The 115,045-nt window shown below is 48.4% G+C and carries 80 protein-coding genes and 2 pseudogenes; 52 read left to right on the top strand and 30 right to left on the bottom strand.

Features of this window, described 5'->3' with window-relative positions; genetic code table 11:
* Positions 1-184 precede the first annotated feature (184 nt).
* The 8 genes from tnpA to NG795_RS12730 all read left to right on the top strand — a co-directional run bounded on the left by tnpA (position 185) and on the right by NG795_RS12730 (position 16,022).
* Positions 185-640 (top strand): IS200/IS605 family transposase, encoded by a 456-nt coding sequence (tnpA, locus tag NG795_RS12765; RefSeq protein ID WP_367289040.1) that lies wholly within the window; start codon positions 185-187, stop codon positions 638-640.
* A gap of 486 nt (positions 641-1,126) precedes the next feature.
* Positions 1,127-5,476: an Eco57I restriction-modification methylase domain-containing protein gene (locus NG795_RS12760; protein WP_367289039.1), complete on the top strand. Its 4,350-nt coding sequence runs from the start codon at positions 1,127-1,129 to the stop codon at positions 5,474-5,476.
* A 536-nt stretch (positions 5,477-6,012) separates the two neighbouring features.
* The gene (gene drmA / locus NG795_RS12755; protein WP_367289038.1) at positions 6,013-10,011 is read left to right on the top strand and encodes a DISARM system helicase DrmA; all 3,999 of its coding nucleotides are present in this window, start codon (positions 6,013-6,015) and stop codon (positions 10,009-10,011) included.
* Positions 10,012-10,420: 409 nt separating this feature from the next.
* The gene (gene drmB, locus NG795_RS12750; protein ID WP_367289037.1) at positions 10,421-12,295 is read left to right on the top strand and encodes a DrmB family protein; all 1,875 of its coding nucleotides are present in this window, start codon (positions 10,421-10,423) and stop codon (positions 12,293-12,295) included.
* Positions 12,292-13,083: a DISARM system phospholipase D-like protein DrmC gene (drmC, locus tag NG795_RS12745; protein WP_367289036.1), complete on the top strand. Its 792-nt coding sequence runs from the start codon at positions 12,292-12,294 to the stop codon at positions 13,081-13,083. Before drmB ends, drmC begins: the two co-directional genes overlap by 4 nt.
* A 272-nt stretch (positions 13,084-13,355) precedes the next feature.
* Entirely contained in the window at positions 13,356-14,336 is a 981-nt protein-coding gene (locus tag NG795_RS12740; protein ID WP_367289035.1) for an RpnC/YadD family protein, read from the top strand.
* Between the two features lie 195 nt (positions 14,337-14,531).
* Positions 14,532-15,512 carry an RpnC/YadD family protein gene (locus NG795_RS12735; RefSeq protein ID WP_367289034.1) on the top strand — a complete coding sequence of 327 codons (981 nt, stop codon included), beginning with the start codon at positions 14,532-14,534 and terminating at the stop codon, positions 15,510-15,512.
* A gap of 189 nt (positions 15,513-15,701) precedes the next feature.
* Positions 15,702-16,022 carry a hypothetical protein gene (locus NG795_RS12730; RefSeq protein ID WP_367289033.1) on the top strand — a complete coding sequence of 107 codons (321 nt, stop codon included), beginning with the start codon at positions 15,702-15,704 and terminating at the stop codon, positions 16,020-16,022.
* Positions 16,023-16,113: 91 nt separating this feature from the next.
* On the opposite strand, the gene NG795_RS12725 is transcribed toward NG795_RS12730, so the two are convergent.
* From NG795_RS12725 to NG795_RS12710, 4 genes are all read right to left on the bottom strand, one after another.
* Positions 16,114-16,437 (bottom strand): S-layer protein, encoded by a 324-nt coding sequence (locus tag NG795_RS12725; RefSeq protein WP_367289032.1) that lies wholly within the window; start codon positions 16,435-16,437, stop codon positions 16,114-16,116.
* Between the two features lie 68 nt (positions 16,438-16,505).
* Positions 16,506-17,348 (bottom strand): CPBP family intramembrane glutamic endopeptidase, encoded by an 843-nt coding sequence (locus tag NG795_RS12720; RefSeq protein ID WP_367289031.1) that lies wholly within the window; start codon positions 17,346-17,348, stop codon positions 16,506-16,508.
* Between the two features lie 16 nt (positions 17,349-17,364).
* On the bottom strand, positions 17,365-17,646 hold the full coding sequence (clpS, locus tag NG795_RS12715) for an ATP-dependent Clp protease adapter ClpS (RefSeq protein WP_015146967.1): 282 nt from the start codon (positions 17,644-17,646) through the stop codon (positions 17,365-17,367).
* 289 nt (positions 17,647-17,935) lie between these two features.
* Complete coding sequence (locus NG795_RS12710) at positions 17,936-21,118, bottom strand: DUF7948 domain-containing protein (protein WP_367289030.1); 3,183 nt, start codon at positions 21,116-21,118, stop codon at positions 17,936-17,938.
* A 448-nt stretch (positions 21,119-21,566) separates the two neighbouring features.
* Here NG795_RS12710 and glpX point away from each other — a divergent pair, with 448 nt between their 5' ends.
* The 7 genes from glpX (at position 21,567) to NG795_RS12675 (ending at position 31,479) form a co-directional block, all read left to right on the top strand.
* Positions 21,567-22,604, top strand: coding sequence for a class II fructose-bisphosphatase (gene glpX / locus NG795_RS12705; RefSeq protein WP_367289029.1), 1,038 nt, complete (start codon positions 21,567-21,569; stop codon positions 22,602-22,604).
* A gap of 393 nt (positions 22,605-22,997) precedes the next feature.
* Complete coding sequence (locus NG795_RS12700; RefSeq protein ID WP_367289028.1) at positions 22,998-24,296, top strand: glutamyl-tRNA reductase; 1,299 nt, start codon at positions 22,998-23,000, stop codon at positions 24,294-24,296.
* A gap of 973 nt (positions 24,297-25,269) precedes the next feature.
* The gene (locus NG795_RS12695) at positions 25,270-28,305 is read left to right on the top strand and encodes a UPF0182 family protein (protein ID WP_367289027.1); all 3,036 of its coding nucleotides are present in this window, start codon (positions 25,270-25,272) and stop codon (positions 28,303-28,305) included.
* Between the two features lie 80 nt (positions 28,306-28,385).
* On the top strand, positions 28,386-28,604 hold the full coding sequence (locus NG795_RS12690; protein WP_254567593.1) for a hypothetical protein: 219 nt from the start codon (positions 28,386-28,388) through the stop codon (positions 28,602-28,604).
* A 60-nt stretch (positions 28,605-28,664) separates the two neighbouring features.
* The gene (locus NG795_RS12685; protein ID WP_367289026.1) at positions 28,665-28,931 is read left to right on the top strand and encodes a cytotoxic translational repressor of toxin-antitoxin stability system; all 267 of its coding nucleotides are present in this window, start codon (positions 28,665-28,667) and stop codon (positions 28,929-28,931) included.
* Positions 28,932-29,085: 154 nt separating this feature from the next.
* A complete protein-coding gene (locus tag NG795_RS12680) occupies positions 29,086-30,672 on the top strand; it encodes a glucose-6-phosphate isomerase (RefSeq protein WP_367289025.1) in 1,587 nt (528 codons plus the stop codon).
* A gap of 93 nt (positions 30,673-30,765) precedes the next feature.
* Positions 30,766-31,479 carry a response regulator transcription factor gene (locus tag NG795_RS12675; RefSeq protein ID WP_367289024.1) on the top strand — a complete coding sequence of 238 codons (714 nt, stop codon included), beginning with the start codon at positions 30,766-30,768 and terminating at the stop codon, positions 31,477-31,479.
* A gap of 214 nt (positions 31,480-31,693) precedes the next feature.
* Here NG795_RS12675 and NG795_RS12670 read toward each other — a convergent pair whose 3' ends face one another.
* Positions 31,694-32,122, bottom strand: a complete 429-nt coding sequence (locus tag NG795_RS12670; RefSeq protein WP_367289023.1) for a DoxX family protein — start codon at positions 32,120-32,122, stop codon at positions 31,694-31,696.
* Positions 32,123-32,309: 187 nt separating this feature from the next.
* On the opposite strand from NG795_RS12670, the gene NG795_RS12665 reads away from it, so the two are divergent.
* The 3 genes from NG795_RS12665 to NG795_RS12655 all read left to right on the top strand — a co-directional run bounded on the left by NG795_RS12665 (position 32,310) and on the right by NG795_RS12655 (position 37,124).
* A complete protein-coding gene (locus NG795_RS12665) occupies positions 32,310-33,047 on the top strand; it encodes a DUF72 domain-containing protein (protein WP_367289022.1) in 738 nt (245 codons plus the stop codon).
* A gap of 2 nt (positions 33,048-33,049) precedes the next feature.
* Positions 33,050-33,172: a hypothetical protein gene (locus tag NG795_RS12660; RefSeq protein ID WP_367289021.1), complete on the top strand. Its 123-nt coding sequence runs from the start codon at positions 33,050-33,052 to the stop codon at positions 33,170-33,172.
* A gap of 499 nt (positions 33,173-33,671) precedes the next feature.
* On the top strand, positions 33,672-37,124 hold the full coding sequence (locus NG795_RS12655) for an NACHT domain-containing protein (RefSeq protein ID WP_367289020.1): 3,453 nt from the start codon (positions 33,672-33,674) through the stop codon (positions 37,122-37,124).
* 133 nt (positions 37,125-37,257) lie between these two features.
* Here the strand turns inward: NG795_RS12655 and fghA are convergent, their stop codons facing one another.
* Both fghA and NG795_RS12645 read right to left on the bottom strand, forming a co-directional pair.
* Positions 37,258-38,109, bottom strand: coding sequence for an S-formylglutathione hydrolase (gene fghA, locus NG795_RS12650; RefSeq protein WP_367289019.1), 852 nt, complete (start codon positions 38,107-38,109; stop codon positions 37,258-37,260).
* A complete protein-coding gene (locus NG795_RS12645) occupies positions 38,106-39,221 on the bottom strand; it encodes an S-(hydroxymethyl)glutathione dehydrogenase/class III alcohol dehydrogenase (protein WP_436836052.1) in 1,116 nt (371 codons plus the stop codon). Before NG795_RS12645 ends, fghA begins: the two co-directional genes overlap by 4 nt.
* A 358-nt stretch (positions 39,222-39,579) precedes the next feature.
* Here NG795_RS12645 and modA point away from each other — a divergent pair, with 358 nt between their 5' ends.
* Both modA and modB read left to right on the top strand, forming a co-directional pair.
* Positions 39,580-40,350 (top strand): molybdate ABC transporter substrate-binding protein, encoded by a 771-nt coding sequence (gene modA / locus NG795_RS12640; RefSeq protein WP_367289018.1) that lies wholly within the window; start codon positions 39,580-39,582, stop codon positions 40,348-40,350.
* A gap of 5 nt (positions 40,351-40,355) precedes the next feature.
* On the top strand, positions 40,356-41,006 hold the full coding sequence (gene modB, locus NG795_RS12635; RefSeq protein ID WP_367289017.1) for a molybdate ABC transporter permease subunit: 651 nt from the start codon (positions 40,356-40,358) through the stop codon (positions 41,004-41,006).
* A 115-nt stretch (positions 41,007-41,121) separates the two neighbouring features.
* Here the strand turns inward: modB and NG795_RS12630 are convergent, their stop codons facing one another.
* From NG795_RS12630 to murC, 4 genes are all read right to left on the bottom strand, one after another.
* Positions 41,122-41,613 (bottom strand): low molecular weight protein-tyrosine-phosphatase, encoded by a 492-nt coding sequence (locus NG795_RS12630; protein WP_367289016.1) that lies wholly within the window; start codon positions 41,611-41,613, stop codon positions 41,122-41,124.
* Between the two features lie 372 nt (positions 41,614-41,985).
* Positions 41,986-42,336 carry a YbaB/EbfC family nucleoid-associated protein gene (locus tag NG795_RS12625; protein WP_367289015.1) on the bottom strand — a complete coding sequence of 117 codons (351 nt, stop codon included), beginning with the start codon at positions 42,334-42,336 and terminating at the stop codon, positions 41,986-41,988.
* A gap of 365 nt (positions 42,337-42,701) precedes the next feature.
* Positions 42,702-43,715: a UDP-N-acetylmuramate dehydrogenase gene (gene murB / locus NG795_RS12620; protein WP_367289044.1), complete on the bottom strand. Its 1,014-nt coding sequence runs from the start codon at positions 43,713-43,715 to the stop codon at positions 42,702-42,704.
* Between the two features lie 106 nt (positions 43,716-43,821).
* Positions 43,822-45,378 (bottom strand): UDP-N-acetylmuramate--L-alanine ligase, encoded by a 1,557-nt coding sequence (gene murC / locus NG795_RS12615; protein ID WP_367289014.1) that lies wholly within the window; start codon positions 45,376-45,378, stop codon positions 43,822-43,824.
* 502 nt (positions 45,379-45,880) lie between these two features.
* Between murC and nadD the strand changes: the two genes are divergently transcribed.
* Positions 45,881-46,690 carry a nicotinate (nicotinamide) nucleotide adenylyltransferase gene (gene nadD, locus NG795_RS12610; RefSeq protein WP_367289013.1) on the top strand — a complete coding sequence of 270 codons (810 nt, stop codon included), beginning with the start codon at positions 45,881-45,883 and terminating at the stop codon, positions 46,688-46,690.
* An 87-nt stretch (positions 46,691-46,777) separates the two neighbouring features.
* Positions 46,778-47,788 carry a type I glyceraldehyde-3-phosphate dehydrogenase gene (locus NG795_RS12605; RefSeq protein ID WP_367289012.1) on the top strand — a complete coding sequence of 337 codons (1,011 nt, stop codon included), beginning with the start codon at positions 46,778-46,780 and terminating at the stop codon, positions 47,786-47,788.
* 74 nt (positions 47,789-47,862) lie between these two features.
* On the opposite strand, the gene thiL is transcribed toward NG795_RS12605, so the two are convergent.
* Both thiL and NG795_RS12595 read right to left on the bottom strand, forming a co-directional pair.
* Positions 47,863-48,882, bottom strand: coding sequence for a thiamine-phosphate kinase (thiL, locus tag NG795_RS12600; protein WP_367289011.1), 1,020 nt, complete (start codon positions 48,880-48,882; stop codon positions 47,863-47,865).
* A gap of 104 nt (positions 48,883-48,986) precedes the next feature.
* Positions 48,987-50,132: a peptidylprolyl isomerase gene (locus NG795_RS12595; RefSeq protein WP_367289010.1), complete on the bottom strand. Its 1,146-nt coding sequence runs from the start codon at positions 50,130-50,132 to the stop codon at positions 48,987-48,989.
* Positions 50,133-50,326: 194 nt separating this feature from the next.
* Between NG795_RS12595 and efp the strand changes: the two genes are divergently transcribed.
* From efp to NG795_RS12565, 7 genes and pseudogenes are all read left to right on the top strand, one after another.
* Positions 50,327-50,887 (top strand): elongation factor P, encoded by a 561-nt coding sequence (efp, locus tag NG795_RS12590; RefSeq protein ID WP_367289009.1) that lies wholly within the window; start codon positions 50,327-50,329, stop codon positions 50,885-50,887.
* A gap of 33 nt (positions 50,888-50,920) precedes the next feature.
* Complete coding sequence (locus tag NG795_RS12585) at positions 50,921-51,103, top strand: hypothetical protein (protein ID WP_367289008.1); 183 nt, start codon at positions 50,921-50,923, stop codon at positions 51,101-51,103.
* Positions 51,088-51,648 (top strand): acetyl-CoA carboxylase biotin carboxyl carrier protein, encoded by a 561-nt coding sequence (accB, locus tag NG795_RS12580; protein ID WP_367289007.1) that lies wholly within the window; start codon positions 51,088-51,090, stop codon positions 51,646-51,648. The genes NG795_RS12585 and accB overlap by 16 nt, the downstream gene beginning before the upstream one ends.
* Positions 51,649-51,796: 148 nt before the next feature.
* Positions 51,797-52,150, top strand: coding sequence for an ArsR/SmtB family transcription factor (locus tag NG795_RS12575; RefSeq protein ID WP_367289043.1), 354 nt, complete (start codon positions 51,797-51,799; stop codon positions 52,148-52,150).
* A 108-nt stretch (positions 52,151-52,258) separates the two neighbouring features.
* A pseudogene (locus NG795_RS12570) lies at positions 52,259-52,663 on the top strand (DUF4277 domain-containing protein); the annotation flags it as partial.
* Positions 52,656-52,862 (top strand): annotated as a pseudogene (locus tag NG795_RS28445) (IS1634 family transposase); the annotation flags it as partial. The pseudogenes NG795_RS12570 and NG795_RS28445, both read left to right, overlap by 8 nt.
* 102 nt (positions 52,863-52,964) lie before the next feature.
* Positions 52,965-55,214, top strand: a complete 2,250-nt coding sequence (locus tag NG795_RS12565; protein WP_367289005.1) for a Calx-beta domain-containing protein — start codon at positions 52,965-52,967, stop codon at positions 55,212-55,214.
* Between the two features lie 217 nt (positions 55,215-55,431).
* Here the strand turns inward: NG795_RS12565 and NG795_RS12560 are convergent, their stop codons facing one another.
* From NG795_RS12560 to NG795_RS12540, 5 genes are all read right to left on the bottom strand, one after another.
* Positions 55,432-56,085, bottom strand: coding sequence for a GerMN domain-containing protein (locus tag NG795_RS12560; protein ID WP_367289004.1), 654 nt, complete (start codon positions 56,083-56,085; stop codon positions 55,432-55,434).
* A 287-nt stretch (positions 56,086-56,372) separates the two neighbouring features.
* Positions 56,373-57,203 (bottom strand): LmeA family phospholipid-binding protein, encoded by an 831-nt coding sequence (locus tag NG795_RS12555; RefSeq protein ID WP_367289003.1) that lies wholly within the window; start codon positions 57,201-57,203, stop codon positions 56,373-56,375.
* Positions 57,204-57,356: 153 nt separating this feature from the next.
* Complete coding sequence (locus NG795_RS12550) at positions 57,357-59,681, bottom strand: HEAT repeat domain-containing protein (RefSeq protein ID WP_367289002.1); 2,325 nt, start codon at positions 59,679-59,681, stop codon at positions 57,357-57,359.
* Between the two features lie 202 nt (positions 59,682-59,883).
* Entirely contained in the window at positions 59,884-60,675 is a 792-nt protein-coding gene (locus NG795_RS12545) for an LmeA family phospholipid-binding protein (RefSeq protein WP_367289001.1), read from the bottom strand.
* Positions 60,676-60,950: 275 nt separating this feature from the next.
* On the bottom strand, positions 60,951-62,768 hold the full coding sequence (locus NG795_RS12540; protein ID WP_367289000.1) for a proline--tRNA ligase: 1,818 nt from the start codon (positions 62,766-62,768) through the stop codon (positions 60,951-60,953).
* 327 nt (positions 62,769-63,095) lie between these two features.
* Here NG795_RS12540 and NG795_RS12535 point away from each other — a divergent pair, with 327 nt between their 5' ends.
* From NG795_RS12535 to NG795_RS12525, 3 genes are all read left to right on the top strand, one after another.
* The gene (locus tag NG795_RS12535) at positions 63,096-63,698 is read left to right on the top strand and encodes an NfeD family protein (RefSeq protein ID WP_367288999.1); all 603 of its coding nucleotides are present in this window, start codon (positions 63,096-63,098) and stop codon (positions 63,696-63,698) included.
* A 96-nt stretch (positions 63,699-63,794) separates the two neighbouring features.
* On the top strand, positions 63,795-65,228 hold the full coding sequence (locus tag NG795_RS12530) for a flotillin family protein (RefSeq protein WP_367288998.1): 1,434 nt from the start codon (positions 63,795-63,797) through the stop codon (positions 65,226-65,228).
* 206 nt (positions 65,229-65,434) lie between these two features.
* Positions 65,435-67,033: a flotillin family protein gene (locus NG795_RS12525; protein WP_367288997.1), complete on the top strand. Its 1,599-nt coding sequence runs from the start codon at positions 65,435-65,437 to the stop codon at positions 67,031-67,033.
* A 170-nt stretch (positions 67,034-67,203) separates the two neighbouring features.
* Here NG795_RS12525 and NG795_RS12520 read toward each other — a convergent pair whose 3' ends face one another.
* Complete coding sequence (locus NG795_RS12520; protein ID WP_367288996.1) at positions 67,204-67,866, bottom strand: acetoacetate decarboxylase family protein; 663 nt, start codon at positions 67,864-67,866, stop codon at positions 67,204-67,206.
* Positions 67,867-68,218: 352 nt separating this feature from the next.
* Here NG795_RS12520 and malQ point away from each other — a divergent pair, with 352 nt between their 5' ends.
* A complete protein-coding gene (malQ, locus tag NG795_RS12515; RefSeq protein ID WP_367288995.1) occupies positions 68,219-69,736 on the top strand; it encodes a 4-alpha-glucanotransferase in 1,518 nt (505 codons plus the stop codon).
* Between the two features lie 94 nt (positions 69,737-69,830).
* Here malQ and NG795_RS12510 read toward each other — a convergent pair whose 3' ends face one another.
* A complete protein-coding gene (locus tag NG795_RS12510; protein WP_367288994.1) occupies positions 69,831-70,412 on the bottom strand; it encodes a Uma2 family endonuclease in 582 nt (193 codons plus the stop codon).
* A gap of 232 nt (positions 70,413-70,644) precedes the next feature.
* Here NG795_RS12510 and NG795_RS12505 point away from each other — a divergent pair, with 232 nt between their 5' ends.
* A complete protein-coding gene (locus NG795_RS12505) occupies positions 70,645-70,845 on the top strand; it encodes a hypothetical protein (RefSeq protein WP_367288993.1) in 201 nt (66 codons plus the stop codon).
* A gap of 98 nt (positions 70,846-70,943) precedes the next feature.
* On the opposite strand, the gene NG795_RS12500 is transcribed toward NG795_RS12505, so the two are convergent.
* From NG795_RS12500 to NG795_RS12485, 4 genes are all read right to left on the bottom strand, one after another.
* Positions 70,944-72,689 carry a zinc ribbon domain-containing protein gene (locus NG795_RS12500; RefSeq protein ID WP_367288992.1) on the bottom strand — a complete coding sequence of 582 codons (1,746 nt, stop codon included), beginning with the start codon at positions 72,687-72,689 and terminating at the stop codon, positions 70,944-70,946.
* 69 nt (positions 72,690-72,758) lie between these two features.
* Complete coding sequence (locus NG795_RS12495; protein WP_367288991.1) at positions 72,759-74,222, bottom strand: tubulin-like doman-containing protein; 1,464 nt, start codon at positions 74,220-74,222, stop codon at positions 72,759-72,761.
* A 91-nt stretch (positions 74,223-74,313) separates the two neighbouring features.
* Complete coding sequence (locus NG795_RS12490; protein WP_367288990.1) at positions 74,314-75,057, bottom strand: Uma2 family endonuclease; 744 nt, start codon at positions 75,055-75,057, stop codon at positions 74,314-74,316.
* Between the two features lie 245 nt (positions 75,058-75,302).
* Complete coding sequence (locus tag NG795_RS12485) at positions 75,303-75,905, bottom strand: Uma2 family endonuclease (RefSeq protein WP_367288989.1); 603 nt, start codon at positions 75,903-75,905, stop codon at positions 75,303-75,305.
* 81 nt (positions 75,906-75,986) lie between these two features.
* Here NG795_RS12485 and NG795_RS12480 point away from each other — a divergent pair, with 81 nt between their 5' ends.
* A complete protein-coding gene (locus tag NG795_RS12480; protein ID WP_367288988.1) occupies positions 75,987-77,807 on the top strand; it encodes a hypothetical protein in 1,821 nt (606 codons plus the stop codon).
* A gap of 2 nt (positions 77,808-77,809) precedes the next feature.
* A complete protein-coding gene (locus NG795_RS12475) occupies positions 77,810-79,438 on the top strand; it encodes a glycosyltransferase family 39 protein (protein ID WP_367288987.1) in 1,629 nt (542 codons plus the stop codon).
* Between the two features lie 312 nt (positions 79,439-79,750).
* Here NG795_RS12475 and NG795_RS12470 read toward each other — a convergent pair whose 3' ends face one another.
* Positions 79,751-80,440 carry a M15 family metallopeptidase gene (locus NG795_RS12470; protein WP_367288986.1) on the bottom strand — a complete coding sequence of 230 codons (690 nt, stop codon included), beginning with the start codon at positions 80,438-80,440 and terminating at the stop codon, positions 79,751-79,753.
* A 469-nt stretch (positions 80,441-80,909) separates the two neighbouring features.
* On the opposite strand from NG795_RS12470, the gene NG795_RS12465 reads away from it, so the two are divergent.
* Complete coding sequence (locus NG795_RS12465; protein ID WP_367288985.1) at positions 80,910-86,756, top strand: DUF4347 domain-containing protein; 5,847 nt, start codon at positions 80,910-80,912, stop codon at positions 86,754-86,756.
* A 113-nt stretch (positions 86,757-86,869) separates the two neighbouring features.
* Positions 86,870-89,827 carry an SBBP repeat-containing protein gene (locus NG795_RS12460; protein WP_367288984.1) on the top strand — a complete coding sequence of 986 codons (2,958 nt, stop codon included), beginning with the start codon at positions 86,870-86,872 and terminating at the stop codon, positions 89,825-89,827.
* 37 nt (positions 89,828-89,864) lie between these two features.
* Here NG795_RS12460 and NG795_RS12455 read toward each other — a convergent pair whose 3' ends face one another.
* Positions 89,865-91,610: an ABC transporter ATP-binding protein gene (locus NG795_RS12455; RefSeq protein WP_367288983.1), complete on the bottom strand. Its 1,746-nt coding sequence runs from the start codon at positions 91,608-91,610 to the stop codon at positions 89,865-89,867.
* Between the two features lie 112 nt (positions 91,611-91,722).
* A complete protein-coding gene (locus tag NG795_RS12450) occupies positions 91,723-95,424 on the bottom strand; it encodes a two-partner secretion domain-containing protein (RefSeq protein WP_367288982.1) in 3,702 nt (1,233 codons plus the stop codon).
* Between the two features lie 175 nt (positions 95,425-95,599).
* On the opposite strand from NG795_RS12450, the gene NG795_RS12445 reads away from it, so the two are divergent.
* The 5 genes from NG795_RS12445 to patX all read left to right on the top strand — a co-directional run bounded on the left by NG795_RS12445 (position 95,600) and on the right by patX (position 98,862).
* On the top strand, positions 95,600-96,262 hold the full coding sequence (locus NG795_RS12445; RefSeq protein WP_367288981.1) for an alpha/beta hydrolase: 663 nt from the start codon (positions 95,600-95,602) through the stop codon (positions 96,260-96,262).
* A gap of 98 nt (positions 96,263-96,360) precedes the next feature.
* Positions 96,361-96,573 carry a protein IsiD gene (isiD, locus tag NG795_RS12440; protein WP_015147121.1) on the top strand — a complete coding sequence of 71 codons (213 nt, stop codon included), beginning with the start codon at positions 96,361-96,363 and terminating at the stop codon, positions 96,571-96,573.
* Positions 96,574-96,596: 23 nt separating this feature from the next.
* On the top strand, positions 96,597-97,871 hold the full coding sequence (gene coaBC, locus NG795_RS12435) for a bifunctional phosphopantothenoylcysteine decarboxylase/phosphopantothenate--cysteine ligase CoaBC (RefSeq protein WP_367288980.1): 1,275 nt from the start codon (positions 96,597-96,599) through the stop codon (positions 97,869-97,871).
* A 70-nt stretch (positions 97,872-97,941) separates the two neighbouring features.
* Positions 97,942-98,247, top strand: a complete 306-nt coding sequence (locus NG795_RS12430) for a small RNA NsiR4-regulated ssr1528 family protein (RefSeq protein WP_367288979.1) — start codon at positions 97,942-97,944, stop codon at positions 98,245-98,247.
* A 435-nt stretch (positions 98,248-98,682) separates the two neighbouring features.
* The gene (gene patX / locus NG795_RS28440; protein WP_436836051.1) at positions 98,683-98,862 is read left to right on the top strand and encodes a heterocyst-inhibiting protein PatX; all 180 of its coding nucleotides are present in this window, start codon (positions 98,683-98,685) and stop codon (positions 98,860-98,862) included.
* 224 nt (positions 98,863-99,086) lie between these two features.
* Here patX and NG795_RS12425 read toward each other — a convergent pair whose 3' ends face one another.
* On the bottom strand, positions 99,087-99,893 hold the full coding sequence (locus tag NG795_RS12425; protein ID WP_367288978.1) for a pentapeptide repeat-containing protein: 807 nt from the start codon (positions 99,891-99,893) through the stop codon (positions 99,087-99,089).
* Between the two features lie 644 nt (positions 99,894-100,537).
* Here NG795_RS12425 and NG795_RS12420 point away from each other — a divergent pair.
* The 3 genes from NG795_RS12420 to argZ all read left to right on the top strand — a co-directional run bounded on the left by NG795_RS12420 (position 100,538) and on the right by argZ (position 104,249).
* Positions 100,538-100,660 (top strand): hypothetical protein, encoded by a 123-nt coding sequence (locus NG795_RS12420; protein ID WP_367288977.1) that lies wholly within the window; start codon positions 100,538-100,540, stop codon positions 100,658-100,660.
* 627 nt (positions 100,661-101,287) lie between these two features.
* On the top strand, positions 101,288-101,431 hold the full coding sequence (locus NG795_RS12415) for a hypothetical protein (RefSeq protein WP_367288976.1): 144 nt from the start codon (positions 101,288-101,290) through the stop codon (positions 101,429-101,431).
* 712 nt (positions 101,432-102,143) lie between these two features.
* On the top strand, positions 102,144-104,249 hold the full coding sequence (gene argZ / locus NG795_RS12410) for a bifunctional arginine dihydrolase/ornithine cyclodeaminase (protein ID WP_367288975.1): 2,106 nt from the start codon (positions 102,144-102,146) through the stop codon (positions 104,247-104,249).
* An 87-nt stretch (positions 104,250-104,336) separates the two neighbouring features.
* Here argZ and NG795_RS12405 read toward each other — a convergent pair whose 3' ends face one another.
* The gene (locus tag NG795_RS12405; protein WP_367288974.1) at positions 104,337-104,522 is read right to left on the bottom strand and encodes a hypothetical protein; all 186 of its coding nucleotides are present in this window, start codon (positions 104,520-104,522) and stop codon (positions 104,337-104,339) included.
* Between the two features lie 541 nt (positions 104,523-105,063).
* Between NG795_RS12405 and NG795_RS12400 the strand changes: the two genes are divergently transcribed.
* A complete protein-coding gene (locus NG795_RS12400) occupies positions 105,064-105,432 on the top strand; it encodes a DUF4258 domain-containing protein (RefSeq protein WP_261207272.1) in 369 nt (122 codons plus the stop codon).
* Positions 105,433-105,519: 87 nt separating this feature from the next.
* Here the strand turns inward: NG795_RS12400 and NG795_RS12395 are convergent, their stop codons facing one another.
* Positions 105,520-106,170, bottom strand: coding sequence for an HAD-IB family phosphatase (locus NG795_RS12395; protein WP_367288973.1), 651 nt, complete (start codon positions 106,168-106,170; stop codon positions 105,520-105,522).
* A gap of 234 nt (positions 106,171-106,404) precedes the next feature.
* On the opposite strand from NG795_RS12395, the gene NG795_RS12390 reads away from it, so the two are divergent.
* The 5 genes from NG795_RS12390 to NG795_RS12370 all read left to right on the top strand — a co-directional run.
* Positions 106,405-110,976, top strand: a complete 4,572-nt coding sequence (locus NG795_RS12390; protein WP_367288972.1) for a PAS domain S-box protein — start codon at positions 106,405-106,407, stop codon at positions 110,974-110,976.
* Between the two features lie 296 nt (positions 110,977-111,272).
* Positions 111,273-111,923 carry a DUF488 domain-containing protein gene (locus tag NG795_RS12385; protein WP_367288971.1) on the top strand — a complete coding sequence of 217 codons (651 nt, stop codon included), beginning with the start codon at positions 111,273-111,275 and terminating at the stop codon, positions 111,921-111,923.
* The gene (locus NG795_RS12380; protein ID WP_436836050.1) at positions 111,910-112,368 is read left to right on the top strand and encodes a DUF488 domain-containing protein; all 459 of its coding nucleotides are present in this window, start codon (positions 111,910-111,912) and stop codon (positions 112,366-112,368) included. Before NG795_RS12385 ends, NG795_RS12380 begins: the two co-directional genes overlap by 14 nt.
* Positions 112,356-113,039, top strand: a complete 684-nt coding sequence (locus NG795_RS12375; RefSeq protein ID WP_367288970.1) for a dual OB domain-containing protein — start codon at positions 112,356-112,358, stop codon at positions 113,037-113,039. The genes NG795_RS12380 and NG795_RS12375 overlap by 13 nt, the downstream gene beginning before the upstream one ends.
* Positions 113,040-113,409: 370 nt before the next feature.
* The coding region (locus tag NG795_RS12370) for a putative Ig domain-containing protein (protein ID WP_367288969.1) at positions 113,410-115,045 on the top strand (1,636 nt) is incomplete at its 3' end.

The following is a 115,045-nucleotide window of genomic DNA, read 5'->3' as shown; positions in this document are numbered from 1 at the left end:
GGAGGGATTTACAAACTCTTCAGTCGGATTTATCCGACTTTCGGTGTTAGGCGGGGGTTTAAACCCCCGCCGGGTTGGGGGGCGATCGCCCCCCAACCCCCCGCCAGATCTGTTAGGTTTGAAATCCCGCCAAATCTTTGATAAAATCCTATGAATTAAAAAAACTGACTCAGGAGAAATGGGTATGTCTCTCTGGCGAATCTATTATCATTTGGTATGGGCCACTAAGAAGCGTCAACCTTTGATAACTCCAGAGAGAGAACCTGTATTGTATCAATATATTATCGGAAAAGCTAACGCCCTGGGATGCATAGTTCATGCCATTGGTGGCATAGAAAACCATATTCATTTGGTCGTTTCTATTCCGCCTAGTTTATCCGTGGCCGAATTTGTCAAACATATTAAAGGGAGTAGTGCCTATCATTTGAATCATACGGGTGGTGAACCCACTCTAAAATTTGGATGGCAAGACGGTTATGGAGTATTTTCTGTAGGTCGAAAGCAACTGGATATAGCAGTGAACTACGTTCAAAATCAGAAAATTCATCATCAAAATAACACAGAGATCGCCGCTTTGGAACAAATGAGCGATCGAGATGATCCCCCCTCAATCTGGCATTCCCCTCAGTTTGATAAATAAAGACATTTGGGGGGTTGTCGGGCGAATCGGTTGGAAACCGACTGGGACCATTCCAGGGATTTACAAAATCTTCAGTCGGTTTCTAACCGACTTAAGCTGTTAGGCGGGGGTTTGAACCCCCGCCGGATGACGCGATCTACCCCCGCCGGATGACGCGATCTACCCCCGCCGGATGACGCGATCTACCCCCGCCGGATGACGCGATCTACCCGCCGGATGACGCGATCTACCCGCCGGATGACGCGATCTACCCCCGCCGGATGACGCGATCTACCCCCGCCGGATGAGGCGATCTACCCCCGCCGGATGACGCGATCTACCCCCGACGGATGACGCCATCTACCCCCGCCGGATGACGCGATCTACCCCCGCCGGATGACGCGATCTACCCGCCGGATGACGCGATCTACCCCCGCCGGATGACGCGATCTACAGGGATATGGACAGGCGATTCTCGAATCGCCCCTACAGGGATATGGTTAAATAATGGAACCCCCTATTCTTCACGAAACCATGTCTATCCCCCGTCATCATGCTGAATGGTTGTCTCTGGTGGAGGCATCCGGTCCTTTTCTGAATATGAATGTGCTGCTGGACGCCTTTCCCCAGGGGTTGGATTCCCATGACCCTGACTCGTTTCGGACTCTGAAACAGGCGTATCAAGAATGGCAGGATGACAACGGCGATGGGATTCATCGGATGTGGATTGAGTGGGTGTTGCGGGAGATTTTGGAGTTTCCCCAGGAAGTCTTGTTAACGGGACCGCAGATTTCTGGGGGTCTGGGGGTGACTATTGCAGAACATCAGGAAACCCTTCGTCCCAATTGGGTGGTGGCGCATCCTGATACCGGGAAACCTCGGGTTTTGGTGCAATTTGTTCCCCCGAAACAAGGGTTAGAGAGGCAGATGGGGGGGTCCCGGTGGATTGCATCTCCGGCAACTCGGATGATGGAGTTGTTGCGGGGAACTGGGGTAGGATTGGGTTTGGTGACGAATGGCGAACATTGGATGCTGGTGAATGCGCCTCGGGGTGGGGTGGAACTGTTGCCTGGGGTGAAATATCAGAACCCTTCGCCGACGGTGAGTTATATTTCCTGGTATGCCAATCTCTGGATTGAGGAAAAGATTACTCTACGCGCCTTTAGAAGTTTGTTGGGGGTTCGCCGGTTCTTTGGGGTGGAAGATGATGAAACTTTGGAAGCGCTTTTGGCGAAAAGTGCCGACTCTCAGGAGGAGGTGACGAACCAGTTAGGGGTTCAGGTTCGTAAAGCGGTTGAGGTGTTGGTGCAAAAGTTAGATAAGATTGACCAAGACCGCGATCGCAGGTTATTAAAGGAGATATCTGAACGGGAACTGTACGAGGCGGCGCTATTTGTGATGATGCGCTTGGTGTTCCTGTTTTCAGCGGAAGAGAAAGGGTTGTTGCTGTTAGGCGATCGCCTCTATGACCAATCCTATGCCGTTTCCACCCTGCGCGCTGAATTGCGAGAAATGGCGGATAATTATGGCGAGGAAATTTTAGAACGGCGTCATGATGCCTGGTGTCGGTTGTTGGCAACCTTTCGGGTAGTATTTGACGGGGTGGAACATGATTTATTGCGGTTGCCTGCTTATGGGGGGGATTTGTTTAACCCGGATAAATTCCCCTTTTTGGAAGGAAGAAGTGCGGGGAATTGGCGGGAGACTTTGGCGCAACCGCTTCCCGTGGATAATCGCACGGTGTTACATCTGTTGGAAGCGTTGCAAATCTTGCAGGTGAAAGTGCCAGGAGGGGGAACCGAAGCGCGCCGGTTGTCCTTTCGGGCGTTGGAAGTGGAACAGATTGGTCATGTGTATGAGGGGTTGTTAGATCATACCATTGTCCGGGCCAGTTCTCCGGTGTTGGGATTGGTGGGAACAAAGGATAAAGAACCGGAGGTGGCATTAGAGGAGTTGGAGGCGCAGTGGCAGGCGGGGGAAGCGGAACTGATTCAGTTTTTGAAGAAGGTAACCGGGCGATCGCCTTCGGCATTGCAGAAATTAGTTCCGGGTGAGGCGGTGAGTGGGCGTTTGGGAAGGACTGAAGGGGTTAGTACGAACGGGGAGAAGATAACGACTGAAGTCGTTACTACGAACGGGGAGAAGAGAACGACTGAAGTCGTTACTACGAACTTGGGGAAATTTTTAGTTGCTTGTAACAATGACCGACAACTGTGGGAACGGGTGAAACCGTTTGCGGAATTGATTCGCTGGGATACCTTTGAATATCCGGTGATATTTCCCTCGGGGAGTGTTTATGTGACTCAAGGGAGTGACAGACGGGAAACGGGTACTCACTATACTCCCAAGAGTTTAACCGAGGAAATTGTCCGCTATACCTTGGAACCGTTGGTGTATCGGGGAGTTGCGGAAGGGAAACCGAAGGAAGAGTGGGAATTGAAACCGGCAGCAGAATTGCTAACTCTGAAAATCTGCGATATGGCGATGGGTTCGGGGGCATTTTTGGTCCAAACTTGTCGCTATTTAGCAGAAAGATTAGTGGAGAGTTGGGAAGTTAGTAGTGACTCGTTTAGGAGTCAAATAACTCCTGAAGGAGTGACTCCGAACGTGATACCGGAAGGGAATCTTTCTAAACCGGAATTGTCCGAAACTTTGATACCGGAGGATGCGGAGGAACGGTTTACCGTTGCCAAGCGAATTGTCGTGGAACGCTGTATCTATGGGGTGGATAAGAATCCCTTGGCAGTGGAGATGGCGAAGTTATCTTTATGGTTGGAAACCTTGCAGAAGGCTAAACCCTTTACCTTTTTGGATCATGCCCTGAAATGTGGGGATTCCTTGGTGGGAGTGACTTTGGAACAGTTGCGCTGTTGGAATTTAGACCTATCGGAAGGGGTACAGTTCGACATCGGGAGTCATTTAGTCCGTCGGGAAATTGATGAAGCGATTCAGTTGCGGGTGCAAATTGCCTCTAAACCCGCAGATACCCCGCAAGAACAACAGGAAAAGGCGCGATTGTTGTCGGAAGCAACGGCGCGCATGAAGGATTTCCAGGACCGTTGCGATTTATTGGTTTCCAGTTATTTGGTGGAGGGAAATGCCAAAGAACGGGAGGCAATTCGCCAGCGATTGTTATTCGTGGCAAAGGGAGAGAAAGATGTTTCACCCCAGGACCGCGCGAAGTTACCAGATTTAGACAAGTTATCTCCATTTCATTGGGAACTCGAATTCCCGGAAGTCTTCCTCACCAATTCCTCACCCTCTCCCCTTCATCCTTCATCCTTCATCCTTCATCCTTCATCCTCCGGATTTGATGCCTTGGTAGGCAATCCGCCCTTTATGGGAGGGCAAAAGATAACGGGAACGTTAGGAACGCCTTACCGGGATTATTTAGTGGAATGGTTGGCAATTGGAACGAAAGGCAGTGCAGATTTATGTGCTTATTTCTTTCTGCGAGGGCAACAATTAATTCAGGCAAATGGCGGATTTGGTTTAGTGGCAACCAATACCATCGCCCAAGGGGATACCCGAGAAGTGGGGTTAGACCAATTAGTAACAAAAGGGGGAATCATTCCTCGCGCCGTTCCCAGTCGTCCTTGGCCGGGAACTGCTAGTTTAGAAGTTGCTTATGTCTGGTGGTATCAGGGGAAATGGCAGGGAAATTTTGTTTTAGAGGATAAAGTTGTTTCGGGGATTACTCCTTATTTAACTGTACCCGGTCAATCTGCGGGAAATCCTTATCGATTAGCTGAAAATCAGGGTAAATCTTTTCAAGGTTCTAATGTTTTGGGTCTGGGGTTTACGATGACTCCAGAGGAAGCACAAGAGTTAATAAAAAAAGACCCGCGCAATCAAGAGGTGTTGTTTCCCTATTTGAATGGACAGGATTTAAACTCCAATCCGGACCAATCGCCGAGTCGCTGGGTGATTAATTTTCAAGATTGGCCTTTGGATGCGGAACATGATGACCAGAAAAAGCCCAAAGGTCCTCCTTATGCGGTTGATTATCCCGATTGTTTAGCAATTGTTGAGGAGAAGGTTAAACCGGAAAGAGAAGCTAATAAATATAGTAAATCTGCCCGTGAAAAATGGTGGCTATATGAGAGAAATAGGCCAGAACTTTATGAGGCAATCTCGGGGTGTAATCGGGTTTTAGTTGCCGCTAGAGTTAGTAAATTACTTATTATGGAGTTTGTTCCTTCGAGTATTGTTTTTAGTGAGCAATTAGTTGTTTTGCCTTTTACTACCACTGGTTATCTGACATTACTACAATCATCAATTCATAACGTTTGGGCCTGGGATAAATGTTCAACAATGCGAGATGCAGGTATTCGCTACTCTCCCACAGATGGTTTTGAAACCTTCCCCTTCCCCCCCGTTTGTAGTGACTCCTTCAGGAGTCATCAAAATGCAACCCCTGAAGGGGTTACTACGAACGAATTAGAAGAAATTGGAGAAAAATACTATAATTACCGCCAACAAATCATGACCACTCGACAAGAGGGACTTACCAAAACCTATAACCGCTTTCACGAACCGAAAGAAACCGACGAAGATATCCAAACCCTGCGAGACTTGCACATTCAAATGGATAACGCCGTCGCCACCGCCTACAGTTGGACCGACCTAAAACTCAATCACGGATTCCACGAAACCAAACAGGGAATCCGGTTTACCATTAGCGAAGATGCCAGACGGGAAATATTAGACCGCCTGTTGCAACTCAACCACCAACGCTACGCCGAAGAAGTCGCCGCTGGGTTACATGATAAAGGCAAGAAAAAAGGAGGGAAGAGTAAAGGGAAGAAAAGCAGTCAATCCAACAGTTCACCGGGTCAACTGGCGATCGAGTTTTAGGGGATTGGGGGTATCCGTGGGTTGCCGGAATCTGTAGTTAGCGGCATCCGGCGGGGGTTTAAACCCCCGCCTAATAGCTAAAGTCGGTTAGAAACCGACTGAAAACGGTGAATTTATGTTCAGCATTGTTATTGTAAATTGGTGCTTTTCCCTCCAGCATCCCAGTCGGATTTATCCGACTTTAGCTATTAGGCGGGGGTTTGAACCCCCGCCGGTTTATCGGGGTTACTGAAAACGGTGAATTTATGTTCAGCATTGTTATTGTAAATTGGTGCTTTTCTCTCCAGCATCCCAGTCGGATTTATCCGACTTTAGCTATTAGGCGGGGGTTTGAACCCCCGCCGGTTTATCTATTAGGCCGCCAATCGTTTGAACCCCCGCCGGTTTATCGGGGTTACCAGACAAACGCTATTTATCGATTTGGATGAATATTATATTACGAGTTATGATAAAATATTAGGCATTCTCTCCCAACTCTTCCAATCGCAGTAAATCCACTTAATCCTACAACCCCTTATTTTCGGATGTGATTCGTTATGCAAATCATCAAACTTCCCCCGGTCCTTCCAGAAAATTTAGACCTCGCAGCGATTAATCGAGACTTGCGCGAGGGTAAGGCGCAATTAGATTGGAGTAGGGTCCAATCTGCCCCGGATGAAGTTTTAGAGATTTTATTGGCAGGGATTGACTCGGAGTGTGAGGGGTTGAATCTGGATGATGGGGTCAGCGATCGCATGATTCAGGTTGTCTGTAACTTTTTTAAACGGCGGCGAGAGAATATCTCGGCAGAAACAATTCCCAAAAAACCGGCATCCCCAAAATCTCAACCGATTAAATCAACCGATGGGGAAACTCAACTCAGCTTTCTTAGAACTGAATATACTGCTGCAACTCATCCCGAAAAAACGGGAAGTCTCATCGAAGCGAAGATGATTCTCCAAACTCCAGCAGAAACTTTACCCCCTGCCTCTATTTTTACTAAACCTTCTCCTGCACAAATCCGGGCAGAATTAGAGGAATTAATTATTCAGGATTTACTGGGTCCGGTGAATGGAGAGACTGAGGAAATTAACGAAAATCGCGTGACGGACCGCTATTTAGTTGGTGTACTCGCCCCTTTGAAGCGACAGAAGGGGAAGGATGAGGGGACGGAGGAACAGCAAGATGAATTGGCGGTGGGGGGAAAGGATAATTCCGAGGAAGGAACAACGGAGAAAACCGTGGCGATTCCCTCGACGATGTTTCCCTCTTCGATGGGACTGACTTTTTGTGTGGAGAATACTGCTGAAAGTTTAGAAATTACGGCATCTTGGGGAAAATATGACCGGGAAAAAAGTGAAATTTTGACCCAGGAGAATGGCAACCCTGAAACAGTTTGGAAACGATATGCGATCGCCGGGAGTCGCATCCAACCCCTGAAACAAAATCACCGCTTTGAATGGGTTCCCAATGCTGAACAATCAGGGGAAATTGTTGTTAGGGGTCAGTCTCGCCGGATGGATAATGGGGATTGGATTGTTACGGTGTTTCTGGTGAATGGACAACAGGAACCCGCCAAATTACGCGATCGCGCTTGGATGTTCCAACCGGAGTTAAAAATTCGGTCCGGCGATAAAAATAATCCGGATATATTTATCAAACGGCCCTTACCTTTGGCCCTAGAACATCTTGATCCAATGATTCGGGCGGAAAATGAAGCAATGGGGATGTTGTATCGCCGTCAGGTGGAGTTTGCTGTGGGACATGGGGTGAGTGTGGCGGTGAAACAACCCCCACGGAACATCCCCGGGGATGAGTTGCCGGAGGAAACTTCATCCTGCCTCAATCGGGCAACGGAACTCACAACGAGTTTTATCCCCCGATACGAAGTACCCAAAACTACCCCACCGAATGTGGAAGAAATCCCAGAATTGGCGGGGTTGAGTTTAGATATGAAGGAACTCGCCCAAGTCAATCCGCAAGACTTACCGGGATTATTAACCCCGTTACCGGATGCTTATGCCAGTTGGATTGCCCAGCAACAGGACCGTTTGCAGCAACCTAGGGAGGGACTCGACCCCTGGAGAGAAGCAGCAAAACGGGCGATCGCCAACTGCCAAGAAACCTTAAGACGGATTCGCGAAGGAATTGCCCTATTGCAAACCAACTCCCAAGCGATTCAGGGGTTTCAATTTGCCAATGCCGCCATGTGGCAGCAACGCCTCCATAGTCTTTATGCGGAAAAAGTCCGCCGGGGAGAAACGGTCACCCTAGAGGCGTTGGATACGCCTAAAAATCGCAGTTGGTATCCGTTTCAGTTAGCGTTTGTGCTGCTGAATCTCCCCAGTCTCACGGATTTGCATCACGGCGATCGCACTCATCCCACGGAGGCAACAGCAGATTTACTCTGGTTTCCCACGGGAGGCGGTAAAACCGAGGCGTATCTGGGGTTAACTGCTTATACTTTAGCCATTCGCCGTCTGCAAGGCACCGTAGGCAGTCGCGACGGGGAAAATGGGGTAGCAGTTTTGATGCGCTATACCCTCCGCCTGCTGACCCTGCAACAATTCCAACGGGCCACCACCCTCATTTGTGCCTGTGAGTCCCTTCGCCGCGATGATGAGCAAACCTGGGGGAAAGTGCCGTTTAGAATTGGCCTCTGGGTGGGTAACAGTAGCACTCCTAATTATACCTCCCAAAGTGATGAATTTGTCAAGCAAAAACGCGGCCAATCTTATACCGGAGGAACAGGGTCACCCCACCAACTGACCAACTGTCCCTGGTGTGGCAGTGCGATCGACCCGGGGAAACATATCCATGTTGACTCGGTGGAGAAAGGTAGAGGACGGACGGTGATTCAATGTGGCGATGCGATCGGGCGTTGTCTGTTTTCTAAGGGGGAAGGATTGCCGGTGGTGGTTGTTGATGAAGAGATTTATCGCTGCCTGCCTTCGTTATTAATTGCCACCGTGGATAAATTTGCCCAAATGCCTTGGAAAGGGGAAGTGCAAATGCTATTTGGGAAAGTGAGTGGATACTGCGATCGGCATGGATTTCGGTCCCCGGACCTCCAAGATGAAAATAGCCATAAAAAAACCACCAAACTCCCCGCTGCCAAAACCGTCCCCCATCGCAATTTACGGCCCCCAGATTTAATTATTCAAGATGAATTGCACCTGATTAGTGGTCCATTAGGAACCCTCGTCGGACTCTATGAAACCGCCGTGGATGAACTCGCCTCCTGGGAAGTCAACGGCCAAAAAGTCCGCCCCAAAGTTGTCGCCTCCACCGCCACCATTCGCCAAGCACAAACCCAAGTCAACAACCTATTTTTACGCAGTTTGCAAGTCTTTCCCCCCCAAGGATTAGACATCGAAGACAACTTCTTTTCTCGCCAACGAGACCCCAGCGAAGACTACCCGGGACGGCGATACTTAGGAATTTGCGCCCCAGGTAAACGCTTGAAAGCGGCGATGATTCGGGTCTATGTCGCCACCCTAGCATCCGCCCAAACCTTGTATGAAAAATATGGCAAAGACGTTGATTCTTGGATGACGTTAGTCGGCTATTTTAACTCATTGCGAGAATTAGGAGGAACCCGCCGCTTAGTGGAAGATGACATCCGTACCCGCCTGACGAAAATGGAACAACGGGGATTAGGCAAACGGATGTTAAACAACTTAGATGAGTTAACCTCGCGCAAAGATTCCACAGAAATTCCCATCATTTTAGACAAATTAGAAGTTCCCTTTGACCCGGACCAAGCAGCGGAGAATAAAAAGCGGCGCAAAGCAGGAGAAAAGGTCAAAAATCCCGAACCCTTAGATGTTATTCTAGCAACAAATATGATTTCTGTGGGGGTGGATGTCAAGCGATTAGGGGTGATGGTGGTTTGTGGACAACCGAAGAATACTGCTGAATATATCCAAGCAACCTCCCGGGTCGGTCGAAGTTCTCCGGGATTAGTGATTACGATTTATAATTGGGCACGTCCTAGAGATTTATCTCATTACGAACGCTTTGCCCACTATCACGCAACATTCTACCAAAATGTAGAAGCGCTATCCGTGACGCCCTTTGCATCCGGGGCATTAGATAGGGGATTAACGGCGTTGTTAGTGTCTTTAATTCGGTTAGGAGATGAGGAGTTAAATGCCAATGATGCAGCAGGACATATCGAACGCGATCGCCCCTCAGTCCAAAAGGCGATCGCCACCATTGTTCAACGGGCGGAGGCGATCGGCGGCGTCCCCCAAGGACAAGCAGTCCGCCAAGAATTAGAAGCGAAATTAGACCGATGGTTATCTCAGGCAAAACCGTCACCGGGAGGGGGGATTTTGAAATATCAAATCAAAAAGCGGGAAGATACCACGATTCAATTGTTAAAAACGCCAGGAAATGCCCGGTGGCAAGATTTTACTTGTCTGAATTCTTTGCGGAATGTAGAACCGACAATTGGGTTAATCTTTACCGAAGAACCACCAGATGATGACAGCGATCGGCTTCCCCAACCCTACCGGCAAACACCGGCGGGGGATCAATCCCCCGCCTCATAGCTAAAGTTGCAACAACCGGCGGGGGATCAATCCCCCGCCTCATAGCTAAAGTCGGTTAAAACCGACTACAAATCCCACTCGATTCAGAGTGGCAGTACCTGTTGCAACAACCGGCGGGGGTTCAAACGATTGGCGGCCTCATAGCTAAAGTCGGTTAAAACCGACTACAAATCCCACTCGATTCAGACTGGCATTCGGTTTTAACCGACTTAATTATGTTAGATTTTAACCCCCGACTATTCTTGCCACTGGATCAGACTTGCAGTCGGTTTTAACCGACTTTAGCTGTTAGGCGGGGGTTTGAACCCCCGCCGGTTGTTGCTGTTAGGTTTGAACCCCCGCCAATTGTTGCTGTTAAGTTTGAACCCCCGCCAATTGTTCCTATTTCCTATCCCCTATTTCCCCTATTATGAACTCCAACAAAAATTACAAATACCGAGTCGGTGAACTCCGTCCCAGTCAAATTCTCTTTTCCTTCGGAGTCGGCGCAGTTGCTGATTTACCCAATCTTTCCGTCATGATTATGGGATTAGAAGATTGGGACAAATCCCGCAGTGTCGAATTGCCCGAAGAACGATTACTGTCAGCAGTTCGTCAAAAATTAGGGTCTCAAGTCAAGCAACTGCTGTCCCCGCCACTCCCTTCGGATGAAAGTAATTCCCTGAGTTCTCCAGAGGAACTCTCCCGCATCGGCATTCCCGTCGCCCCTTTTCCCGGTTGGGTCGTTTGTCCCAGATGTCGATTATTAGCCCCTTTAAAATCAGGATTTTTCCAATTAAAAAGTAATCCCTATCGTCCCGCTGAAACCCACTATGTTCATGAAAATTGTTCCAAATCCAGAAGACCCCCGAAAGTAATTCCTGTGCGCTTTTTAGCTGCTTGCGATCGCGGACATTCAGATGATTTTCCCTGGTTGTACTTTGTCCATCATGGTAACACCAGTTGTCCCGGTCCTTTGCGCTTAGAAGAACGGGGAATTTCTGGAACTGCTGCGGATATTATGGTGTATTGCGATCGCTGCGAAACCTCCCGCCCCCTCTCCGATGCTTTTGGAGAAAAAGGCAAGCAAAATATGCCCAACTGTCGGGGTCGCCATCCCCACCTTCGCAACTTTGATGATGAATGCGACCAACAGATGAAAGGATTACTCTTAGGCGCATCCAATAGCTGGTTTTCCATCACCTTATCCGCCCTTTCTATTCCCACCCAATCGGGGAAATTAGCCGAATTAGTGACCCAGAACTGGACGCGGTTAAGTAAAGCAACTACTCCAGAAGTTTTGGGAATTCTATTATCGGCCTTTCAATCTGGGGGAGAAATGCAAGACTTGACTCCCTATCCAATTCCCCAAATTTGGGAGGCAATCCAACAAAAACAAAGCGGGGAAGAAACCAACGAATTAAAAGACCTCAAAACCCCAGAATGGAAATTTTTATCCGCTGCTGACCCCCAGCAAAACACCTCAGACTTTCAACTCCGTCCCGTTGCTTCTCCCCAAAACTATACCGATTATTTCAAACAAATTGTTTTAGTAGAACGACTCCGAGAAGTGAGGGCGCTAATCGGGTTCACGCGGCTGCAATCTCCCGGCGACTTTACAGATTTAGACGAGATTCCCGAAAAATATTGGGTAAACCTCAGCCGCAATCTTCCCAGTTGGGTTCCTGCCACGGAAGTCAAAGGCGAAGGAATTTTTATAGAATTCAATGAAGAATTAATCCAAAAATGGGAAAAGCAAGAGAAGGTAAAAAAACGGGAAGACCAAATCCGCGTCGCCCACAAAGATTGGTTAAACAGCCGAAATCTTGACCCAGATAAACCCAATTTTCCCGGAATTCGTTATAGTTTAATCCATTCCTTTGCCCATGCTTTAATGCGACAACTTGCCATAGAATGTGGCTATAATGCCGCTAGTTTGCGAGAACGAATTTACTCTCAATTACCCACGGATGACAACGGCCCTCAAGCCGGGGTGTTAATTTATACCGCCTCAGCAGATAGTGAGGGAACATTAGGTGGATTGGTGAATTTAGGAGAACCGGCCACGTTTGGATATCATGTTACCCAAGCTTTAGAACAAATGCGCCTCTGTGCCTCCGACCCCCTTTGTGCGGAACATCAGCCTGCGGAAGGCAACCCGGCATTACACTGGGCGGCTTGTCATGCTTGCTTATTCAGTCCAGAAACCTCCTGCGAACGCGGAAATAAGTTTTTAGACCGATCGCTGTTGGTTGCCACGGTAGAAGACAAGAATTTGGCCTTTTTTGACCAAAAACAGTGGTGAACAGTCCCTTAATCGAGCAAATTTACCGCGTTGCTACCATTTTGCCACCCGACACTTTACAGCGTTTGGTGGCACAATTGACCAACGAACCTCTCAACGACTTAGAAAGCTGCGATCGCCTCCTCAATCAATTCCCCAACCCCAAATTCCGCCGCCTGATTGCTGAATTGCTGACCATTTGGCAACAGGATAGCCACAACTGGGATAGCCGTAGTGTCGCCTTAGCCTTACAAAGTACCCAACAGGCGATCGCAACCCGCCAACAAGCCTTAAACGTCGAATTAGTTTGGACTGGACCCGAACCCTCCCTCCTCCCGATCCGCAGGACCGATCGCGTTTTGCTGCAATTAATCGAACAAACCCAACAACAACTCACCTTAGTCAGTTTTGCCATTTACAAAATTCCCGAAATCGCAACCGCAATGGAATCCGCCCTCAATCGCGGCGTGAATGTGAGAATTATTGCCGAAACCCCCACCTCCGGAGGCGGGAAAATTCCCTTTGGACTGCGGGAAACCTTGAGTGCAGACCTATTAAATCGCCTTCAAATCTTCGTTTGGCCCTTAGAAAAACGGCCAAAAGACCCCACCGGGCGATACGGTTCCCTGCACATCAAAGCCGTGATAGGCGATCGGCACCACCTCTTCCTCACCAGCGCCAATCTCACCGAATATGCCCTCTCCTTAAATTTAGAACTCGGAATTTTAATTCACAGCCCTGATTTAGCCACCCAAGTCATGGATTTACTAGACCATTTAATCACCAACGGCATTTTAATCCAAACCTAAAAGATAGAACCCACATTTCACCCTTCAGCCTGTCATATTACAATCAGCCCTAAACCCCACAAGCAGGCTACCCGAAGACCCCCTCAAGAGAAACCGAAACTCCATCCCTAAGACCTCCGCTTAGTAGTCAAGCCGCAGTAGAGATGATAAATTAAACTTATCTCTACTGCTTTTTGTTTCAAATAAAATTGTTTCAATAAAGTAGGTTGAATTATGCAATCAAAACCCCCACCTATTGTATAATAACATTATCTAAACGCCACGCATCTATCATGGAATATGAATCGGTAAAAGCCGACTATGATGCCCCGTGGAAAGAAGCAATTACCCTCTACTTTGAACAATTTCTCAAATTCTTCTTTCCCGACATTCATCGCCAAATCGACTGGAGTCAACCCTATCGTTCTCTAGACAAAGAACTGCTAGAACTAGGCCGAGACTCCGAAGTTGGTACTCAATTTCCCGATAAACTGTTTGAAGTTAAACTCATCAACGGCAATCCTCTGTGGATACTGATTCACGTCGAAGTGCAGAGTCAATATGTTAAAGACTTCAGCCAACGGATCTATCAGTATAACTACCGCGCCTTTGACCAATACAACAAACCCGTGGTCAGCATTGCCATTCTCGGAGATGATAACGCCTCATGGCGACCCACAGAATATGCCTATACCCTGGGGGAATATCAACTCAAACTGCATTTCCCCATAGTCAAACTCTTAGACTACCAAACCCGGTGGGAACAGTTAGAATCAGAACAGAATCCCTTTGCGCTGATGGTCAGGGCTCATTTAAAAACCCAGGCCACCAACCGCAAAATGGACGAACGGAAACAGTGGAAATGGATCCTAATCCGTTCCCTGTTTGACCGAGGATATAGTCGAGAGGAAGTAGAGAATCTCTTCCGGTTCATCGACCGGATGATGAGCTTACCGAAACAACTCGAACAACAATTAAGAACCGAACTCATTGAATATCGGGAGGAAAAACAAATGCCATTCATCAGTCCGATGGAAGAACTCATCCAAGAAGAAGCAATGGAACGGGGACTTCAACAAGGCACGTTGCAAACCCAGCGCGAGAATATCTTAGACCTGTTGCAAGTCCGGTTTGGAGAAGTCCCTCAGTCCTTGGTAGAAGCGGTGAATCGTCTGGAAGATATTTCCACCCTAAAACAGCTCCATCGCCAAACAATTTCTGTTGGTTCCATAGCTGAATTTGAGCAACTCCTGAATCCCCAGACAGATAGCTAAATTCCGCTAAACGCATCGGGTACAACCATCCCTAAGACCTCCGCTTAGTAGTCAAGCCGCAGTAGAGATGATAAATTAAACTTATCTCTACTGCTTTTTGTTTCTAATAAAATTATTTCAATAAAGTAGGTTGAATTATGGAATCAAATCCCCACTTATTGTATAATAACATTATCTAAACGCCACGCATCTATCATGGAATATGAATCTGTAAAAGCCGACTATGATGCCCCGTGGAAAGAAGCAATTACCCTCTACTTTGAACAATTTCTCAAGTTCTTCTTTCCCGACATTCATCGCCAAATCGACTGGAGTCAACCCTATCAGTCCCTAGACAAAGAACTCCTAGAACTAGGCCGAGACTCCGAAGTTGGTACTCAATTTCCCGACAAACTGTTTGAAGTTAAACTCATCAACGGCAATCCTCTGTGGATACTGATTCACGTCGAAGTGCAGAGTCAATATGTTAAAGACTTCAGCCAACGGATCTATCAGTATAACTACCGCGCCTTTGACCAATACAACAAACCCGTGGTCAGCATTGCCATTCTCGGAGATGATAACGCCTCATGGCGACCCACAGAATATGCTTATACCCTGGGGGAATATCAACTCAAACTGCATTTCCCCATAGTCAAACTCTTAGACTACCAAACCCGGTGGGAACAGTTAGAATCAGAACAGAATCCCTTTGCGCTGATGGTCAGGGCTCATTTAAAAACCCAGGCCACCAACCGCAAAATGGACGAACGGAAACAGTGGAAATGGATCCTAATCCGTTCCCTGTATGAAGGTGGATATCGTCGAGAGGAAGTAGAAAATCTATTTCGGTTCATCGACCGGATGATGACTCTACCGAAACAACTCGAACAACAATTAAGAACCCAACTCGTTGAATATCGGGAGGAAAAACAAATGCCATTCATCAGTCCGATGGAAGAACTCATCCAAGAAGAAGCAATGGAACGGGGACTTCAACAAGGCACGTTGCAAACCCAGCGCGAGAATATCCTAGACCTGTTGCAAGTCCGGTTTGGGGAAGTCCCTCAGTCCTTGGTAGAAGTGGTGAATCGTCTGGAGGATATTTCTACCCTAAAACAGCTAATCCGACAAACCATTTCTGTTGGTTCCATAGCTGAATTTGAGCAACTCCTGAATCCCAGTACAGATAGCTAAATTCCACGAACCGCATCAGGTCAAACCATCCCTAAGACTTTTGCTTAGTCGTCCAACACCAGTAGAGATGATAAATTAAAATCATCTCTACTGCTTTTTAGTTATGATTAAATGATTTTCAAAAACCGGGTCAAATTCCTAATGTAAGGCCCAGAGGAAGTAGAGAATCTCTTCCGGTTTATCGACCGGATGATGACTCTACCGAAACAACTCGAACAACAATTAAGAACCGAACTCGTTGAATATCGGGAGGAAAGACAAATGCCATTCATCAGTCCGATGGAAGAACTCATCCAAGAAGAAGCAATGGAACGGGGAATTCTACAAACCCAGCGAGAGTATATCTTAGACCTTTTGCAAGTCCGGTTTGGAGAAGTCCCTCAGTCCTTGGTAGAAGCGGTGAATCGTCTGGAGGATATTTCTACCCTAAAACAGCTACTCCGACAAACCATTTCGGTTGGTTCCATAGCTGAATTTGAGCAACTCCTGGATTCCAGTACCGATCGCTAAGGTCAGCAAGTCGCGATCGCCTCTGATGTCTTGTAAGACCCCCCCTAACGGGCGATCGCCTTGGGTTCTATATCCCCTTGCACCTGAGTCTTTAAAGTGTCGGTTCTGGACTCTCTGGCAAGGTCATGGGGTTAGGTAATAAACCATCTTCCCGAATCAAGCGTTCGATTAAATTCGGAGGGGTTGCGGACCGAAATGGACCACAATAAGAAATTTTTTGGACCGATAAAAAAGCCCAATGATTTGGAGGGACATCACTAAAAAGGGGGGGCAAAAGTTCTACCTGGTCTTGCACACAAGCTTGCACAATTTCCTCACGGGAGACCGATGGGGGTGGTACTTGTTGCGATCGCCCAGGAACCGCGAAGGTGGCGATCGCCAGGAATGCAGTCGTTACGATTCGGATTGGTTGCATCACTCTCCCTTCCCTCTTTAACTATCTTTAATTCAAGGCACAGGCTTATGAATTCAGAACCTGCCGGTTTACTTCTCACTTGTAACTTTAAACTGAGCAGCACGAGCCATTCCAAAGCAGATCGCACTTAATAAAAATATCCCAGAAATCCCAGCGATCGGATTTTGGTCCATCCCCGTGATCCACTCGGGAACCGCCCCAGAATATTCGACTAATTGGCCTGTATTAATCATATAATAGCCGCAAACTAAACCCCCATGAAAGCCAATGGGTAAACCCAAGCGACCCTGACCCAATCGTTTGGCCGCAAGCAAGGTTAAACCCAGTAACAGCAACCCCGGAAACGCGGGTAAATTCCGAATCATCGCCTCCAGGGGTTTAATAAAATGTAAGAGGGCAAAAATTGTTGCATTTGCAGCGATCGCTACTGCCGGAAGGTAATCACGTTTTAACTCCTCCAACAGCCAACCGCGAAACAGCAACTCCTCAGCAAACCCGACCCCCAGGGCGATCGCCAATCCTTCTAAAATAATTTTCGGCAATCCAGCAGGATTAGGCAGTTGCCATCCCAACCACCCCAACAGGCCCTCGACTACCAATAATCCGAACAAACTCAGCAAACCAAAACCAAGACCTCCGAGGAGATCTTGGCCGTTGTTTCGAGAGAACTCTAACCCATAGTGCTTGAGAATCTGGGGTTGTCCGTAGACCCTTGATCCCCAAAATCGCACCAGGAGAATAAACTCGCCATATAAAACTGCCATTGATAAAATGCTTACCCAGTTGGGGTCCGGGACAAGCCAATAAATCGGCACCGCGATCGGAACCCAAACCGCCAAAAGCAGTGCCACAAAAATAGCCAACCTGCCTGGGGCCGGATAGTCACCGAAGCGGATCCAGTTCAATTTCACGCGATTCCCTTTACCCTTATTCGTCCGGTTCAATGGTACTGGTCAACCCATGATTTTTGAGAGTTTCGCAGTAAAACTCGGCGTGTTCAAGGGCGCAGGTAATCACCAAAGCAATCCCATTGCTATGGGCTTCCATCATAATGCTAACCGCTTGAGGCTGAGTCAAACTCGGCACGGTTTGCATTAAAGTTTGCACGACGTGTTCCATCGAGTTAAAGTCATCATTATGTAGTAAAACTCGATAACGCGGTGCTATTTTCCGAACCGTTGAAGTCTTTTCAATGGTTTCTACTGACACGGCGCTCTCCTTTAATTCAGCGATCGTAAATTTTTGCAGTCAATCCTAGGATTAGTAAGCATTCTTATTCAGAATAACTTACTAATCCATCAGCCGTGAAGACAAGGTGGGAAAACCGCACTGTTTCCCTCATCCGATTTGGAAAAAACCCTACCTCATCCTCCCCGAGGCACAGGGAATTGGCGGGGGAGACCTAACCCCCCAACCCCCTTCCCTCCTAGGGAAGGGGGAGCCGGAACAGCTATGATTCTCCCTCTGCTCTTAGGGGAGGGCCACAGGAGGTCTCATTCTAGGAAGTCGCTACCCGTCCCTCCTGTACCCCGAACAGGACAAAATGCTCAAACGCACTGCCGCCGAAGGCCCCCCGATTCAGGGCCTGGGCCACATCGATATTCCGGAACAAATAAGCCGATTCGTTGAAAACCGGACTAGGTTGACGACCCTGGAATTCGCCCTGTTCGATGAAGTGCTCGAATCCACTCTGGAAACCCCCGGCAGCAACGATCGCCGCTACATCGGGATTTTGAGTTAAATAAAATGTTTCATCAAACGCCGGATTGGGATTACGCCGCTCAAACTGCCCCGACTGGAGATAGTGACTGTAACCACTGCTGAAAATTCCTGCTGCCACCGCTTCGGCCACATCAGGATTTTGGCGGAGGTAGAAACTTTCTAAAAACAGCTTGGCATTGCGATCGCGCCCTTCAAAAAATCCCCTCTGCACGAAATGTGCAAATCCACTCGCCAACTGACCTGTCCCCACCGCCACTGCTACATCAGAATTTCGGGCTAAATACTCCCCTTCATTGAAAAACTGGGTGGGCGCAGGACGGCCCTCATCTCGGCCAAACAGCAAATAATGTTGTAACCCACTGGTGAAAGTCCCAGCGGCGACCGCTTCTGCTACCCCGGGATTTTGAGCTAAATAGGCCCCCTCATTAAAATATAGGCTCAGGGGATTGAGACCCCGTTCTGTCACCGACTGAATGAAGTTTTCAAAACGCGGTGGCGGTGGCGGTGGCGCAGGGGGTTCCGTCGGTTCTGGTGCAGGGGGGAAGGGTTCAGCACCCCCAGGACCGGGTAAAGAACCCGGACCGGGGGCCGGTGTTCCGGGAGGGACAACAATCGGTTGCGTGGGGTTGATGGGTTGGGCGATCGCCACCACAAAGGCATCCCCTTGGACACCCCCGGCAGCATTCGGCAACGGATTCACAATGGGAAAATTCGGCGACGCACTTTGACCCGTGACAAACGCCGTTCCCCCGGCATTCACCGCGATCGCATTCCCCGACTCAAACCCATTCCCTCCGAGATAGGTCAAATAGTCAATCGTCCTCCCATCGGCCAAAATTTTACCCACAAACGCATCCCCATTCCCCCCAAATCGGGGCTGAATCGGCGTAACCTGGGGTAAATCAGAGGAGGTGGTTTCTCCGGTCAAATAGACATTCCCGCGATCGTCGATCGCCATATCATTCCCCGACTCAAACCCGCTGCCACCGAGGAAGGTAGAATAAATCAAACTTCTCCCATTCGGTGCCAACTTGGTCACAAAGGCCGAGGATAACCCACTTAACTGCCCTTGAATGGGATTAAGGGTGGGGAAATCTCCCAGGGGAATCACTGCCCGGGGTTGAGCATCTCGGGGGACTCCGGTGCTTCCGGCAACATAAACGTGACCTGCCGCATCCACGGCGATCGCATTCCCCACGTCACTATCTCGGCCCCCTAAATAGGTCGAGTAAATTAACTCACTGCCATCACTACTAATTTTCGTAACAAACGCATCCCCACCCCCTCGATACCGCCGCTGTAACTCGGACACCAGGGGAAAGTTATCGGTGCTCGCTTGTCCCGTAACATACACATTCTGGTTCGCATCCACGGCGATCGCATTCCCCACATCATTCCCAAATCCCCCCAGGAACGTGGAGTAAACCAGCCCTCCGACGGGGTTAAACTTGGCCACCAACACATCGGACCCATTCCCCCCAATGGTATTTTGCACCGCACTCACCATCGGAAAATTTTCGGAAAAGGTTTGGCCCGTCACATAAAAATTCCCCTCATTATCGAGGGTAATACTATTCACCGAATCAGAGCGCGCCCCTCCAAAATAGGTCCCCAATTCGATAAATCCTCCATTAGGAGTCAGCTTGAGAATAAACCCATCAGTTTCTCCATTCGCTGCCGTCTGTGCTGTTCCCACCGTCACGGGGAAATTATCCGAACTGGTTTCTCCTACCACAAAGGCGCTGCCGCGACTGTCTACAACCACATCTAAGGCCCGGTCGTTTTCCAGGCCCCCTAAATAAGTGGAATAGAAGGCGCTGGCCCCATCAGCGGCAATCTTGGTAATAAAGGCATCAAATTTGAAGGACGGGGGATTACTAATCGTGGATTGTATGGGAATCCGCGTGGGAAAGTCTGTGGAGATAGTTCTTCCGGCGATATAGATATTTCCTTCCGCATCCAAGGCGATCGCATCCCCTTGGTCTTGCAGGGTCCCTCCCAAATAGCTGGAATATTGCAAAGTTGGGTCAATAATTAAGGCATAGTTGGGGTCATAAGCGCCTAACTCAAATCCAACTTGGCCCTCACCCAGTAATTCATACTGACCTGCCACCGCCACGCGATCGCCTTCGATATCCTGATAAATAATCGGTGCGGCCTCGATTAACTCACCCAAGGCGGTTTGCAGCACCAATGCTCCTTCCCGCAGGGTGACTGCCTCAATTCCGCTATAGTCCAACCGAATTTGCCCCGGATCCGCTCCTGGGTCCACCACAAATTCCCGTTTGAGTTCCCCTTCGGTGCCGCGATAGACCAAATCAATCCCGTCATAAAGGTCCCGATAGGCAATGCCTTGGTAGGTGGGAAGATTCCCCGACCAACTGGACTCATCGGACCCGGATAAGAAATTCGCCAATCCCGGCAAGGGTTCTATCCCTTCGATTACCGGATTGCCATTCGCCCCCACAAACTCTAGGCGGACCACGGAGGATTGCAGTTCATCGGATTCTGGGTCCGGTTGTGCAGCGACGCTGAACACCACCTCATCGGGGGTAAAGAAAATCCCATGAGAAGCCCCTCGGACCGAAAAATTCACCGTGGGGTCAAGTTGCCCTGCATTGGGAATAAAACTTAACGGTAGTTGGGCTAGATTGGGGACCTGTTCACCAATCAAAGGGTCCCCGGGAGTATCCTCGGGGGAAACTAATTCCAGCGGAGCGACCAAGCGTCCTTCCTGCTGACCATAGAGCAGCCAATGTTGCCACCCACTCTCAAACTGGCCGGTGCTAACCGCCTCAGCCACATCGGGATAGGCATTCAAATAAAACTCAGCATCGAATCCCGTGCCTGCCGCTTCAGTGGTCAGAGGCAACAGCCCAGAGGCATTTACCAGACTAGACGGTTCTAGTGGCGATCGCCATTCGATTTCCAACCCCTCGACATCCATCTTGTTTTGCATCGTAAAAGTGTTTTAAATCAGACCAAAGCCGCACGATTCGGCAAGGGTAAGGCGTTCTGCCTGCTGGGAATCCATCGTGCTGGGTGTGATCATAGCCGATCATTTCGTGAGAACCACAGATTTTCCCGTTTCTCGGGGGAGTCCAGGCATTTCTCCACCCTATCTCTCCCAGATTACCCACTACTGCCCATTTCTCAACCTCAGCCATCCGAGTGGGTGAGGGTTCTCAACCCGGTTGCCGCGAAATATCTGGAGCAATTCGCAACCCAGAAAGGGCGCTGAAACCGGGGTTTTTGTTCCCGGGAAACAAATGGACCCGGGCCCTAGCAGCAAAACTTAACAAAAACTGAGTTAATCGCGATCGCTATGGGTATCCGTCCTCTGATAGACTTTTAGACGGTTGTAGCCAGAGAAAAGGCTGCTGATAGGCAGTTGGGAGGAAAATTCCGTGGATAGTGTAATCGGTTTAGAGATTATTGAAGTCGTCGAACAAGCCGCGATCGCTTCGGCTCGTTGGATGGGTAAAGGCGACAAAAATACCGCTGACCATGTGGCGGTAGAAGCGATGCGCGAACGTATGAATCGCATTCATATGCGCGGCAGAATCGTCATCGGCGAAGGCGAGCGCGATGAAGCTCCCATGTTGTACATCGGGGAAGAAGTTGGGATCTGTACTCAGGAAAATGCCAAGGACTTCTGCGACCCGCAACAACTGATCGAAATTGATATCGCCGTTGACCCCTGTGAAGGCACCAACTTGGTCGCCTACGGACAAAACGGTTCGATGGCGGTTCTCGCCATTGCCGAAAAAGGTGGCCTGTTCCGAGCTCCCGACTTCTACATGAAGAAGCTCGCCGCACCCGCCTGTGCCAAAAATCATGTGGACATCAATAAATCTGCCACCGAAAACCTGAAAATCCTCTCGGACTGCATGAGTCGCTCCATTGAGGAATTGGTCGTGGTGGTGATGGATCGTCCCCGTCACAAAGGCTTAATCGAAGAAATCCGCAACGCCGGAGCCCGAGTGCGTCTGATCAGCGATGGAGATGTCTCTGCTGCTATTTCTTGCGCCTTCTCCGGAACCAACATCCACGCGCTGATGGGAATTGGTGCTGCTCCTGAAGGGGTGATCTCCGCTGCGGCCATGCGCTGTTTAGGCGGCCACTTCCAAGGTCAGCTCATTTATGACCCTGAAGTCGTGAAAACTGGGCTGATTGGCGAAAGCAAAGAAAGCAACATCGCTCGTCTACAAGAAATGGGTATCACTGACCCCGATCGCGTTTACAACGCTGAAGAATTAGCCTCTGGAGATACGGTGCTGTTTGCCGCATCCGGTATTACTCCTGGAACGTTAATGCAAGGGGTTCGCTTCTTCAAAGGCGGCGCTCGGACTCACAGTCTGGTTATTTCTAGCCAGTCGAGTACCGCTCGTTTTGTCGATACCATTCATATGAACGACACTCCGAAGAGCTTACAATTGCGCTAATCCAAAACTCAGCGCGGTTAAGGAAGGAACGAAAGCAGGATGACCTCACAATTGTGATGTCACCGGGGTGAGAATCCGGCTGCTTGATCAGCAGAGTCTTTCCCCAGCGATCGCCACGGTGATCCCTTCTGCCGGTGGTGCGGACCCCTCTAAAGTCCGCTCCCTCCCTCTCCTTCCCCAACCCGCTCTCCGTGCAGTTCCGAGGGTTTTTCCTCCTGGACCCTGCCTTTTCCCCTTGCTTAATCCCCGAGGATTGCGCTAACCCACCCGGGTTTCAGTTAGCATAAAAATAAAGACAACCCGATTAATTCAGTTCACCAGAGATAGAATTTCATCGATACGCTTGTCAAACATCAAGAGGGCGTAAACGACTAAAAAATCCAGGGAGAAATCATGAATATTGCAGTCGTAGGTCTTAGCCATAAGACAGCACCCGTAGAAATTAGAGAAAAACTGAGTATTCCCGAACCCGATATTAAAGAGGCGATCGCTCATTTATGTAGCTATCCTAATATTCGAGAAGTCGCGATTCTCAGCACTTGTAACCGTTTAGAAATTTATATCGTAACGGGTGAAACCGACTCCGGCGTTCGTGAAGCCATCCAATTTCTCTCGGAACGCGGCCAATTAAACGTTCATAAGTTACGACAACATCTGTTTATTTTGTTACAAGAAGATGCCGTCATGCATCTGATGCGGGTTTCCGCTGGTTTGGATAGCTTGGTCCTCGGCGAAGGCCAAATTTTAGCCCAAGTTAAAAATACTCACAAACTCGGTCAGCAACATAATGGGGTCGGACGCATTCTCAATCGTCTCCTGAAACAAGCGATTACCGCAGGCAAACGAGTTCGCACGGAAACCAGCATCGGCACCGGCGCAGTTTCTATCAGTTCCGCCGCAGTGGAACTGGCCCAAATTAAGGTCCAGGACCTCGCACCCTATCGCATTGCGATTCTCGGTGCCGGGAAAATGTCGAAACTTCTGGTTCAACATTTACTCTCCAAAGGTGCTACCCAAATCACCATTCTCAATCGCACCTTACGGCGCGCTGAAGAACTGGCTAAAAACTTCCCTGATGCAGATTTGAAACTGCATTTGATATCAGATATGATGAGCGTCATTGCAGATTCTGATATTGTTTTTACGAGTACCTCTTCGACTGAACCGATTTTAAATCGCTCCAAACTCGAAGCAGTTTTAAACCCTAATAGCTCGATGATGCTGATTGATATTTCAGTGCCGCGTAATGTGGATTCTGATGTCAATACCCTCACGAATGTCCATTCGTTTAATGTGGATGACTTGAAAGCAGTTGTCGCTCAAAACCAAGAAAGCCGTCGGCAAATGGCAATGGAAGCTGAGGGATTACTGGAAGAAGAAGTCGAAGCATTTGATGTTTGGTGGCGCAGTTTGGAAACGGTGCCCACGATTAGCTGTTTACGGGATAAAATCGAAACCATTCGCGAGCAGGAATTGGAAAAAGCCCTGTCTCGTTTAGGGTCGGAATTTGCCGAAAAACATCAGGAAGTGATTGAGGCACTCACCCGAGGAATTGTTAATAAAATCCTGCATGATCCAATGGTTCAACTGCGGGCTCAGCAAGATATTGAAGCGCGTCGTCAAGCAATGGAAACTCTACGATTGCTGTTTAATTTGGAGACAGAAGCGCGATCGGGCGAACAGTACAGTTAGTCGAGAGTCCAGTTCAGGGAAGAAACCGGGGTTTTGGCCCAAATGAATGCGGGTTCTACATCAGCTTTGGGCTAAAACTCCGGTTTCTTGTTCCGGGAATCGGATTCGGGCGGTTCTAAGCTATTTGAAGGGTTTGATTTTGATTCACCCTGTCTGGTTAGGGATACCAGGAGCATGAACATGAGCAGTTGTTTTTTCGAGCAGATTGAGCTAGTTCATTTAATTTGCATATAGATTTTATTTATAAATATTCGGGTCATGACTTACGCAATCTATAAAATCTAAAATATCGAGTCCGAACTCATGGCATTTTGGAGTTCATCGTATTGGCTTAACGTGAAAGTTGGCGATTGGGATACAGGGACACAAGCCACAAGCGCGATCGCGGACGCACTGGCTCCGATCATAATTGGAATTCTCATGGGGTAAACCAAAATCGAACAGTAGATTGTTCTGACCAATCGCGTTCCCTCCGGCTTCTCCTCCAGAGTCAGCACAACAATTTACTTTTTTACATAACAGTGCAGCTATAAAGCCCCATAACAGAGGGTTGTTATGGCTTCTGTGCTTTGCCTAACCCGATCGCCCCCAAAATTCCCACCTCGGCTCGCCTGAGCGAATCCCCACGCTCAATTATCCGCACCGGAGAAGCAGATAAGCACTCATGCAAGAACAACCTGAACAATTTTTACCCGGAAGCATTGCCTAGAAAAAATTCCCGATCAAACTTGAGCAACTTATTGTTGAATGATGCCTTATGCGCCAGAGCTTCTGATAGTGTGGATCATGGCAGAGCCATGATCCGAGGAGTTAGCCTGCTCAAGCGGGTTCCGTTCCTGTAGTCCCACCCTGTGGGGTGCGGGGTTGGTTATAAATTATGCAAATTAAGAGTATGAAGAGTGGGAGCGATCGCCATTCCCGGACTGATGATTCTACAATGACAGCTATATCTAAACTCTAAACTCTAAAATTCATGTTTAAAGGGTTAGGAAAACGCGCCTTTCAATGGATCGTGACCGCAGCAGCCGTATGGATGGGGATAGAACTCTTTGCTTTTTTAAGTGCCGAAAGTCTGTGGTTTGAGGAACTGGACTACGGACGAGTCTTTTGGGTCCGCCTACTTACCCGCTTAGTGTTGCTGGTGTTAGGACTGGGAATCACGGGCGGTTTAACCTTCGCCAATCTATTTCTGGCGAACCATCTTAAATACGGCAAACTGGATCTACTCAGTCGGGGACTGACTGAACCTCCCGGAGGGCGCGATCGCTGGAAACGCAATATTAGCTATCCCTTTGCCCGCACTAACATCCCGAGTCCCAATTCCTATACCGCCCTCAACTTAGAATCCCTACTGGCCCTCGTCATCCTCCTATCCTTGGGAATCTCCACTCTCCTGGTGTACTACGCTCAGGTTGTGGTGGATTATTGGCATCCCGGTTCCTGGTTACTGTTGAACTCTCCCTCAGTACCCCTGGGATTTGGACTCAACTCCAGCCAGGAAATGTTACAGCAAATGACCACAGATTGGTGGCAAATTGCCCTGTTGTTGCTGTTTACTGTGGTCATCGTTCTGGAACCTCGCTTACTCTATGCGATCGCCGCTGTTTTAAGCCTGTTCTTCGGTCTAGTCCTATCGGGTCAGTGGGCAAAAGTGCTAATCTTTTTCCACCCCACAGCCTTTAATATTAGCGAACCCGTTTTTAACCGGGATATGAGCTTTTATATCTTTAACTTGCCCATTTGGGAACTCCTAGAATTTTGGCTACTGGGAGTGCTTTTTTTCCTTTTCGCCGCAGTTACTGTCCTCTATTTAATCTCGGGAAATAGTATCAGCGAAGGGAAGTTTCCCGGCTTTTCTGATGGGCAATTGCGTCACCTTTATGGATTGGGTGCCGCACTGATGGGGGCAGTCGCCTTGCGCTATTGGCTATTGCGTTATGAATTGCTCTATTCCAGCAATGATGTAATTTATGGTGCAGGCTATACCCAATCCACTATAGAGGTCTGGAGCTATGGGGGCTTAACCCTCTTATCCGCAGCAGTCGCCATTTTCTTGCTCTATCTGACCTTTCGCCCACTAGAACGCCACAACTTTAGACGGCTCAAACAGTCCTTGGGAGTCTATGTGGCAATGGTGGCGATCGCTGGGTCAGTCCTGCCTTTTGCCGTGCAACGCTTGATCGTCCAACCCAACGAAATCGAACGCGAGCGTCCCTACATCGAGCGCAGTATCGCCTTCACCCGCCAGGGGTTCGACCTGGATCGCATTGATGTCCAACTCTTCAACCCGGAAAATGCCCTAACCTTTGAGGATATCCTCGCCAATGACCTGACCATTAATAATATCCGCCTCTGGGATACTCGCCCCCTGCTGCAAACCAATCGCCAACTCCAACAAATTCGGCTGTACTATAAGTTTCCCGATGCGGATATCGACCGTTACACCCTCAGAAAAACTGACCCCGAATCCGAGGAATCCATCACGGAACGGCAACAGGTCCTGATCTCCGCCCGGGAACTGGACTATAGCGCCGTTCCTCCTGAAGCGCAAACCTGGGTCAATGAACACTTAGTTTATACCCACGGTTATGGGTTTACCTTGAGTCCCGTGAATACCGTGGGTCCTGGCGGATTGCCGGACTACTTCGTTCGCGATATTGGCATGGAACGCCAAATCGTGAGTGAAACGGTCAATGATGGCATATTAGGGACCGCCAATGAACTGATTCGCGCCAGCATTCCCATCGGACATCCCCGGATTTACTATGGGGAACTGACGGATACAGAGGTGATGGCACCGAGTAATGTCCCGGAGTTAGATTATCCCCAGGGGGATGAGAATGTTTATAATACTTATGAAGGGACCGGGGGGGTTTCCATTGGCTCTTGGTGGCGTCGGTTAATTTTTGCCAAATATCTGAACAACTGGCAGATGTTGTTCACGGACAATTTTACCCCGGAGACAAAAGTTTTATTTCGACGCAATATTAAGGACCGAATTCGAGCGATCGCCCCATTTTTGGAATTTGATAGTGACCCGTATCTAGTGGTTGCCAATACCCGCTTATATGAGCCGGGAAGCATCCCCGTGGAACAACCGTTTCCCGATGATGATAATTATCTCTACTGGATTATTGACGCCTATACGATTAGCGATCGCTATCCCTATTCTGAACCGACTGCTAAGAAATTTAACTACATCCGCAACTCGGTCAAAGTGGTGGTGGATGCCTACAATGGCAAGGTCAAACTTTACATCGCTGACCCGACGGACCCCCTGGTTCACAGTTGGCAAGAGATTTTCCCTAACTTGCTCCAACCCCTGGATGCCTTGCCGGTGACCCTCCGCAGTCATATCCGCTATCCCCCGGATTTTTTTGCGGTGCAATCGGAACGACTATTAACTTACCACATGACCGATCCGACGGTTTTTTATAATCGGGAAGATCAATGGCGGGTGCCCAATGAGATTTATGGCACTGAGCAGCAAGTGGTTGAGCCTTATTATTTGATTATGAAATTGCCCACGGAAGTCTCAGAAGAATTTATTTTGTTGCACCCATTTACGCCGATGAGTCGCAATAATTTAATTGCTTGGATGGGCGGGCGATCGGATGGAATTCATTATGGGAATTTACTGCTGTACCAGTTCCCCAAACAACAGTTAGTTTATGGTCCCGAGCAAATTGAAGCCAGAATTAACCAAGATCCGGTGATTTCTCAACAGATTTCCCTGTGGAACCGCCAGGGGTCTCGGGCCATTCAGGGGAATTTGTTGGTGATTCCCATTGAGCGATCGCTGCTGTATGTCGAACCGCTTTATATTGAGGCAGAACAAAATAGTTTGCCCATTTTAGCCCGGGTGATTGTCGCTTATGAGAACCAAATTGTGATGGCAGAAACCCTGGAACAGGCCCTGAGTGCTATTTTCCAAGGACAAGGAGTACCAGAACCCACGGACCCGATTATTCGTCCCGTGGAAGACTTGACGTTACCCCCGTTGAACTAAAAGGATTAATGGGGTTGCTGGAAAATTAGCCCAGTCCGCTACACTGACAAAAATCGCTGACTCAAACCTGGGAGGGATTGATGAAACTGCTCAAAAAAAGAGTTAGAAGTTTGCTGGTGCAACTCTATGAAGAGGTCGAGTTGCTTCCCGATGATGATTTGCAACAGGTCGGTGCTGTGGTAGAAAGTCTTTATTACGATCTGTATGTGCTTCGCTTCATTCAGCAAGCGAACCGCAGCGTTAAGCCTGGGGATAGCTTCACCCGTGAGGAAGCCTTGCGATATTTGCGATCGCTCTGATGGTGATCCACTACCTATCTTCAACTCAACCTTTAGATTCAGGGGGAATCGATCTGTCCTGTGATTCTTGAAGCGCGCTATAGTCGGTCTTTCCTTCTCGATCTTCGGCAGTTAGACCGAGCTAGTTTCGAGCGGGTTTATGAATTCGTCTTTTTCAAATTTATGCAGATTGAACGGATTCAACAGTTGCCCGAGTTACACCAACTCGGGTCTCATCCTATTTTTTATCGGTTTAGGCTGGATAACTATTTGGTTGCAATACAAGTTATTGGTCATTTTGTCAAGTTTTTACGGATTCTACCCCTGCCAGACATGAACGAACCCTAAGCCTTCCGGGGAAGTCATCCCGGGATGGGCGTGATATCCCAGTTCCGGTTAACCCCTGAAAGGGTCTAATTGTATCCGCATCCTTAGTCTCATTCCACTGATATCGGTACACTTGTGTGTGGTGAAACAAAGATAAGTAGAGAGTTGTTTTGTTATGGATGCTCGATCACTGTGGAAACGATATCAGGACTGGCTCTATTATCATGAAGGGCTAGAACTCTACCTGGATATCAGTCGAATGAGATTCGATGATGCCTTCGTCGAATCGATGAAACCTAAGTTTGCTCAAGCCTTTGAGGAAATGAAGGCCCTAGAAGCCGGGGCAGTCGCCAATCCCGATGAAGGCCGGATGGTGGGTCACTATTGGTTACGGAATCCGGACATTGCACCCACCCCCGAACTCAAACAAGAAATCCTCGAAAACCTCAGCCATATCGAGGAGTTTGCCCAAAAAGTTCATAACGGGACAATCCACCCTCCCAGCGCTTCCAAATTTACAGACATTCTCTCCATCGGCATTGGTGGATCGGCCCTCGGACCGCAATTTGTCTCCACAGCCTTGGCCCCTGAGTCTGCACCCCTAGGGATTCACTTCATTGACAACACCGACCCGGCAGGGATCGATGACTTGTTAAATCACATCAAAGACCGTCTGGCAACCACCCTGGTCCTGGTAATTTCTAAATCCGGCACCACCCCAGATACCCGCAATGGCATGATTGAGGTGCAAAAAGCCTTTGAAAGCATGAATCTCAACTTTCCCCATCATGCTATTGCCATTACCGGCCATGATAGCGCCCTAGAAAAACAAGCCCAAAAAGAAGGCTGGATTGATATTTTCCCCATGCATGACTGGGTGGGAGGACGGACCTCAGAACTCTCAGGGGTGGGGTTAGTCCCCGCAGCTTTGCAGGGCATTGATATTAAGGGTATGCTGGCTGGGGCCAAAGAAATGGATGATGCCACTCGTCAACCGGACCTCAAGGGCAATCCCGCCGCACTACTGGCCCTCTCCTGGTACTTTGCAGGCAATGGACGGGGGGAAAAAGATATGGTAGTCCTGCCTTATAAAGACAGTCTGTTGCTGTTTAGCCGCTATCTGCAACAGTTGGTGATGGAATCCCTGGGTAAGGAGAAAGATTTAGCAGGCAATACCGTCTATCAAGGGATTGCCGTGTACGGAAATAAGGGGTCTACGGATCAACACGCTTATGTTCAACAACTGCGCGAGGGGGTCCCGAATTTCTTCCTAACGTTTATTGAGGTTTTAGAAGACCGCCAGGGCCATTCCCCAAATGTAGAACCGGGAATCACCACGGGGGATTATTTGTTAGGCTTTTTGTATGGAACTCGGGAAGCGATTTATGACAATCAGCGCGATTCCATTTCGGTGACCATTCCCCAGGTTAATCCCCGTATCGTGGGGGCTTTGATTGCCCTGTACGATCGCGCCGTTGGTTTATATGCTTCTTTGATTAACGTCAATGCCTATCACCAACCGGGGGTCGAGGCGGGTAAAAAGGCAGCTTCTGAGATTCTCAACCTCCAAACTCGCATTATGGAGGTAATTGCAGCGGAAGGGAAACCGTTATCCCTAGAGGAGTTGGCCGAGAAAGCCGATGCGAGCGATCGCGTTGAAATGATTTATAAAATCCTGCGCCATCTCCATGCCAATGGACGGCAAGTGAATCTCTCGGGTAATTTGGCCCAACCTGCCAGTTTAAGTGTCTCTCCTCGTTAAATCGAGTTGGACTGACCCTGGATTTGACCTACGCTAGAAGTATAGACGCTACTCGGTGGCGTCTATACTTGTTCAGTTCCCCCTTGAGACCCCATGCCCTTGACGATTCTGATTGTTGATGACGATCCCGCTATTCGTCTTTCTATCTGCCATTATTTGGAGCAGTGCGGTTACTCTGCGATCGCGGCTCAGAATGGTCAAGAGGGTCTATTAAAAGTAGAAGAATTTCAACCTCAGTTACTGGTAACGGATATCATCATGCCCGAGATGGATGGGTATGAACTGGTTAAGCGGGTCCGCAAAAAACCCGCGTTGCGGTTGTTACCTGTGATTTTTTTAACCGCCCGCACCAGTACCCCAGAACGGATTTTAGGCTATCAACTCGGCTGCGATTTGTATTTACCGAAGCCGTTTGATTTGGATGAACTCGGCGCAGTGATTCGCAATCTGTTAGAGCGATCGCAACTCATCCAGTCCCAGTGGCGATTTAATTCTGATGACTCCCTCTCTCCCGCTTCCGAACCCAACAGCAACCCGCCCTCCTCTTTGGATTCTCTCCCGGCTAGTTTCAATCCCGGAACTACGGCATTAACGGCACAAGAGTCAGAGTTTACGATTGCTTTAACACCCCGAGAACGAGATGTTTTAGATTTACTGGCGGAAGGTCTTTCTAATGCCCAAATTGGCGATCGGCTGCATTTGAGTCCGCGCACGGTGGAAAAATATGTGAGTGCGCTGTTGCGAAAAACGGAAACCAGTAATCGCGCCGGACTCCTGCGGTTTGCGATCGAGCATCACTTGGTTTAGGAAACTCCACAAAATAAAATATCTAAAAAACCCGCAGGCTGAAGCCTGGGGCTATACGGACGAAGCCCGCCTGCGCGGGCTAAAAGAGTCTTGTTTGGTGCTTAACCATTGAATTTGGATGATTTATTTGTTGGAATACCCTAAGTCCTATCTCATAATTTTAAACGTTCATTTCGCCTAAGCTCATGGGTAGAGTTCGCCAGCGAACCAAGGGCTATAATTGTTCTGTAAAAGATCCGGGTTGTTCCTCGGGGTTTTGAGTGTACCACCAAGCCCAAGCAATCAAGACAGCCTGAAAAGGCAGTCTAGCCCAGTAAAGCCAAGGATGATGAGGAATGCCTTCAATGGGAATACTATTAAGCGCCTGATTGATATTAGCGGGAAAAACCGCAACAAACAGAGCAATCAGTCCCCAGGCAGCGGCAACGCTGACAAACGGAATCAGTAAGCCAATGCCTCCTAAAATCTCGAAAAATCCACTAATATAGACCAACTCAGTTGGGTAAGGTAATTGAGGCGGCACAATTCTGACATATTGCGCCGGGTGAGTAAAGTGGGTAATGCCTACTACGATGATGGCGACTGATAAGAAAACCCGGAGAATTTCTTTAAGCCGATTGGGAGTGTTTTTATTTGAAGTCATAGCGTCAAAAATAGAAATTAACCCAACCTTAGCAATCTTTAGTTTATCGTTACCTCTACCTTGAGTATTATTACAAAATTCACCCCAATTGTAGAGATAGTTAAGAGACTCGCGGCTTATATTTAAAGGCTATCTAAGCAAAATTTAAAATTCATACCCAAACACAATTGGCGTTGGAGTAAAGGCGATGACCGTTTGCATCGGCACTTCAGGTTGGAGTTATCAACATTGGGAAGGTGTGCTTTATCCGTACCAGTTAGCGCCCCGTTCCAGATTGGATTACTATATCCAGCAGTATCAAACCGTCGAAGTTAACAGCACATACTACCGATGGCCCCAAGAGGCGGCCTTTACTAACTGGCAACATCGCCTCCCTCCAGGATTTCTGATGACTGTAAAAGCGCCCCGGGGGTTAACGCACTCCCAGCGTATTTACTCCCCAGAGAACTGGTTGGCACGGATAGGCAAGGGACTGGAATGCTTGGGCGATCGCCTGGGCATTCTGCTGGTCCAACTTCCACCCCAATTCGGCTGCGACTTGCCCCGCCTAGCCTACTTTTTAGAACAAGTACCCCCCTGGATCAAAGTGGCAATGGAATTCCGACATCCAAGCTGGCACATAGAAGAGGTATTTTCGCTCCTGGAACGCTTTGGAGTAGCTTACTGCGTCATGAGCGGGGCAAACCTGCCTTGCATCCTCCGCGCCACAGCGCCTTTCGTCTATGTACGACTTCACGGCCCCGATCCCCACTCCCTCTACGGCGGATCCTACTCGGACGAGGATTTGTCCTGGTGGGCTTCACGTCTTGGCGAGTGGGAAAGTCAGGGGCACAGCGCGTTTGTGTACTTCAACAACGATGGTGGCGGAAATGCCGTGAGGAATGCTTCTAAGTTAAAAACTTTGGTAGAGAACCAGACTTTTTGACGATGCAACGGCGACGAGGTTGGTTCTCGTCAGTGGGCGATCGGGTTCGTTGGGAGTTGAGCGATCGCCTCAAAGGAAGAGGCCATTTTTTCCCTGAAAAACAGGACCCCTCTGTTTTGGGTTAGGGCCAGTTGTCTTTAGAGTTCAAATATTTGGTTCAGTTGCATTGACCGATCGCCTGACAGAAGGAGCCGCTCGCAAATGGGACCATTCCATTTTGGAGGGGCCAATAAAGCAAGAAGTGGACAGTTTTTGGGTGAGGTGAGCTGGATGTCCTAACTTTTTAGGGATTTCTAGCATTTTTCCTCTGTGTTTCTTCCTGTGCTACATTTTATCAAGTGGTGAGGTGTAGCGCTATTTTGAGAAAATTGCTATAAACTGTAATTAACCCTCAAGTGATAGGACGACAGGCCAACCTAAATACTGAAAAAACCTGTTTTGTCCTGTATAGCGTGACTTGCGAATAATCTGAAACTTGGGTTTCTACCTTCATGAATTACTTCGTCACTTTGCGGATGAGTTATTTATAAGGCATTTCCTGATAGGGTTAAAAACAGGAAAATAAACTAAACTTGAAAAATGAAATCATAGAAAATAATTTAAATAAGTAGGTGCAGTACAACTATGAAAAAGCAACAAAAACGATCCTTACTCGCATTGGGTTCTGTAGTAATAAGTTTGTCAGTGATAGGTGTAAGTCTTGCCCAAACTCCAAAGCTACCGGAAACAACGCCTACAGTCGAGTCAACTCCAACAGCGACTCCTGAAAAATCCCCGAAATCAGAACGTTCACCGTCACCAGAACCGAGTCCTGCTGCTTTACCGACAGGATCACCTGCATCACCGTCACCAGAAACCAGTCCTGCTGCTTCACCTCGTGCTACGTCCTCAGCAGGAAAACCCCTTTCTATCGATTGGAATGTGGTAGGAGCAGTGGCGACTGTGGTAGGAGCAGTGGCAACTGTTGCAGCTATAATTTTTTCTGGTGTCACAGTATTCATGACTCCAAAATTTAACTATTTTTGGCAAGACAGACGCAGCCGTAAACAGGAAAAAGAAGCTGACGCTAAAAGGCTGCAGGCTGAAGTAGATGGAGAAAAAGCCTACCTAGATAAATTACGTGTGGAAGTTAAAAATCCGAGTATTTGTAACTTGCCGAGAGTTCCGAATCTTGATTTAGAGAGCATTTATGTGGAATTGCAAGTGCGTGAAGAAAAGCAGCACTACGTTAAGCCGGAAGAGATAGAACAACAAGCAGTAGGAGACCCTAACGAACTACTGCAACAGGTATCGGAAAATTGGGCCCACCCAAGAAAAGATGAGTGGGCCCCTGAAGCTGCTTTGGCAAACTTCCCTCGAATGGTAGTTCTCGGAGACCCGGGTGCTGGCAAAACTACGATGGAACACTATCTGACTTTAAAAATGGCGAAACAAGAATCGCCCATTTTGCCTTACTTACCTTTTTATGTAGAACTGGGAAAGTTTATAGAGCGAAAAAATACTAAAGAAAGCAAGGATACAGCCAACTATTCTTTACTGGATTTTATAGCGGATGAGTTGGATAACCGCTATGGTTTTTGTAATGCGCGACCTTATCTAGATCGATTGTTAAGCGAAAATAAAGCAGCGTTTTTATTAGATGGATTGGACGAAACGAGTGGTGGAGAGACGCGGCAAAAAGCTGATGATGCGTACAATCACGTCGTTCATGCAATCGATGACCTATCAACCCTATGTGATCGAGCGCCCATAGTCATCACTTGCCGAAAAGCAGGCTGGCGTGGTGGTTTAAAAGGGTTTAAAAGTCTAGAAGTGCTTGATTTTAATTGGGAACAGATTCAGAAATTTATTAAAAACTGGTTTGCATCCGACCCAAACAAAGCAGAAGGGCTACGCCAAAAATTGACAGAAAATCTGCGAATGCAGACTCTAGCCGGAAATCCACTAATCCTATCTTTGATTGCTATCGTCTATCAAAATGATCTAGAATTGCCAGAACGCCGCACCGAGTTATACAAACGTTGTCTAGAGGTATTGCTGCAGGAATGGGATTCCTCACGAGGTATCAAGCGATTTAGCCAATTTACTACGGATCGCAAGCGAGATCTTTTGCAAGAGGTGGCTTGGTCTTTTCATTTATGTGGAAAGCGCTATTTCCCTGAAGATGAATTACTAGAAGTAATCGCAAACTTTTTACCAACAATCGCTATTTCGACTGAAGAAAAAAGAGTGATTTTAAACGAAATCGCCGCTCAGTATGGATTGTTGAAAGAGCAAGCTCAGGGGTGGTACGGATTTCTCCATTTGACGTTTCAAGAGTATTTTACTGCTCGGGCCGCAAATGATAAAGGTTTGCAGGGAATCCAACAAGTTGTCGCTCATCACCATGAATCTTGGTGGCAAGAAGTTATCTTTTTGTTAGCAGGGCTTCTTAATGACGCGACACCCCTACTGCTCGGAATTTTGGGATATTCAACGGAACAATTATCCAAAGAAGTGTCCCCAGCAATTATCAATGACGATCTTTTTCATAGCAACTTACTTTTAGCCGCCCGTTGTTTGATTGGTACCCCTCGAATTTCCAAGCCAGGTTTGCGAGAAAGTATTATTTCTGAAGTGAAAAACTTATTCCTTACTTCCCCCTACGCCTTTGACTGCGAGAGATCGGTTGGAGTTTTAGTAGAAATTGGTGGCGACTTGGTCAACAGCGAGCTGCGGAAAATGTTAAAAAATAAACAGATTGACTCTGGGAAACGCTCGTATATTGCTTTCATGTTCGGAAAAGTTGGCATTAAAAATGTTATGGGTGATTTATTGGAAATTGTACAGGATAAAAATAGTTTTGGGAGAGATGTTTATTTTAATAGCTTGCTTGCACTTGCCGACTTGGATCCATCTACTGCTTTTCCTCTTTTACAGAATATAATTTTTTCGAAAAAAGTGGATATTTTGCTGGTAGATCAGCTTCTTCCAGTAATAGACAATCTAGTTGAAAAGGTTACTATTTTAAATCCAGACTCGGTCTTTTTCAATTTCATGGAACTGCTTGAAAAACCTCGACTTTTTCCATCCTTTAGTTCTGTAGCTTCTATAGCTTCTATAGTGGCTAAATTGGGTGATGATTCCATTGGGGAGAAACTACTACAGCTTCTGTTAAGTCCCAACACAGATTTACCAACAAAGTTAGATATTACTCAAACTCTAAAAGCATTAAAAGATAAATCAATAATCAACTTTATACTATTAAAACTTAAAGATGAAACTCTGGGATGGCAGACCCGATGGTTATTAACAGAAGTCTTGGAAGAAATTCCAGATAACGCCACAGAACCCCTACAAAAAATAGTAACTGACCAAACAATTGATGTAAAAGTTCGAGTAGGAATTGCTGCTACTTTGGGAGCTTTGGGCCTGCGTGATACTATCCAGTTTTTATGTGAAGCCATAGAAACACAGAGTGTACCAGCCGACTTGAAAATCGGTCGGCATACTCAACTTAGTTATTGTTGGCAACGGATAACCTATATCTTAAAAAGTCTTGAAGATTATCAAGTCAAAGCAATTTTAGAAAAAGCATTTGATGAGTACATTTCCAGCATTAAAAGCCGTTCTTCGCCACAAAATAAATTTGACTTTGACTTTAAGCAAGTAAGAAGCATCATTAAATCGGCTGAAGTATATAAAAGCGAACAAATGGCCCGTCAGATGATAAAACTACTCGATGAATCTATGCCTGTATTTCAAGATAACATATTGAATTGTTTGCCAAAGTTTACAAGCAAATCAATAGTACCTGATTTGCTCATTTTACTAGAAAATCGTGAAAAGTACCATGCTCAAGAGTGGAGATGGGACGCGATTGTCTACGCTATTGGAAACGTTGCTGATGACGAGGCAACGGTCAGGGCTTTAGTAAATTTGATGAAAACAACCCCAAAAATCCAGAAAAACCCTATGAGTTTTCAGGAAAAACCAGGTTTTATCGCTGCACTTTATGAAGCTCTTTATTCAGTGAGCCAACGAGCTAAAGTAAAAATAAACCCAGATTTAACAATTGACCGTTACAACACTTTATGACATCTTGAAATATAAGTAGGGGCAGATGAAAAGTAGCTGGGGAAGTAACAAAAAACGTCAGAACTAGACTCAATCTGGGCTATAGCCTTCAGAACTTGTAATCGTTCACCGTTTAGATGATGCGATCGCCTCCTCAAACAACTACACCTAACGCCTCCGCATGATGGCGGAGATGGTCATCTATGAAACTGGCAATAAAGTAGTAACTATGGTCGTACCCGGGCTGCATCCGCAACCGCAGGTCAATACCAGCCTGCTGACAAGCTGCCTCAAACCGTTCCGGTAATAACTGACCTTGGGCCAAAAACGAATCCGCATCCCCTTGGTCAATCAAAATCGGACGTTGCCAAGCTGAAGTCTTCACCAACTCACTCGCATCATAGGCAGCCCAAGTTTGACGATTCTCCCCCAAATAGCCGCGAAATGCTGTTTCCCCCCAAGGACAAGACATGGGGGCTGTAATGGGGGCGAAGGCGGAGACAGACTGATAACGAGAGGGATGGCGTAATGCACAGATGAGCGCCCCATGTCCCCCCATCGAATGACCGAAAATACTCTGACGAGTCGGATCCACTGGGAAATTCTCCTCAATCAGGGCGGGAAGTTCCTCGGTGACATAGCGGTACATCTGATAATGCTTATTCCAGGGCAATTCCGTCGCATCTACATAAAAGCTGGCTCCACTCCCGAAATCCGAGCGGTCCTCTTCTCCCGGGAGTCCCAGATTGCGGGGGCTGGTATCCGGGGCGACCAATAGCAAGCCATATTGGGCTGCCAGACGTTGTGCCCCCGCCTTGATCATAAAATTCTCTTCTGTACAAGTTAGTCCCGATAGCCAATACAGAATGGGAACTGGCTGCTGGGCCGCTTGGGGAGGAATATACACCGAGAACCGCATTGGAGCATCGCAGCATTCGGAGGAATGCTGATAAAACTGGATAGTTCCACCAAAGGAACGATTTTGCTGAGTTAGGGTAAGGGTCATGATTCGGGGAATGTGACAACGGTGCGAATGCCTTCCCCGGCGTGCATCAGGTCAAAAGCCTCGTTGATCCGATTGACGGGGATGATATGGGAGACTAGACTATCGATGTCGATTTTACCATCCATGTACCAATCGACGATTTTAGGGACATCCCTGCGACCTCTGGCTCCACCAAAAGCGCTTCCTCGCCAAACCCGCCCCGTGACGAGTTGGAAGGGACGGGTGCTAATTTCTTGGCCCGCCCCTGCAACGCCAATGATCACCGATTCGCCCCAGCCTTTATGACAGCATTCGAGGGCCTGACGCATCACGTTGACGTTGCCGATACATTCAAAGCTATAGTCGGCACCGCCATCGGTGAGGTCGATGATGGCTGCAACAACATCATCTACATCGTTGGGGTTGATGAAATGAGTCATGCCAAATTTTTCAGCGAGGTCCCGTTTGGCGGGGTTGAGGTCAATGCCAATAATTTGGTTGGCTCCCACTAAACGCGCTCCTTGGATGACGTTCAGTCCAATTCCCCCTAACCCAAAGACGACGACATTTGACCCCGGTTCGACTTTGGCGGTGTTGATGACTGCGCCGATGCCGGTTGTGACTCCACAACCGATTAGACAGACTTTATCTAACGGGGCGTCTTCCCGGATTTTGGCAACGGCGATTTCTGGCAGAACGGTGAAGTTAGCAAAGGTGGAGGTTCCCATGTAGTGATGGATTTTTTCGCCGTTGAGGGAGAAGCGACTGGTGCCATCTGGCATGACTCCTTTGCCTTGGGTGGCTCGGATTGCTTGACAGAGGTTGGTTTTATTGCTGAGACAGTATTTGCATTGACGACATTCTGGGGTATAGAGGGGAATGACGCGATCGCCTACTTTAAGACTTTTGACTTCCTCGCCGACTTCCACCACAACTCCCGCCCCTTCATGGCCCAGGATAGCCGGAAACAGTCCCTCCGGGTCGGCTCCCGATAGAGTATAGGCATCGGTATGACAAACGCCGGTCGCTTTGATTTCCACCATAACTTCTCCGGCTTTGGGACCATCAAGTTGTACGGTTTCTAAACTTAAAGGTTTATCGGCTTGCCAAGCAACGGCGGCTTGTACGTCCATAATTATCTCGTTTTTGTTTTTTTGTGAGAAGAAACAGTCCTGTTGATTGTAGCGAAGAATCTACCCTAAACTCGGAATTTTTTGGGAAAGTAGGGGTTGACAAATCCATCAAAAAATGAGTTCAGATTATCAAAAGTTGTTTTTATAGAGTAGCCCGCGCAGGCGGGCTTCGTCCGTGTAGCCACACCCTTTCCTTACGGAACTCTACGCGAACAGGGTTTGGGTTTTTGCAGATACCCCCAACCCCAGACCGCTGATGGTGCAAGTATTTTAGCAGGATACCAGTATAATAGCAGGATGCAGAATCAGGTCAACCGCGACAACTATGGGACAATATCGGCGAAAACCGCTCAGGTCTATGGGTTTTGCCCTGCTCGCGCTGCTGGTCGCTTGTGGCAGTTCTCCAGAAACCCAGCCGACTGACTCATCCTCTGCTACTGTGACGCTAACGGTTTCTGCTGCCTCAGATTTGAATGCTGTGTTTCCCGAAATTGCTCAACTTTGGGAAGAGGAAACGGGACATCAAGTGGTATTTAATCTCGGTTCAACGGGACAACTGGCTCAACAAATTGCCCAGGGTGCGCCGGTGGATTTATTTGCCGCTGCTAGTCAAAAATTTGTGGAAGATTTAGATAAAAAAGGGGTGGTTATTTCCGAGACAAAGGCACTTTATGGGGTGGGAAGAATTACCCTTTGGCATCGAGAAGACAGTGCTTTGAATCTGCAACAACTTCAGGATTTGACCCGGCCCGAGATTAAACGAGTTGCCATTGCCAATCCCGCTCATGCTCCCTACGGAGTAGCCGCCAAAGAAGCTTTACAATCCGTGGGAATTTGGGATGAAATTCAGCCGAAGTTGGTACTGGGGGAAAATGTTAGACAAGCCCAACAGTATGCAGAAAGCGGGAATGTGGATGTGGCGATCGCCGCTTTATCAATTAGCCTGAATCGTCCGGGTCAGTGGTTGTTAATTCCAGAAGAGTTACATCAGCCGCTTGTGCAGATGTTAGTCATTCCCAAAACTGCTCCTCATCCAGAGATTGCCCAGGAGTTTGCAGACTTTATTAATGGTCCTCAAGGTAGAGTTTTGATGAAAAATTATGGATTTAGGCTACCGGGTGAGGACTGAATTAAATGATTTGGCAGCCTTTAATTTTGTCGTTGCAGGTGACAGGAATTGCTAGTTTGTTGATTTTGATTTTGGGTTTGGGACTGGGTATTCTGTTAGCCCGAACCCGCTTTCCGGGACAACTGCTGGTTTCGACGGTGTTAAATTTACCCTTGGTTCTGCCTCCGAGTGTGGTGGGTTATGGGTTATTGCTGGCATTAGGAAGAGGTAGTCCGATTCAGGAAGTTTTGGGAATTCAGTTATTATTTACTTGGCAAGCTGCCGCGATCGCCTCGACGGTGGTAGCACTCCCGTTAATGGTGGAATCCACAAGGGTGGCGATCGCTACTGTCAATCCTGAACTAGAAGACGCCGCCCGCACTTTAGGCGCATCAGAACTAGAAGTCTTATGGCTGATTAGTTTACCCTTAGCTTATCGGGGAGTATTGGCTGGATTGGGGTTAAGTATCGCCCGAGGGTTAGGGGAATTTGGGGCGACTCTGATGGTGGCAGGCAGTATTCCCGGGCGCACCCAAACCTTACCGTTGGCGATTTATGATGCGGTACAGATGCAGGATTATCAACGCGCCAATCAAATGGTGCTGATGATGACTGTTATCGCCTTTACCTTGTTGTGGGGGGTGAGACTGTTGGAAAAGGCTCAGGAACATCAATGAAACAAGATCACCTTCCCGCTAATGTGATTGAATGAAGGGTATTTACAAAAAAACCGGGAAACCCAACTTGGTTTCCGGTTTATGATAGGCTGTCCGAATCGACGTTCTGGACAGGTTAGGGACTCACTTTGACATTTTGCTGCTCAACGACATAATCCAGAAGCCCTTCACAGGCATCGGTGAGCAGATCGATGACATTTTTAAAGCCATCGGGACCGCCATAATAGGGGTCGGGCACTTCTTTTTCGGGGCGATCGCGACAGAAATCACACATCATGCGGACTTTTTGGCGATATTCACCCTGGGGGTCAAGGGAGATAATATCGGCGTAGTTTTCCCGATCCATTGCTAAAATCAGGTCGAATTTCTGAAAATCGGCAGCATGAAAGCGGCGTGCTTCGCCAATAAATGAGAGTCCCTGTTGTTTGGCTGCGGCAACCATGCGGCGATCGGGGGGACTCCCCACATGATAAGCCGAAGTCCCGGCAGAGTCACAGATAATTTGACCCTGAAGATTTCTGCCTGCGATTTGGTGGTTCATAATATTTTCTGCGGCGGGTGAGCGGCAGATATTCCCGAGGCAGACAAATAAGAGTTTATAGGGCATGGGTGAGTTATTGGCAGTTCGAGACTGAGGATAATAAATGGAACAGGCGATCGCCTTCTATTTTACCGGGATTTTAAACTGAATCATACGGAATACGGTACTGATAAGTCTATAAAAACGAGCCGGGTCAAGCGGTATTTGTAGGGGCGCAATGCTTGCGCCCTCCGGAGGGCGCAAGCATTGCGCCCCTACAATCCGTTTTTATAGACCTTTAAATACCGGATTCCGTATCACTCCCATTCAAACCGGAATCAAAGCCTAAAACAAAATTAGCTGGCTTACTTGACACAGTAGAAAGCCAGCTAGATCTTGATGAAAAGTAGTTGATATGGATTAGACTCGATACAAAGACGACTGCCTGAGCTATAGCAGTTACAGACCGGGCAGATTGAGCCCACCTGTTAATTCTTCCATCCGTTCGCGCATGGTTGCGGTGGATTTATTATATGCATCTGTCATCGCAACGGCAACCAGTTCGGAAACCACTTCGGCTCCTTCCCCCAGAGCATCGGGGGAAATTTCGACCCGACGGGGTTCTTGGTTGCCGCTTAAAATCACTTTAACCAAACCACCACCGGCTTCTCCGATGACTTCGAGTTCATCTAATTCTTCTTGAAGCTTTTTAGCACCTTCTTGTACTTGTTGAGCTTTTTTGAAGGCTTCAGTCAGCTCTTTCATTTTGCCGAGACCGAAGCCAAATCCTCCCTGTCCTTTTCCTGCCATAACGGGTTAACTCTGTATGGGTTCAAATCGATGTTGGCATGATTGAGCGGCGCGATCGCTGCTGTGGATTCTTGGTTCCTCAAGGGGACTGACCCTAAAATCGTCTCCTATTTTAGGAAACTTTTAGGAGACAAGTGCCGCTTTCTCCAAGCGTTTTGCCCTCGATGTAAGAGCCAGTTCCGGTGTGCCTCACCGTACTGTTGAGTGCTGAAGCTCTGGCGCTTTAACGTCAGAATCAGACCCTCATGGGCATTACCCTTAGCAATACTACCACGCGATAATTGCAGTATGCCATTGACCGAGCCCAGGGGATCACCGGGTTGGACGGGTAACAATCAGGTGCGATCGCCTCTCAATCCGTGAGGTTACAGGGCTTGAAACTCGCCAATCGTGCGAACTTCTGGTTCTAAAAGGACAGCCCAATGTTCCTCGACTCGCGATTGAACATATCGAATCAACTGGAAAATATCGCTGGCTTTTGCGCCGCCACAATTGACAATAAAGTTAGCGTGACGTTCGGCCACCTGAGCACTGCCAATCTGATATCCTTTAAGTCCGGCTTGCTCAATTAACCATCCCGCCCCTGGGGAGCCGTCAGGATTGCGGAAGACACTGCCACAACTGGGCAGATGATAGGGTTGGGTGGATTTACGATGTTCGAGTTGTTCCGAGGTAGTGGCTTGGACGCGAGCAGGGTCCGCTCCCGGCTTGAGTTGAAAAGTGGCCTCGGTGACTAGGCGATCGCCCCCTTGGAGGACCGAGGTGCGATAGCTATATCCCAACTCTTCCGGGGTCAGGGTGGAGATGCTTCCCTGACGGGACACCACCTGAGTATTCACCAAGATTTCCGAGGCACAACTGCCATGAGCACCGGCATTCATCACAACGGCTCCCCCGACAGTGCCGGGAATTCCTACAGCCCATTCCAGTCCTTCCCATCCCAATTGAGCCGCTTGCCAAGCTAAACGAGGCAGGGACTGACCTGCGGCAACGGTGACTTGCCCGGTTTCGGGATTAAAGCGGCTATAGCGCAGATGGCGCGTAGAAATCGCCAACCCGGGAATGCCGCGATCGCTCACTAAGAGGTTAGAACCCGCACCCAAGAAGGTCACGGGCAATCCTTCAGCCCTGGCCCATTCTAAACAGGCTTGGACCTCTTCTATTTGTTTCGGTGCAACGTACCATTCAGCAGGACCCCCAACACGAAAAGAGGTAAATGTTGATAAGGAAACATTGGACTTAATCTGACAAGCAGTTCCGGCTAAATAAATAGATTGGGATCGCTCGCGATCCCCATTAACTGGCGTCAGATGTGGATTCTTGGCAGGTTGCTTGACCACGGAGGGGCTGAGGATGCGTATATCGGAGGAAAGAGTCATGATAATCCAGGTGCTTAAATCCCTATAGACCACTGTTTGTGAACGTAAATCATCCAGGGTATTTCGAGGAGCGATCGCCCGGAGTTCCCTAGACAATTACTGGCGCTTAAGCTCGATGGCGTGCTTCTGCCAGAGCCGTTTGCTCGACCTGTTGATGAAATGCCATGACTTCCGGAATGATCTGATTCAAATTACCAGCCCCCAGAAATATGGCGAGGTCACCCGGGAGCAAAGCTTTGCCAAGAAACTCGCTCACGTCAGACATAGAAGGACTGTAATGCACCCGAGGATGATGAGCGGCGATCTCGTCGGCGACTTGTTGTCCGCTCAGTTGAAATTCATTGGCTTCCCCGGCACTATAAATATCCGTCACCACCACTAAATCAGCATCACTAAAGGATTCAGCAAACTCGGCTAAAAAGGCCCGAGTGCGACTGTACCGATGGGGTTGAAATACGGCGACAACGCGACTGGCACGAGAACGCAATCCTTGGGTTTGCAGACTGGCGGCATGGAGGGTGGCCCGAATTTCACTGGGGTGATGGGCATAGTCATCGACAAATTGGATGTCATTGTATTTGCCTCGGGTCTCAAACCTGCGGCAAGCGCCCTCAAATGTAGCAATTTCCCGGGCAATGGTGGCGAAGTCTAAACCGACCAAGCGTCCAACGGCAACAACGGCTAGAGCGTTACTCAGGTTATGGGCACCGAGTAAGGAAATGGACAGTTGACCGAGAATTTGACCTCGTTCCCAAACCCGGGCGGTGGTGCCGTCGGCTCTATAGGCGATGCAGTCTACGGTGTAGTCGGCACCGGCATCGAGGTTGAGGCTGTAGGAGATGCTCGGTTGAAGGCGATCGCGCACGGTTGGGCAATCAATACATCCCACTAAATCGGTGCAGCGCTCTTTAAAGGTGTCAAAAATCTCGATGACTTGATCCAAGCTCTGATAATGGTCCGGATGGTCCAGTTCGATATTGGTTACCACCCCAATTTTGGCCGAGAGTTTGGCAAGGGACCCATCGGATTCGTCCGCTTCTGCCACTAGATAGGGTCCTTCTCCCAGCCTTGCGTTGCCTTCCCAGGCTTTGACTTCTCCCCCCACCACAATTGTGGGGTCCAAACCGGCCTTTAACAGGACATAAGCCAGCATTGAACTGGTTGTGGTCTTCCCGTGGGTTCCGGCTACGGCAATGCTTTGATATTCGGATATTAAAGCAGCCAGTAAGTCAGAGCGGTGAAAGATGGGACAACCCAAGTCTAAGGCGGCTTGATATTCGCTATTGGCTCCATCGATCGCCGTTGAGCAAATCACTTGCGGCAAATTAACTGGGGAGGGAATGCCGTTGGCGGCTAATCTGACCGGTTTCGGTGCGATCGCCGGTAAACCGCCAGACCCCTCCTCGTTTGCTGAACTCAAAACTGCCGCTTCATCGGTTGAGGCGCTGGTTTGTCGGTAAAAATCCAGGTTGCTGGCATCTTGACGCCAAAAAATTTGCGCTCCATTTTCTTGTAAGCGCTGAGTGATATGGCTCGACCGAATGTCGGATCCAAATACCGGGACCTGCCGCTTTGCTAAAATGTAGGCAAGCGCTGACATTCCGATTCCACCGATGCCGATGAAATGAAAGGGTTTGCCACTTAGATCGATAGAATTGTGCATTGTAAGCTCCTTACACACCACACCACGCCAATAACACGCGATATCATATCAAGAATTGTTTTTGTACGATACAGTCATAACAGAAATTGAGCGCTCTCCCTGAAGAAGCATTTTTCGATTCTAGTGTCGAATACACCCGATCCGTAGTCTTTTCCCGAGATTTTTCTAGGGTTAAACGTTTTGGGTGTGTTTACCATAACCGATGGTCAAGAAAAACGGAAAATAACTCATGAATCCACCAAGTGAGTGAAAAATCTCACCTAAGTTAGGTAAAAGTACGCTCCTGAAACGTAGCAGAACAAAGGGGAAAGCAGTCTTCCGATCGCACAAGTGCCTCCATCGGTTGCTAGGGTATTTCCGGAAAAAATACCATTAAAAAGCACGCAGAGAAAATCATAGCGGGTTATGATTGCCAGGATTGGTCACCTTCGGACCCTCCAATCCAACTAAAAATGACCGCTCTGTTTGAATAGCCACTGTCAAACAAAGTTTACGGGAAAGAATGCAACCTCAGCGGATCAAAAAAAGAGCGATTTTGGGCGGAACCTTTGACCCGATTCATTGGGGGCATTTGGGAATCGCTTATGGTGCTTTAGCTCAAGCGGGATTAAACCAGATTATATGGGTTACCGATCGCCACAAGCGCGATCCCCGTCAGCAAACGCGGATAGAGTTTGAGCATCGCCAAGCAATGGTGCAGTTGGCGATCGCCCCAGAACCAGCGTTTTGTCTAGGTCCGCCCCCCCCAGAGGACCCCAAAGCCGGGTATGCGATCGTCACCGGACAAACCCTCCAACAGCACTATCCAAATAGCCAGTGGTATTGGATTATTGGGGCCGATGCCTTTTCTACCCTGCCGAAATGGTATCGTGCTGCGGAACTGGTTGAGACTTTTGAATGGTTGGTTGCACCGCGCTCGGCATCCCCACCCCCAGACAATTACCCCAAAGAAACTCCCTTGTTCATAGAAATCTCCCCCCTAAACCTTCAGGAAGGACAACCTAAATTAAACCCCACCGTAGGTACAAATCCCTCGAACCTCCCAGAGAACACTGCACTGATCAAAACTCAGAAGATTTGCCAACAAGTTGCGATCGCCTTCAAAACCCGACAGATTCACCTGCGCTGCCAAATCCTCCCAACCCACCCCCTGCCCATCGCTTCCACCTTACTCCGTCGCCATTGGAACGACTCTCCCACCATCCGCACCTGGGTTCCCGAACCCGTCCAAATTTATATCCAAACTCACCACCTTTATCAGAACCCACAGCACCCGCTACCACCGCACTCTAGCTCGATCCCCAGACTTTAAAAAATCTGATCGAAATTTACACCTGTTGCGATATGATTGGGTTCATTACGTTAGGCAGTTTTACATTAAAGAAAGGGGCAAGACGCAGTGATTAGAGTAGCGATTAACGGTTTTGGACGTATCGGACGCAACTTCCTGCGCTGCTGGTTAACCAGATCCAACAGCCAACTCGAACTGGTCGGTGTGAACGACACATCCGACCCAAGCACCAACGCCCATCTACTCAAATATGACTCCATGTTGGGAACGTTGGATGCTGACATTAGTGCCGATGAAAACTCCATTACTGTCAACGGCAAGACCATTAAATGTGTCTCCGATCGCAATCCCTTAAACTTGCCCTGGGCTGCTTGGGGAGTTGATTTGGTTATTGAATCCACCGGGGTCTTCGTAACCGAAGAAGGTGCCTCAAAGCATATTCAAGCAGGTGCAAAAAAGGTGTTGATTACTGCTCCTGGAAAAGGCAGCAAAGTTGGCACTTTTGTCATGGGAGTTAACCATGATAAGTACGACCCCAACGAGTACGACATCATCAGTAATGCCAGTTGTACAACGAACTGTTTGGCTCCGATCGTTAAGGTCATCAACGACAACTTTGGCATCATCAAAGGCATGATGACCACAACCCACAGCTACACTGGCGACCAACGGTTGCTGGATGCCAGCCACCGCGATGTGCGTCGGGCTCGTGCTGCTGCACTCAATATCGTCCCGACTTCCACTGGTGCAGCTAAAGCCGTGGCTTTAGTCATTCCAGAGATGTCCGGTAAGTTGAACGGCATCGCCATGCGTGTGCCAACACCGAACGTTTCGGTCGTAGATTTTGTGGCTCAAGTTGAGAAAAATACCTTTGCCGAACAAGTCAATGAAGTCTTAGAAGCAGCCGCTAAAGGTCCGATGAAAGGCATTTTGGAATACAGTGATGAACCTTTAGTTTCCTCTGACTATAAAGGTCATGATGCATCGTCTATTGTCGATGCCAGCTTGACGATGGTCATGGATGGAAACATGGTGAAAATCATCGGCTGGTACGATAATGAGTGGGGTTACTCTCAGCGTGTGGTTGACTTGGCCGAACTCGTCGCTCAAAAATGGTAAGCATAAAACTAAGCAGGCAATGAGTTTTGATTTCGGACGGATTCGTTCACTATTCAAAACTCGTCACCTTCAGCTTAAAAATGCTGAAAACTCAAACTTTGAGTGATCACTTCGTCAGCATAAGCACCAGTGGAGTCAGTTAGACAAACCCTGGTGCTTTTTGTTAAGCTCCCCACAATTACCGCTCCATTTCCAACTCGTTCTACGAACTCCCGCGCTACTAAAGGGGGTAAGCACAGCACGAGTTCAAAATCTTCTCCCCCATATAAAGCCCACTCCACTGCCCGTTCTTCCCCCACTCTCTGCTTTAAAGGGGCTGGCACGGGAATCAAACCCCGCTCTAGGGTCGCGCCGACCCCACTGGCTCGGGTAATCTGGACGATCGCATCGGCTAACCCATCGGAACTATCCATTCCCGCTATTTCTCCCCCCTCCCCCATCACCTCCCACAGGATCGGTAACACATCCAGGCGCGGATTCGGACGCTGATGGGCGGTAATTAATTCGCGAATCTCTTCTTCTAACCAATCTTGTCCCGTTTCCGGATGCAGCAATAATTCTAATCCCGCACGGGAGGCTCCATGCACCCCGGTAACGACGATCGCATCCCCGGGTTTCCCATTCTGCCGTCGAATCGTCCGGTCCGTGGGTACCCAACCGAAAGCGGTAATCGAAATGACATTCACCGGAGACTGACAAACATCTCCACCGGCGATCGCAGTCTGATAAGCATCCAGACAACTCACCATCCCGGTATAAACCCCCTCCACCCAAGACACAGGAGTATCCCCCAGCAATCCTAAACTGACGGTGATGGCTAACGGAGTAGCACCCATTGCGGCTAAATCCGATAAATTTGCCGCTGCCGCCCTCCATCCCACATCTTCCGCCGAGGTGGTGCGATCGCTAAAATGCACCCCATCCACCAACATATCCGTCGTCACCACCAACGACCGATTCGGTTCCGCTGTCATGGCGATCGCTGCTGCATCATCCCCCACCCACTCCGGTGGACAAAATCGATGCAATCGTTTTAACAGTCCCTGTTCCCCCAACTCTCGAACCGAAAGGGAATTCTCTGGCTCCTTCTTCACCCTGTTTATAACCTCCCCAAAAATAGTAAAGTCTAGTGGATGCTTCCACTAGACTTCTGCTTTCAAACTGCGGCAAATCGGCAGTTTCTCTCCACCCTAAACCCTTAACTTGCTTGGGCGGGAACGAAATTTTCCATCCCTTGGACCACTTTCATCGAAAGAATCTGATCCCCCTGTTTGAGCTTTTCTAAAATTTCCTTCCCTTCGACCACATAGCCAAAGACCGAATACCGACCATCCAGCAAATTGAGACCCGCAGGGGTTAACTCCGGTTCAAATAGGAAGAAGAAAAACTGGGAAGAACCGCCATCGGGGTCATCTTCCGGGCGGGCCATTGCGACGGTCCCAAAAGCGGAGAAGGGGAGGACTGGCTGTTCTCGGAATCGTCCCGCCTCTTCCAAGGTAATTCCATAGGTGGGCTGTTTATCCCCACGGACGAAGATTTCCAGGGGAATATTACGATATTCTCCCGTATCGGGGTCAATAAAGCCTTGGTTGGGTCCTACCGGATCCCCGGTTTGGAGGACATAGAAATCTTCTGAACGAATAAATTCTAGGCCATCGTAAAATCCGCGCTGAACGAGGTCTACAAAGTTGCCGGAGGTCACCGGGGCGCTATATCCGTCTAGGACCACGGTGAGATTGCCTTTGTTGGTTTCGACAGCGACGGTGGCGCGGCCCAGAAGTTGAGGCAGATGGCTGTATTCTGCGGGGACTTGATAAGGGAATTCGGCGACCATCATTTCTTCGAGTTGGCCGACTAAATCCAGGAGGCGATCGCGCCCATCCTGGGTAGCGGGTTTATCCTGAACCTCGACGGATGATCGCAAGGTGCCAATTTCCTCTTTAATTTGGGCGAGGATAGCACTCGCATTCGCTTGTTGCGATTCGGGAATATCCTTCAAGATATCCGCCTCGCGATTGGTAAAAATTCCGGCAGCTTTGGTGATATCACTGGTTATGGGACTCCAGCGTTTGCCCCGCAGTTGCTGGGAGATATCTTCTAAACTACTTTGGGCCTCGCGAATTGCTGAATTTTCAATGGGTAAGGCATATCGTAAGAGGGCTTTACCATCGGTGATGGCATTTCCTTGGGGGAGTACGCTGGTGCGGTTGGGGGTGGAACTGTCGCCGCCATCCCACCAAGCGGAGCTTAATCCCAGGGAGAGACTGGTCATTAGCACGACCATTAAAGCGGCTTTGAGGCCGCGTTGCCATAAATTTGTAATTTTTTGACTTGAAGCCAGCATCAATATATCTCTGAATCCTTTTTAATCGGCATGGATCAATCTTCCCATACTGGGGGAAGTTGCACAGGGGCATCTCGGGGAATTTCTGGGTCCGGATGGGAGGGGATCGGAAAGTGGGAATTTGATCCAATACCATTGAAGGGGAGAATTCGCGGTAAAATAAAATCCCGATTATTCTCCACGAATAAAGATTCATGATTTCCAGTAACGACTTTCGCACCGGCGTCACAATTGAATTAGATGGGGTTGTGTGGCGGGTGGTTGAATTCCTCCATGTCAAACCCGGTAAAGGCTCGGCCTTTGTTCGCACGAAATTAAAGAATGTCCAGAATGGCAGTGTGATTGAGCGCACGTTTCGTGCGGCAGAGAGCGTGCCACAAGCGACGTTAGAAAAAAATACGATGCAGTACACCTATAGAGAAGGTGAACAGTTAGTGTTTATGGATATGGGAAGCTATGAAGAGACCCGTTTGAGTGAACAGCAAATTGGCGATCGCGTCAAGTATCTCAAGGAAGGGATGGAAGTAAACGTCGTCCGTTGGGGCGAACAAGTGCTGGAAGTTGAACTGCCCAACTCGGTCGTTTTGGAAGTGACACAAACCGATCCGGGCATCAAAGGGGATACCGCAACGGGTGGAACTAAACCCGCGACGGTGGAAACTGGGGCTGAGGTGATGGTTCCCTTGTTCATAACGATCGGTGAACGGATTAAAATCGATACCCGCAACGATTCCTATCTGGGCCGAGAATCATAGAGTTTCGCGCTTACCGACTAGCGGTCAGTCCTCGTGCGTCTTTGCACTCCGGAGAGTGGTGTTTATTCCCTCTCCTGGGCTGCCTTGGAGGGCGATCGCGGTGGGTTTATCCCGGGGAAACCGAGGCGATCGCCCTCCCTTGGGCTCGATGGGGAAAAACTAGAGAAGAATAACGTTGATTTTACGGGGTCAAAGAAACTGTGCAACTGGATTTAAGCCAACTGAGTGAGCTGCTTGGGGCTTTCAATGGAACGGATATTTCTGAGCTGATTTTAAAAAGTGGCGATTTTGAGCTGACCCTACGCAAGGATAGGTTAATTGCCGAGCGGGTGGGGATCCCGGTTGATCCGGGGTTGATCCTGGCGACTGAGGGAACTGGGGCGATCGCCCCTTCAAGTCCCCCGGTTAAGCCTGCTATTCCGACAGCCCCTACCTCGTCGGGGACCCCTGGGCCGACGGAGGGGAATGCTCCTGGAGGTCCCAGTGTCGCTGCTCCGGCTCCAGTGACGAACGATCGCAAGTTTTTGGAGGTCATTTCCCCAATGGTGGGGACCTTCTATCGCTCTCCCTCTCCTGATGAACCGCCATTTGTCGCCGTGGGCGATCGCATCAAACTCGGCCAAACCGTCTGCATCATTGAGGCGATGAAGTTGATGAATGAAATCGAGGCTGAGGTTTCCGGACAAGTGGTGGAAATTTTGGTCGAAAATGGCACTCCGGTAGAATACGGTCAGCCTTTAATGCGGATTAGCCCCGAGTAATGTTTTCCCGCCTCCATGAGTGAGTCGATTGCCTTGCTCTCAAGACAATCGACTCTTGAGTTCACTCCCTTTAATTACTTAATTGTCATAAATCGGTTTACTGTTACAATAGGACCATATAAATATGGGTAATTCTTTAGGACCAGCCATGAAACGAGCGCAACCCTTACCCCCAGAGGTATTGCAACAAGTGGCGGAATATTTCAGTATTTTGAGTGAGCCCATGCGCTTGAAGCTCTTAAACTTACTCAGAAATGGTGAAAAATGTGTACAAGAGTTAGTGGATGCCACCTCCACCAGTCAGGCGAATGTCTCTAAACATCTGAAAGTTATGCTGCAAGCGGGAATCCTCAGTCGTCGCACGGAAGGCACTTCGGCTTATTATCGTGTGGAAGATCCGCTGATTTTCGAGCTGTGTAATCTCGTGTGCGATCGCCTTGCCGAGCGGATTGAAGAACAAGCGCGTCAATTCCGCTCTTTGAGCTTGCATGGAAAACGATAAGCAAAAACCCACACCCTTCAGGTTGTGGGTTTTTGCTTTGAAAACTGGAATCCGGATGAAACCTACATTCCGCAGGTAAAATAGCACAGGGCGAATACTTTTAAAAGTATGACAGGTATAGCATCTTCCGTTAGAGGACCAGATATTAACCACTTGGGCATAGTAGCAGGCATCCTACATCGGGTTGGACTGGTAGAAATCATCAATCAGGTGCTAGGGAGCCACCCCCTAGAACTCGTGAGTGCCGGAATCATAATCAAAGCCATGATTATCAACGGGTTAGGCTTGGTGAGCGCTCCGTTGTACCTATTTGAGAAGTTCTTCGAGGGAAAAGCGACAGAACACCTCTTGTACGAAGAGATCACTCCAGAGCATCTCAATGATGACCGACTTGGGAGAGTTCTCGACGTCCTCTATAAAGCGGGACTGACTCAACTGTTTGTTTAAATTGCCCTAGCTGCTGCGGAAAAAGAAGGAGTTAACGCAGAAATCTTACACAACGTCAGCACTAGCACAGGCCAAAAAGTCGATTAATAACCAATTGGGTAACCCCACCGCCACTCCAACTTTAAGATGGGTTTTCCAATGCTTTTAATCGATTCATCTCCTGACCCTTAATGGATGTCAACAAATTACCGATTTAACCGAGGAACGGCAATGGATACTTCAGGTTGTGGGAGCCTCCTGCCGGAAATATTATTTACTTCTTTAACTTAACCTACGGAATGTTGGTTTAAGATTTTTATCATTTGACCGGAAAAATCAACAGTCTAGCTGATCGCTAAATTAATGCGCAAACCTATGAAATTAAAATATGGCTCCTCTATTGGGCAGTGACAAAAATGATACCTTGACAGGAACCCCAGAAATTGACTCTATTTTGGGGTTTTCTGGAGATGACATCCTCGAAGGTTTTGACGGGGACGATCGCCTGAATGGAAATCAGGGAAACGATACAGTTTTTGGCGGAAATGGCAATGATATTGTGCGCGGAGGCAAAGACGGCGATCGCCTCTTTGGAACCCTGGGAGACGATACCTGTTTCGGCGATCTGGGTAATGATACGTTGTTCGGAGGAGATGGCAACGATTTTCTGATTGGAGATCAAGGACCTGAAGCCAATTTTGGGGGTGATGGCAGTGATTTCCTAGGGGGCGAACTGGGTAATGACACCCTGTTAGGACTGGCGGGTGAAGATAGTTTGGATGGGGGTGAAGGTGCAGATGAACTAAATGGCAACCGAGGAAATGATACGGTAATCGGTGGTGCTGGAAATGATATCCTACGCGGGGGTAAAGACAATGACTTAGTGATGGGAGGATTAGGCGACGATCGCCTTTATGGGGATATTGGGATCGATACGTTAACCGGCGCTGAAGGCAATGATACCTTTTTCCTAAGAAAAAATCTGGGTGGGACAGCGATCGCCTCTGCCGATGTGATTACAGATTTTACCGATGGTATCGATAAAATTGCTCTCATTGAAGGTCTAACATTTACTGACCTTGAATTGATTCAAGGAACGGAAAATAATAGTTCAGATGTCCTGCTTCGAGATAAATCCAATGGGCAGTTTTTAGCCGTATTGCAGTCTGTTGACCTCGGCACTCTGGATGCAGAAGATTTTATCAATTTGGCAACCCTAAATTTTAGCGACAGCAATTTTAGCGTTAATGAGGATGGCACGACTGAAGCGGCAGTGACAGTAACCCGCAATGGTGGGGAGGGAACCGTAGGGGTGACGATTTCCGCGTCTAGTAATGAGGCGATCGCCCTAGAGGATTACGACAATACGCCTGTCTTAATTAATTTTGCACCGGGAGAAACCCAGAAAACGGTGACAATTCCCATTGTTAACGATCCGCAATTAGAATCGACTGAAAGCCTTTATTTAACGTTACTTAATCCCACGGGCGAAGCAGTCATCGGAATTCAAAATACAGCCGTTCTAGACATTATTGATGACGATACCCAGTTACCGAAATTGACCTTTCGGAACCCTAACCCCACCCCAGGGGATAATTTTGGTGCAGAACTGGTCCCATTGGGTCAGAACCTTTTCATTGGCGCACCGGGCAAGAATAGCCCGAATGCTGTTCCTGGGGTGGTTTATTGGTTTGATGGAACCACAGGAGAACTGTTACAAACCTTCAACAGTCCGACTTCTAGCGTGGGGGATCGCTTCGGAATCTCGATTGCAGCCCAGGGTAACCTTGTACTCATTGGGGCCCCCAGGGATGCAACGGGTGGTCTAGGTTCAGGAATTGCTTACCTGTTTGACGTGGATACAGGAGCAGTGGTGCAAACCCTGCGATCGCCATCTCCGAATCCTGGGGATTCCTTTGGGTTCTCTGTGGCGTTTATAGGCAATAATCTATTGATTGGTGACGGTGGGGTTGCCAGTGGTAATCAATCCGGAAGTGGTGCCGCGTATCTATTCGATCCCAGTGGTAATCTCCTCCAAACTTTCTTAAATCCAGAGCCTTATAGTTTAGATGGATTTGGTCAGGAAGTGGCAGCACTGGGTAATAATGCTTTAATTGCTGCACCGTTTGATGATGGGAATGGCTTTAATTCCGGTCGGGTCTATCTCTTGGATCCGGCAACGGGAGCATTGCTCCAAACCTTTAACAGTCCGGCTCCCAATCAGAGTGATGCCTTTGGTGTCTCTTTAGCACCAGTGGGTAACAGGATTTTAGTAGGTGCGGAGGGAGCTGATTTGTTTTCGGGAGCAGCCTATTTAATCGATGGCAGTACCGGGGAGATGCTCCTGAGCTTTTCTAACCCCTCATCAGAAAGCTACGAGGGGTTTGGGACTTCCGTAGCGGCGATCGCAGATAATTTCCTGATTGGCGCTCCTGGAGTTAATCCAAGTACCACGAACGAGGGATCCGCCTATCTGTTTGATGGCACTACTGGGGAACTGGTCACCACGTTCAGAAATCCTTTTCCAGAGCGAACCGAAGGGTTTGGCGCTGCAGTGACTGGGATCGGTGACAGCATGGCGATCGCCGCTCCAGGTTGGATCTTTGGCTCTGACCCTGGAGAGGTCTATTTGTTTTAAACTCCCATTCCGCAGCTCTATCTTTATTCTCAATATATTTTTAGGTTTTTGAAGCCTGAAGTTTTGACTCCATAAGCGTTAGGGCGTTAAAACCCTTAATCCGTTAGAGCGCGATCTAACCTGGGGAATGTAGGTTTTATCCCCTACAAATTGACCCCCCAAGCCCCTGTGAATTGAGGAGACTTGGGGGGTCCATGCTGTTGACAAGGACAATAAATTACAGCGGAAACTCGGACTCAAAAATAGTGCGGGTAATCGGCAGAGGAATATCTAACCCTTCACCCCCCAAGACTTCCAACGGTTCCCCGTCTACGGAAATCCAGACCGAGGCATTCGGATCCAAGGTGGTCGCCGTATAAACTACCTGCCCTAATCTAGCCGTCATCGAGCTACTGCCACCCCCGGAGGTAAATTCAGGGGAGAGGTTAACATAGATGCCATTCTCCTTGACCTCTACATTCAGCACTTGGGTACCCGGGGGAATTGCGCTAAAGCCAGCGCCATTGGGCGGTTGAGTGACCAAGCGATCAAAGGCAGCTTTTAACACCGCCTCGGGTTCTTCCGTTGCCTGCACGGAGACCGGGACAGAGGCCAATTCAAATTGGGTCCCGTTATCTTGGACCACATAAATTTGCACCGATTGCTCGATGGGATTGAGCGCTGTGGGAGGAGTTAAATTCGGATCCTGGGTGACTGGGATATTTACCCCGGGGTCCCTGGGTTGGGTGGGAACGGGATTCATGCCATTGAGAGTGAGATCCTTTTGAGAATTCACGGCCCACCAAGCGGTTCCACCTCCTGCGGCGACAACGACAGCACAGAGGGTGGCAATAACACCCAGGGGAATGCGGCGAGTTTGTCCATTTTGCATATCAAAAGTTCTCCTCAACGGTTAAACAATATTCACTAATAAGAAAGGCGGATTTTGGGGTTTTGAACTGAGCGGATGTTTCAGTCCTCTGAGGGTTCCCTTGGTATCCAGTACGGGGGATCACCTGTTCTCATCCCTGAATTCTTCCCAGCCCTGAGCCGCTCATCGGGTTAATTGGCGATCGCCAATGCCTTAAGAACAAATAGCTACATCTTTATTAAAAAATTAAAGATGGCGGTAGACCTTGGCAAGAAACTACAAGGGAATCGGCTAAATTTCCCGAAAACTTACTCGCGAGTCAAGACCGACAACGCATCGGGCTGATCGATGCGAATAAAGGCGGCAACTTCTAGGAGATCGGGACTCAGTTCAAATTTTAAAAACCGGGCAAATAATCCTCGGTCTTCATATTTTCTGAGGTCTAGGGCGCGATCGAGGATTCGGGAGAAAATTGTAATCAACTGAGGAGGGGCCTCTTCATTGTTAATCCAGATGGTCGGGTTGATGGCTTGGATTCTTGCCCCATTAATTGAGGCTAATCCGGTCTCTACAACGATTTGCACGGATTCATTATCCCGGCGATCGGCAATTTCTAACTGGAAGCGCACTCGATTATTGGCTAAAAATTCCACCTCGGGGTTGACAATTTGAAAGCGTTGGGGGTCCCTTTGGGCCTCCGGGTCATTGGTGCGGGTGATCCCGATGCCGAGTTCTCGCAGGGGTTCAGCGGCAGCGGGCGATCGCAAGGCGCGGTTGAGGTCGGCCTCGGTGATGACTACGCGCATCGCCCCTTGTAAGGGTTCCCGGAGAAAGCGCGGGATTGAGCGGCGGTCTTCTTGGTTGAGACGGTTAATATCGACGGCGATCGGGTCGCTTTCGATTTCCACCGTATCGATGCGAAGCTCCGGCGTGACGTACAATCCCCGCCCCGCAAAGCGTAACCGTTGGATATTGCCCCTAAGTAGCGAGTAGTTTGGGGCATTATCCAGTCGGACTTCCAACTGTTCGGCATCATGGAGGGCCTCGCGAATATCTCTCTCGGCGATATTATCAAAGGTCACCCCAACGGGGGACACTAAGGTGAGAATTCCGGTTAAAACGAGGGTCAATAATTCCATAATTTGTTGTTAACGAATTAGGCTAAGTCCGGGGGGAAACTCGTCAGGAGGGATCAGTCTGGCCGGTCACCCCTGACGAGCTTGGGACCGATCGCTGTTAACCTAATGGGTAAAAGAGGATTTTTGTCAAGGGGTAAGCCAGAAATACTCTCTCTAGTTTGGGCCCGGGGTGCCTAAGATGGATTGAGCAAAGGCCCGCACTTTTTCATCGGGGTCGGATTGGGCCCGATCGCGGATTAAGGGGAGAGTTTCTGGGTGATCCCCATAATACTGGACGATGGCTTCTAGGGCCGTAAGTCGAGGATTGAGCGCACCATCTTGTAACGGCACAAACGGATCATTGACGGCGCGATCGCACAAAACGGCAAATACAGCAGCATCATCCCATCCCCCCTTAACGAGCTGTTGCAGGGCCGAGAGTCTCACAAACGAATCCTCATCGGTACAAGCCCGGGCTTTGACAATCTCCAACGTTTCCGGGTTTTGGGGCCAGTGGGTCACTAACTCGATCGCCCCGGCCAGACGCACGGCCCAATTGTCATCGGATTGAGCGCGGCTTTTGACAATGCTCCAAGTTTCCGAATGTTCCTTCCAACCCGTTGCCAATTCTCGCAGGGCAACAATTCTCACATCCCACCCTTGATCCGAGGTAGCCCGACTTTTCAAAATGGGCAAGGTTTCGGGGTCATCAAACCACCCGGAAGCCAGTTCTCGCAAGGTAGTCATTCTCACATCAGAAGACTGATCATTGACCGCTTGTATCTTGAGAATCGGTAAAGTTTCCGGGTCGTCATACCATCCCGTCGCCAGTTGCTGTAAGGCAGCGACGCGCACCTGCCAATGTTCGTCCTGAGTCGCGCGGGATTTGAGAATCGGTAACAGTTCCGGGTCATCCTTCCAAGTGCGAGTAAACTCGTGCACTGCGGCTTCCCGGACCCGGCGATCGCGGTCTGAGGAGGCGATTTCTTTGAGAATCGGTAAGGTTTTCGGGTCTTCAAACCAAGCTGCCGCCAGTTGTAAGGCAGCAACGCGCACCTGCCAGGTGTCATCAGAAACAATACGATCGCGCAACCAGGCGACGGTTTCGGGGTCATCAAACCAGCCGGTAGCAATCTGCTGCATGGCAGCAATTCTGACGTGCCAATCGGGATCACAAAGGGCACGAGTTCTTAGCCAACCTAGGGTGGATGCCTTGTCATACCAGGCGATCGCAAACTGCTGCATGGCGGCAATTCTGACGTGCCAATCTTCATCAGACTCGGCTAAAGTGCCAATTAAGGCAGCAGTTTCCTGGTCGTGACTCCAACCTCTGGCGAGTTCTTCTACGGCCGCCTCTCTCACATCGGCCTCGGAATCGGATTGAGCGATCGCCGCAATCAGGGAAAAGGTCTGGGGATCATCGTGCCATCCCTCGGCCAACTCTTCTAATGCCGCCTCCCGGACCAGCCAATAGCGATCGCTTTGGGCTAAGGTTTTGAGCAGGGGGAGAATCTCCGGGTCCTGGCGGTAGTGAGTCGCCAGCGATCGCACCGCACTCACCCGGGTAATTTCAGCAACGGACGATTGTGCTAAGGTTTTGAGCCAGGAGAGAATCTCTGGGCGTTCTTTCCAACAGAGGGCGATTTCATCCACCGCACTCATGCGGATAGTTTCGGCAACGGGGGATTCGGCTAAAGATTGTAACCAGGGAAGGGTATCCGGGTCCGTTTTCCAGACTCGCGCCAGGGTGGAAATGGCGCGCAGGCGGGTGAGGATGAGTTCATCCACTTCCGGATATTGGGTTAAGGATTGCAGGCGATCGCGCAGTTGATTCGCTGTGGATGTCAATGCGGTGCGCTCGGGCAAAACCGCCAGACATTCTGCCGCTACAAATAAGTGAGTAAAGTTCGAGGGTTCGACTTGGTTTTCTATCAGAGAATCGAGTAATTCTGCCGCCAATTCCGGCGGAATCATCCTGACGATTTGCCGCATCACTTCATGCCAGGGTTCATCAAACAGATGTTGCAGGAATACATCCCGTTTGATGTCATCCAGGGTGAGTGCATCTTCTCCGTTGGAGTTCAGCAGGCGATCGACTAATTCTCTGGCGTGAACAAAGGCTTTAATTTGTTTGAAATAGATTCGCGCTACGGCTTCCCAATTAAACCCTTGGGGGAGGGCCTTCAAATTGAGCTGAGTCCAGGTTTGCCCTAAAGTCTCTGTAGAGATAGTTTTGCAGTCTTTGTCAAAAACTCCTAACAGGGTTTCCTGTACCAACGGTTGCAAGACGAATTGCGTTAGGGGTTCCCGGTACTCCTGCACCTGCGACTCCTCTAAGCGAGCATCCTCTAGTTCAAGCTGCATCACTTGCAAAAATTCACTGAGGGCTTTTTCCCCCGCCTCAGAACGAGGTAGATTGTCCGGTAGGGTTACGGGATCTTCTCCCCAATTTTCAGTTTTTTCCACAATCAGCTTAAAAGCAAACCGTTCGGCGTTCATACTGTCCCCCACATCCATACCATTTTCAATACTCCTCTAGCTCAGTCTATCTGAATATCTGCCCCTTGTCTGTGGAGGCACACCACTAGGATTCCTCGGTTAGGGTGGTAACTCACACGGGAGTGCTTTGAGCAGACAAAGCCGAGGAGTCCCGGAGACATTCACCACAGGGGACGTCGGGGGTTGGTCTTTCCGCTCTAGTCTAAGGGTTGAGTGCCACAAATAGGGCAATTTCTGCCCCGACTGGGGTGAGGTTAAATTGCAAAACCCGCGATCGCAGACCTCGATTTTCTAAGCGCTGTAAATTAAACCGGCGGGTTAAATCTAAGAGTCCCGTGACTAATCGTCGGGGTGCTGGGCGATCGTTCACCCACACAGCGGGGGAAAGGAGTTGTAATTGTTGACCCTCAATGATATTGATGCCGGTTTCTACGGTTAAGGTTAGGAAATCATTATATCCCCGTTCTTGAATTTGAGATTGGAATCGGATTCGGTTATTGGGTAAAAAAGTAACTTGCCGATTAACTAGGGTATAACGGGTGGCAATTTGTTGAATTAAGGGAGAATCAAATAAGCTCAAGGCTAGAGTTTGCATTTGATTATAAAGTTCCGGGGACTGCAAGGCGGTATTGATATCGGCCTCGGTTACCGAAACTCGAACTGCTGCCTGTAACGGTTTTTGTAATCCCCGGATGGGGCTATTTCCGGAACCTCGTCCGAACTCTCTAGGGTTGACATCAATGGCGTCGGTTTCTATTTCTAAACTATCAAGTCTTAACCCTGGGATTAATGATAATCCCCGGCCCGCAATTCGCAGGCGATCGACCTTTCCCTCGAGTAATTGATAACTGGGGGTGTTATCAATGCGGACTTCGAGTTCTTCTGCTGCAAAGAGGCGATCGCGAATATTTTGTTCGGCTAAAGTATCTAAGGCAATCCCCGCAGGAGAGACTAAAGTAAACAGACTGGTGAGCAGAAGGGTGAAAAATTCCATTCGGGTTTGATGAGAGAGGGAAGCATCGGGTATCGAGGTTTCTATCGCGAGTCTGAATCCTGTATGATTGCAGTAAAATTCAGGAGTGGGAGCATTTTTCTTCCGGCAAAGCAGTAGGGAGCAAGATGCTCCCCCTCCTTCGGTGGGTTTTCCCTAATTATGGCAAAGGGTTAGGGAGCAAGATGCTCCCATTTAGGAGATTCTCCCTATTTTTGCCAAGGATTAGGGTTGGTCAGCTAATCTCGGAAACAACTTTTAAAGCACCCTTGCTCAGGTTACCTAACCGCCGAAGACAAAGCTTCATCAATCCATGTTTTGAGGGTCGCTGCAACTTCAGAGATGGAAATTTCATGGGAAGTTTTAGTAGCGCGTTCAACGACTTCTACTTTACCGGCTTTGAGAGACCGACCCGTCACAATTCGATAGGGAATTCCTACTAAATCAGCATCTTTAAATTTGACTCCCGCCCGTTCTTCCCGGTCATCTAAGAGGGTTTCGATGCCGACGGCATTGAGTTCCTTGTAGAGGTTTTCTGCGACTTCCACCTGTTCAGCATCGGAAATATTGGGAATGCAAATAATGGCATGATAGGGAGCAATGGCCACGGGCCAAATGATGCCATCTTTATCATAAGATTGCTCTACGGCAGCCTGAGCTAATCGGGAGACTCCTACGCCATAACATCCCATTACTAAGGGGACGCTATCCCCTTGTTCATTGGTATAGGTTGCCCCCAAGGCTTGAGAATATTTAGTCCCAAGTTGGAAGATGTGCCCGACTTCGATGCCTCTGGCACTTTTGAGGAGTTGACTGGGGTTATGAACCGCCCGATCGCCTGCTTGGGATTTGCGTAAATCGACGATGCGATCGCTTAAAGGAAACTGTTCCCCCCAATTGGCACCGACAACATGATAGCCGGTCTCATTGGCCCCGGTGACAAAATTCTTTAACTCCACCACAGTGCGATCGGCAAATCTTAAAAACTCCGGTTGCAAATGTTCTGCCGGTGTGATATAATTATCCGCTAAATCTGGACCAATATATCCGATAGGTAAGGGTTTGAGGGTTAATTGTTGTTGGACTTGTTCCGAAGGAATATCCAGGGCAATAATCGCATTTCCGCCATAATTGGGGGCGAGTTGGCTTAAGGCATTATAAAGTTTCACCTCGTTCACTTGTAGGTCGCCCCGAATACTCACCAAGACCAACACCATTCTCCCATTGTCATAGACCACGCGGTAAATGATATTTTTAACCACTTCCGTGGGGGAACAGTTGAGGAATTGACAGAGTTTATCAATGGTGTTGGTATTGGGAGTTTCTCGTTTTTCATAGAGAACAAAAGCACTGGGTTTCGCATCGGCAGGTAAGGAGGTGGCTTTTTCTACGTTGGCGGCATATTTACCATCTTCGGTATAAAGAACTTCATCCTCTCCCGCTTCTGCCAAAATCATAAATTCCTGGGATGCCGCCCCACCAATGGCCCCAGAATCCGCTTGAACTGCGCGAAATTCTAAGCCACAACGGCGAAACATATTGCTATACGCCCAGTCCATATCCGCATAAGTTTTCTGTAAACTGGCTTCGTCTGTATGGAAAGAATAGCCATCTTTCATAATGAATTCTCGTCCGCGCATTAATCCAAAACGGGGACGAATTTCATCGCGAAATTTAGTTTGAATTTGATACAAATGGAGGGGAAGTTGACGATAAGACCGAATCATATCCCGGGCGATGGCGGTGATCACTTCTTCATGGGTCGGTCCTAAACCCATTTCTCGTTCCTGGCGATCGGTGAGGGCAAACATAATTCCTTCTGCCTTGGTGTAAGTCTCCCACCGTCCTGACTCTTGCCATAACTCTGCTGGTTGGAGTTGCGGCAACAGACATTCTTGAGCACCTGTGGCGTCCATTTCCTCGCGGACAATATTGGAGACTTTTTTGAGAACCCGCCACATCAAAGGCAAATAAGCATAAACCCCACTGGCAATCCGCCGGATATAACCGGCCCTTAACAGGAGTTTATGACTGGGAATTTCCGCTTCTGCGGGGTCTTCACGGAGGGTAACAAACAGCATTTGTGATAAGCGCATCACGGTTTCCTTATTTTAGAGGTAGGCAGATTATTATCTCAGAAAAAGTGGGGCGATTTCCGACAACTCCGGCGCGATTCCGGCAACTTCTCCGGATTTGAGGCCAACTCCAGGATACCAGAGGCTGCGGAAATTGCCTCAGTCCCTCGGTTGGGATGTTGTCGGCGGTCCCCGCTTCCCGTCACTTCCGGGGGAGGGCGGTTGTTGTCACCGCAGTGGCAATCCTCCCTATCACAAATTTTCGTAACAAAACTGGACGTTAGGAGTTTTTTTTGCGACAATTAATAGAGTCTGAACCCTTGATATGCAGACGAGGCTATTAAAATCATGCCTATTTATCTTTTTTGTTTCGGCATTGGGGGTCTTTTTATCCTGTTCGCGGCGATTGGAGGACTCGACGGTGCAGATTTCGGGGTAGCCTTTGATGCGGACCTAGAAATTTCTGATCACTCTCAGAAGTTGAACCAGTTCAAACGGGGAAGTTGGCTAAAGCGGATGTTCATTTTGCCGTTCTTTAGTCTAAAATTTTGGACCTTCGGGAGTTGTTTTTTTGGATTAACTGGACTGTTTTTAAATTGGCTACGCCCTGAAATGGCTCCCGAGCTGGTTGCCAAAATTGCGGCGGGAATGGGAATTTTTTGTGGCAGTACGATGGTGTGGAGTCTCCGAAGTCTCAGCCAACGTTATGCTAATAGTCTCACCCGTTCTAGTGATTTAGTCGGACTCTCAGCGACGGTCCTCCTGCCTTTCAATTGTGAAAGCAAAGGCAAGGTCCGCGTGAATATTAAAGGGTCCAATGTGGAATTTATGGCCTTTACTGATGAGTCAAGGTCTTTTAATAAAGGAGACCGAGTTTTGATTGTGGGTCTGAAAAACAATCGTCTGTGGGTGGTGTCGGAAGACTCCAATGAGTTACTCCAACCCCAATAAATCGCCGAGATAAAGAAGGGCGCAATTTTCTCTAAGCTTTACAGAATACTCGAAGAACATTCTTTAGTTTACTCAATCTGAAAGGAAGCCAACGCTATGCAACGGATTGTTCAAGGCTCTGTCTCAACTCCCAAACCCGCCGATTCTGGAGTGGCGATCGCCCGCAAACCCCAGAAGGAATTCTCCACCCTCCAAATTGCTCAAGTTGATCCATCCCCCGCTACTCCTCAAGCGACTACAACCGATCGATTAATTACTATCGGCGGGACGATTGGTTTATCAATTTTGGGGTTTTTGATATTTTTGTGGATTTTAAATAAAATTTTATGTATCTGTAAACCTAATGAGATTTTAATTTTATCGGGTTTGAAACGGAAAACTAAAGAAGGCCATGAATTAGGCTATCGAGTCACCCGCCATCGCACCATTTGTATCCCCATTTTAGAAACGGTTAAGCGGATGGATTTGACCACGATGCCGGTGCCAGTGGAGGTGAAAAATGCCTATGCGAAAGGGGGAACGCCGTTGAATATTCAAGCCATCGCTAATGTGAAAATTTCCAGCAATCCAGAAATCGTCGGCAATGCGATTGAACGCTTTCTGGACCGCGATCGCACGGAAATTGTCCGGGTCGCCCGCGAAACCTTAGAAGGCAATTTGCGGGGTGTTGTTGCGACCTTAACCCCTGAAGAACTCAACGAAGATCGCCTGCGATTTGCGGAACGAATTACTGATGATGTCCAGGATGATTTGCAACGGCTGGGATTAGAAATTGATACCTTAAAAATTCAAAGTGTCTCCGATGATGTAGACTACCTCAGTTCCATCGGACGCCGCCAAATTGCCGCGATCGTCCGGGATGCGGAAATTGCCGAATCCAATGCGGTGGCTGAAGCCGAAGCTGTAGAAGCGCAAAGTGAGCAAGAGTCTGAAGTCGCCAAAACCCTGGCAAGGATGGCGATCGAGGAAAAAAATAACGAACTGCGGAAAATCCAAGCCGAACTGGATCAACAGGCGCGATCGGAAGAAGAACGCACAAAAGCGGCCGCAAAAGAAGCCCGAGCAAGGGCCGAACAACTGCTACAAAGTATCCGTGCGGACCTAGAACGCCTCCGTTTAGAAGCCGATGAAGTGCTCCCCGCAGAAGCAGCGCGACAAGCACAAGAGCTGCGATCGCGCGGGGAAGCAGCCGTATTCGAGGAAAATGCCAAAGCTGCCGCACAAGTTAACGACCTGTTCACCGAAATCTGGCGAGAAACGGGCACTGATGCGGCCGAAGTCTTCTTAATCCAACAGATTGAAATGGTCCTGCGAGAGGTGGCAAATATTACCCAGCGTGTCCAGATTGATCGGATCAATGTGATTGACAATGGCGATGGCAAATCGATCGCCAGCTTAGTCAATGCCTATCCCGAAATCGTCGGACAATTCCTCGATCGCGTCGATCGCACCCTCGGCATCGATGTCATTGGCACCCTGAACCGCAGCAATGGCGACAAACCGGAAGTCGTTGAAGTAAAGCGAGTTTAGAAGGGAGATAGGGAGGATCGGGAAGATAGTGAGAATACACTTCCGGTCCCCTCCCCTGTGTCTTGGGGAGGGTTAGGGTGGGGTCCACTCCCTACCGGATTAAAAGATGAGGAAGATGGGGTTTTTACTCATTGTACCATTGACCCTCGCTAACTCTACCGACTCTTCCCAAGACAAATGACAACTGACCAATTAGGAGAACCCAAATGGAAGTTATTCTAGGATTACTGGCGATTTTAGGTGCAGCCGGTGGCGCAGGTGCACTGGTCATCAACAATCTGTATTACATCTGTCAACCTAGTGAAGTGCTAATTTTTGCTGGGAGTGCGCGTCCCCTGGATGAGCATCGCATGGCAGGATATCGTTTGGTGAAAGGGGGAAGCAGCATTCGCCTCCCCTTGTTAGAACGCGCCTACCGCATGGATCTCACTAACATGATCATCGAACTGCGGGTGACCAATGCCTACTCTAAAGGCGGCATTCCCCTGAAAGTAGAAGGGGTAGCAAATATAAAAATTGCCGGAACTGAACCGACAATCCACAATGCGATCGAGCGATTATTGGGCAAAACCCGCAAAGAAATCGAGAAAATCGCCCAAGAAACCCTAGAGGGAAATTTGCGCGGCGTCTTAGCTTCCTTAACTCCGGAACAGATTAATGAAGATAAAATTGCCTTTGCCAAAAGCTTGCTGGAGGAAGCCGAGGACGATTTAGAAAAGTTAGGCTTAGTGTTGGATAACCTGCAAATCCAAAATATCTCCGATGATGTGCGATACTTGGATTCCATCGGACGGAAACAGCGAGCAGAATTGGTCCGGGATGCTCGAATTGCCGAAGCTAGAGCCAAAGCCCAGTCTGTGATTCGCACCGCAGAAAATGACCAAAGTACCTCGATTAAGCGAATTGCCAGCCAAGTTGAAATGACTCGCGCCGAAGCGAATCGCCGCATTCAAGATGCGAAGACAATTCGGGCTGCATTAGTGGCTGAAGCCGAAGCGGAGATTGGCTCAGAAGTGGCGCGAACTCAGGCGGATGTCGCCGTGCAAACCGAGCGCATCAAGCAAGTGGAGCAACAGTTACAAGCGGATGTGGTGGCACCGGCTGAGGCACAATGTAAGCGGGCGATCGCCGAAGCGAAAGGGAAGGCATCTGAAATCATTGAAGACGGCCGAGCTCAAGCAATGGGGACAAAACGCCTTGCCGAATCCTGGAAAGCTGCCGGACCCGCAGCGCGCGAGATTTTCCTGTTGCAAAAATTGGAACCGCTTCTCAAGACAATGGTTTCTACGGTCCCAAATGTGAGAATCCAAAATCTGACCTCTATCGATACCACAAACGGCAATACTGCCGGGAAAATGGCATCATTTTTGGAGCAGTTGCGGGCGAGTACCGGGGTAGATGTGGCGGGAGTTGTGCGAAATTTCGGGTCTGGTGACAGAACAGAGGCGCAAGAGTTGAGTCCCTCTAATCCTCCTAAGTTACCTGATACACCTATCCTATCAGCAGCAGCACCTGTTGCACAAAAGGTTCCTGGGACCAAGACGACGACAGCCAAAGAAGCGGTCACTCCGATGAATGCGTTGTATGCTGAAGTGCAGGCATTTTTGGAAAACCTCTCCCAAGGAAAGCCTTCTTCAGCAGTCGCCGAACGGGCGATCGAGCAACATATTAATTTCAATCCTAATCTGAAAAAACAGTTACAACGCTTGAAGGAACTCGGAGGAACGGAAGCAGTCCGAGCCGTATTTGACCATCCCAGCATTCAGGTTCCCGTCGGCATGATTGAAGGGTGGATTGGGAAGTAATTGGGGGGAATAAACAGGGAAGAAACGCCTGAAGGCGTTACTACAAACAGGGATGAAAACTTCATTCTAATGTTTGTAGTAACGACTTCAGTCGTTCTTCTGAGTTCGTAGTAACGACTTCAGTCGTTCTTCTGAGTTCGTAGTAACGACTTCAGTCGTTCCTAAAAACCCTATGCGGGAGCATAAGGGGTGGTAGTTGCTCTTTCCTGAATCACTTTTGGCGCACCGGCAACCAATCGTAAGTCTTCACAAGAAAAAGTCAGCCAAGGGTTTGACAAGTTTAACATCGAAAAAGGACTTTCTGGGGGAATCACCAATCTGCTCTCAACTAACCCAATATGAGAGGTTAATTCCCCCGGAAACAAGAGTAAATTAGAACCCAGTGTGCTAAAGCTGGGAAAGGCAAAGGGGATGGGGAATCGGAAGGTTTTGAGGCTAAAATCGAGACTACAGAGCAGGCGATCGCCTTGTCGAACCATCACGCGATCGCGATCGTCTTTTTCCCAAGTAAATTGGGCTAATTCTTTCGGCAATCCCCAAATTTCTCGACCCCCAGCCACCGAATCGGGATGATCCACATAAATATGAGAAATCCACGCCCCAAACTGCATCCGGTGGCGCACTAATGCAGAAACCACAATTAATTCATTATATAATAAAGTTGACCCTGCCCCATATTTAGCACAATAAACCCCTCCCACAGTTTTTCCCGGGAAAATCTCTACAATCGCCAAATCTGAGGGAACCAGCGATCGCACTCGACGGGTATCAATAGGATGGAGAGTTTGCACGGCACGGCCTTTAAGTGTCCAAGGTGCACAGGGGTAAGGCATGAGTATTTCTCCGATGATGAGGCTCGACAAATCGGCTCAATCCAGTTTCGATTTACGTTAGCACAGATTCCCCCCAAGGCATCTCTATCTATCGATATAATTGAGTCAACTTTCTGAACCCGCTTCAGGCGAGTGGTCCACCCCAAACCCTGCCATTCGAGTTATTTTTTATTCCAACTGATTTCAAATCATCCCCGAGGTAGATCCCCCCACCTCAAAATTCGGTAAAATTTATAGAGTATTGGGAGTAAAAATCAAATTCATAAAACTCTATAAACCCCGGCCAATATGTATTTTTATAGGGTTTATTGATTCTAAAAACACTCCTTCAAACCTAGATTTTGGTATAATCATGTCTTTTCCTAGAAGCAGCGGTATTTTATTACATCCCACCTCCTTTCCCAGTCGATATGGTATCGGAGACTTCGGGGCGCAAGCGTATCAGTTTGTTGACTTTCTCGCTGAAAGTGGACAACAACTCTGGCAAGTTTTACCCTTGAGTCCAACAGGGTATGGCAATTCCCCCTATATGTCCTATTCCGCCTTTGCCGGAAATCCCATGTTGATTTGTCCAGAACATCTGCAACAAAAAGGGTTGCTTTCTGAAGAAGATTTAGTCCAAATTCCGGATTTTCCAAAAGACTATGTGGACTTTGAGAAGGTGATTCCGGTTAAGATGAAATGGTTCAAAACCGCTTATCAAAATTTTAAAAACAACGCCACGGCTGAACAGCATCAGGAACTTGAAAAATTTTGCGATCGCACCGCTTATTGGATTGAGGACTATGCCTTATTCATGGCCCTCAAAGAGAAACATCATAGTGCCGCCTGGAACTCCTGGGAACCCATAGCAGTCCGAAAACACCAACCCGAAGCCTTAGAAACCGTTCGCCAAGAACTCAGCGATCGCATTAGTTTTTATAAATTTTTGCAATTTGAATTTGACCAACAATGGCAAGCCTTAAAAGAGTATGCTAACGAAAAAAATGTTCAAATTGTTGGCGATATTCCCATTTATGTCGCTCATGATAGCGCCGATGTCTGGGCCCATTCTGAACTATTTTATTTAGAAGAACAAACCGGAGAAACTTCCCTGATGGCAGGAGTTCCGCCGGATTATTTTGCTCCGGAAACCGGGCAGCTTTGGGGAAATCCAGTTTATAATTGGGAGAAATTAAAAGAGACTGAATTCGAGTGGTGGGTGGAACGCTTTAGAACCACCTTTGATGCCGTCAACTTATTGCGAATTGACCATTTTCGGGGATTTGAAGCATTTTGGGCAGTCCCGAAAGGAGAAAAAACCGCCAAAAATGGGCAATGGTTAAAAGGACCGGGAATAGAGTTTTTTGAAGTGATTGGTAACAAATTAGGCAAACTTCCTATTATTGCCGAAGATTTGGGACTGATTACCCCAGAAGTGGATGCACTGCGAGAGCATTTTGATTTTCCCGGCATGAAAATTTTACAATTTGCCTTTGAGACTCATCCCGAACTACATTTTCTGCCTCATAACTACAAAAATCAAAATTTTGTGGTTTATCCAGGAACCCATGACAATGATACCACCGTGGGATGGTATCAACAACTACCAGCAGAAGCGAAAGAAAAACTCTGGCGTTATTTAGATAAACCGCAATCGGCAGAAAAAGAAATTCATTGGGAGTTAATTCGTTTAGGATGGAGTACCATCGCGAATCAAGCCATTACGCAACTCCAAGATGTTTTAGGATTAGGAAACGACGCGCGCATGAATGCACCGGGTAAATCCGAAGGGAATTGGTCCTGGCGTTACCAACCGGAAGATTTATCTCCGGAACTTCGCAGTCGCCTGAAAACCTTAACAGCAACTTATCAACGGCTGCCTGAATAATAGGTATTCAACATAAAAACCCGCACCCTAAAGGGTCGGGCTATACGGACAAAGCCTGCCTCCGCAGGCTACTCTATCAAAATCATTTCCTAACCTAACTTTGAGGGGGAAATATTTCCACCAAATCCAATAATATATCTGAAAAACTGGGCAAAGGAACCTGTTCATTGGGTAAAACAATTCGACGCTGACGATAGCCAAAACTTTCCCGATTATCCTGATAGGGTTCACTGTAGCATTCCAGGGTATTGTTGACTAAATTAAAAATCCAATAGTCAGCAATCCCTGACTTGGCATAGAGGGGCAATTTCACCTCGCGATCGTAACGTAAAGAAGAATCAGCAATTTCAATCACCAGGATGACATCCTCTGGGGTGGGATGTCCCGAGAAATAGTCATCTGCACGATTTTTCACCAGCGCAATATCCGGTTCGGGTTCACTATTGGGTGCCAGAAATAAAGGATCTTGAATTTGCAGTGTAGCACGCTCTCCCAACCGTTGCCCTAACGCTCTGAGTAACCGTTTCGTAACCGTAGTATGGGCGGTCCCTTTAGCTGCCATCTGAAGAATTTTTCCTTGAATCAGTTCAACGCGATCGCCCTCCTGGAAAAAGCCCAATTCCGTGAGGCGGTGATATTCCTGAATCGTGAACCGTTTAGCCGTAGGAATCATCATCACATTCCAAAAACAATAGGTTTACCGCTATTGTACCGCAGTTGCCATTCCCGAGGATTGACGGAAACAGGCGATCGGCTAGAATGGGGAACATCAATATCCCCTGTTCAGTCGAAAAAAATATCCTCTTTTTAGGGTAAAAATGGTAGTAATAGTCACAAATTTCTGATTAAAACTTGCCATAATAGACCCGCATAAATCTCGATTTTTTAAGAGAAATGGAGAAAAAATTATGTCCTTACCGAACCAAGGCCAAATGACATGGAAACCCGATGGCACAATGGGTCGCGTCTTGTATCTCCGGATGAAATCCCATGAACAATGGCGCTGTTACAAAGAATTTCCCCAATATTTTATTCCCGACTCCCCGGGAAATTCTCAAGGATACAATACCTTTGTTTCCTTACTGCGTCAGCAATGGAAAGTTATGTAGGAGGTTCATTCATCCTTTAGTCTATGCAATTTTTAGATGCAGTAAAAGCCCGCAAATGCGGGCTTTTTTATCGGTTGAATTGAATCAGATTTGACCCCCTAACTCAAAGACACTAATTGATTGCCGCACTTAAAACAAAACTTAGAATTAACCGGGTTTTTAGTGCCGCATTTAGTGCAGAATACATGGGTTTGTGCCGGTGCATCAGTGGGGGTAGCAACGGGGGTGAGGGCGGTTGCTGGAGGGACAGAAGATGCACCGGCAGCGAGATGCAATTGATGGGTTTCGATCGCCTGTTGGATGATTTTGGCTTCTCGCTTATAAATCAAGCTATCTTTGCCGCCTTCTTTCTCCAATTCCGTTTGTCGTTCCGTCAAATACTCCATGAAATGTTGATACAATTCCTGCTTTTGGGTTGCTGTTTCAGCGGCGTTCAGTTTGGCAGTAACTTGGCGCTGAATTTCCTCGCGATCGCCTCGGCATTGATTGACTTCTAGCACTTGTACTGCTTCTTCCCAAGTGGCAGAGATCTCCACGTTTTCACTGCCGATGGAGGTTTGGCGAGTATAACGGACTAGGTTTTCTTTCGTTTGACGATTTTCTTCGATGCGTAAAACATTCAAAGAACGCCCTAAAACTACCAATTGATATACTGCCGGATTTTCGGGAAAAATATCCCAAAAGGGCGGTTCTTTTTGGATATGAACCGGAATCGGAGGGTCTTTACTTTCTCCTTTTAATTGGGCGCGTTTTGCTTCAATGGTTTGCCCTTTCCAGTCTTGATAGGAGTGGCGCAATTCCTGCATTCCATCAATACAACGCAAGGAAAATCCCCCCATTTCTTGCACGAAAACGACCCGATGTCGTTCTTCTTCTCCTAATGGGGTAACCGCATCGGAACTGCCGACTCGTTCCTCTAATAAGGGGAGAAGTTTCATGGCAGCAGGGTCCGTGGGAGTGCGCCCTCCGACTACTGCAACTTTAGTATTTGTAGCGGGAGTAAATCCGGCATCTCGTCCTGTCATGACAGCAGGATTCAGGAGGATAACGGGTTTTGATTTACTGTAGGCGATCGCCAATTGATTGCGGATTTCAGCGGCATCATTATTAAACACTTTGAACAGGCGATCGCAAGCTGCTAGTTCCCGTTTAATCCGGCTACTATTCGGGGCCTGATTAATAATATTGCGGCTTTTTTCGGATATAATCCCTTGGAAATCCTCTTCCTGAACTTCCGCTAATTGTTGGACATCAAATAGGCGCATAGTTTCCCCTGCCGCCCGGTTTTGTTTCCATAACGGACTGCTATCGGCGAGGACTTGACTGGATAAATTACTACAGAGTCCATCGAGTCCGGTTTGATAGCGACTCTTGCTGCCTTCGGTGGAACTGGCATATTGTTCAATCAAGTCTTGATAGAGTTGATTCAGTTCTTGGCGATCGTATAATTTAATCCCATTAATCGTTAACGCATCGGCACTATCCGCTTGGGAATCCGCTTCATGGGAGAAAGTATCGCGAGTTTGGCGCATCTTCTGAGTCCAGCGGGCCAATCGCCGTTCTAACTCGTCTAAATGCTCCTGTAAACGGGCGATCGTATCCAACCCCAAAAACCGCGTTTTGCGCTGAATTGTAGCAATTAAGCTCCCTTCCAACCCCGCTAATCCCTTTTCTGCATACTCCTCCATTTTAGCCTGTTTGGTCAAGCCAAATTTATCTTTAAAATGGCCGATATCTTGTAAGGCATCCTCATACTGTTTGCGGCGATTTTCTTCATTAGGTTGCCAGACTTTCTCCCCTTCTCGCCGAAACTTTTCTACGGCATTTTCAAAGACTTGACGCACGGTAACTAGAAAGATTTCTGCAAATTTAGGTCCCCGATTGCGGTCTTCAATAATCCGATAAAATTCCTCTTATAAGGCTTGGCGTCCCTGTTGGATGATGCGATTGCGGTTATCGTACATTTTCTGCAAGAAATCCCCATGCAACCGTTCATCGGGACTCAGTTCTCGCAGATGATTGGCCCGGTATTCCTCCACTTTTTCCTGTAAGAACTCTCCAAATTGGAGGATTTTGCCCTTTTCAGTTCCAGCAACTCCCATCACTCCTTGTTGAGTACATTGGAGGAGATTCTCTCGGGTAATTTCACTGCGGATACTATTGACAAAACTGGAGATTTCGGCGACATAAGATTTATCTCCCGCTGCGCCTAAATCCGTGAGTAACTCCATATCAGTGAGGCGCATCCGTTTGAGAATGTCATTTTGGACTAACTCAAAAGTTTGCGGGGGTAAAAGAACACTTTCGTTTAACCACCAGCTTACAAAGTCGGCAGCAAGGCGATTGGATAAGGAGGTTCTAATTTGGGCAATGGGAATTTCAATGGTGGAAAGTCCAAAACTCATGAAGTTTTTGGGATACCCTCGTCCTCCGGGGTCTGCTTGCGCCCAAGCGCCTTTGATATTATCTCGAATTGAGCGCTTATGGGGGGCGAAGTCGGAGGTTAAATCCAGAAATATATTTTGAGAAATTAGTTCGCGAATTTGGTCGAGGGTAAATTCACTGTCGCCGTTTTTTGTGCCGACTAGGTAGGTGAAATCAAAGGGGGCACGATTCGATCGCACTTCGTCGAGTAAGCTGGCACTATACTGGGCTAAGTATTCCGTGCGATAGTCGGAAAAATAGCTCAATTCCATCATGGCAGCATATCCATTGGCGAGGACGCGATCGCCTACGTTAATGGTAGCAAAGGCAGCGGGTAATGGGGCGATCGCTGTTACCATTGGGCTCCCTTGTCCTTTCAGCCAATGATTGATACAATAGCCGATATCAATCAACATTCCACTGCCGGTTCCCCCAGACAGAGACCCAATCACAAACACATTAATCCCTGAAGTTACGACTTTAATGCCGTAGCGATCGAGCATATAATTTTCGTGACCTTTAATGCGATCGCAAGACCGTTCAAAGGCTTTCTGAATCCCATGATAGTTGCAGAAAAACGCAAACCGACCACAGCCGCGAATTTGTCCCGCCCCCGCTTCAATGGCACTAATATTCCGTTCCAATTCCGTGGGAAACCAGCGTTCAATCCAGGGATAATTCTGCATATTTGACATCATATCCCGCACCTGCCGCCCACTGACACTGGCCCAGTATTTTTCATGGTCTTTAAATGCCGAACCCGCCGCCACCGAACTGCTGACCTTATATTCTTTATCCGTATCAATGACCAGAAAGCTAATTAACGGAAAATTCGCTAAACTTCCGTAAGTTTCCTCTACTAAACGCCGGACTCTGGAGAGGACTTCATGTCCCGTTCCCCCCACGCCCACGAGGACAGTGGGAACCATACTTTTTTCATCAACTGCTGCCATATTTTTCCTGTTTATTAATGATGAAATGAAGAAATTTAGGATGTCTGAACCGACAGCCTAACCCCTGAGTTTTTTACCGTCTAGGAACCCGTTAATCAGCGAATTCCTCCGGGTCAACCCCCAACTCCCGCAATCGGGCGGCAAGGCGATCGGCCCGTTGGCGTTCCTGTTCGGCTCGTTGGCGTTCTTGTTCAGCCTGTTCGTGACCATATAACAACAAATTTCCTTGACTGTCCCACCAGCGTAACCAAGGAAGGTCCATGTTGCCATACAATCCCGACCAAATTCCTAGTTCCACCCCCAGTTCTGGAATGGGAAAATGACCCCGTTCATTGGCTGGAATTAACTCATAGCGACCGATGGTGAGACCATAGACTTCCACACTGGCTTTTTGAACTTCATAAATCGCATAATAGGCGGGTCGAATCACAGTTTCATAGATCCAAAACTTGCCTTCCCAAGGGGTTTTATCTCGTTCTTCGGCACCATTCCCCGAAACAAATTCAATGACAATTTGGGGTGGCATAAGTTCTTGCCACAAGACATAGGACCGGCGAGGTTGTCCGTCCAAGGTGGGAGGAACATTGGGAACATAGAACCAATCCGGCGCTTTCGCACCTTTCAGGGGTGGGTCGGTGATTCGCCAGTAAATGCCGCTATCTTGACCGATGCAGTAATTTCCATCGGGATGTTTGGCATCCAGAACCGGAAGAATTGAATCAGTCAAGAGGATGCTTTGTGGGTGTTCTTGAAAGTTCTGCACAAAGGTGCCATCCTCACAGGGTAGTTGGGTATGATCGGGCAGGGAGGTAAACGATTCCGTGCTAATAGTCATGATGAATCATTATCCGATGAAAGTTTACAGGGTTTTAGGGGCAACCCTTGGATTTTAAATTGAAATCTATCTTGATTTATTTCTAACATACTCTCGGGCAGATTGTCCAATCCTATTATGAGAAAAATTTAACCCACCAATCGAGTTTCAATCCATTGGCTTTAATCTGGACAGTTCAACCCTGGACCACTCCATATCAATGCCATGCTTTTGGAAAAAATTGAGAGCAAATTTATAAAATTGGCTTACCAAATGGTGGATAAATCTAAGATAAATCCCGGTAAAACGGACTCCTCGCTTAAGGTGGTGGGTTGGGTCAAACAGTCTACAGGTTGGTCGGGACGATAAATATAAACTTGCTGGTGTTGGCGGTCAATTAGCCACCCGAGTAATGTTCCCTGCTCAATATAGTCTTGCAGTTTATCTTGCAGGCGTTTCAAGTTGTCACTGGGGGACCGAAGTTCAACGACAAAATCTGGACATATTGGAGCAAATTTTTGTTGTTGTTCTGGAGTAAGACGGTTCCATTTTTCTAGTTTTATCCAAGCTGCATCAGAGGATTTTATAGAGCCATTGGGAAGGGTAAAGCCGGTGGAAGAATCAAATCCGATTCCAGTTTTGTTTTGTCGGGTCCAGATTCCCAGTTGGATAATCAAATCAAAGTTGCGATTTCCCGTTTCTGACCCGGTGGGTGGCATAATAATAATTTCTCCTTGAGAGGTGCGTTCAATTCGATAGCCTCGGTTTTGTTGGCAAAAATTAAAAAATTGTTCGTCTGTCATCTCGATCGCCGGAGACATTTGCAGGACCAAGGGAGAAATTTCAGGGACCGCTAGGGTGGTATTCATGGTTAGGGTGACCCAGTGAAGTTTACATGACCAATCTTGTCGGGAAATTCCCTTAATTTTATCACTCCTAGGGGGTTGGAGGTGGCTGATGCTTCCACTGTTACCAGCGATCGGGTAGAATTTGAGATTAATCCTTCCCCCAGATTTAAACCCTTGTCCTTCCGAACTTCTTCTATTTCCCCAACCTTTCCCAATCGCCTGCATCGGTTTTGCATGGCACCTGCACCCTATACCCCTAAATCAGCGGTGATTTTTTGGTTCAGTTTGAGCTTAACTATTGCTGCGGTTTACGGGATAGGGGGACTCCAGCAAGCATTTAGTGCGGACTTGGTGGTCCAAGATGATGCGCGGCAGCACGTTTTTTGGATGCAGCGCTTTTTAGAACCAGGGTTATTCCCCAATGATTTAATTGCCGATTATTTTCAATCGGTTGCACCTGCCGGTTATGCCCTATTTTATCGAGTGATGGCAGGGGTAGGAATTGCCCCCTTGTTGCTGAGTAAACTGTTGCCGCCTCTGTTGGGTTTAATCACTACTGTTTTCTGTTTTGGCGTGACGATGGAGTTATTTCCGGTGCCTATCGCCGGGTTCATTGCTTCTGTGTTGCTCAATCAAAGTTTATGGATGCAAGATGGGCTGATTTCAGCTACGCCGAAAGCCTTTGTCTATCCGTTATTTTTACCACTTTTGTATTATTTTTTGCAGAAAAAAAGTCTGGCTACGGGGATAATGATTGCCCTTTTGGGACTTTTTTACCCCCAATATGTATTGATTTTATTAGTAATTTTACTGTTACAAACTTTTATATATAAAAGGAAAAAAATCACGCTTAGTCTTAGACTTATAAATTTAAAATTTTTAAGGAGTAATTTAATTATCGCTGGCTTTATTTTATTCGTTTATGCCCTGACTAGCTCAGAATTTGGTCCGACGATTTCTGCTATGGAAGCTCAAAAACTACCGGAATTTCTACCAGGGGGGAGAAGCCAATTTTTTATTGATGATCCTTGGGCATTTTGGTTGCATGGACGCAGTGGGATTGCTCTGTCTGCTATTTTAACTCCGGTGTTCATGGTTTTAGGTTTTTTGCTGCCAATTTTGCTGAAATTTCCCAAAATATTTACCCTAGTGCCTGCGATTTCTTCACGCATCCGCATTTTATTAGAGATTGTTATCGCCGCTTTGTTGATGTTTTTTGCGGCACATGGATTGCTATTTAAACTCCATTTGCCCAGTCGCTATACGCAGCATAGTTTGCGAATGGTGATGGCATGGGCGGCAGCGATCGCCATCACTATTCTACTCGATGCCCTCTGGAGATGGGGACAATCCGTTCCTAAAAAAATCATAGCCGGAATTATTTCTGCTGTGTTGGCTATAGTCTTTCTATTTTATCCCCAGTTGACGATGAACAATTTCCCCTGGACTTCTTATCAACGGGGAGAACAACCTGAGCTTTATGCCTTCTTGCAACAACAACCCCCAGATATTTTGATTGCTTCCTTAGCAGAAGAAGCCAATAATTTACCCACCTTTGCTCATCGGTCGGTTTTCGCTGCCAGAGAATATGCGATTCCCTATCATTGGGGTTACTATGAACAGTTTCGGAATCGTCTGCAACGGATGATTCAAGCGCAATATAGTCCCAATTTACGGGATGTAGTGGACTTTTTGCAAGAAGATGGGGTGGATTGGTGGTTGATTGAAAAAGGGGCGTTTACTCCGGGGTATTTATCTTACAATCGGTGGTTAAACCCCTATTCCGTTACCCAGGAGGCGATCGCCAATCTGGAACAAGGCATTCAACCGGCGATCGCCACCCTGATGACCCAGTGTTCAGGTTTTGAAACGGCTGATTTTGCTGTATTATCAGCGGATTGTATTTTAAAGGTTCAGGATTAAGGATGAAAACTCCCAAATTGTATTGGAATAGTTTACGGTTCTTGGTCGTGTTAGTTCTCGCGATCGGCATATTTTTTAGGTTTTATCAGTTAGACCAAAAAATTTACTGGGTTGATGAAGTTAATACCTCTTTGCGAGTGGCAGGATACCGAAAATCCAACTTTTATGAGCAAATTTCCACCGGGGAACTGCTGACGATCGCCCAGTTGCATGAGTTTCAAAGTCTCTCCCCAGAACGGCGGTGGGGAGATACCCTCAATGCCTTGGCTGACAATGCTGAACACGCTCCCATTTATTACCTCTTAACCCGACTCTGGATGGAGATATTTGGCAACTCCATCACCGTGACTCGTAGCGTAGCGGCGATTTTGAGCTTGTTGGCATTTCCTGCCCTTTACTTCCTCAGTTTAGAGCTATTTTCTACCCCAAGGGTAGGTTGGATTGCTCTATCCTTAATGGCGGTTTCTCCCTTACATTTACTGTATGCTCAAGAAGCCCGACAATATAGCTTATGGACGGTGGTCACCTTAGTTTCTGGGTTAGCCTTGTTGCGATCGCTGCGCTTGAAAACCCGAGGCAGTTGGGCAATTTATGCCGGAACTGTTGTCTTAGGCTTCTATTCTCATCTAATTTCTGGCTTAGTCTTTTTTGGACATGGATTGTATGTCGGATTTCGAGAACAATGGAAATCGACTCAATCCTTTAAATCCTATCTGATTGCTTCCGGAATGGGTTGCGCCATCTTGATTCCTTGGATTGTGGTCTATTTTCAAAAAAACAGCCGGTTGGGGGGATGGTTGGAGCGAGATTTGCCTCTACCCGCATTAATGAATCGATGGTTGGTGAATTTGAGTTCCGTCTTTTTTGACCTTCATACCCTCTATCCCCAACGGTTTTTTGATGTAGAATTAGGCAAAGATTTCACGCCGTTGGCTTGGGGAAATGCCTGGGGGTATGTTGTCATCCCGATTCTCCTATTGGTGGGATATGCACTGTGGGTGACGGTTCGCAAAACTCCGAAATCGGTCGGGTGGTTTCTGCTCACATCCATTGCCGCTAATGGCTTGTTTTTGATGCTCTATGACGTGATTTCCGGGGGTCAGAGGTCGGGGATTGCTCGCTATCTTTTGCCCTCCTATTTGGCGCTGCAATTGGCAGTTGCCTATCTGTTTGCCAGTCGCCTCCGTCTCGATACCGGAAGGAATCTTCAGCGTCGAATCTGGCAATTGGCCTATGTGATATTGCTGGGGGCCGGTGTTGTCTCTTGTGCCGTGAGTGCCTCAGCGGAAACCTGGTGGCATAAATATAGTTGTTATTACGATGTCGAAGTTGCCGAACTGGTTAATCAAGCCGAAAATCCCCAGGTAATCGGCAGTCCCGATCGCCTCAGTCGCCTGATTGCCTTGAGTTATAAACTCAATCCCGATGTGCGCTTTCTTCTCCTCCCCGACAGCGATCGCCTGGAAATCCCCGACATCTCCTCCCCCCTCTTCTTATTCCGTCCCAACGAGAAATTATATAAAACCCTTGAATCCGACCCGCGTTATACCCTCACCCCCATCCATCCCCTGGGACATATTTGGACAGTAGACCCCATCCGAACCCCAGCAGATGAATCAAGGCTCAACTAACAACCTCAGTCGTTATCTTATCCCAGTTCGTAGTAACGACTTCAGTCGTTATCTTTCCCAGTTCGTAGTAACGACTTCAGTCGTTATCTTATCCAACTTCGTAGTAACGACTTCAGTCGTTATCTTATCCAACTTCGTAGTAACGACTTCAGTCGTTATCTTATCCCAGTTCGTAGTAACGACTTCAGTCGTTATCTTATCTTAGTTCGTAGTAACGACTTCAGTCGTTATCTTATGTTCCTAGTCAAAAATCAATTTTCCACTGACTGAAGCGATCAGGCGGGACTGCGAACCCCCGCCATTGTACTGAATTTACTCAATTCTGCCATAAAAAGCCGTCTCTTGGTCCGTTAACCAAGCCCACATCTGATCCCCTTTACAGAAATGCCACCATTCATTGGGATGTTGAGCAAATCCAGCTTGTTGCATCGCTTGGGCCAAGATTTGGCGATGGGTGTGATACGCTTGGTGAGTGAGATCTAGGCTTTGGGCAAAATAGTCAGGATGCGATCGCGGTGAGATTTCATCAATCGGGGAACCCATGTCCACTGCGATACCCCCCTCATTTACCAAGGTAACATCCACGGCGGCACCCGTGGCATGAGGTGGAGGGGTGGCGGGGTCCAGACTGGGAACGGCCCAAAATTGATACACTTGCTCTAAAATTTCTTGGCGCTCACAGGGGCTTAATTTCTCCGGATCCAATCCTTGCGATCGCACCTGCTCGGTGAACGCATAGTTTACCATAAACTGTTGCACGGCGATAGGCCGATAGGCATCAAAAATTAAAATCTGCCATTGGGGATATTGCTGATGGAGGTAGGTTTGTGCTTGGACTAAAGCCGTCAGTACCCCTTGGCGCAGATAAAACGGCGATCGCCCTGGGTAGGGTGCGCCCAAGAGTTCATAAGGATGAGGCAACACGAGGGCAAACTGCTCCTCAGGAATCGCCACCAAGGGTTCGCCACAGTCAAGAATGGGGATATGTTGATAGGGTTTCATTGTTGAGTGAGAAAGTCTCCTGATGTTGATAGATGGGATTGCTGCTGATCCAGCGATCGCTCGGATTGTGGCACGGATAAACCCCGTATAGCCCCCAATCCTTACCGCCCTAGGGCCACGCTTTAAAGCAGTTCCCGAAGGCGTTGGTTTTATTTTAGGTTGGATGCGTAATCTTCCGCGCAGGACCCCGTAAACCCTTTTGCCTAGCCCGAGATCAGCCCAAACAAAAACCCTTTGCACCTCTGAAGCTTGGCGAGAGAGGGCTAATTAGGCATTTAATTGAGGGGTGCAACCCATCCCCGTGTATCTACGGACTATACTAGATCATAACCAGGGTGATCTAGTTTTTTCTTTCTTCGACCAAAATTGTCCAGCCTTGATTTATAAAGAACCCAGGCCCTCGTAATCATACGGGGGTTGGGTGTTCAAGATGATTATTAACACTATATCTTCCGGGGATGTATTTGCAATGAACCACCCACAATCGCACTCAGTCAACCACTTGTCCAGAATTTCAAAACGGTATAAGGGCCTGGATACCACTCCAGAACCTCCCATCCAAGGAACCCCGCCTTTAACGGAGTCCCGCACCCTAGTCTTTATCGATGCAGGGGTTTCTGAGCAACAAACCCTCCTGGATGCTCTGACACCGGATACGGAGGCGATCGTGCTGGATGGCGATCGCGATGGCATCGACCAAATCATGGAGGCGATCGCGGGTCGGACGAACATCGACAGCATTCATCTAGTCTCTCACGGAAGTTCCGGAAGGGTCCAACTCGGCACAACTCAACTGGATGCCGAGACTCTGGATGCCTATCTTCCCCAATGGCAGAACCTGCGGGCGGCCCTCAGTGAGGGGGCGGATATCTTACTGTATGGATGTAATGTCGGGACCTCGGATGCAGGGATTACCTTCCTGCAAAAACTAGCGGAGTTGACGGGTGCGGATATTGCCGCCTCCGATGATTTAACCGGCAGTGCTGAATTAAATGGCAACTGGACCCTAGAAGTGAGGACGGGAAATATTGAGGCCCCCTTACCCTTCCAATCCGAGGCGATCGCGGGCTATAACGCTTTACTAGCCGAAAAAATCTATACGGTGAATGCGGAAGATGTCAACGACCTGATTACTAAAATTACAGCGGCTAATAATGATGGTCAAGATAGTATCATCAATTTGGGCGGGGGTACCTATACCCTCACAGACTTTGATAATTCTCTCCTCGGTGCCAACGGGTTACCCTCGATTCAGACGGATAAGCTAACGATTAATGGCAACGGGGCTCAAATCGTTCGCGCTCAGGGTGCATCCGGTTTCCGGATTTTCCATGTTGGGGCTAATGCTCACCTTACTCTCAATAATCTCACGGTTAAAAATGGCTGGGCCAATATTCCCTCTACTCCCGAAAACAACAATACCAGTGATGGGGGTGGGATTTACAATGCGGGGACTTTGACCCTGAAGCAGAGTACCATCACTGGCAACCGAGCGGAGGATGACGGGGGAGGGATTAATAATGCGGGGACTCTGACGGTTATCGATAGTAGCATTTCTAACAACGTTGCTAAGGATGAAGGGGGAGGAATCCGGCATACAGATAACCAATTCTTGACTGTAATTGGGAGTACCATTAACAACAATGAAGCGGGCAAACATGGTGGAGGCATCCAAAATAGTAGCACGGCGGATATCTCTAATACCACGATTTCCAATAACCGGGCGGCAAACGACGGTGGGGGTTTATACAGTGAAGGAAATCTAACCGTTAATCACAGCACGATCGCTTTTAATACCGCTGATCGTGATGGCAAGGACACCGGCAACGGTGGCGGCATCTTTAATTTTAATAATGAAGAGGCGAGAAGTTACTTCGACATCAGCCATACCATTGTGGCCGGAAACACCGATAATAGCCCGGGTGATGTCCACCGGGATATTTCGGGTCCGGTGAGCAGAGCAGAGTACAACCTGATCGGCGATTGGACCGGCATCCAGAACTTAACTGCTGATACAAATTACAGTTTTAAATCCCTCGGTGTGAGCGACATTAACGCTGTCATCACTCCGACTTTAGCACTGAATGGCGCACCTACTGGGTCTCCATTAACCCATGCCCTCACTTTAGGGTCTCCGGCGATTGATTTGGGTGATCTTAATCTTAACACTGATTTAGTCACTGACCAACGGGGTAACCCATTCCAGCGCGAGGTTGGGGAGGCGATCGATATCGGCGCTTATGAGAAACAGGTTCTCCCGGTGATTACGGAAATTATGTACCATCCCCGCAATGACCAACCACACTGGGAGTGGGTGGAGATTTACAATCCGACGGATCAACCCCTAGACTTAACAGGATTTGTCTTTGCCAATGCTGGTGCTAACCTAGAGGCGGCGAATATTAATGGGGGTACGATCGCAGCAGGGAAAACGGGGATTTTGTTTAATACCAACCTGTCTCCCGAGGCATTTAAGGCAGGGTGGGATACCGGGGAAATTCCCCTGATTCCCGTCAGTAATTGGCCTGAATTGGGATTGGGTAACACCAGCGATCGCATCGGGTTATGGCGGAACTTTAGTAACTATACCCTGGGGTTTACCACAGCCATTGATGAGGTAGCGTATGACACAACTGGGGGATGGCCGACGCCTTCCCCCGGTGCTTCCTTGTATTTAAACTCTCTCACGTTCAGCGAAGAGGACTTGAGAACAGCCAATGATAATGGTAGCAATTGGTTGACCAGTGCGATCGGTCAACCGGGCGAACCCACGGCAGTCGTCGCCAAAGCTTATGAAAGTACCTTAGCTGGAACCAATAGCGGGTTAGATATCGGGTCTCCCGGACCGACAGACTCGATACCGCCCGGTTTTAAAGACTTTATGGCCCAAGAGGTGACCACTGTAGGCGGAACAACCTACAGTTTCAGCGTCACTTTTACCGATAACCGGGCGATCGACTGGAGTACCCTGGATATTGGGGATATTCTGGTCACGGGACCCAAGAATGAGAGTCTCCAGGTTACGGCGATCGCCACCCCCAATTACACCGGCAATTCCCCTGGCATCAACGTCACCTACCAGATTACCCCTCCCGGGGGCCGTTGGGATAAGAGCGATAACGGCACTTATACGGTGACATTGCAAAGAAACCAAGTCACCGATACCACCGGCAATGCGATCGCCGCCGAACTCGGAAGCTTTCTCGTCAACATCAATAATACCCCACCTACCCTAGAAACCCTCAATCAAACCAGCCCCCAAAATACTCCCTTCTTCTTTAAACCCGAGTATTTTACCAATCAATTTACAGACGCTGATGGAGATACCCTCCAGACAATTTCCATTACCTCTCTTCCCACCACCGGAACCCTACTTTTGGATGGGAAACCAATCCAAAATCCCCAAGAAATTCCTCTCACCGATATCCAGAAACTCTCCTTTGTCCCCAATGAGAAGTTTAATGGTCCGGTGAGTTTCACTTGGAATGGATTTGACGGTACTGACTATGCCAAAACTGACTCGACCGTTAATTTAAACATTAACGCTAATACCCCACCTACCCTCGAAACCCTCAATCAAACCGGCACCAAAAATACTCCCTTCTTCTTTAAACCTGAGTATTTTACCAATCAATTTACAGACGCTGATGGGGATACCCTCAAGACAATTTCCATTACCTCTCTTCCCACGAATGGGACCCTAATTTTGGATGGAAAACCAATCCAAAATCCCGGGGAAATTGCTCTCACCGATATCCAGAAACTCTCCTTTGTCCCCAATGAGAACTTTAATGGTCCGGTGAGTTTCACTTGGAATGGATTTGACGGTACTGACTATGCCAAGACTGACTCCACCGTTAATTTAAACATTAACGCTCCCCCCATCCTCCTTAATCCCCTCGACAATCAAACCACCACTCCAGGCACCAACTTTAACTTCCCCATCCCAAATAATACGTTCTATGATGCCGATATTATTGCCTTCAAGGACCGCTTAACCTATACCGTTACCCTCGCCAATGGAAACCCTATTCCCGATTGGTTAACCTTCAAGGATGACGGCACGTTCACCGGCACTCCTGGAAGAACCGATATCGGAACTCTCCCGATTATTGTCACCGTTACAGATCAGTCCGGTGCAAGCATTACGGATACCTTTGATTTAACCATTCAATCGCCTAACGGTGGCGGTGGCACAGGTGGCGGTAATACAGGTGGCAGCAATAGTCCAGGTACAGGTACAGGAACCGGAACCGATGGCGGCAGCAATAATCCAGGTACAGGAACCGGAAATACAGGTACAGGAACCAATGGCGGCAGCAATAATCCAGGTACAGGACCCGGAACCGATGGCGGCAATAATCCAGGTACAGGAACTGGAAATACAGGAACCGGAACCGATAGCGGCAATAATCTAGGTACAGGTACAGGAACCGGAACCGATGGCGGCAATAATCTAGGTACAGGTACAGGAACCGGAACCGATGGCGGCAGCAATAATCCAGGTACAGGTACAGGAACCGGAAATACAGGAAGCGATGGCAGCAGCAATAATCCAGGTACAGGAACCGGAACCGGAACCGATGGCGGCAGCAATAATCCAGGTACAGGTACAGGAACCGGAACTGATGGCGGCAGCAATAATCCAGGTACAGGTACAGGAACCGGAACCGATGGCGGCAGCAATAATCCAGGTACAGGAACTGGAAATACAGGTACAGGAAGCGATGGCAGCAATAATCTAGGTACAGGAACCGGAAATACAGGTACAGGAAGCGATGGCGGCAATAATCCAGGTACTAACGGGGGTAACGGCAATAGTCCTTTAATCCCGGATTCTCCTGTGAATGGCGATCGCCCAGAATCTGAGAATCCCCCGGCAAATCCTCCCAATGGAATACCGCATACCAACAGCACAAACACCTGCAACCCCGTCCCTAGCGACCCCTCGCCAAGCGGTGGGTGTAAATGTCCGGTTCCACCCCCGCCAGAAATTATCTTTTATGGACCGCAAGACAGACCCCCGGTGGAAATCTTCCTGTTTGGAACCGAAGAAAATGATGTCATCTTCGGGGACGATCGCCATGAAGGGATATTAGGATTTGCCGGACATGATTTTCTCTGGGGGAAAGGGGGTACAGATGTTCTGTATGGTGATACCGGGGATGATTATATGCTGGGAGGGGTTGGCAGCGAATTCCCTGTCGGTCCTGGCATCGATCGCGATCGCATCGAAGGCGGCAAAGGCAATGATTTTATCAATGGCAACGAAGGCAACGATACCCTCTATGGTGGTCGAGAAAATGATATCATTCACGGAGGCAAAGACGATGATCTGATCTTGGGTAACCTGGATAACGATATCTTGTATGGTGACCTCGGCAATGATACCATTCTCGGGGGAAATGGCAGCGAAACCCCCATCGGTCCTGATGGCGATCGCGATTTAATCTTTGGTAACCGAGGCAATGATCTGATCAATGGCAACGAAGGCGACGATACCATCTATAGTGGCAAAGATGACGATATCGCTTACGGTGGCAAAGATAATGACCTGATTTATGGGGATTTAGGAAATGATATCCTCATGGGAGATCAGGGAGATGATAGTTTATTCGGCGGCACCAGCGATCCCAATGTCCCCGATATTGGAGGACGAGACTTGATTTATGGCGGGGATGGCAATGATTTCATCAACGGCAATCAAGGGGATGATACCCTGCATGGGGGGAATGGTAACGATACCATTCATGGCGGCAAAGATCATGATATTGTGTGCGGTTCCGCTGGAGATGACCTGTTATTTGGAGATTTAGGAGATGATACTCTCTATGGCGAGGATGGCAACGATACCATCCGAGGTGGCATCGGCAGCGATGTACCCCTGGGTTCCGTCGGCGATCGCGACTTTCTCTGTGCGGGTGCCGGGGATGATTGGTTAGAAGGCAACGCCGGTAATGATACTCTGATTGGCGGCAGTGGCAATGATACGTTGTATGGCGGCAAGGATGATGACCTCCTCTATGGCGGCGACGGGGATGATTTCCTCAGTGGCGATTTGGGGAATGATACTCTCACCGGCGGTACGGGACGCGATCGCTTTGTCGTGCAGTCGGGTTTCGGGACCGATCTGATTGCCGATTTTACCCCTGGAGAAGACTCGTTTGTGTTAGGTGAGGGATTAACCTTCAATCTCCTCAATTTCTTCTCCTACCAGTGCGGAACGGCGATCGCATTAGGCGATGAAATCCTGGCGATCGCCAAGGGAATAGAACCCCAGACAATGGTTGCTGAGTATTTTATTCCGTTGACCTAAACTCACCGATGAGTGCAGGCGATCGCCTCAATTGGGGCAAGTTTTCCTACCCCTTGATGCGATCGCCTAGTTTCGTTCATAATATAAGAACCCTCTGAAGGAAGGCATCAACCATGCTAACGGTTAGCGAACCCGACGCCTCGGGTCACTCCACCACGATTCACCCGCAACTTCCCTGGATTCAGCAACTCGGCAGCGCCAACGACGATCGCGCTTATGGCATTGCCCGAGACCCCCTCGGACACCTCTACCTCGGAGGACAAACCCAAGGCGGATTAGGGGGAACGCCTCAAGGAGACTGGGATATCTGGTTTGCCAAATATCACCCCAATGGCACTCCCCTCTGGATTCAACAACTCGGCAGCGCCCAGGATGATCGCGCCTATACTCTCACGAGCGACCCTCTAGGCAATCTTTACATTGCTGGCACGACCTCCGGCACCTTGGCAGAAACCAACGGTGCAGGATATGACGCCTTGATTGCCAAATATGACAGCAATGGCAATCCCCTCTGGATTAAACAATTCGGCAGTGTTACCACCGATGATGCTCGAAGTCTCACCACGGATAGCATGGGCGACGTATATATTGCCGGAGACACTTGGGGGGATCTAGGTGGAGTCAATCGGGGAGAATCCGATGCCTGGTTTGGCAAATATGACAGCAATGGTAATCTCCTCTGGGTTCAGCAACTCGGCACTCCATCGGAAGACCGGGCCACCGGCGTTGAGGGCGATCGGGCGGGAAATCTCTATGTCACAGGTTATACTTTTGGCAGTTTAGGCGCTGCCAAGGCCGGAGATGCTGATGCTTGGGTTGCTAAATATGACAGTACCGGACAGCAGCAGTGGGTGAGGCAATTCGGAACAGAAGGTGAAGACCAATCCAACGGTCTGGCCCTGGATAGTGCCGGTAATATCTATCTCACCGGATGGACCGAGGGAACATTAGGAGAGAGCAGTGCAGGCAGTTGGGATGCCTGGGTTGCCAAATATGACCCCACGGGCAACTTAGTCTGGATAGAACAATTCGGTTCAGCCAATTCAGAGGGTGCATTAGACATCAAGATTGATGGCAATGACCGAATTTACTTAACAGGAAACACTTGGGGGGCTATTGAAGGCCATAGTAATACGGGAGAATCCGATATTTGGGTCGCACAATATGATACCAACGGCGATCGCTTAGGTGGGTTTCAATTCGGGTCTACCGCTGCCGACTCCCCGTTTGGAATGACCGTAGATGACGCCGGTCGAGTTTATTTAGGGGGATGGACATTAGGGGACTTAAGCGGCAGTAATCCCGGTGACTATGATGCTTGGATTGCCCAAATATTGCCCAATGCTGACCCAATTTTAACTCAGAATACGGGACTCACCTTCGAGAAAGGCGCAACGGTGGCGATCGCCCCGACTCAGTTACAAGTGAGCGACCCCGACGGCGATGCGATCGTCTATACCCTCACATCTATTCCTAAACAAGGCGCTTTGATATTAAATCAAACGGCCTTAACCCTTGAGGATACCTTTACTCAAGCGGATATCGATGCCGGATTGCTATTTTATCACTCCAACAGTTGGAGTTACAGCAATGACAGCTTTGAGTTTACTGCCACCGATGGCAAGGGCAGTGCGATCGGTCCAACCGAGTTTACCCTGACCCGCACTCAAATTCCCCCCACCCTCCCCAGTCGTCTCGAATGGATTCGCCAATTCGAGAGTAGCGAATCTGGCAGCGACTCACTCAATGGCATGGCAGTCGATCCCGCAGGCAATCTCTTCCTCACCGGAGCAACCTTGACCGTAAATGGCTATACCCATGCCTGGGCCAACCTCTGGGTCGGTCAGTATAACCCCCAAGGGGAGGAAGTTTGGCGGCAGAATTTCGGACAGGATTACTACGACATCTCTACCAATCTCACCCTGGATAATGCCGGGAATGTGTTTGTCACCGGATTGACCCAATACTCTCCGGGATTCCCCTCGGTCAGAAGTGGCTATTTTTACCGGGGGAGTGATGCCTGGGTGACTCAGTACGACCCCCAAGGCAATTTTGTGACCACCTACGACATCCGAGAGAACCCCTCAGCATTCAACGATTCCGCATCGGAGATAGCCTTAGATCAGGCAGGCAATCTCTATGTGAGAGGGACTAGGGCCGCCGACCCCCAGTTTCCTCGGGGAGATGTCGGGTCCTGGGTTACCAAGCATGACCCCCAAGGCAACCCCTTGTGGGTCAAGCAGTTTCCTACCGAGTCGTTGGATTACGCCACCAGCCTCGCCGTCGAACCCGCAGGAACTTTTTATCTGAGTGGCTATACAGATTTTAATGAGTTAGCCCCCTTATCCGCCTCGCCCTGGGTCGCCAAGTATGACACGAATGGGGAACCGTTGTGGGAGGCCCGGTTAGAAACCAATTACACGGCTTTCAGTTCTACAAAGGTGGCCCTCGATCCCTTCGGAGCGGTCTACCTCACTGGATATAGCATGAACAGTCATGGCGATCGCTCTTTCTCGGGTCCTTGGCTGGCTAAATATAACAGCAATGGGGAACAAGAGTGGTTTAAGCCCTTGGAAATGGAGGGTTTGGAACGGGCCGAGGGTCTGGTCATTGATCCAGCCGGGAATATCTCCCTGACTGGAACCACGAGGGCAGATTTAGTACAGGGCAATTCCAGAAACATCTGGGTTGCACAATATAACACCAATGGGGAGCAATTATGGATCGAGCAATTGGGATCGAGTGAGTTTGATACAGTTTTAGGCATCGCCGTCGATGGGGGAGGCAATCTTTACCTCGCTGGATCAACCGACGGTGATTTAGGCGGCATGGCTACGGGAGGGACTGAAACCTGGATCGCGAAACTCAATCCACATCTGACATTGGATGCTGCCAACGCACTCAGGGAACAGATTTGGCCGGACAGTGAAGGTGCGATCGCCACCACAATCCCCAGCGATCGCACCTTCACTACAGGGGCGGACTGGCACTCCGTCAGTCCGCTCATTCCTGATGTCACCCGGGAAGAAGACGGGTTGATGTTAGCCGATGAATGGATATTTGGACCCTGATAACTTTTGTATAATTAGCAAGATAAATCACCAAGACTTACTGATATCCAGCCGCTTGGAGGGTAAATAATTTCGCATAGCGTCCTTCTGCTTGCATTAACTCGGTATGAGTGCCGCTTTCTATCAATTTACCCGCTTCTAAAACAATAATTGTATCCGCCATACGAACGGTGGAAAATCGATGGGAAATCAACAAAACCATGCGGTCTTTTGCCAAGCGGCGAAACCGTTCAAAGATTTCAAATTCGGCTTCCGCATCCATTGCAGAGGTGGGTTCATCTAGGACTAGAATATCGGCTTTGATTCGCATAAAAGCCCGGGAAAGACCAATTTTTTGCCATTGTCCTCCGGAGAGTTCGGTTCCGGATTTAAACCAGCGTCCGAGTTGGGTATAAAATCCCTGGGGTAAGGTGGCAATGAAAGGTTCCGCCATGCCTTTTTCAGCAGCAGTTTTCCAACGGGTTTCGTCTTCTAAGCTATCCACATCGCCGACGCCAATATTCTCGCCGACGAGGAATTGATAGCGGACAAAATCTTGAAAAATCACGCCAATGCGCTGTCTTAAGTGGTTGATATCCCATTCGCGCAAGTCTAATCCATCGAGGAAAATTTGACCGGATGAGGGTTCGTAGAGGCGGGTGAGTAATTTAATTAAGGTGGTTTTTCCGGACCCATTTTTACCAACTAAGGCGAGTTTTTCTCCAGGTTTTAAATGAAAGGTGATGTCGGTTAAGGCGGGTTGGGTGGCGTCGGGATAGGTAAAGGAAACGTTCTGGAATCGCACACCATCTTGGGGAATGGGTCCTCGGTTGGCGCTACCTGCTGCCTGGGGTATCTCTTGTTCTAAAAATTCATACAAGTTGGACAAATAGAGGTTATCTTCATACATTCCCCCGATCGCACTCAAGGTTGCAGAAAAGCTGGATTGTCCCTGGCGAAATACCATTAAATACATGGTCATATCTCCTAGGGTGATGCTTCCAGAAATTGCAGCGATCGCAATCCAGGCGTAAGTGCCATAAAATGCCAAACTACTCAGCAACCCCAGTACATATCCCCAAAATCCTCGCCGCAGGGTCAAATTTCGGTCTTCCTGATACAAGCGATGAAAGATATTCCGATACCGATTCAGAAACACGGGTCCGAGTTGATACAGTTGCACCTCTTTGGCGTAATCTTCCCGCGCAATCAGGGTTTCTAGGTAAATTTGTTCCCGGGTTTCTGGCGATCGCCTTTTAAAAACCCGAAAAGCAGCACCGGCAAACTTAGTTTCTGCTAAAAACGGCGGTATCGCGGCGATCGCCAACACCCCGACAACCCATCCGGAAAACTGCAACAACAATCCACTATATGCCACCAATCCAAGAGTCTCTTGCACTAACCCAAAAGTGCGATTCACAAAACTCAGGGGACGACTCGACGCTTCTCGTCGGGCCCGAGTCATTTTGTCATAGACTTCCGAATCTTCAAAATGCGACAAAGAAAGGGTCAGCGCTTTTTCTAAGATTAATTCGTTAACCGTTTGTCCCAGGAGGACTCGCAACAGGGATTGACAAACACTCAACCCACGCTGACAGAGGGTCAACATCATCACAGCGATCGCCTCGAATCCGACATACATGAGTGCAGTTTGGGGTCCCGTCCCGGAACTCGCTGCGGTGACTACGCTATCGATAATTAACTTCCCTAAATAGGCAATTCCTGCGGGTAACAATCCAGCAATTCCGGTGAGAATGGCTACAATTGCTGTTAAAATTGGGCTAGTTTTCCAAACTAATTGCACCGCTCTTTTGCTATATTTAAAAGCGGAGAAACTAAAGCGGAAACTTTGCCTAAATCGACTGAACACATTCTGGCCATCGCGCCTTCTCATCGTGATTCTGATTCCCTCTTGCTCATCGGTTACACTGGGGCGGTACAATCCCCAACGGTTGCCGCAGTTCTCGGACTGGCACTTCTGCCACTAGCTTAATTTTACCTTGATTATCCCGAGACCAACCCCGCGCTTCTACCAATTCCGCATAAATTTCCCCCGAATTGCTTCCCGTGGCACTCTCTTGGCGCGGCCATCCTTCCCCTGAGTTTAACCCGGTTGCAGGGTCATTCTGACCTAAATCAACTAAGGGAGACTCTGGGGCGATCGCATCATTTGGACTCGGCGGTAAACCCCCTCTACCTGTCACCACAAAACTACTTTGCGGCGCATTCGGATCGGCACAATTTTGCGCCACCACATGGGTCAGATCCACCAAATTTTCCGGTAACTCCACTAACCCGGATGTCGGGTCAACTTCCGGTCTATTCACTTCCACAATGCCATCAAATTGCGGACCTTGAGCAGAAGTTGCGGTAATATCACTGGTGTTGGGACTGCCAATTCGGCGCGCCTGGGCACCAAAAATTCCTTGGGTATTAATAATCACTTGACCCCCGGATGCTTGTTCAGAATTGGCGGTGATGTTACTATTATTAATGGCAACAATATTATCCGTATTGAGGATAATATTTCCGCCGGTTCCTGTCCCCGTGGCATTCGTGGTAATTTGACTATTATTTCTTAAAATTAGATCCGGCGATCGCAAGGTAATATTGCCCCGATCGCCACTGGCCGTCTCCGAGGACAACACCGCGCGATCGCTCAAAGTTACCCGTTCCCCTGCGGTCAGTCTCATACTCCCTGCCGCACCCGTCCCCGTTGCACTGGTGAGAATGTGGCTCTCGTTGCTGAGATCAATTCGATTCGCACTCACATCAATTTCACCACCGGGAAAATTTGTAGTTGAGCGCGCACTCAAAACGGCCCCATCGGATACCTGTAATCGGTCCGTAGCAATGGTTAACCCACCCCCAGAACCCTGTGCTGCCTCCTCCGTACTACTAAACACCCCGGAAGTAAAACTCCCATCCGGACTTGTGCCACTCACCGTCATTCCCTGGGTGACATTCAGACGAATCTCACCAGAGTCTCCCGTTCCTCGGGTGAGGGCCTGAATCCCCGCACCCCCGGTCACTGCCAGGTTATCCGCATTAATCTGGATATCTCCCGCATTGCCTACGGCACCCGCCTCCACGGTACTTGCTAACCCGCTAAAATCTCCCAAAGTATTCACCCCGGTGAATACCGCATTGGAGACTTGAATCTGGATATCTCCGGAATTCCCTTCCCCTCGCGTTAGGGTTTGGATTTGGGCCCCTTGACTCACTTCTAGGGTCCGGGATTGAAGATTAATACTTCCGGCATTGCCCTGAGCATTGGTTTCTACGGTGGTAAAAATCCCGGTCGTCGCACCTTTTCCCGCCTCACCTACCACCGCAGGAGGCGGAGGGGTTGGGGGAGGACTCGGTTGGGGAGGGGTTGGAGGCGGAGTCGGAGTCGGGGGAGGAGTCGGGTCAATGACTTCGACTTCCAGATTTTCAACCAGACTCAGTGGCACTGTCGGGGTAACCGCGAAATTCTTTTCAGAAGCGTTGGGATTGCGCTGAGTGTCATTTCCCTGGATGGAAATTCGGTCCGCCATTTGGATCTGAATATTGCCTGCATTTCCCTGTTGCGAATCAAAGGTACTGCCGACAATTTGTGCGCCGTCACTCATCAGCAGCGATCGCCCGGTCATCTGAATTCCCCCGCTATTTCCCTGGGCGATCGTAGGAATGCTGCCGGTAAAGGAAAAGAGATCACGGCGTATTGGCCCAACACTGCTAAAAATTACAGTATTTGCGCCGGTTAGGGTAATATCTTCTCGCACTTGGATGGAAACGGGACCGGCATTTCCCCGGCCCAAGGTTGCCGCCACCAATTGAGCGCCCGCACTCAGGGAGAGCGATCGCCCCTGAATGTCAATTCCCCCACTATTACCCTCACTAAATCGGGAAGTAACGGTACTCAAAATCCCCGTTCTCACTCCCTGTAGCGTAACCGCATCATTGGCGCTAATCTTGACAGGACCAGCATTTCCAAATCCCGAGGCCACCGACTGGATTTGTGCGCCCCCAGTCATCGACAGGGTTCCGGTATTCATCTCAATTCCCGCACTGTTCCCAGTCCCTGCACTATTATTAAAAATACTGGTATTACTTCCCATCAGGGAAACTCCCTCTCTCACCTGAAGGAGAATTGGACCGGCATTGCCAGTTCCCTGGGTTTGGGAAATCACTTGAGCACCGTTACTCAGAACGAGCGATCGCCCTTCAATCTCAATTCCCTCACTATTGCCTACACCTCCCGGTTCCACTGTATTAAAAATCGCCGTACTTGCGCCAGAAAGACTCACCCCATCGGTTGTGCGAATTGCGACCCGTCCTGCATCTCCATCATTTTGGGTGAGCGACTGGACTTGTGCACCATTGGTTAAAGCAACCGTTCCCGCTTGAATCTCAATCCCGCCACTGCTTCCCACTCCTCTTCGGCGTTCACGGTTTCCCACGCCCAATTCTACTAGACTAAAAATGCCTGTCTGTGTCCCCGTCAGGGTTAATCCCTCGGCCAATTGAATCACCACCTGACCGGCATTTCCGCCGCCATTTTTGACAACCGCACTCAGTTGAGACCCCTCACTCAGAGAGAGAGATTGTCCCCTGACGGTGACATTTCCGCCATTTCCCGTGGCATTAAAACCGACTTGATTCCCGATCGCACTCTGTTGGGTGAGGGTAATCGCACCCGTGGCATCCAGGGTAATCTCTCCCCCTTGGGCATTAGGTCCCCCTTGCAGAGTCTGAATCCCGGCGATAATTCGACTTCCCCCAGATAGCTGAATATTCCGTCCCTGGAGGGAAATATCCCCCCCATTATTGCTAATCACCGAGAGCACACTGTTATTGCTCAGAAAAATATCACCCCTTGGATTCGGGGTTTCTCCCGTGGGAGTCTGCTGCAACCTCACAGCGGCATTCTGCCAATTCAAGGCAGTCACCCCTTCCGACCCCACCGCATTTAACGCCACAAGACCCCCAGGTGCTTGCAATTGTCCCGAGGCGATCGACAGCTTTGACCCTGCTAATGCCAAGGTTTGACCCGGTTGCAGGGTCAAGTTCGCCCCCTGTACCTCAATTCCTCTGGGGTTGCTCCCATATTGCAATCCCACCGGCACTGTTACTGATAACAGAGGGGTCTGAACCTGTCCTCCCGTCGCCCAAAACTCCCTTCCATCGGCAAAAGTAAACCCATTCGCCGTACTCGCCACAAAAGACCCCCCGAGATTTAGGGTGGCATTTGGCCCAAAAATGATGCCATTGGGATTGAGTAAAAACAGATTGGCAATGCCATTGCCTTGAATTAATCCATCAATCGTGGAACCGCCACCCCCGGTAATTCGGGTGAAGATATTTTGAATTTCTAGGGGATTATTAAACCAAGCAGTCCCACCCGTCGGGAGATTAAACTGCTCAAAACTATGAAATAAATTGCTGCCGGATGCGGTCCCCCCATCAATGGTCAAGATTGCTCCATTGGGGTTAACCACCGAATTAATCGGCAGGGTGGTATCCGGAATGATTTGGGCATAACTCGGACCCGTGATAGCAATCCCCCCCAGAAACAGGGCCACTGCGAATCCGCGGATTCCCGGAGTACAGGAGTGGGAGTTAGAGGTTGGCATAAACCCGGGTCAAATAATTTCGAGAGGAAAACCGAGCCTTGTTTAATTTATTATTCCTGAGAATGGTTAATACTGCAATTGGCGGGATTTGGTCTAAGCTCATCAATCCGGTGAGGTATTGTGGATGCAACCGACAGCCTGGGGGATATTAAGATAGAGGGTGCAAACTATTTAGATGGAAGGAACCAACCCCTTGTCTTTAGAAGCGATCGCCATTCCCCCAACGAGCGGCAAACCCCCGAGAGGTATTATGGTCATGCTCCACGGATGGGGTGCTAATAGCCAGGATTTAGCTCCCTTAGCCTCCCTGCTCAATTTCCCCGACTTCCTGTTTCTATTTGCCAATGCGCCGTTTCCCCATCCCCAGGTTCGGGAGGGCCGAATGTGGTATGACCTGTACAGTCCAAATTATCAGAAGTTACCGGAAAGTCAGGAAATATTGACAAGTTGGTTGCGATCGCTCGAAGGGAGTACCGGCGTTCCCCTGGAACGAACGGTGTTAAGCGGGTTTTCTCAAGGGGGTGCGATGACGTTAGATGTGGGACTGCGGTTACCCTTAGCCGGTTTAGTCTCTCTGAGTGGTTACTTACATTGCGAACCCCAAGCAATGGGCGATCGCCTCCCCCCCACCTTAATCATGCATGGCACCGAAGACCCCGTGGTGCCCCTGAGCGCTGCTCATCAGGCGCGGGAAGTGTTCCAAGCGTTGGGAGTCCCGGTGCAATATCAGGAATGGAGAATGGGTCACTCCATTTTGCCGGAACAAATGGAGGTGATGCAACGCTTTATTGAGGAAATTTTTCCGGCATCAGCAGAAACTAATATTAATAAGCCTTAAGATTTAGGACGCAACTCGGTCAATTAGAGTACAATTTACTCTGGTAGCGGACTTGCTTTGCTAGTTCCAAGTGCTCATACATAATGGAGGGGCGAACGATGGGAGCGACGACCATTTCCACTCGGGATATTACTTCGATGACGGAGGCTGATATCGAGAAACTCGCTATCCGTCTTGAACTGGATGATTATACCGATCCGTTTGAGGGCTTGAATGATTGGCATTTGCTACGCGCGATCGCCTTTCGTCGTCCAGAACTCGTTGAACCTTACATCTATTTGTTGGACTTGCAACCTTACGATGAAGGGTAACCGCTTAAGGCTCAGTCTGAACCATGAGTGAGGACTTTAACCAGACAGGCATCCAGGAGGGAAACCTCCTCGTGCCTTCTTCATTTGAAAATAGACGGATTCTGCTGGGCATCACGGGCGGAATTGCCGCCTATAAAGTTTGTGATGCCCTCTCAACCCTGGCGAAAGCGGGGGCGCAGGTCCGGGCGATTCTGACTCGTGGTGCCCAGGAATTTATTACCCCGTTGACGGTGACTACCCTGTGCCGTCATCCTGCCTATACCGATGCCAACTTCTGGCAACCCGTCCATTCCCGACCGTTACATATTGAACTGGGGGAATGGGCGGAGGTTTTGGTGATTGCCCCCCTGACGGCGAATACCTTAGCGAAGTTGGCAACGGGAATGGCAGATAATCTGCTCACCAATACGGTTCTAGCTTCTACTTGTCCGATTTTGTTGGCCCCGGCAATGAATACGGAGATGTGGAATCAGTCGGTGACCCAACGCAATTGGGAACAGGTGGTTCAGGAGTCGCGATTTCACAGGATTGCACCGGGTTCCGGACTGCTGGCTTGCGATCGCGTCGGAACCGGGCGAATGGCTGAACCGGAGCGAATTTTAGCCCATATAGAATCGGTCTTACATACTCAGGGAAAGCAGGATTTAGTGGGTAAGCGGGTGTTAATCGGTGCCGGAAGTACCCGGGAGCATTTTGACCCCGTTCGGTTTATCGGCAATCCCGCCACGGGCAAAATGGGCATTGCTTTAGCACGCTGTGCGCTCCATCGTGGGGCTGAGGTGACTTTTGTAGCGGGGGCGATGTCCCCCGGCTTCCAGGAGTTGATACCCGGTGCTCAGATTGTGGCGGTGACTCGCGCTGAAGAAATGCAGCAGGCGATGCTAGAATTTTTTCCCCAGGCGGATATTACGGTGATGGCGGCAGCGGTGGCCGATGTTAGGCCGGTGCAGTTTCATTCGCACAAGTTACCGAAACAGGCGCTACCAGAGAGTTTGCCCTTGGAATCGGTGCCGGATATTATCGCACAATTGGGGGAATGTAAGCAACCCCATCAGCGGTTAATTGGGTTTGCGGCACAAACGGGGGATATTGTTACGCCAGCCATTGAGAAGTTGCGCCGGAAGAAATTAGATGCGATCGTCGCTAATCCGATTGATCGCCCCAATGCGGGGTTTGGGAGTGATAGTAATCAGGCGGTGGTGATTGATGCTACGGGACGACAACAGGCGATCGCCCCCTGTAGTAAGTTGAAATTGGCCCATAAAGTCTTTGATTTTATCCAGTCTCTTTCCCGGTAAGTCTTTGGGTAGATGGAGAGGGGACGCAACTTGGTAGAATGCTGAGGTAATCTTTCGGCCAAAAGTGTTTATGACGAGCGAAAACAAGCCAGTTGCGGAGAGTACCACCGGCGCAGATGCGATCGATGTGGCGATCGCCAAGGGAATTGATTTTGATGGGTCTCCCATTCCCGAGGCCAAACTGGATCTGTACAATCAGGTGATGGGACTAGAGGCGGGACGGCAGCGCAGTGGCGTTTCCAATACCATGCGATCGCGCATTGTGCGGATTGGGGCGAAACATATCGCTCAAGATGAACTCAACCAGATGCTGACCCAGGCGGACTTTGCTCCTTTAAAAGAGAAAGAAATCGCTTTCTACTATGGCAGCAAATAAACCGTAAATTTACGGTTGAGAATCCCGGATGTCGGGACGTTTTTTAGGGGGCGCAGTGAGCGCTCCTTAATTTTTTTTTAAAGCCTATTTCTAGTTTAGCATTTTTTCACCGGGATGGCAACCCTGACTCAATGGGGGTGTTGTTTTATACAGGATTTTTTAAAAAGCCTCGGATTTTTTAATATTTGGATTGCTACAAAAGTAGAGATGATTGTTAGGACAAATCGCCGTCAAGCTCCATAAAGAAGCCTATCAAACCTAGATAATTAGAGCAATTGTAGTAAATAAGGTGGGCAATGCCCACCCTACTTTTCTCTACAAATATAAAAAATACTTGATGAAATGACTGAAATAATTATTTTTTTTGACTATTTAAACTGATAAAAATTCGAGATTTCGTAAGGAGTAATAGAAGCTCTGAAACGGATCTTGGATATGCGTAGCTACTTTTCGATTATTTTCTGTAGCCTGTTCTTATTGGGTTTGGCGGCAAACTTCTCTGGGCGTGAATCTCACAGTTTAGAGCTGTCGCGTTCGGAGTTCAACACACAGGTATTAACAGCAAGACTAGAGTCGGGGCAAGAAATAGCCCCCCATCGTGGGAGTGGACGGTAAGGTTGAGCGGCGATCGCCCGGAGTAGATGACCCGATGAAAAACTGTATCTATCGGAATTGAACGGACCGATGGTCATACAGATTAAGAAGGGAATCCATTGCGAATCGGAGGGGGTGCGATCGCTCAAGAAGAGGGAAATCTCCAGCCACCTCTTCCAGGGACGAGACTTTTGATAACAGTTTAGCCCAGTATTGTGACTGGGCTAGACTGCTGCTTATCTTCATTAAGACGGCAACCCCGGACGAGGGAGCCCCAGATGATTGGATGACGAGTGCAAGGAATTGGTTTGGAGAACGCTGACGTAAGACATATTGGGATGATTGTGGGATGCAGGAGGGCGATCGGGCGGGCGCATTCCCACCAAATTGTCCTGGTACAGCCCGATCGCACCATCGAGCTTTGCCTGGGCCAAATTAGCGCCAGTCAAATCAGCACCCGTGAGATTCGCACCATTGAGGTTAGCATTTAATAAATTAGCGTTTCTCAAATTCACCCCAGAGAGATTCGCATCACTCAGGTCCGCTTCCACTAACCGGGCATTACTCAAGTCAGCATTGGATAAATTGGCATTCCGAATTTGAGCATGGCCCAGATTTGCACCGGAGAGGTTAATCCCATTCATCTGAGTGCTATTGAGATTTGCACCGATTAAATTCGCCCCTTCCAGAGAAGCCCCACTGAGGTTGGCTTCTTCTAGGTTGGTATTGACTAAATTGGCAAATACTAAATCGGCACCGCCAAGTTGGGCGTGATTCAGTTTGGCATCGAGGAAGTTGACGCCTTTAGCGTCAACCCCACTCAGGTCGCTATTAATCAGGTCAGCGGCCACGAAATTTGCAAAACTGAGTTCGGCACCACTTAAGTTGGCATTACTCAGATTAGTGCCATTGAGGTTGGCAAACATCAACTTAGCACCGCTCAAGTCAGCACCACTGAGATTGAGCCGAGTTAAGTGGGCATCTCGGAGGTCCCCACCTTGACATTGTTTCGTTGCCAACAAGCGTTTGATGTGGGCGTTATTTGCAGACATATTTCTTCCTTTTGATGGTAATCCCTAAAACTCTTGAATACTGACGTTAGGGTCTATCATGTTTCCTGAGAATGAAACGGAAATAAATCCCTAGGCTAAGACCCCAAAAACCACTGTTACTTACACCAAAATTTCTTAGGTTTCAGGAAAATCGAGTCCGTGAAATTCAAATCAGCCTAGGGCCTGAAACCCTTAATTTTAGGCCATTTCTAGCTGCCCATAAATTGGGGCCTCCAATGAGAAAAAGCCGATTTTTCTGGGATAAAATTTTTTTTGATTCTCCTAAAATTTTCCTTTAAAAAGGAAAAACCTGCCTGATTCGGTGTTGGCTTTTTAGCTGGCTCAGGTAAAGCACTCCGTAATTTTATGCAGGGGAAATGGGCAACAATAGAGCAAAGAAACCTCCACTCACTTCGGCTACTGCCAGAGGGTCGAGGCTTCATCGGGTTATTTTTGGGTAAATAAAGAGCAGGGGGAAAAGATTGGATTGGGCCCAGGGGTCCGGGTTGAGGGGGCACAAAACGCAGAAAAATCCCCCTAGTCCAAAGACTAGGAGGAAACCAGGGTGCAACTGAGAGATCTATTCGGCTCAATTGCACCTGGATCCGGAATTGAGACCCGGTAGAAACTCCGAGGGTCCCGGGATGCACAGGTCTGTAAAAACCCACACCCTCAAGGGTGGGGCTATACGGACGAAGCCTGCCTACCCAGGCTACCCATCCGGTGGGGTATCGGGTTTTGAACAGGCGATCGCCGATCGCCTGTAACCATGCCAACTGCGTGGAGATCACCGATAGATCGATTGATCCATCGGTGCTCGGGCCGATCGCATTCAGATTTTGCACAATAAACGGAATCATCAGCATTGGCTTGATAAATTCTGCCCCAACTCTCAACCTATTTGTGCAAATGCCACCCCGAGGCAATCGCGCCCACATCTATATCGATGCGTTTGGGAACTCGCCGTGATAGTTTTCTATCTCAGTCTTAGGTAATCCAACTCAAGACTTGTCATGATGCTTGGAATGAATCTCGCCACAGTAAATTCATTTGGAGATTTAGGACCAGCCTGAAAAATGCTCCTCCGAATCAAACTTGTGCCAAGATGCCTCGAAAATTTTGCTCTACAGAGAGAAGAAAATTAAAACCAAGAGATTAGTGGCCGGTGACCGTAAATCCCCTCGGTTGTTTTTTGTAGATGCCTCAATGTCTTCCCTGTGCCATCCGCGCAGGAGGGTTACCCAGTCCGTAACCTGCGGGTGTAGATGTAGGCACTCATCACGATACAGATCGCGATAATTTGATGATTGTACTGATGAGAATGCACGCTAAAGACACAAGATACCCCAATCCCGGGGTGCTGTCAAGGGGGGTACATCGGGGAAATCTCCCGCATGACTGAGTGCGATCGCCTCTTGCAAAAACTGGGCAAGCATTATCCCGTCAATGGTGGATTCTTGACCCAGGGAAAAACAGTTTTAACCCTTTCCCGGATGCCTACAGTCCGGGGTGGAAATAACGAATTGGATGCACCCTGATTCAGAGTCCCCCTGGCCCAAAGCTAGGGGATTTTTTTCGACTCCGAGTCGTTCAATCCCCGGTGATATTTTGGGCTGTAAAAGTCTCAGAACAAAGGACGGGTCAAGGGCAAACACGGGTTTTTGGGGAGAATAGTCCATCCAGTTTTTAGGCGATCGTCTTCCCGTGATCCCACTACTGACCTCCCTCAAAAAAAACTTGCAGTATTTTCCGGATAAACCCCCCATAACTAGAATTTAATAATATAGATGCACCCTGATTGACGAACCCTCTAGCTTCGGCTAGGGGGATTTTTTTTTCTCAAGTCAATCCGCCATTCAGAGGCCAGCTGTGGGGATCTCTTCGGTGGCTGTCCCTGCAAAGACCGAGGGTGCGATCGCCCTTGATCCCATCCCCTCCAGCCTTCAATTGCACCCGGGTTTCTCCGTTCTCCCTGAGAAGAACAACCCGTTCATAAAAGACTCGACCCAACCCGCTTCCCGATTTCGAGCATAAAATCAATCTTCCAATTAAAAGAGACTATTTTTTTTACCTCAAAAACTTATTACTATCCTGTGATAAGATAAAGAATTGGCTGTTATGACATAGCTCAGACGAATTCGTTCTGAAAAAACCTCCTTTTTTACATAAAAAGGAGGAGTTTTGTCTTGCTGCTACAAAAATAACTGAATCCCAAAACTGTAACATTACTTACCGAATATAGCGCAAATTATGAATTCTGAGACTCGTATCCTGATGTGTCCCCCCAACCACTATGACGTGGATTATGTGATTAATCCCTGGATGGAGGGCAACATCCACAAATCTTCTCGCGATCGCGCCACGGAGCAGTGGCATAAACTCTTCCACATCATCAAAGAACACGCCCTGGTTGAACTCGTCGATCCCCAACCCGGTTGGCCCGATATGGTGTTTACCGCCAACGCCGGATTAGTTCTGGGCAAAAAAGTCGTCCTCAGTCGCTTCTTCCACAAAGAACGCCAAGGGGAAGAACCCTATTTCAAACAGTGGTTTGAAGCCCAAGGGTACACCGTCTACGAACTCCCGAAAGATTTACCCTTTGAAGGAGCCGGAGATGCACTGCTCGATCGCGAAGGACGTTGGCTATGGGCAGGATACGGTTTCCGTTCTGAACTCGACTCCCACTCCTATATTGCCAAGTGGTTAGATATCCAAGTCATCTCTCTGCAATTAGCCGATGAACGGTTCTATCACCTGGATACCTGCTTCTGTCCCCTCAATCGCGGTTACTTACTCTATTATCCCCCAGCTTTTGACTTCTACTCCAACCGCATCATTGAAATGCGCGTTCCCCCCGAAAAAAGGATTGCCATTGGCGAAGCAGATGCCGTAAACTTTGCCTGCAATGCGGTCAATGTTGACGACAAAGTAATCATGAACAAGGTCAGCGATGATCTGAAACAACGCCTCAAAAATGTCGGCTTTGAGGTGTTTGAAACCACCCTCAGCGAATTCCTCAAAGCAGGGGGTGCAGCGAAATGTCTGACCCTGCGAACCACCGAACCTGTGAAGGAGGATGTCCATGCCAATGAACCCGTAGAAAGTCGGACGATTCGCTTAGAAGGACATCTGCTGGATACAGGATTAATCAACCGGGCCCTAGATACTATCGTCGAAGGCGGTGGCAGTTTCCAAGTCTTGAATTTTAACTTGGGAGAGCAACGGCAGAGCACCTCCACTGCCGAGGTGAAAGTCTCAGCGCCTTCTCATGGGGTGATGGAAGAGATTTTAGCCCAGTTGATTGACTTGGGTGCTGTAGACTTGCCCCAAGATGAGCGGGATGCCAAACTCGAACCTGTCCAACAAAAAGGGGTGGCTCCGGATGATTTCTATGTCACCACGATTTATCCCACGGAAGTGCGGATCAAGGGGGAATGGGTCCGGGTGCTGAATCATCGCATGGATGGGGCGATCGCCGTGGTTCAAACCCCCGAAGGGCCGGTGGCGCGCTGCAAGCTCCTGCGCGATTTGGAACTGGGTGAGTCGGTGGTGGTGGATGTGGCTGGCATCCGCACGGTTCGCAAGACGGGAGCGCGGGAACAACGCAACAACCAAGAATTCAGCTTTATGTCGTCTGGAGTCTCCAGCGAGCGTCGGGTGGAATTGGTGGTGGAACAAGTCGCCTGGGAATTGCGGCAAATTCGCGATCGCGGCGGTAAGGTGGTGGTGACGGCAGGACCCGTGGTGATTCATACCGGCGGTGGCGAACACCTGACCCGGTTGATTCGGGAAGGGTATATCCAAGGGTTACTCGGTGGCAATGCGATCGCCGTTCACGATATGGAACAAGCGTTCATGGGAACCTCCCTCGGGGTGGACATGAAGCGCGGCGTCGCCGTCCGGGGCGGACATCGGCACCACCTGAAAACCATTAACACCATTCGCCGCTATGGCAGTATTGCCAAAGCGGTGGAACAAGGTGCGCTCCAAAGTGGGATATTTTATGAATGTGTGAAACACAATGTACCCTTTGCCCTAGCCGGTTCCATCCGAGATGATGGACCGTTGCCCGATACTCAAATGGATTTAATTAAGGCTCAGGAAGAGTATGCGAAGCTCTTGGAAGGGGCAGAGATGATTTTGATGTTATCCACCATGTTGCACTCGATTGGGGTCGGCAACATGACGCCTTCTGGGGTGAAGATGGTCTGTGTGGATATTAATCCAGCAGTGGTTACGAAACTCAGCGATCGCGGTTCTGTTGAATCCACGGGGGTGGTTACCGATGTGGGCCTATTCCTGAGCTTGTTAACCAAGCATTTAGACCTGTTGACCTCTCCCTATCATGCAGCCTAACTCCTGAAACCTTTGGGGCGAGTGCGGTTGAACGTTCCCCTCTCTAATCTTTGATTTGCCTAGCCTCCCCTTAGTTTAAGGGGAGGTTCATTTTTGGAGGGAACAGGCTGAGGTCCCAGAGTCTTGGGGCGGATGGGATGCCCCTGAGACAGAGCGATCGCGACCAGTTTTAGAAACGGCATAACTCAGGCGATCGCCTTCTGTTCCTTGACCCCCAAAGGCTTTGTCGTCACAACCGGGGGTTGGAATCCCCGGGTGGCAACCTCTTAACATCCCCTTTCGTCTATGACGATTAACAAACCGTCCCTAGCAATCACGGGATTCACCGGAGGGTTGCTTATGATAAAAAGCATAACCAACAAGGGAAATTGCTCAGGGTCTGTTCACTCTTGAGAGCAGTTTGTCAATTTAAAGACAATTACCCTCTCCGGTTTGATTGTAAATAGATGTCAGGTTTTTTAAGAATTGCAACGAATTCTGACTTAATTTGCGATTGGGTTGGAACTCTAGGGCATTCTTGGGATAGGGATGATTTTAGGAAAAAGTTGCTGGTGAACCTTTCCTAAATCACAAAATTGGCATCTACCCTAAGCGATCGTCGCTTGTCTCACCAGAATTTTGGGAACGGGTTAAGGTCTCCTTGACCTGATCACGGGTTAAAAATGACCCGAATCTAAATCTAGTTTTCCCTCAATTGTTCTGATTGAACCGGGGAACTCCCGTTCAATCCTCGTTACACTCATTTTTTTATGTGCATGAAACTGAATTTATTGTTCGATTGGTCTGAAGTAAATTATTACCAGGAGTGGTACAAATGGATGCGAACAGAAAGCTCACCGCTATGATTGAAGGTGATTCCAATATCGAAGCGATCGGTTTATTGGGTGCGGTACACCGCCGCAAAGACCTCAATCATTTAGAACGCAGACAGCAGCAAAGGGCCATCAGTAATGCCATGATTACCGTGGCGTTAACTTACGGTAAAAAGACCTTTAGCCGAGGCGCACTGGTTTATACCCTGAACGATCGCAGTTTGGAAAGAACCCCTTATGCGAAGTTCATTGATGTTCTCCGGGGTCTGCGAGTCGTCTGTCTGATTGGTCCTCCGGACCCTAAAATTCTCACCGCCTACTGGCACGAAGAAACTAAACGTAGAGCAAGTAAATCTCGTTGTTACAATTGAACAATACTGGTAAGAATAAAGCGTGACTCTTGTGCTATTTCCTCACATCAGTCACGCTTTATGATTGATACGCCCTTCCGCTTAGACTTAGACAGAATTCCACCGGCGATCGAGAGTGTCTCGCAGGTCAAAAAAATCATGCCACTCCAAATAGGGTTTTTGGCGGTCCGTTAGATAAGCAGCAAGGCGATCGCGCGCAAACACCACCCCCGCTTCCATTCCCAGATTCAAATCCGTCACCGAATCCCCGATCGCCACGGTTTCCTTGGCCGAATATCGCCGCATCACCGCTACCTTATTCACCAATTCCGTCCCCCCTTCAAAGTCGGAATGCACCTGTAGATACTCGGCACCGAGATCCACTTCGATTGCATGAATTGCCAAAACCCGGTGTTTCAAGGGACCTAACACCGTTTCTACCATCCCTCGCAACCCGCCAGAAACAATGGCGATCGGCACACCCTCTTGTTCCAAAAAATCCAGAAACTCCACAAACCCGGGTCGAATCGGTTCCCCCTCCATAAACGCCAAAATCTCGGGATATTGGGCCGTAGGAATCGATTCCAGGGTCTGTCGCACTCCATCGCGCAGGGTTAAGCGCAATGCATATATTTCGGGCAGCAGTTCTCGCGCCAGTGTGGGAGTGAACTCCTGCATCATCTTCACGAAAGTATCTTCCGTGGTAATGGTCCCATCAAAATCACACAAGACAATCCGTTCCAAGGAATCAAGTTTCACAATTTTTGGGGTCACGGTTGAGTAGAGGCCATAGACAACAACAGAGTTCACAGCCCAGGCCGTGAGAAGTTTAGGGCTAAGAATATCCAGAAACGAGTGTTCTTGTCAAGAGGATCTGTCCCTTCTGAGTTCTGAGTCTTCTGCTTGTGGGTATAATTTGAACAGCCATACGCTTTTAGTCGTGGGATTGTCAACGTTTGGCCTTGATCCTCGTTTACAATTTTCTCTGATGCCATGCTCTTACCTCGTCAAATTGAGTTTCACCTGCCCCCTCCGTGCGATCGCCAACCCGTAGATTCGGGGTCCGTTCCCCCCTTTTTCCCCCAAGATAATCAACCCTTCCAAGCGCTCTTTGCCGCCGCCTTAGATGCGATGCTCATCATCGATGACCGGGGGTACTACTTGGATGCCAACCCTGCCGCCTGTTCCTTATTGGGGTTACTGCCTCAAGACCTAATGGGAGGTACTCTCAGAGATTTTACCCCCCCGGGGTTTGACTTCGACCAATCTTGGCACAACTGGTTAGCACAAGGTCAAATCTGCGATCGAGTTCGCCTCATCCGCCCGGACCTGGAAGTGCGAGAAGTGGAATATGTTGCCCAGGCAAATTTTTGGGCTGATTGTCACCTGCTAATTTTTCGAGATATTACCGAACTCAAAGGCGCACAAGGCCAAGTTCAACACCTCATTCCCAATCAGGAAATCACCCCTTCTTCTTCCGAACCTCACCTAACAAACACCCAACAAAGTGAAGAAGAGTATCGCTTTCAACAACTGACCCGTCATCTTCCTGGGGTGATTTATCAGTTTCGCCTCCTTCCCGATGGTCAGTCTTATTTCCCTTACGCCAGTGATGGGTTAAAAGACATTTATGGCGTCGCGCCGGAAGCCGTGCGCGAGGATGGTGGCCGAGTGTTTGAATCGGTCCATCCCGAGGACTTGCCGCGAGTGACCCAGACGATTCTGGAGTCCGGGAAGCAGCTTACTCCGTGGCATTGTGAGTATCGAATTTGTCATCCCAATGGCAAGATTATATGGGTTGTAGCCCACTCCACCCCCCAGGCCGAACCCGAGGGTAGCATCACATGGTATGGCTATATTCGGGATATTACAGAGCTAAAAGCGCGGGAAAAAGCCCTGGAAATGAGCGAAAGTAAGTTTCGGAACCTGATTGATAATCTTAACGATATGGTATTTATCATTGAGCATGAGGGGACGTTTAGTTATGTCAGTCCGACGTTTGAATCCATCATGGGATACATAGATTCCGATTTGTTACATCATTCTTTTGGGGAGATTGTTCATCCTGAAGACCTACAGATTTGTATGGAGGCATTCGAGCGATTGCTGCAACAGGAAAATATCCGGGGACTTGAATATCGAGTCTTGCATAAAAATGGTCACTATTATTGGCATTCTACTAATGTATCCGTTTTGCTTGATAATGAGGGACAAGTGATTGCCTGTTTAGGAATTGCCCGATATATTCACGATCAAAAACAGGCCGAAATTGCAGTAAGGGAAAGTCATATTCGGTTACAACTGGCGCTGGATACGACCGGGACTGGGACATGGGAATGTAATATGCAGACCCATGAGATGGTTTGTTCTAACAATCAGTGGAAGAAATTTTTGGGCTATGATGCAGAGGAAATCATTGACCAGGAATGGCTCTGGGAAAATCGTGTCCATCCAGAGGATAAGGCTCAAATGTATCACGAGTTGGAAAAACATATCAAAGGTGAAACAAAAATTTATAAAAATGAACATCGGGTTCGCTGTAAAGATGGTTCGTATAAATGGAATTTAGCGATTGGTAAAATTGTGGAGTGGGATGAGGAAGACAACCCGGTGCGGTTTATCGGGATTCAGAGTGATGTGACCGATCGCAAAGCCAATGAACTCGCCCTGGTTGAACTCACCGAACAACTGCAAAAAGCCCAACAAGTCGCCCATCTGGGCAACTGGTCAATTGATGTTACCACCCAGAAACTCACTTGGTCTGACGAGGTTTTTCGGATATTGGGCATGAATCCAGACCAGCCGGAACCCACCTGGACTGAACATTTGAAACAATTTCATCCGGATGATCGCGCCTTCCTCCAAGCGCGGGTCATAGAAGCGCAGGAAGGGATTCCTCAAAATTTTGATATTCGCATCCTCCGTCCGGATGGAGAAGTGAGATATGTCAATGTCCGGGCTGAACTGGAGTTTCGGGAGAATCAAGTGGTGCGAATGTTTGGGACGACAATGGATATTACCGAACGTGCACTGGCGGAAACTGAACTGGACCAGTCCCGAGAATTGTTAAGAACGATTCTGGATGCCTTGCCGCAGTCGGTGGTATGGAAAGATCGCCACAGTGTGGTGTTAGGCTGCAATCAAGCCTTTGTCAAGGCTTTTAGGGGAAGCAGTCCAGAGGAATTTGTCGGTAAAACCGATGAGGATTTTTCTCTGAGTCCAGAAGAAGCGACCTATTACAAAAATTGCGATCGCCAGGTGATGATCAGCGATCGCCCCCTACTCAAGTTAATCGAAACCGTGCAGAACCCGGATGGTAGTAAAAATTGGGTGGAAACCACCAAGATCCCCCTGCATGATGGCACCGGACAAGTAATGGGGATTGTGGCTATCTTTGAGGATATCACCGAGCGCATCCAAGCCGAAGCCGCCCTGCGAACCAGTGAGGAAAAGCTGCGATCGCTCTTTGAACTCTGTCCCTTGGGGATTATTTTGAATGATCTCCAGGGCCAATTTATCGAAGCCAATGCCGCTGCCTCTCACCTCACAGGTTATACTCTGGCGGAATTAAATCAGTTAAGTTACTGGGATTTAACCCCTGAAGAGTATAACGAAGCGGAGGCGATCCAATTAAACTTGCTGCAAACCACTGGACGATATGGTCCTTATCAGAAAGAGTATATCCATAAGCAAGGGCATCAAGTTCCAGTAGAATTGATTGGGTTAAGAATTCAGGGGTCCGATGGGGGACAATATATTTGGTCAATTATTGCGGATATTACGGAACGAAAAGCCGCCGAAAAAGCGTTGCAAGACAGCGAAACTCAGACTCGCGCACTCCTTGAAGCTATTCCGGATATGATGTTACGCTACAACCGGGATAAAGTCTTCGTCGATTATAAATGCTCCCCACAGATGTCCCCATTAGTACCCCCGGAGCAATTTTTAGGCAAAAATTTATATGAAATTTTGCCAGACTTTCTGGCACAACCGACTGGACAGTTGATTGAAGAAACGTTAAAAACTCACCAAATGCAGTTATTTGAATACGAACTGGTGATGCCCGATGGCGTGCGAAATTACGAAGCTCGTTTTGCACTGTGTGGAGAGGATGTATTCTCAATCATTCGGGAAATTACCGATCGCAAACAAGCCGAAGCGCGACTCCAAGCCTTGCTCAAGCGCACTCAACTCTTAAATCATATCAGCACAGAAATTCGCAATTCTCTCGATTTGGATACCATTTTGCAGAATGCTGTGAATGCAATTTTTGCTGAACTAGAAGTAGATATCTGCACCTTTATCTGGTATCACTCAGATACAGAACCGCCAATCTTAGAAGTCGTCAAAGAACAGAAAAATCCCCAGTTAGCCAGTTGGCTGGGTTCCTATCCAATGGATAATTATCCTCAACTGTTAGAACATATTTTACCGGGAAAAATGTATCGGTTAGATCCGGTGGCGAATTCTAGCGATGAACCCTTAAAAGCGTGGTGCCAAAAAGCGGGATTGGGAACCTATTTAATTTTGCCAATTCATACAGCTGGAGTGCGAATGGGTGGCTTAGAAATGGGAAGAATCGCCAGCGATCGGCCCTGGCAGGATGATGAATTAGAACTGTTGCATAGCATTGGTACTCAGGTGGCGATCGCTATCTATCAAGCCCAACTTTACCAAGATTCCCAAGCTAAAAGCCAAGAACTCCAACAAGCCTATCGTGAACTCCAAGATACCCAAGTCCAGTTAATTCAAGCCGAAAAAATGTCCAGTCTCGGTCAGTTAGTGGCTGGGGTTGCCCATGAAATTAATAATCCCGTGAGTTTTATTTATGGCAACTTAGCCCACACCTCGGACTATACGGATTATTTGTTAAAACTAATTCAGCTTTACCAAAACTCCTATCCCAATCCACCGGAGGAGATTACGGAATTCAAAGAAGAAATTGAATTAGATTTTCTCATCAGTGATTTTCCTAAAATTATCAACTCCATGAAAAATGGAGCGTCCCGGATTCGTGATATCGTCCAGTCTCTGCGGACATTTTCCCGGTTAGACGAATCTGATATTAAAGCCGTAGATCTCCATGAAAATCTTGACAGTACCTTAATGATTTTACATAATCGCTTAAAGGGTCATGGCAGAGTTCCAGAGATTCATGTCATTAAGCACTATGGCAATTTACCCCTTGTTGAATGTTACAGCAGTCTACTGAATCAAGTGTTTATGAATCTGTTAATGAATGCGATCGAGGCGATCGAAGAACGGCGAAACCGTTTGACCCCTGAATCCCTATCTGATTATGTAGGCTGTATTACCTTGCGGACCCAAATTTTACTCGAAAATCGGGTCTCGATTGTGATTCAAGACAATGGAATTGGCATGAATACCTGGGTGCAAGAAAAGTTATTTAATCCGTTCTTTACCACCAAGGCGATCGGGAAAGGAACCGGAATGGGATTGTCAACCAGCTATCAAATTGTCACCGAAAATCATCAAGGAATTTTGCGATTTTCTTCCACTGAAGGTGTCGGAACTGAATTTGCGATCGAGTTACCTTTAAAATAACTCCAGTACAACCCCCCAATTCCCCTCCCTGATTGGCTATAGGCCGGTGTAAATCATACTGAACCTAGCCCTAGGGCAGCCCTCGTTTCCGTCCCTTTGAGTTGTCGGAGTTAGAAGAGATTGACAAAAAGAATAGTTCTATGCTAAAGTTTAAGGCTAAAATCAATCAAAAATTTTAACCAAATTTTTGATTAACTCAGAAACAGAAACCGCCCTTGAGTTTCAACTCAAAGACCCAAAGAAAACATGAGGATAATCAACCCTTTCTGACCTCGTTAATCCTAGGAGTTATCTTGATGAACTTATTCACCATCGGCCATTCTAATCACGAAATAGACACATTTATCCACCTCCTCCAACAGCATCAAATCGATGCCTTAGCAGATGTTCGTTCCCATCCCTACAGTCGATACTTACCCCACTTTAACCGCACCCTCTTAAAAGAAGCCTTAGAACAAGCAGGCATTAAATATGTTTTTCTAGGCCAAGAATTAGGTGCAAGACCCAGCAACCCGGACTGTTATATTGAGGGAAAAGCCGTTTATGAAAAAATTGCCGCCACCCCAGACTTTCAAACTGGACTCAATCGAGTCCTCACCGGGTTAAACACCCATAAAATTTCCCTCATGTGTGCCGAACAGGACCCCCTGACCTGCCATCGCGCCATCCTAGTCTGTCAACATCTGCGACAGCACCATCTTGAAATTAACCACATTTTGAAAACCGGCCAATTGGAATCCCATCACGACTTAGAAGAGAGAATGCTCGTAAAACAGGGATTAAGTGAATATCAAAATAATCCCAACAATAAACCCATTCAACTCTCCTTATTTGCTGAACCTAATCACGACTTGCCAACCCGAGAAGACTGTGTAAGCACAGCCTATCAATTGCAAGGAGACCAAATTGCCTACATCGAAAAAACGACCGAAGATGATGAAAAGTAACGGGAATAACGTGAATTTATTTACCATTGGTTTTACACAAAAAAGTGCGGAAACCTTTTTTACTACCCTCAAACAAGCAGGGGTTAAACGGATTATCGATACTCGCTTAAATAACATCTCCCAATTAGCTGGATTTGCAAAAAAAAACGACCTGAAATACTTTTTGAAAAGCCTTGCTGATATCGAGTATCTCCATATTTTAGACTTAGCCCCCACCAAAGACATTCTGGATGAGTATAAAAAGAATAAAGGGGATTGGTCCATTTATGAGCAGAAATTCTTGCACCTGATTGAGACTCGGAAAATCGAGAAAAAAGTGACGCCAGAACAGCTAGATGGAGCCTGTTTACTCTGTAGTGAAGCCAAACCGCATCACTGTCATCGCCGCCTCGTGGCAGAATACCTCAACGGAAAATGGGGGAACGTGAAAATATGTCATCTGTGAGGAGAATTATCTGTTTAGCGAACTCGTGGAAACACCAGGAACGCTGTATCGCAGGAATTGACTACGATACTGGCAGATGGATTCGTCCCATCTGCGATCGGCTATACCCCCAAGATGGCAGAGTTCCCATCTATGTTCGCCTCCTAGAAGGCAGAGAACCGGAATTACTGGATATTTTAGAAATCCCCCTCGATGATACCGGCCCAGATTTCGGCTTTGAATGTGAAAACCTTTCCATTCTACCCGGACAATGGAAATATCGAGGGAAAGCCACTCTCGATGATATCCGCAGACAATGTTTAAACTTTAAATATATCCTCCACAATTCCGAGAAATCCGTTAATCCTTCCGACCTAAAAAACCGCCCCTTTCATCACCGTCGCACCCTCCAACTGGTAAAAACTAACAAGTTTTACATTCATAAGCATACGAATTACAAAGGACAAACTAACTGGCGAGGAACAATAGAAACCGCCAAGGGATGCAAACTAGAAAAAGCGAAGATTACCGATCCAGTATTCGTCAAAAAATTAGAGTCTGGACATCAACCCTCCCCTAATTGCCTCGTCACCGTCAGTCTCAGTATCCCTTGGGCACCGTCAGACGGGGAAGGTGAACCTCTCTGTTGGAAATTAATCGCCGGTGTCATTGAACTCTCTGGGAACTTCTGACAAAAACCAGAGTTCCTACTCTTATCATCCAGGAAAACGACGGTTCCCTATCTGCAATATCTGGGGAGAGGTTGGTATCAGGATTCCTGTACTATTAAAATAGGCAGAGTATCGCTTTGAGAGTTAATCGTTTCCCGGGCTGGATCCAGTTAACCAGACGATAGCGGTACCCAGTTCAGTCAGGACTTGCTCATTTCCCCTATCTGTCGTAGGGTGAATTCATTAAAGCCCTCTATCATTGAGGGGGCAATCTCAAGATTTGCATGAATCGGGACAGTCAAACTTAGTCAGCCTATTTGGGGTTATTTATACCTTAGTTAGGTCATCCAAAAAACTTTGTTAATATCAGGAGTCATTCGGAGGAATTGTTATGGCGATCGCATTTCAGGGTGCTTACTTTCAAGATTTCGATTCTCTGGCAACAAATGGAACCGATAATCTCTGGGCCAATCATTCTACCTTACCTGGATGGTATCTGTTTCGTCAACCAGCACCGGGCATTCCAATTCCAACTTATGATGCGAATCATGGCTCAAGTAATAAAGGAAGTTTTTATAGTTATGGATCAAATGGTGCGTCCGATCGCGCTTTGGGGGGATTGGGTTCAGGTCATGCTTATTTTGGCAGTCCAGACACTGGCAAAATTGCCGGATGGATTGCTTTGGCCGCCACAAATACCACAGGTTCAACCCTCAAGAATATAACCCTAAAATTTGATGGCGAACAATGGCGAAATGGGGGCAGTGTCACGCCGCCAACCCTGCCGCAAACCATGAGATTAGAGTATGGATTGGGAGCCACATTTGATACGGTTCAAACTTGGAATAAACTGGGGGAAAATTTTGATTTTACTTCCCCTATTGCTATGGAACCAGGAGGTCCAGTCAATGGTAATACGAATGGTTTGGTTGCCAATCTGGGGGGGACAATCCATGATTTAACTTGGGACAATAATCAAACGCTTTGGATTCGGTGGGTAGAAGTAAACGATAAGGATAATGACCACGGATTGGCTCTTGATAATTTTAGCTTGGTTTGGTATAGTGCCCTTATCACCGAGTCCGACGGCAGCACAAATGTCACGGAAGGAGGGGCAACAGATACCTATACAGTGGTTTTAACCAACCGACCCACTGCCGAAGTAACGATTAGGATTAATCCCGATCATCAAACCACAACTGGGGTTAATTCTCTGATATTCACTCCAGAGAATTGGGATAAGCCTCAAACCGTAGAAATTGTGGCTGTTGATGATAATATTGTAGAAGGAAATCATACCGGAACGATTACTCATACGGCCCTTTCTACAGACCCCAATTACAATGGAATTCAGATTAATTCCGTCACGGCGAAAATCACTGATAATGACCGTGCAAATAATCCTCCCGTGGTTGTGAATGAAATCAGCGATTTAACCGCCACTGTATCCACTCTATTTAACTTTACCCTTCCAGCAAATACCTTCAACGACCCCGATGGCAATCCCCTCACTTATTCCGCCACTTTAGAAGATGGCAGCGATTTACCCCCTTGGTTACTCTTTGATGCCACAACTCGCACCTTTAGCGGAACCCCCATCGAGACTCATGTCGGCAGCCTCAATATTAAAATCACCGCATCCGATGGAAGTCTCTCCGTTAGTAATATTTTTACTCTAGTAGTCAGTGCAGTAACACCGAATCCACAAATTGAAGGAGAAGAATCCGCAGAACCGTCAGCAAACAATCCTGAAGTATCAGCAAACAATCCTGAAGCGTCAGAAAACAATCCGGAAGTCTTAGCAAACAATCCTGAAGTCTTAGCAAACAATCCGGAAGTCTTAGCAAACAATCCTGAAGTCTTAGCAAACAATCCTGAAGCGTCAGAAAACAATTCTGAAGTATCAGCAAACAATCCTGAAGCGTCAGAAAACAATCCTGAAGCGTCAGAAAACAATCCTGAAGTCTCAGCAAACAATCCTGAAGTCTCAGCAAACAATCCTGAAGTCTCAGCAAACAATCCTGAAG

It is taken from the genome of Laspinema palackyanum D2c (assembly GCF_025370875.1).
GTDB lineage: Bacteria > Cyanobacteriota > Cyanobacteriia > Cyanobacteriales > Laspinemataceae > Laspinema > Laspinema palackyanum.
The sequence above is the reverse complement of the archived record's forward strand: the minus strand, read 5'-3'. Positions and strand labels throughout refer to the sequence as shown.

Bases quoted from the DNA above. Each gene is read 5' to 3' on its own strand.
- tnpA (WP_367289040.1), top strand. From the start codon at position 185: ATGTCTCTCTGGCGAATCTATTATCATTTGGTATGGGCCACTAAGAAG.
- NG795_RS12760 (WP_367289039.1), top strand. From the start codon at position 1,127: ATGGAACCCCCTATTCTTCACGAAACCATGTCTATCCCCCGTCATCAT.
- drmA (WP_367289038.1), top strand. From the start codon at position 6,013: ATGCAAATCATCAAACTTCCCCCGGTCCTTCCAGAAAATTTAGACCTC.
- drmB (WP_367289037.1), top strand. From the start codon at position 10,421: ATGAACTCCAACAAAAATTACAAATACCGAGTCGGTGAACTCCGTCCC.
- NG795_RS12740 (WP_367289035.1), top strand. From the start codon at position 13,356: ATGGAATATGAATCGGTAAAAGCCGACTATGATGCCCCGTGGAAAGAA.
- NG795_RS12735 (WP_367289034.1), top strand. From the start codon at position 14,532: ATGGAATATGAATCTGTAAAAGCCGACTATGATGCCCCGTGGAAAGAA.
- NG795_RS12730 (WP_367289033.1), top strand. From the start codon at position 15,702: ATGATGACTCTACCGAAACAACTCGAACAACAATTAAGAACCGAACTC.
- NG795_RS12725 (WP_367289032.1), bottom strand. From the start codon at position 16,437: ATGCAACCAATCCGAATCGTAACGACTGCATTCCTGGCGATCGCCACC.
- NG795_RS12710 (WP_367289030.1), bottom strand. From the start codon at position 21,118: ATGCAAAACAAGATGGATGTCGAGGGGTTGGAAATCGAATGGCGATCG.
- NG795_RS12700 (WP_367289028.1), top strand. From the start codon at position 22,998: ATGAATATTGCAGTCGTAGGTCTTAGCCATAAGACAGCACCCGTAGAA.
- NG795_RS12695 (WP_367289027.1), top strand. From the start codon at position 25,270: ATGTTTAAAGGGTTAGGAAAACGCGCCTTTCAATGGATCGTGACCGCA.
- NG795_RS12690 (WP_254567593.1), top strand. From the start codon at position 28,386: ATGAAACTGCTCAAAAAAAGAGTTAGAAGTTTGCTGGTGCAACTCTAT.
- NG795_RS12680 (WP_367289025.1), top strand. From the start codon at position 29,086: ATGGATGCTCGATCACTGTGGAAACGATATCAGGACTGGCTCTATTAT.
- NG795_RS12675 (WP_367289024.1), top strand. From the start codon at position 30,766: ATGCCCTTGACGATTCTGATTGTTGATGACGATCCCGCTATTCGTCTT.
- NG795_RS12670 (WP_367289023.1), bottom strand. From the start codon at position 32,122: ATGACTTCAAATAAAAACACTCCCAATCGGCTTAAAGAAATTCTCCGG.
- NG795_RS12665 (WP_367289022.1), top strand. From the start codon at position 32,310: ATGACCGTTTGCATCGGCACTTCAGGTTGGAGTTATCAACATTGGGAA.
- NG795_RS12660 (WP_367289021.1), top strand. From the start codon at position 33,050: ATGCAACGGCGACGAGGTTGGTTCTCGTCAGTGGGCGATCGGGTTCGT.
- NG795_RS12655 (WP_367289020.1), top strand. From the start codon at position 33,672: ATGAAAAAGCAACAAAAACGATCCTTACTCGCATTGGGTTCTGTAGTA.
- fghA (WP_367289019.1), bottom strand. From the start codon at position 38,109: ATGACCCTTACCCTAACTCAGCAAAATCGTTCCTTTGGTGGAACTATC.
- NG795_RS12645 (WP_436836052.1), bottom strand. From the start codon at position 39,221: ATGGACGTACAAGCCGCCGTTGCTTGGCAAGCCGATAAACCTTTAAGT.
- modA (WP_367289018.1), top strand. From the start codon at position 39,580: ATGGGTTTTGCCCTGCTCGCGCTGCTGGTCGCTTGTGGCAGTTCTCCA.
- modB (WP_367289017.1), top strand. From the start codon at position 40,356: ATGATTTGGCAGCCTTTAATTTTGTCGTTGCAGGTGACAGGAATTGCT.
- NG795_RS12630 (WP_367289016.1), bottom strand. From the start codon at position 41,613: ATGCCCTATAAACTCTTATTTGTCTGCCTCGGGAATATCTGCCGCTCA.
- NG795_RS12625 (WP_367289015.1), bottom strand. From the start codon at position 42,336: ATGGCAGGAAAAGGACAGGGAGGATTTGGCTTCGGTCTCGGCAAAATG.
- murB (WP_367289044.1), bottom strand. From the start codon at position 43,715: ATGACTCTTTCCTCCGATATACGCATCCTCAGCCCCTCCGTGGTCAAG.
- murC (WP_367289014.1), bottom strand. From the start codon at position 45,378: ATGCACAATTCTATCGATCTAAGTGGCAAACCCTTTCATTTCATCGGC.
- nadD (WP_367289013.1), top strand. From the start codon at position 45,881: ATGCAACCTCAGCGGATCAAAAAAAGAGCGATTTTGGGCGGAACCTTT.
- NG795_RS12595 (WP_367289010.1), bottom strand. From the start codon at position 50,132: ATGCTGGCTTCAAGTCAAAAAATTACAAATTTATGGCAACGCGGCCTC.
- efp (WP_367289009.1), top strand. From the start codon at position 50,327: ATGATTTCCAGTAACGACTTTCGCACCGGCGTCACAATTGAATTAGAT.
- NG795_RS12575 (WP_367289043.1), top strand. From the start codon at position 51,797: ATGAAACGAGCGCAACCCTTACCCCCAGAGGTATTGCAACAAGTGGCG.
- NG795_RS12565 (WP_367289005.1), top strand. From the start codon at position 52,965: ATGGCTCCTCTATTGGGCAGTGACAAAAATGATACCTTGACAGGAACC.
- NG795_RS12560 (WP_367289004.1), bottom strand. From the start codon at position 56,085: ATGCAAAATGGACAAACTCGCCGCATTCCCCTGGGTGTTATTGCCACC.
- NG795_RS12555 (WP_367289003.1), bottom strand. From the start codon at position 57,203: ATGGAATTATTGACCCTCGTTTTAACCGGAATTCTCACCTTAGTGTCC.
- NG795_RS12550 (WP_367289002.1), bottom strand. From the start codon at position 59,681: ATGAACGCCGAACGGTTTGCTTTTAAGCTGATTGTGGAAAAAACTGAA.
- NG795_RS12545 (WP_367289001.1), bottom strand. From the start codon at position 60,675: ATGGAATTTTTCACCCTTCTGCTCACCAGTCTGTTTACTTTAGTCTCT.
- NG795_RS12540 (WP_367289000.1), bottom strand. From the start codon at position 62,768: ATGCGCTTATCACAAATGCTGTTTGTTACCCTCCGTGAAGACCCCGCA.
- NG795_RS12535 (WP_367288999.1), top strand. From the start codon at position 63,096: ATGCCTATTTATCTTTTTTGTTTCGGCATTGGGGGTCTTTTTATCCTG.
- NG795_RS12530 (WP_367288998.1), top strand. From the start codon at position 63,795: ATGCAACGGATTGTTCAAGGCTCTGTCTCAACTCCCAAACCCGCCGAT.
- NG795_RS12525 (WP_367288997.1), top strand. From the start codon at position 65,435: ATGGAAGTTATTCTAGGATTACTGGCGATTTTAGGTGCAGCCGGTGGC.
- NG795_RS12520 (WP_367288996.1), bottom strand. From the start codon at position 67,866: ATGCCTTACCCCTGTGCACCTTGGACACTTAAAGGCCGTGCCGTGCAA.
- malQ (WP_367288995.1), top strand. From the start codon at position 68,219: ATGTCTTTTCCTAGAAGCAGCGGTATTTTATTACATCCCACCTCCTTT.
- NG795_RS12510 (WP_367288994.1), bottom strand. From the start codon at position 70,412: ATGATGATTCCTACGGCTAAACGGTTCACGATTCAGGAATATCACCGC.
- NG795_RS12505 (WP_367288993.1), top strand. From the start codon at position 70,645: ATGTCCTTACCGAACCAAGGCCAAATGACATGGAAACCCGATGGCACA.
- NG795_RS12495 (WP_367288991.1), bottom strand. From the start codon at position 74,222: ATGGCAGCAGTTGATGAAAAAAGTATGGTTCCCACTGTCCTCGTGGGC.
- NG795_RS12490 (WP_367288990.1), bottom strand. From the start codon at position 75,057: ATGACTATTAGCACGGAATCGTTTACCTCCCTGCCCGATCATACCCAA.
- NG795_RS12485 (WP_367288989.1), bottom strand. From the start codon at position 75,905: ATGAATACCACCCTAGCGGTCCCTGAAATTTCTCCCTTGGTCCTGCAA.
- NG795_RS12475 (WP_367288987.1), top strand. From the start codon at position 77,810: ATGAAAACTCCCAAATTGTATTGGAATAGTTTACGGTTCTTGGTCGTG.
- NG795_RS12470 (WP_367288986.1), bottom strand. From the start codon at position 80,440: ATGAAACCCTATCAACATATCCCCATTCTTGACTGTGGCGAACCCTTG.
- NG795_RS12465 (WP_367288985.1), top strand. From the start codon at position 80,910: ATGAACCACCCACAATCGCACTCAGTCAACCACTTGTCCAGAATTTCA.
- NG795_RS12460 (WP_367288984.1), top strand. From the start codon at position 86,870: ATGCTAACGGTTAGCGAACCCGACGCCTCGGGTCACTCCACCACGATT.
- NG795_RS12450 (WP_367288982.1), bottom strand. From the start codon at position 95,424: ATGCCAACCTCTAACTCCCACTCCTGTACTCCGGGAATCCGCGGATTC.
- NG795_RS12445 (WP_367288981.1), top strand. From the start codon at position 95,600: ATGGAAGGAACCAACCCCTTGTCTTTAGAAGCGATCGCCATTCCCCCA.
- isiD (WP_015147121.1), top strand. From the start codon at position 96,361: ATGGGAGCGACGACCATTTCCACTCGGGATATTACTTCGATGACGGAG.
- coaBC (WP_367288980.1), top strand. From the start codon at position 96,597: ATGAGTGAGGACTTTAACCAGACAGGCATCCAGGAGGGAAACCTCCTC.
- NG795_RS12430 (WP_367288979.1), top strand. From the start codon at position 97,942: ATGACGAGCGAAAACAAGCCAGTTGCGGAGAGTACCACCGGCGCAGAT.
- patX (WP_436836051.1), top strand. From the start codon at position 98,683: ATGCGTAGCTACTTTTCGATTATTTTCTGTAGCCTGTTCTTATTGGGT.
- NG795_RS12425 (WP_367288978.1), bottom strand. From the start codon at position 99,893: ATGTCTGCAAATAACGCCCACATCAAACGCTTGTTGGCAACGAAACAA.
- NG795_RS12420 (WP_367288977.1), top strand. From the start codon at position 100,538: ATGCACAGGTCTGTAAAAACCCACACCCTCAAGGGTGGGGCTATACGG.
- NG795_RS12415 (WP_367288976.1), top strand. From the start codon at position 101,288: ATGACTGAGTGCGATCGCCTCTTGCAAAAACTGGGCAAGCATTATCCC.
- argZ (WP_367288975.1), top strand. From the start codon at position 102,144: ATGAATTCTGAGACTCGTATCCTGATGTGTCCCCCCAACCACTATGAC.
- NG795_RS12405 (WP_367288974.1), bottom strand. From the start codon at position 104,522: ATGTTAAGAGGTTGCCACCCGGGGATTCCAACCCCCGGTTGTGACGAC.
- NG795_RS12400 (WP_261207272.1), top strand. From the start codon at position 105,064: ATGGATGCGAACAGAAAGCTCACCGCTATGATTGAAGGTGATTCCAAT.
- NG795_RS12390 (WP_367288972.1), top strand. From the start codon at position 106,405: ATGCTCTTACCTCGTCAAATTGAGTTTCACCTGCCCCCTCCGTGCGAT.
- NG795_RS12385 (WP_367288971.1), top strand. From the start codon at position 111,273: ATGAACTTATTCACCATCGGCCATTCTAATCACGAAATAGACACATTT.
- NG795_RS12380 (WP_436836050.1), top strand. From the start codon at position 111,910: ATGATGAAAAGTAACGGGAATAACGTGAATTTATTTACCATTGGTTTT.
- NG795_RS12375 (WP_367288970.1), top strand. From the start codon at position 112,356: ATGTCATCTGTGAGGAGAATTATCTGTTTAGCGAACTCGTGGAAACAC.